Origin of the sequence: Pseudomonas sp. R1-6, from assembly GCF_051132115.1 — a bacterium.
GTDB lineage: Bacteria > Pseudomonadota > Gammaproteobacteria > Pseudomonadales > Pseudomonadaceae > Aquipseudomonas.
Genome location: NZ_CP071662.1, coordinates 1542201 through 1657543, shown reverse-complemented (window position 1 = coordinate 1657543; position 115343 = coordinate 1542201). Strand labels below are relative to the sequence as shown.

Here is a 115343-nt window from a genome sequence, read left to right as displayed (position 1 = left end):
CCAGAGCCAGGGACAAGTTCACTGACACGTTAGTCTTCCCGACGCCACCTTTGCCGCCGGTCACCGCGATCACCTGTACGGGATGCATGCTGCCCATGTTCGTTCTTTACCTTGTCTTACTTAGACGGAGGCCACATTACTGGCTGCGCGTTCACATACGGAACAATGCATGGCAGACCATCGATGTAGGTACAAAAAATATTCATTAATACCTCAGCCAACCTGCTTGGTCGGGCTGTGGTAGATATCAGCGAACATGTCAGCCATGGCTTCTTCGCTGGGTTCTTCCTGCATTTGCACACTCACGGCACGACTGACCAGTTGATGACGGCGCGGCAGATGCAAATCATCCGGGATCCGCGGCCCGTCGGTCAGGTAGGCCACCGGTAGTTCATGACCGATCGCCAGGCTCAACACCTCGCCCAGGCTTGCCGTTTCGTCCAGCTTAGTCAGGATGCAGCCGGCCAGCCCGCAGCGTTTGTAACTGTGGTATGCGGCGGTTAGAACCTGTTTCTGGCTGGTGGTTGCCAACACGAGATAATTTTTTGACTTGATGCCACGCCCGGCCAGGCTTTCCAGCTGCATGCGCAGGGCCGGATCGCTGGCTTGCAGGCCGGCGGTGTCGATCAGTACGACGCGCTTGCGCATCAGCGGTTCCAGCGCTTGGGCCAGGGATTGGCCCGGATCCACATGGGTCACCGACACATTGAGGATCCGGCCCAAGGTCTTGAGTTGCTCCTGGGCACCGATGCGGAAACTGTCCATGCTCACCAGGGCGATACTCTGGGCACCGTACTTGAGTACATAACGGGCCGCGAGCTTGGCCAGAGTGGTGGTCTTGCCCATGCCGGCCGGGCCGACCATGGCGATTACTCCGCCCTCTTCCAGTGGCTCGACTTCCGGCGTGGCGATCATCCGCGCCAGGTGCGCCAGCAGCATGCGCCAGGCCTGGCGAGGCTCGTCGATGTCGCTGATCAATGCCAGCAGGTCGCGCGCCAGCGGGCCGGACAGGCCAATGCGTTGCAGGCGACGCCACAGGTTGGCCTGGGCCGGACGGCTGCCTTGCAGTTGGTTCCAGGCCAGCGAGCCGAGCTGGACTTCCATCAGCTCGCGCAGGCTGTTGAGTTCGAAGCGCATCGAGTCCAGGGCACGGGGATCAACGCCCGCGGCTGCGGCAACGGGTGCCGGTGCCGGACGACGCGGTTCGGCCGGCGTCGGCTCGATCAGCGGTTCGGCAGCGGTCAGCGGCAGGCCTGCGGTCAGTGGCTGGCCGGCGAACAATTGACGATTGGTGCCCGCGCTGGCCGAGCCTTCGCTGCTGCGCAGGCTCAATTCGGCCTGGGCGCTGGCGATGCGCGACTGAGTCTTGCGCAGCTCGTCCTCGAGCTCCATGTTCGGAACGCGAGGGGCCAGCGCCGACAATTTGTAGTCCAGGGCCGCCGTCAGCTCGACACCGCCGGCGATACGACGGTTGCCGATGATGGCTGCTTCAGCGCCCAGCTCGTCACGAACCAGTTTCATGGCCTGACGCATATCGGCGGCGAAAAAACGCTTCACTTGCATAAACCACTACCTCAGCCGTTGGGCCCTACTGTCGCAACGATGGTCACTTGCTTGTTGTCCGGTATTTCCTGGTACGCCAGCACATGCAGCCCCGGGACCGCGAGGCGCCCGAACCGCGAAAGCATCGCGCGAACCGGACCGGCCACCAGCAGGATCACCGGTTGGCCTTGCATCTCTTGCCGCTGGGCTGCTTCGATCAGCGAACGCTGCAGCTTCTCGGCCATGCTTGGCTCCAGCAGAACACCCTCTTCCGAGCCTTGTCCTGCCTTCTGCAGACTATTGAGCAATATCTGTTCCAACCTTGGTTCCAGAGTGATCACAGGCAGCTCAGACTCAGTGCCTACAATGCTTTGGACGATTGCGCGGGATACGCCGACCCGCACCGCAGCCACCAGAGCGGCGGTATCTTGACTCTTCGAAGCGTTGTTGGCGATCGCTTCGGCAATGCTGCGTATGTCGCGCACCGGAACCTGTTCGGCCAGCAGCGCCTGCAACACCTTGAGCAATTGGGACAACGAAACCACGCCCGGCACCAATTCTTCAGCCAGTTTCGGCGAGCCTTTGGCCAGTACTTGCAGCAGTTGCTGGACTTCTTCGTGACCGATCAGCTCGCTGGAGTGCTTGTAGAGAATCTGGTTCAAGTGGGTCGCCACGACCGTGCTCGCGTCTACCACGGTATAACCGAGGGACTGGGCCTGGGCCCGCTGGCTGATTTCGATCCACACCGCTTCCAGGCCGAAAGCCGGATCCTTGGCGGTAATGCCGTTGAGCGAACCGTAGACCTGCCCTGGGTTGATCGCCAGCTCGCGGTCCGGGTAGATCTCGGCTTCCGCCAGGATCACGCCCATGAGCGTCAAGCGATAGGCGCTCGGCGCCAGGTCGAGGTTGTCGCGAATGTGGACGGTGGGCATGAGGAAGCCCAGATCCTGGGACAGCTTCTTGCGCACGCCCTTGATCCGCGCCAGCAATTGGCCGCCCTGGTTGCGATCGACCAATGGAATCAAGCGGTAGCCGACTTCCAGGCCGATCATGTCGATCGGCGTCACGTCATCCCAACCCAATTCCTTGGTTTCCATGGCACGCGCTGGCGACGGCAGCAGTTCCTGCTGGCGCTTGACCTCTTCCAGCGCCTGGACCTTCTGCACGTTCTGCTTCTTCCAGAACAGGTACGCGCCACCCGCGGCCAAGGCCGCCATGCTCAGGAAAGAAAAGTGCGGCATTCCCGGCACGAGACCCATCACCGCCATCAGGCCGGCCGCCACGGCCAGGGCCTTGGGCGACGCGAACATCTGGCGATTGATCTGCTTGCCCATGTCTTCGGAGCCCGAAGCACGGGTCACCATGATCGCCGCCGCTGTGGATAACAACAGTGATGGCAATTGCGCCACCAAACCGTCACCGATGGTCAGCAACGCGTAGACCTTGCCGGCGTCGCCGAAAGCCATGCCGTGCTGGAAGATACCGACGGCCATGCCGCCAATCAGGTTGATGAACAGGATCAGCAGGCCGGCGATGGCGTCGCCGCGGACAAACTTACTCGCACCGTCCATGGACCCGTAGAACTCGGCTTCCTGGGCTACTTCGAGACGGCGCAGCTTGGCCTGGCTCTGGTCGATCAAGCCGGCATTGAGGTCGGCGTCGATCGCCATCTGCTTGCCAGGCATCGCGTCGAGGGTGAAACGCGCGCTCACCTCGGAAATCCGCCCGGCACCCTTGGTCACCACGACGAAGTTAATGATCATCAAGATCGCAAAGACCACGATACCGACCACGTAGTTGCCGCCGATCACCACTTCGCCGAAGGCCTGGATCACCTTACCGGCGGCCTGGTGCCCCTCGTGACCGTGAATCATCACCACCCGGGTGGACGCCACGTTCAGCGCCAGGCGCAACAGCGTCGCCACCAGCAGGATGGTCGGGAAGACGGCGAAGTCCAATGGGCGCAGGGCGTATACGCACACCAGCAGCACCACGATCGACAAGGCGAGGTTGAACGTGAAGAACACGTCCAGCAGGAACGGCGGTACCGGCAGCATCATCATGGCGAGCAGGACCAGCAGCAACAGCGGCACGCCCAGATTGCCCCTGCTGAGGTCTACGACGTTGCTGCGCGCGGTGCTGAGTAACTGAGAGCGATCCACCAATATTCCCCGTTCCTGGAAGCAAACTTTTGACGCCCGGAAGGGGCGCAGGCGGGGTATTGCAAGAAGCTTTCCAACTTTCGCGAGAGGCTGAAATAGAGCGGCCTGGCGCACGTCAACCTTGTGGGAGCGAGCCTGCTCGCGATTGCGGATTGTCAGTCAACATTTGTAGCGACTGAACTATCGCATTCGCGAGCAGGCTCGCTCCCACAAAGGCTTCGCATCATCAGGAATCAGGAATCGCGGCGCAAATCCGGCGGGATGGGCAGGTCCTTGAGCGGTTCTGGCCGCTTGCCCTTGCCGGCGCGGTGCTGGCGGATCTGGTAGACGTAGGCCAGCACCTGGGCGACGGCGAGGTACAAGCCTCCCGGGATTTCCTGGTCAAGCTCGGTGGAGTAGTAGATCGACCGCGCCAATGCCGGAGATTCGAGCAGCATCACTTCGTTGGCGACGGCGATCTCGCGAATCTTCAACGCCAGGAAATCGCTGCCCTTGGCCAGCAGGACCGGCGCATTGCCCTTGTCGGGATCGTACTTGAGCGCGACGGCATAGTGAGTCGGGTTGGTGATGACCACGTCGGCGTCGGGAATCGCCGCCATCATCCGCCGCTGGGAAACCTCGCGCTGCAACTGGCGGATCCGCTGCTTGACCTCCGGCTTGCCCTCCGAGTCCTTGTACTCGTCGCGCACCTCCTGCTTGGTCATCATCAATTTCTGCTTGCTCTGGTAGAGCTGGATCGGCACGTCGATGGCGGCGATGAGGATCAGCCCGCAAGCCATCCACAAGGTGCTCCAGCCGACCAACTGCACGCTATGGATGATGGCTTGCTCCAGCGGCTCATGGGCAATGCGCAGCAGATCGTCGATATCGGCCTGCAACACCGCCAGCGCGACGAACAACACCAGAAGAAATTTTCCGAAAGCCTTGAGCAGTTCCATCAACGCCGTGGTGGAAAACATGCGCTTGATACCGGCGGCCGGATTCATCCGGCTGAACTTCGGTGCCAGGCTACCGGCGGCGAACAGCCATCCGCCCAGGGAAATCGGGCCGATGAAAGCCGCCAACAGCAGAAAAATGAGCACCGGTTGCATTGCAAGCATCGCGATCTTGCCCGAATGCAACAGGTACTGCGTCATAGCGCCCGGCGTGAGCAATACCTCGCGAGGCAAGGAAAAATTCAACCGCATGATTTCCAGCAGATCCAACGCCAGTCCGCCACCGTAAATCAGCAAGCCACCGGCACCGGCGAGCATGATCGCCAGGGTGTTGAGCTCCTTGGAACGGGCAATCTCGCCCTTTTCCCGGGATTGCTTCTTGCGTTTCTCGGTGGGGTCTTCTGTTTTATCCTGACCGCTTTCGCTCTCGGCCATGGTTCAGCGCGCCTGTGCCATGTCGCGTAACAGCTGCAAGGCCTGGGTGGCCAACGGCTGATACTGATTGAGAATGTCCCCCAGGCTGACCCAGAAAATCACCATGCCCAGCACGAGGGTCAGCGGGAAGCCGATGGAAAAGATGTTCAACTGAGGCGCCGCCCGGGTCATCACGCCGAAGGCGATGTTGACCACCAGCAGCGCGGTAATCGCCGGCAACACCAGTACCATCGCCGCGCCGAGGACCCAGCCAAGCTTGCTGGCAATGTCCCAGAAATGATTGACCAGCATCGCGCTGCCTACCGGCAATGTGGTGAAGCTCTCCGTCAATACTTCGAACACCACCAGATGCCCGTTCATGGCGAGGAACAGCAACGTCACCAGCATCGTCAGGAACTGCCCGATAACGGCAGTGTTCACGCCGTTGGTGGGGTCGATCATCGAGGCGAACGCCATGCCCATCTGGATCGAGATGATTTGCCCGGCCACCACGAATGCCTGGAAAAACAACTGCAGCGAAAAGCCCAGCAAGGCGCCTATGAGGATCTGTTCGGCCACCAGCATCAACGCGGTGAGGTCCAGGGCGTTGACCGGCGGCATGGGCGGCAGCCCGGGGGCGATGACCACCGTAATCGCCAGGGCGAAATACAGGCGCACACGACCCGGCACCAAGGTCGTGCCGAAGACCGGCATGCTCATCAGCACGGCCGTGACACGAAACAACGGCAGGATGAACGACGCCACCCAGGTACTGATCTGGGTATCCGTCAGCGCGAGCATCGACATCGTCAGCCGATCAACTGCGGAATACTGCCGTACAACTGCAGGATGTATTCCATGAAGGTTTGCACCAGCCAGGGGCCGGCGACGATCAGCGTGACCAGCATCACCAGCAGGCGCGGCAGGAAACTCAGGGTCTGCTCGTTGATCTGCGTGGCGGCCTGGAACATCGCCACGAGCAAGCCAACCAGCAGGCTCGGGATCACCAGGATGGCCACCATCATGGTGGTCAGCCAGAGGGCCTCGCGGAACAGGTCTACCGCTACTTCAGGCGTCATATCGTACTACCCGCGTGAGAGGTCTAAACACCGCCGAAACTGCCCGCCAGGGTGCCGATGATCAACGCCCAGCCATCCACCAGCACGAACAGCATGATCTTGAATGGCAGCGAAATGATCAGCGGCGACAACATCATCATGCCCATGGCCATGAGGATACTGGCGACCACCAGGTCGATGATCAGGAACGGGATGAAAATCATGAAACCGATCTGGAAGGCGGTCTTGAGCTCGGAGGTCACGAACGCTGGCACCAGGATGGTCAACGGCGCCTGGTCGGGGCTGGCAATGTCGGTGCGTTTGGACAGGCGCATGAACAGCTCCAGGTCGCTGCTGCGGGTCTGGGCGAGCATGAAATCCTTGATCGGCACCTGGGCCCTGGCCACGGCATCCTGGGCGCTGAGGGTTTCCGCCAGATAGGGTTGCAGCGCGTCCTGGTTCACCCGGTCGAACACCGGCGCCATGATGAACAGGGTCAGGAACAGCGCCATGCCGGTGAGGATCTGGTTCGACGGCGTCTGTTGCAGGCCAAGGGCCTGGCGCAAGATCGAAAAGACGATGATGATCCGGGTGAAACTGGTCATCAGCATGACGAACGCCGGGATGAAACTCAGCGCGGTCATGATCAGCAGGATCTGCAAGCTGACCGAGTATTCCTGTGCCCCTTCGGCGTTGGTGCCCAAGGTGATCGCAGGGATCGACAGCGGGTCGGCGGAGTACGCCAACGGCGCGGCCAGCATCAGGGCCAACGCCAAGAGAATGCGCAACGGCATTACTTTTTATCCTTTTGGTCTTTTCCCAGCAGTTCCATGAGCCGTTGGGCAAACTCGGGCGTGGCCTGCTCCGTGACCGGCACCTGCACCGGTTCCTTCAGGACATGCAGCGCAGTGATGCTGCCAGGACTCAGGCCGAGCAGGATCTGCTCGGTGCCGACCTGCACCAGCACCAGCCGATCCCGTGGCCCCAGCGCGCGGGAACCGACAATGTCGATGACCTGCCCTTTGCCGGCAGGCCCCGCCTGCTGAACGCGTCGCAGCATCCACGCCAGGAAGAAAATCAACCCGAGCACCACCAGCAGGCCCAGCACCAGTTGCGCCAGTTGCCCGGCCATGCCGCTGCCACTCGCCGGCGCAACGGCAGCCGTGGCCACCGGCTCGGCTGCCAGAACACTGAACGGCAGCATCAGGGCTGCGGTGAGAAAGCCTTTCATTCAGCGCAGCTTCTTGATGCGTTCGCTCGGGCTGATCACGTCCGTCAGGCGAATGCCGAACTTCTCGTTGACCACAACCACTTCGCCATGGGCGATCAGGGTGCCGTTGACCAACACATCCAGCGGCTCACCGGCCAGGCGATCCAGCTCGATCACCGAGCCTTGGTTGAGCTGCAGCAAGTTGCGGATGTTGATGTCGGTGCTGCCCACTTCCATGGAGATCGACACCGGGATGTCGAGGATCACGTCCAGGTTGGGACCGTCGAGCGTCACTTGTTCGTTGCTTTTCGGCACGCTGCCGAATTCTTCCATTTGCAAGCGGTTGGACCCATGGTTGCCTGTGTCAGCCGCCAGCAATGCATCGATGTCTGCCTGCCCGGCATCGCCGGTTTCTTCCAGGGCCGCAGCCCACTCATCGGCCAGCGCCTGGTCATCCTGGGTATTCATATCGTCAGCCATCATGTTTCCTCGGCGGGCAAAAATCGGTTAAAAACCAAAACTTAAGAAGTTGACACCGCTCAGCGGCGTTCGATCGGCTCAATCACCTGTAACGCCAGGTTGCCTTTGTGAGAGCCCATCTTGACCTTGAAGGCCGGCACGCCATTGGCGCGCATGATCATGTCTTCCGGCATTTCGACGGGGATGATATCCCCCGGCTGCATGTGCAGGATGTCCCGCAATCGTAGCTGGCGTCGGGCGACCGTCGCGCCGATCGGCACGTCGACATCCAGCACGTCCTGGCGCAAGGCGTTGATCCAGCGCTCGTCCTGGTCGTCGAGGTCCGACTGGAAACCGGCGTCGAGCATTTCACGCACCGGCTCGATCATCGAATACGGCATGGTCACGTGCAAGTCGCCGCCACCCCCATCGAGCTCGATGTGGAACGTCGAGACGACAATGGCTTCGCTTGGGCCGACGATGTTGGCCATCGCCGGGTTCACTTCCGAGTTGATGTACTCGAAATTCACTTCCATGATCGCCTGCCAAGCTTCCTTCAAATCGACGAAAGCCTGCTCCAGCACCATGCGCACGACACGCAGTTCGGTCGGTGTGAATTCGCGACCTTCGATCTTGGCGTGACGACCGTCGCCGCCGAAGAAGTTGTCCACCAACTTGAACACCAGCTTGGCGTCGAGGATGAACAATGCCGTGCCACGCAGCGGCTTGATCTTCACCAGATTGAGGCTGGTGGGCACGTACAGCGAATGCACGTATTCGCCGAATTTCATCACCTGCACGCCACCCACGGCCACGTCGGCCGAGCGGCGCAGCATGTTGAACATGCTGATGCGGGTGTATCGGGCGAAACGCTCGTTGATCATTTCCAGGGTCGGCATGCGTCCACGAACGATGCGATCCTGGCTGGTCAGGTCGTAGCTTTTGACGCTGCCCGGTTCAGCAGCGTTTTCGGTCTGCACCAGGCCGTCGTCGACACCGTGCAACAGCGCGTCGATTTCGTCCTGGGACAACAAGTCCTGCACGGCCATGTCGTGTTCCTACTGCAATACGAAGTTAGTGAAGAGCAACTGTTCGATCACCACTTTGCCGAGTTCTTTCTGGGCCACTTCCTGCACGCTGGCCGTGGCTTTCTGACGCAGCATTTCCTGGCCCACCGGAGTGGCCAGGGTGTCGAAACTCTGTCCGGAAAACAGCATCACCAGATTATTGCGAATCAGCGGCATGTGTACACGCAACGCTTCCAGGTCGGCCTGGTTGCGCCCCAGCAAGGTAATGCTCACCTGCATGTAGCGCTGACGACCGTTCTGGGTGTAGTTGGCGACGAAGGCCGGGGCCATCGGCTCGAAAACCGCTGGCTGCTTGCCCACCGGAGCAGCTTCCACCGCCTCGGCCGGCTTGCTCTGGGCGTTGTGCATGAAATACCAGGTCGCCCCCACGGACACGCCCACGGCCAGGAGCAAGCCCACCACGATCAGGATGATCATCTTGAGTTTGCCTTTGGTTGCGGGGTCTTTTACAGCTGCTGCTTCGCTCTTCGCCATGCCAATAATCCGTCGTTAATCGGGGGTTCACTGTTGCATGGCTAGGCTGGAGCAAGTGTTATGCCAGAAGAGAAACGATGGTCGACGCAATTTCGAGAACACCCTAAACCATTATGGGAGCGAACTTGCTCGCGACGCCGGTTTTTCAGCCACCGTTGCAGGTGACTGATCCATCGTTATCGCGAGCCAGCTCGCTCCCACAAGGTTAATGCGTTGAATCAGGCGTAGTAATCGACCGCGCTGGTGCCAATGACGCTGGTGGTGCTGGCCGCCACTTCGGCAACGCTGGCCGGCACCTCTTCATCCAGCGAGTCAACTCGGCCGCCGGAGGACGTGGTGCGTCCAGCCTGGGCTTGCTGCTGGGCCTGTTGATCCTGGTTCTGCGAGCCACGGGATTGATCCGACACGCTGACGTCGACCTGCCCCATTCCCTGCTGGGCGAAACTGTCACGCAGACGATGCATCTGGCCTTCGAGGGCTTCGCGCACGCCTGAGTGGGCGCTCATGAAGGTCACCTGGGTCTGCTGGTCTGGAATCATGTTCACCCGAATATCCAGGCGTCCGAGCTCGGCCGGTTGCAACTGGATGTCCGCCGCCTTGAGATTGGCGCTCGACAAGTACATCACCCGGTTGACCACCTCCTCGGTCCAGCCGCCCTGGTTCATGGCGATGGGCTGATTGACCGGCACCGCGTTGGCGGTTTTCGGTGTGGCGGCCTGGGTCAATGCCGCCAGGCGGTTGGCAAAGTCATCCACGCGCGTATCGCTGGAAGCGGCCGTCAGATCCTTGAGGCCTTCGCTGATCAGGCCACTGAACGCCTTGTCCCCCCCCTGGCTGCCGGCACCGGTGCTGTCCTGGTCGGCTTGCACGGTGAGCATGCTCGCCATACCGGCGGCGAACGTCTGGGCCGAAGTCGGCTCACCATCGAGAGACGCCGGCGCAGCGGTCTTGGACTGCGCCTGGCTGGAAGCGGACACGTGGCCGCTCTGCTCCATCGCCAACCGCAACGCCGGTAGTGCGTCGAGCGGATCGGCCTGCGGGTCGAACTCCGGGTCCGTCACCGGCGCCGAGGCATTGGCCGCCACACTCGGGGCAACGGGAGCCGCTACCGCCGCAGTGACTTGGGCCTCGATCGTAGGCACCACGGGAGCAGGCTGCGCCTCAGCGACGCCCTCTGGAATAACGGTGCCCGGCAACAACGCAGGGTCCAGCGTCGGATCGACAGGCGCGGCATCCGCTACGGGCGTTTCTGGCGCATCGCTGTCGGCATCATCCGCCGTCTTGCTGCCGGCAGTGGTCGGCTTGTCGGCGGGCAAGGGTTTGCCGCTATCGGCAACAGCCGGCTCCGGAGCGGCAGTATCGCTGCCCGCGTCCTTCTTGGCGGCATTGTCGGCGGTCTTGTCGCGCACCGGTTTTGCCGATGGCTCAGGCACCGCCGGTGATTTGACGGGTGCCTGCTTGGCGAAGACCTGGGCGAAGCTGGAGGCTCTGTTCTCGGCGTCCGGACCAGCTGCCAGTGGATTGACGGCGGCCTGCGGCTTGGCCTGGGCGGTGGCCTGGAGCAGTGTGTTGGGTGTAACGGGCATAAGATGGTCTCCGCTGCACTGGAATCATAGATGCAGTTGAGACAGGGCAATGCAAGGGGCGGGCCAATGAAGCAAACGGGATGCTTCAGCAGTGAAAGCTTTCGCGCTCTTCTCGACAAAGCGTACGAACGTGAGCGAATTCGCTATCGATTTCGTTTACCAGGCTCTCGATACCGCGCAGTGACGGCTCCTTGGCACGCTGCTCCAGCTCACCACACAGCTCGGCCAGGCGAATGGCGCCCATGTTGCCGCTGCTGCCCTTGAAGCTATGGGCAGTAGCGCTGAGCATTTGCGCGTCCCTCGCCTCGTGCAGTACACGAAGGCGGGCTTCGGAATCCTTGAGGAAAGTATCCAACAGCTCCGGATACCCGTCCTCCATGACTTCCTTCAACGTGCTCAGCACGTCGAGATCCAGATGAATTTCGTTCACTTGTTCGCTCCCTGATCAAGAATGGCCCCGATTATGACAGAGCCTCCCAGAAAAACTCCACGCGCGCACTACGACCATCGTCGGACCAGGAGGCCTGATGACAGAGTTGGCGCACCAGGCTCACGCCGCGCCCAGACAATCGATCCCGGTCCAGCGGCCGCGCCAACACCTTGGCGACATCGAAGCCCTTTCCGCTGTCTTCGACTTCAATGATTAGTCTGCCACCGTCGCCCTGGGGCGTGACGTGCAGATGCACCCGCACGTGACCATCGTCCAGCTTGTCCAGACGCGCGCCGCGCTCCTGATAGTAACGAGCAAAACCGGTCGCATCACGCTTCAGGCTGGAGTCGAGCCCCAGCACCCCGTGTTCCAGGGCGTTGGAATAAAGCTCCGACAACACGTTGTATAGTGCTCCACTCTGCGCCCTTAGCCCGTGGACCTCCAACAATAATTGCAGCAGGTAAGGCATCGGGTTGAAGCGCTTGAGTGTTTGCGCGCGGAATTCGAAACTCAACGACCAATCCAGCGGACTGGACTGGCCGCTATCGGAATAGACCGGTGGCGGCGGGTTGAGTTGCGTCGGCGCGACCAGCCGCACCTCGACCATGCTGAAGTCATCACGGGCCTCACCGCGAAAATCCCGCAAGGCTTGCTGGATATCCTCGAAGAGACGGTCGGGTTCGCGGTTGGCCGAGAACACCTGCTGCAACCGCTCCACGCCAAACGGTTGATCATCGTGGTCGCTGGTTTCTATCACTCCGTCGGACAACAGGAAGACCCGATCACCCACCGACAGCGAGTGGACCTCGGTGCGATCGTCGAACAACTGGGGCGTCAGCACACCCAGCGGCAAGTGCCGCGCCGGCAACGGCGTGCGCACGCCACTGAGGCTGTCGTGAAGATACCCGTCAGGCATGCCGCCATTCCAGACTTCCACGGTGCAGCGCTGGAAACTCATGCATAACAGCGTCGCGCAACAGAACATATCCACCGGCAGGATGCGCTTGAGCTTGGCATTCATCTCCCGCAGGATCTGCGCCAGGCCATAACCTTTGGCCGTCATCCCGTAGAACACTTCCGCCAGCGGCATCGCGCCGACCGCCGCCGGCAGGCCGTGCCCGGTAAAATCGCCGAGCAGGATATGCATGTCGCCGGCCGGGTTGAACGCAGCCAGCAGCAAGTCGCCGTTGAACAAGGCATAAGGTGATTGCAGATAACGGATATTCGGCGCGCTCAGGCAACCGGAGTGGGCAATCTTGTCGAACACGGCCTTGGCGACCCGCTGCTCATTGAGAAGGTAATCGTGGTGTCGGGCGATCTGGTCGCGCTGCTCGACCACCGTGGCCTGCAACCGACGCAAGCGGTCCATGGCCTTGATTTTCGCAGCCAGGATGACTTGGTTATAGGGTTTCGCCAGGAAGTCATCCCCACCGGCCTCAAGGCATCGGGCGAGCCCTTCGCTTTCGGTCAAAGAGGTGAGGAAAATGATCGGGACCAACTGATCCCCGGCCAATTGCTTGATCTTCTGCGCCGCTTCGAAGCCATCCATGACCGGCATCATCGCGTCCATCAGCACAAGATGAGGACGCTGCTCCAGATAGACGTCGACCGCCTCGGCGCCATCGGCGGCGGTGAGCACGTGGTGCCCCTGGCGACGAACAATGGTCGACAACAGCAGTCGGTCGGCGGCGCTGTCTTCGGCAATCAGGATCGTCAGCGGCTCCGGCGACGATTGCATGGCGATCAACTGATATCGAACAGCTTGTCGAAATTGGAAATCGCGAGGATTTTCTTGACGTCGCTGCTGCTGTTGACGACGCGGATATCCGATTCGTCGCCACCGGCATGGTCACGCAACAGCAGGAGCATGCCCAAGGCAGAGCTATCTAGGTAAGTGGCCTCTTTCAGATCCACCACGATGGACTCGGGTTTCGTGTTGAGCTTTTCATAGGACTCACGAAACTCCTGATGCCGGCCAAAATCGAAGCGGCCCTTGATCGAGATCGTCAGTTTTTGCCCATCAGGAGATACTTCGGTAACGACAGACATATTCACTTCCTTGTCGTGGACATACGTGTACAAGGTTTAGCACCTGGTAGAGGTCTGAGCAAGGTTTCAAATCGCCTGCCCGACAAAACTCTACCGCCAATATCAATACGGGTCCTGGCGCGGCAAGCGCTGGGACAATTCATCCAGCAGTTTCTGCTCACGCTTATCCTCCAATTGCCGCGCCTCGTCGATGTAACGCTGTACCAGCTTGCGCAGCCCCTCGACTCGGGCGAACGCTTCCTGCCAACTCTGGCGAGCCTTCTCGAGATTGTTCTGGTGCCAGACCAGGCTTTGGCGCTGCTGATCGATGGCGGTGCCCAATTGCGCCAGGAACCCCTGGTAACCCAACAACCACTGCCCGGAAACGCCGTGGCTGCCACGGGCAATCCACTGTTCCTGGTATTCCAGACGAAAATTCTCCAGGTCAGCCAGCTTGCTTTCAGCAACAGCCACTTGCCCCTGGAAATACGCCAACCGCTGTACAGCGGTTTTCTCAGCCTTTTCCGCCATGTCCACCACCGGTGCCAGGCGCGCCGCACGACTCGTGGCCATGATCGGTTACGTGCCGGAGACTGGGGCGAAAATGGTTTGCAGGTGCGCTTCGCTGGCGCCCATGCCGATGCTGTCATTCAGCGCCTGGCGCAGATACACCGCCATGGCCGGATAGAGGTTGATGGCCGTGTCGGTTTCGCGATCGCCGCCAGGCACATAGGCACCTACGCTGATCAGGTCGCGACTCTGCTGGTAACGGGACCAGTACTGCTTGAACTGTTGCGCCCGCTTCATGTGCTCGGGGCTGATCACCGATGGCATGACCCGGCTGATCGACGCTTCGATGTCGATGGCGGGGTAATGTCCTTCTTCCGCCAGACGCCGGGACAATACGATATGGCCGTCGAGCACACCACGGGCCGAGTCGGCGATCGGATCCTGCTGGTCGTCGCCCTCGGACAGCACGGTGTAGAACGCGGTGATGGAGCCACCGCCCTTCTCCGCGTTTCCGGCGCGTTCCACCAATTTCGGCAGCTTGGCGAAGACTGAAGGCGGATACCCTTTGGTCGCCGGAGGTTCGCCGATGGCCAGGGCGATTTCCCGCTGGGCCTGGGCGAAACGGGTCAGTGAGTCCATCAGCAACAGGACATTCTTGCCCTTGTCGCGAAAATATTCAGCGATACGCGTGCAGTACATGGCGGCACGCAGCCGCATCAATGGCGCATCGTCCGCCGGCGAAGCCACGACCACGGAACGTTTGAGCCCTTCTTCGCCGAGGATGTGCTCGATGAATTCCTTCACCTCGCGACCCCGCTCGCCGATCAAGCCCACCACGATGATGTCGGCTTCGGTAAAGCGGGTCATCATGCCCAGCAGCACACTCTTGCCCACACCAGTACCGGCGAACAGGCCCAGGCGCTGGCCGCGTCCAACCGTCAACAAACCGTTGATGCAACGAATGCCCACGTCCAGCGGTACGCTGATGGGGTCGCGCTTGAGCGGGTTGATCGTCGGGCCATCCATCGGCACCCAATCTTCAGCCTTCATACCGCCCTTGCCGTCCAGGGCCCGTCCAGCGCCATCCAGCACCCGGCCGAGCATGCTCATGCCCATGGGCAGGCGACCGGTATCGGCCAGCGGTACCACGCGGGCACCCGGGGCGATGCCGGCGACACTGCCCACCGGCATCAGGAACACCTTGCTGCCGGAGAAACCCATGACCTCGGCTTCGACCTGCACCGGGTGATAACTGTCATCGTTGATCACCAGGCAACGACTGCCCATGGCGGCACGCAAGCCTTCCGCTTCAAGGGTCAGGCCGACCATACGCAGCAGGCGACCTTCCAGGATCGGTTGGCCGGCCAGTTCGGTGGCCTCGGCGTAGCTGCCCAGGCGCTTGCCAAAGCTGGTTCGCTCAAGGCGCATCGCGGCTGTCCGTTGCGCCAACAAGCGGTTCGTCACCGTCCGGATCGATGATGACAGCGGCCTTGGGTTCGTCCGGCAGATCCAGGCTGAGGTCGGCCGGAGCCGGATGCAGGGCCTGTTCGTGCAGTTGGTCAAAGAGTTTCGCCATGATCTGGCTGATGCGCGTCTCGATTGTCGCGTCGATGCGGCTGTGCTCGGTTTCTACGCGGCAACCGCCCGGCAGCAGGGACTCGTCCTCGACGATGCGCCAGGTTTCCTCGTGGCGCTCGCGCAGGGCCTTCACCAGTTCGAAGTCCTGAGGATTGATGTACAGCCGCACGTTGCCCACGCCCAGCGGCAGCAGCTTGAGGGCTTCGCGCATGACGTGTTCGATCTGGCTCGAATCGATCGCCAGCTCGCGCTGGATCACTTGGCGGGTGATGTGCTGCACCAGCCCGACCAATGACTTTTCGATCTGGGTGTCCTGCTCGGCGATGGGCTCGAACAGATTGAGCATCAGTGATTCCAACGCACGCAGCTTCGCCGTCAGCGCCACGTCGGCTTCCTGGCGAACCTTGATCGTCGTGCTGTGGAAACCTTCTTTTTCGCCAATGGCGAAGCCTTCGTTGTAGGCCTCTTGACGAATGCTCTCGACTTCTTCGAGGGTCAGTGGCTGGACTTCTTCCAGCGGCACCTCCTCCATCTCCGGCAGTTCTTCCACCGGCTCCGGCTCGGGCTCGGGCACGAAGGGGTCGAAACTGGGCAGCGACCAGACGTCGAAACCTCCGACGTCCCGGGCGCGGATCAGGTCGCTGGGTGCATCATCACTCTTGGCAGACATAACGACCTTAGATCATCTCTTCGCCGCCCTTGCCACCGAGCACGATTTCTCCGGCTTCGGCCATACGGCGGGCGATGGTGAGGATTTCCTTCTGTGCGGTTTCCACGTCGCTGACGCGCACCGGGCCCTTGGCCTCGAGGTCGTCGCGCAACAATTCGGCCGCTCGTTTGGACATGTTCTTGAAGATCTTCTCCTTGACGCCTTCGTCCGAACCCTTGAGGGCCAGGACCAGGACGTCGGAGGACACTTCGCGCAACAGAGCCTGGATACCACGATCGTCGACATCGGCCAGGTTGTTGAACACGAACATGAGGTCTTCGATCTGACCGGACAGGTCTTCGTCGACTTCGCGAATCGAGTCCATCAGTTGACCCTCGATCGAACTGTCGAGGAAGTTCATGATGTCCGCCGCGCGTTTGATACCGCCCAAGGTGGTGCGCGAGGCATTGGAGTTGCCCGAGAACTGCTTCTCGAGAATCTGGTTCAGTTCTTTCAGGGCCGCCGGCTGCACGGTGTTCAACGACGACACACGCAGGATGATATCGAGGCGAACCTTATGGTCGAAGTTGCCCAGCACTTCGCCGGCCTGGTCCGGGTCGAGGTACGCCACCACGATCGCCTGGATCTGGGGGTGTTCGTAACGGATCACGTCGGCAACCGCGCGCGGCTCCATCCACTTGAGGCTGTCCAGGCCGCTGGTGTTGCCACCCAGCAGAATCCGGTCGATCAGGCCGTTGGCCTTGTCCTCGCCCAGGGCCTGGGTGAGCATCTTGCGCACGTAGTCGTCGGAACCGACGCCCAGGCTGGTCTGGTCGCCGACGATGTCGACGAACTCGCTCATGACCTGCTCGACCTGCTCGCGATGGACATTGCCCATCTGGGCCATGGCCACGCCAACGCGCTGGACCTCTTTGGGCCCCATGTGACGCAGCACTTGGGCGGCGTCGGTCGAACCCAGGGACAGCAGCAGGATCGCGGCTTTGTCGACCCGGGACAATTTGGCAACAGCGGCTCGATTATCACTCATCTGCGTTAATCCACTCTTTCACGACCTGGGCCACACGACCCGGATCTTCTGCCACCAGACTCTTGATGGCGTTCAACTGAGCGTCGTAGCCTTCGCTCGGGCTTGGCAGCAGGATGCTCTGCGGCCCGCCGAGGCTGACGCGATCGTTGGCCAATTCGCCATCCAGGCCGCCCATGCCTCCCAGCTCTACATCGCCCAAGCCTGCCAACTGCTTGTTCTTGCCGCCACCGGTGATGTTGTTCAGCACCGGGCGCAACACGCCGAATACCAGTATCAGGATGAACAACACACCCAATACTTGCTTGACCACATCCCAGAACCAGGGTTGCGAATAAAACGGAATGTCGGCGATTTCTTCACCGCGCTCCAGGGAGAACGGCACGTTGATCACGCTGACGCTGTCGCCACGGCTGGCGTCGAAACCAACGGCGTCCTGCACCAGGCGAGTGAAGCGCGCCAATTCGTCGGCGCTCCACGGCGCGCGGCTGGTTTCGCCGTTGGCCGGGTTGATCTTGACCTGATCGTCCACGACGACGGCGACCGACAGGCGATTCAAACGGCCCTGCTGCTGCTTGGTGTGGCTGATGGAACGGTCGAGCTCGAAGTTCTTGGTGGATTGTTGACGCTTGTCGGCCGGGTACGGCGCGAGCATCGGCTGGCCGGTGGCCGGGTCCATGATCTGTTGGCCATTGGCATCGATCAGCGGCTGGCCGGGCTGCACCATGCCCGCGGCGGCGGTGGCGCCACCGGTGGTTTGCGGCGCGCTGGCCGGCGACGGCGGCTGGTTGCTCAGGGCACCCGGCACGCCTTGCGGTCCATTGCTGGCGGTACGCTGCTCGTTCACCGACTGCTCGCTGCGCAACGCGGGTTGATCCGGGTTGAATTGCTCGGAGGTCGATTCGACCGCACTGAAATCCACGTCCGCCGAGACTTCGGCCTTGTAGCGGCCATTGCCCAGGATAGGTTGCAGGATGTTATGCACCCGCTGGGTGAACATGCCTTCCATGCGGCGGCTGTAATCGTATTGCTTGCCGGCCATGGTCAGTTCGGAGTTTTCCGCCTGGTCGGACAGCAGGTTGCCCTTCTGGTCGACCACGGTGATTTGCGACTTGCTCAGTTCGGGAACGCTGGTCGCCACCAGGTTGATGATGGCAACGACCTGGCCTGGCTCCAGGGAGCGGCCGGAATACAGTTCAACCAGTACCGAAGCACTCGGCTTGCGCTCATCGCGCACGAACACCGAGCTTTTCGGGATCGCCAAGTGCACACGGGCAGCCTTGACGTTGTTGAGGCTGGAGATGGTGCGCGCCAGTTCGCCTTCCAGGCCGCGACGATAACGAGTCGCTTCCATGAACTGGCTGGTGCCCAGGCCCTGGTCCTTGTCCAGAATCTCGAAACCGATGTTGCCATCGGTCGGTGTCACGCCAGCGGCAGCGAGCTTGAGGCGCGCGCGCGCCACGTCGTCGGCCTTGACCAGCAAGGCGCCAGAATTGGGTTCAACGGTGTAGGGAATGTCGGCAGAAGCCAGGGTTTCCATGACCTGCTTGGCGTCCATGCCTTCCAGGCTACCGTACAACGGACGGTAGTCTGGCTGCTGGGACCACAACACGACGGCGAAACCAATCGCCACGCTGGCAGCCAGGCCGACCAACAGGCCAACCTGACGCAGCATGGTCATCTCGGAGAGGTTTTCCAGGAAAGACAGACCGAACAACGGCGGTTTGCCGTCTACCGGAGTGGCCTTGGCTGGAACGTTATCAACGGCTGCTTCTGCCATGACTCAATAGTTTCCTTAGACCGGCATCTGCATGATGTCTTGGTAGGCTTGAACCAGTTTGTTACGTACCTGGGTCAACGCCTGAAACGAGACACTGGCTTTCTGCGAAGAGATCATTACATCCGTCAGGTCGACGCCACTTTTACCAATCTCGAAAGCACTGGCCAACTGGTTCGAAGCCTGCTGGGTATCGTTCACTTTATTGACGGCCTGACCGAGCATGTCGGAAAAGCTGCTGCCACCCACCTGGGGGACCGCTACCGATTTCGGCTGGGCCATGGCGTCCATTTGCATGGACCGCATGTCCAACATCAATCGATTAAATTCAATACCTTGGCTCATGGTCTATTCTCTCTGGCGGCCCGCATTTTTTTGACACTTACTCAGCGGGTACGTAGGTGTTAGCAACAAGGGTGCCAGCTCGATGGCCGTAAAAAACAAATGCATGCGCGAGCTCATCCGGACTCATGTGGGAGCGAGCCTGCTCGCGATAGCGGTCTGTCAGTCAACATCTACATCGCCTGAATCACCGCCTTCGCGAGCAGGGCTCGCTCCCACAGATTTAGAGGTGCAACTGCTTGGATCAATGATTCAACTGGCGAAAAGGTAGGCCTCCACATTCATCCCGGCATCACGCATTTGCGCCAACTTGTAGCGCAGGGTTCGGGGGCTGATGCCGAGTCGCTCGGCCGCTTCCTTGCGACGGCCGCGCTCGGCGCGCAGGGTGTCGATGATCATCTGGAATTCGCGACGACGCAGATCGTCCTCCAACGCACCGGCTGATTCGGCTACCTCGACCGGAGGTACTACCGGCGCCAGCGGCGGTACCGGCAAAGGCGCACAAGCCACCGGACCGGCCAGGCAGAAATCCTCGGGCTGGATCAAGCCGCCCTGCTGCAGGATCAGCGCCCGCTGGATCGCGTTATCCAGTTCCCGGACGTTGCCGGGCCAGGGATACCCGATCAGGCAAGCCTGTGCCTCGGCGGACAAGCGCGCCGTTGCGTGCTTCATTTTATTGACGTGCTTGGCCAGCAGACGCTCGGCCAGCGGCAGGATATCGGCGGTGCGCTCGCGTAACGGACGCCAGGCCAACGGAAAAACCGACAGCCGGTAATAAAGGTCTTCCCGGAAACGCCCCGCCGCCACTTCGCCCGCCAGGTCGCGGTTGGTCGTCGCGACCACTCGGATGTCCAGGCTGATGGGCTTGCGCGCGCCGACCCGCTCCACTTCTCGCTCCTGCAACACCCGCAGCAATTTTGCCTGCAGGCCCAGGGGCATCTCAGAGATTTCATCCAGCAGGATGGTGCCGCCATCGGCCTGTTCGAACTTGCCAGCCTGGGCCGCGATGGCGCCGGTGAACGAACCCTTTTCGTGGCCGAACAATGTTGCTTCGAGCATGTTGTCGGGAATCGCCGCGCAGTTGATGGCAATGAACGGCTCGCTGGCGCGACGGGACTGCTGGTGAATATAACGGGCCAAGACTTCCTTGCCCGTACCGGACTCACCGGAAATCAATACGGTTGAATCGCTGCGTGCCACCCGCGCGGCCAATTCCAGCAGCTGCGCACTGGCCGGCTCGATCGCCACCGGGCCTTCACCTTCAACGGCAAGGCTTCCCAGGGCATGGCGCGCCACCAGGTCAAGCAGCGCCTTGGGCTCGAACGGCTTGACCAGATAGTCCGCCGCCCCCTGGCGCATGGCATCCACCGCTCGTTCGACCGCACCGTGGGCGGTCATCAACAGGACTGGCAATTGAGGCTGGCGCGCCCGCAGTAAACCGAGCAACTGATGGCCGTCCATGCCCGGCATATTGACGTCGCTGACCACCAGGCTGAACGGCTCGCGGGCCACCGCCAGCAACGCCTCCTCCGCCGAACCGACGACGGCATGATCATGCCCGGCCAACAGCAGTGTATCGGCGAGCGCCTCGCGCAGGGCACGATCGTCCTCCACCAGCAAAACCTTGATTGCCATTGCCTTCACTCCACCCTTGGCACACTGGAAAACAGCGGCAGGAGGACCAGCGCACACGTGCCGCGCCCCGGCCGCGAGCGCAACTGCAATTCACCCTGATGGGCCCGCGCCACGGCCTTGACCACGGTCAGACCGAGGCCCGTCCCGGTGGTCTTGGTGGTGAAAAAAGGCTCACCCAGGCGGGTCAACACGGCTGGATCGATGCCGCTGCCGTTGTCGCTGACACACAGGCGCAACGTGCTGCCACGGGTGTATAGGTGGACTTTCAGGCGAACGTCGCCGTCGCCCGCCTGGATCGCGTTTTCAATCAGGTTCAATACCGCGCCCACCAGCGTGTCGCGGTTGCACAGGACTTCGCCCGCGCGGCTGTCACACTGCCAGCGGATCGGCAAACCCTGTACGTGGGTCGACGCTGCGGCCTGCAAGGATTGCAGCAACGCCTTGGGCGTCACGCGGTCGGTCAACGGCAATTCGCCGCGGGCAAACACCAGCATGTCGCGGACCTGGTGCTCCAGCTCATGCAAGCGTTCCTTCAGGCGGCCGGCGAAGCGCTGCTGGGTATCCATCGGCAGTTGCTGTTCAGTCAAATGACTGGCGTAGAGCAACGCGGCGGACAGCGGCGTACGGATCTGATGGGCCAGCGACGCCACCATCCGCCCAAGGGAAGACAGCCGCTCGTGGCGAGCCAGCTGATCTTGCAGGTGACGGGTTTCAGTCAGGTCGTTGAGCAGCACCAACTGCCCGGGCTCGGCATCAAGCGAACGGGTCGAGATAGAAAGGCGTCGACCGTCTTTGAGGGAAATCTCATGGCCGTCATCTTCGCGAGGAGCGAAGCAGCGGGCAATCACATGCCGCCACAGCTCGCCCTCCAATGGCAGGCCGAGCAGCTCGCACGCTGCCGGGTTGGCTTCGCGCACGAAACCGTGCTCATCAATGACAATGACGCCGCCAGGCAAGAGGTCGAGGAGGTTTTGCAGCCGATTGGCCAGGCGTTCTTTTTCCGCCAACTCCTGCATGCGCTGAGCGCTGACCACCGCCAGCTCACCCTTGAGCTCGGTGACCCGGGCTTCGAGCAGGCTGTAGGAGTCGGATAACTGGCTGGAGACCTGGTTAAACAGCGAAAACGCCTGCTCAAGTCCAAGCCGGCTAGCCTGCTCGGCGGACGGCATGAGTCCCGGCTCAGGGACAGGAGACATCAGGGCGGCTTGGGTCATCGTGCTCTCTCGCTTGGCTGACCGTCAGTTAAACGGAACGTTGCGAGGGCAGTAGCAATACCCGTGCCGAAAAAAAACCGCCCAGAAATCAGGCGGTTGTAAAACAGGCGTCAATCATCCGCCTGTTCATCTCCTTCGCGACGGCTCATGCCGTACTTGCGCATTTTTTCCACCAGTGTCGTGCGACGGATGCGCAGGCGTTCCGCCGCGCGGGCGACGATGCCGTTGGCATCGTCGAGTGCCTGCTGGATGAGGCCCTGCTCCAGGCCTCCCAGATAATCCTTCAGATCCAGGCCTTCCGGCGGCAGCATGGCGTTACTGGTGAAGTCCGGCGTATGGCCATTGATCGCTACGCGCTCTTCCAAGTCGCTGCGCAAGCTGTCGACCATCTGCTCGTCTTCGTCGTCGACGTAGCGGAACTTCTTCGGCAATTCGGCCACGCCGATCACGCCGTAGGGGTGCATGATCGCCATGCGCTCCACTAGGTTGGCCAACTCGCGGACGTTGCCCGGCCAGCCATGGCGGCAGAGGGACATGATCGCCGCAGAGTTGAAGCGGATCGAACCGCGCTTCTCATGCTCCATGCGCGAGATCAATTCGTTCATCAGCAGCGGGATGTCTTCGACCCGCTCACGCAGCGGCGCCATTTCGATCGGGAATACGTTGAGGCGGTAATAGAGATCCTCGCGAAAACTGCCGACCTCGATCATGCTTTCCAGATTCTTGTGAGTCGCGGCGATGATCCGCACGTCGACGCTCTGGGTCTTGTTGCTGCCCACGCGTTCAAAGGTGCGCTCTTGCAGCACGCGCAGCAGCTTGACCTGCATCGGCAGCGGCATGTCGCCGATTTCATCGAGGAACAGCGTGCCGCCGTTAGCCAATTCGAAACGCCCGGCGCGACTGGTAATTGCGCCGGTGAATGCGCCCTTCTCGTGGCCGAACAATTCGCTTTCCAGCAACTCGGCTGGGATCGCCCCGCAGTTGACTGGAACGAACGGCGCTTCGCGGCGCTTGGAATGGTAATGCAGGTTGCGCGCAACCACTTCCTTGCCGGTGCCGGACTCACCCAGGATCAGCACGCTGGCGTCGGTGTCGGCCACCTGCTGCATCATCTGGCGCACGTGCTGGATCGCACGGCTGGTGCCGACAAGGCTGCGGAAAAGATTGGGTTCACGATGCCGGCCGCGTTCACGGGCCTGGTCATACATTTCGCGATAAACCTGGGCACGGTGCAGCGAATCAAGCAATTTGCTGTAGCTGGGCGGCATTTCCAAGGTGGAAAGTACCCGGCGGCGCTGGTCTTCCGGCAGGTCTAGGGAAGAATTTTCGCCCATCAGCAAAACGGGAAGGAACTCATCCCAGGTTGAGAGTGTCTTTAGCAAGCCCAAAAGCGATGCGGGGGCATTTACGGTCCCGATAAGGACGCAAATGACTTCACGGCTGGACGACAATGAGCCGACAGCCTGCTGCCAGTCATGGCTGCCGCAGGGTAAATTTTCTTCGCCGAGAAAATTAAGGATCACCGCCAGGTCGCGGCGGCGGACGCTATCGTCATCGATCAGGAGAATTTTGGTTTCACGCCACATGCAATAGCAACTTCCCTAGTCAACTCAGTGCCCGAATTTGGGGGCAAGCTAGACGCTTGCAGACTTGTCATGCCTGTAGACGCCTGAAATCTGTAAACAGCCACTAGTTAAGTCAAAAAATCGTGCACAGTCAAATTTATGGCGCACTTTGTTCGGATTAAATGAAAATTAAATCATCCGAACAGGTGGTAAACCTTCGCCGCGTTCTGTGCCTGGTTAATCTGTGACATTTCGTTCACGATCGCCTGACGTTCCCCCGTCGCGGCATCCAGCAACTGCCGATACACGCCAAGCAACTCTTCCAGGTTGTTACGCAACGCCGCCTCGTCCACCTCGGACTCGCCCATGACGTCTTCCATGCAGGAACGGCACGCCAGATCCAATTGACCGATGGCCTCCCAATTGCGCTCAGCCAGGGCATCAACCAGGGCATCTCGGGTTTGTTCTATGCGCTGCAAGACAAGACTCATGAGCTTATTCCTCAGAATTGCGGGCCAGGTGGCGCGATACCGTCCCAGCCTTCCTTGACCGTGCGCAGTAGATCAGCGACTTCGTCGAGGATCTTCGGATCGGTCTTGGCGTTGGCTTCGGCGAGACGTTTCATCATGTAAGTGTAAAGAGCATCCAACTCGGCTACCGACTCGGCCTGGTTTTCCAGATCCAAGCCTTCACGCAGGCCACCCACGATACCGATGGCCTTACTGATCAGGACACCTTTGTTGGCTATGTCCTTGCGCTCCATAGCGCCCTTGGCCTGGGCGATACGGTCCAACCCACCTTCCATGAGCATCTGCACGAGACGATGGGGACTTGCTTCGGAGGTTTGCGCCTGGGCGCCAATCTTCTGGTATTGGCGAAGGGCTAACATCGGATTCATGTTCTACCTCATCAAAAACTTCGGTTCGTATAAACAGCGTATCGACGCTGTGTCAAAAAACTTTAGACCGAAAAGCCGAAAGCCCGGAGCATTGTCAAAACGCTGCCGGGCTTTTTGTATCGGTCGAAAATCAGCTGTTCTTCTGTTGTGCCGTCATCGCTTCAAACATCGAGGTGATGTTACTGGCAGTGGCTTTCAGCTTGCCGACGAGGGTATCCATGTCGTTGTACTTTTTGGTCAGTACGGCGGTGAGGGTTTCGATGCGGCGATCAAGAGCCTGCTGATCTTCGAACAGCTTCGTCTTGATGATGTCGAGGTTCTTGGAGCGAGTAGTCAGGATAGCCTCTGAGCCCCCGATACCGCCCACACCCGTTTTGCCTTCAGTGTACGGCTTGATGGCGTTATCCATGCGCTCAAGCAGGCCATTCTCACCTACAAACAGTGTCTGGATCTCCCCACCCAACTGTTTGTCATTCAACGCAGAGGTGAATTTCCCACTGTCGAAATCCAGAGCCCCGGTCGTCTGATTGGTGGTGATTCCCAACTGAGAAAGAACCGTCAGCTTGTCACCTGCCCCGGTCTCAGACAAAGGCGCGCGAATGGCCGCCAAAAGCGAGCGAGGCAACGAGTCACCGGTCAAGGCGGCTGGAACCGAGTTACCCTCAGCATCTGTGGTCGGCTTGGTCAGGGACGTCACGGCCTTAGCAACAGCATTATAAGCATCGACGAACTTCTGGATCGAAGCTTTAAGGCCGTCGGCGTTGGTAGCGACGGTAACCACTGTCGGGCCAGTGTCCTCGACGAGTAACGTCATGCTCAAGCCCGAGACCACGTTATCCAGCTTGTTGGTCGGGCTGGTCATTGCCAAGCCGTCAACAGTGAAAATAGCGTCCTTGGCAAACCCCAGCGACCCCGAAGAAGTCGCGGTGGGTGATGAGGCCATGGCTACGGAGCCATCAGCTGCGAGGCTGGCAATGCCGCTGAGGGAGATATCGTTACCCGCACCGGTTTTAGTCGAGCCGACCACCAGGCGTGAACCAAAGCTGTCGGTCACGATGTTGGCGGTCAGACCGCTGGACGAGTACTTACTGTTGATGGCGTCCCGAACCGACTGCAGCGTCGAATCAGCAGGTATATCAAGGGTGTAATCCGTGTCTCCTTGACTGATGGTCAGCGTACCGGTCTCCACAGCACTGGAAGCACCACCGGCGAAAGCAGCCGTCGCAACTTTCGACGAGGTTGCCAACTGAGTAACGTTTACCGTGTAAGTGCCGCTAACCGCCGAGTTGCCGGCTGTCACCGTCAACGCGCTGGTGTTGGCCGAAGTCGCGGAAACCCCGGTAAATTGAGGCGTAGTCGTGCTGCCCAGGCTTTTCAGCGTGGATTGGAAGGTAGCCAACAGCGACTTCAGGGTGCCGATCCCCGAAATATTGGCCGTATTGATCTTGGTGGCACGATCAATCTGACCTTGCTTGGCCGCTTTGTCAGAATCAACCAGTGCCTTGACGATAGCAGTGGTATCAAGGCCAGAGCCTAAACCCAAGCCAGGTAGAATTGGACTTGCCATGTGGGACTCCCTTCAGTGTGTCGCCGGCCTTTTGACCTTTACAACGTCCAAAAGAACATAACAACAGAATTCGTGCCGGTTGTCAGGCTTCAGCGCTGAACAACAAGCTGTTTGCATCATTCAAACTGTTGGCCAGTTTCAGAACTTCTTCGTTCGGGATCTGGCGAATCACTTCACCGGAACCACTGGCGATCACTTTGACCACTACTTTGCCTGAAGGCTCATCGATAGAGAACTCCAGGTTACGCTTGACCGACTGAACGAACTTCTCGATTTCCTGAACGGCTTTCTTGAGTTTGTCCTGCTCGGCAGCAGCATCCTTAGGGACTTCTTTGACCGGAGCTACCACAGCCATCTCGGCCCGAGGCTTCTCCACCGGCTTATCGGCCACACTAGGCGCCGATTTCGCCGCCGGATAAGACAAGTTCAGCTTCACGCTCATATCCATGTCCATCACCTCTTGAACGGAAAAAGCGAGAGAGTACGCAAGCGCACTCCCCCGCTAAAACTCATCCGACTATTACTGAAGCAGCTTCAGTACAGCGGACGGCAGTTGGTTAGCCTGGGCCAGAACCGAAGTGGAAGCTTGTTGCAGAGTCTGCTGCTTGGTCAGCTGGGCAGTTTCAGCAGCGAAGTCGGTGTCTTGTACGCGACCCAGTGCAGCGGCGGCGTTTTCGTTCACGTTCTGCAGGTTGGAGATGGTGCTGGTCAGACGGTTTTGTGCAGCACCGAGGTCAGCACGGCTGGCGTTGATAGTTGCCAGAGCAGCGTCGATCGCGTCGATTGCAGCAGCGGTGCTTGCTTCAGCAGTGGCGCTACTGTTACCAGTGATCGCGATTGCAGCAGAATCAACACTCAGAGTTGCAGCATCGAAGCCACTGTCCAGAGTCAAAGTGATCTGGTTGGTAGCGCCAGTGTTGGAACCGACCTGGAAGGTCATGGTGCCAGCAGTACCATCGATCAGATTCTTACCGTTCAGGTTGGTCGATTCGGCGATACGAGTCAGCTCGTCGGACATCTGAGCAAATTCTTTGTTCAGAGCCACACGGTCAGCAGTACCGTTGGAGTCGTTTCGTGCCTGTACGGCCAGTTCACGCATACGCTGCAGAATGTTGGTGGATTCCTGCAGAGCGCCTTCAGCGGTCTGAGCGATGGAGATACCATCATTGGCGTTCTTGATCGCAACAGTCTGACCGCGGATTTGCGAAGTCATACGGGTAGCGATCTGCAGGCCGGCGGCGTCGTCTTTAGCGCTGTTGATTTTCAGGCCGGAGGACAGACGAGTCATCGAAGTGGAGAGAGCATCGGAAGCCCGGTTCAGGTTCTTCTGAACGTTCAACGATGTGACGTTGGTGTTTACTGTTAAAGCCATGACGAATTCCTCGTTGGTTGGGTACTGCGGCTTCCGGCCCTGGCAACCGCCGGGTGTGGCCTAGAGAACCTTCGTAATAGTTATCGTCGTATTCGGAACTTGCTTTAGCAGATTTTTCAAAAATTTTGCCATCAGGGTGCCACCCCTCGTAAATCAAGGACTTGGCTGCGATTCAAGGGTGAAAAAATGGCGTCAGGGAAACGCCGCTGACGTCGCTGGAAGCGCATGACAGCGGGGAAGCTGCGAAAAGTAGCTAGATGGAGTGACCAGCGGTCAGCAGCTGGACCCACTCGTACTCAAGATAATCGGCCAGCGAAACCCAATTCTGCGCCTGTTGATCATCGAGCATCAGGGCAAGCAGCGCGTTCCACGACGAGAGGACATCGCCTGGCATCCGTTCGACCAGGGGCTGCGCCGACTCGATCAGCGTGACCATCGCCAACCCCGCCTCAACATCCCGCCCTAGTCGAAACAGGCGCGCGCATGCGCGGGCATCAATGAGTGCCTCATCAAGCGTGGTCATTGCACGTACTCCGGATGGAAATCGGTGCCGACGATCATCGCCCCGTCCCGACTGCTGTTGAAGAAGCGTACGTTGGGATGCCTGGCAATGAAACGCTCCAGTTCACAGAGGTAGCTGCGAAAGTTGAGCTGGGTCTTGACGCGCCGTCCATGCCCATCGAGCACCCAATGCCTTGACGCCCCCAACTGCGGCCCCAAATCGCCATCGCCCCATCCTGCGTGAGTCTTGTCATGGGGGAAGGCAAAATCGGCACCAAACAGCGTGATTTGCGCAGCGCCCATTTGCACCGCTAAATCGACCGCTGGATGAATCACGCTCCCGCCCACATGAAGTTCGGCCCGGCAGAGTCGCTCACGCATCTGGCGGTAGACGGGACTGGAGGAATAACCGGCGTAGCGCGGCCCCCGCCAGGCTCTAATCACCGAAGGGTCGGCCATTGGCAGATAAACCAGGGCAATGCCTTCGGTTTGCTCAGGCGGAAGATGACGCCCCGAGATACGCTGGTCGATGCTGACCACGACATCAGGACGGATGCCGTGATTGATCAACGGTCGGTAAGCCGTATCGACACAAATCAACAACGGTCGCTCAGCTCGCTCGCTCACGCGGCGCAGCCTGTCGAAATGGTGCTCAAGGCTCGGACCGGTGGCAACGACGAACACCTCACGCCCCTGGAATGCGCCGAACAGCTCGGCAACATCGCGGTCGCCCTGTACAAGATTGAACGTCGATTGCAGCCGCTCGACGACCTCGGGAGCCTTGGGGTCGAACGTTCGGTTGGTGAAGTCCAGATGAACTTCACTGATCAACCGATCGCGAATCTTGGCACTGTAATCATCGGCCAGTACCAGCTCGGCGGGGAGTGCGAAGAATGGCAGCTGGATTTCCGTCAGATCTCCAGCGTAGAGCAATACCACCCTGGGATCGGCAAGCCATGGCATCTGATCCAGCACCTGCAATACCAACGCAAACACCGCGCCATTGAGCACATGAACATACAACCGCTCGAGCCCTGCCCGTTCCAGCAAACGGTTTTGCAGGTCGCCCAGCCCGGTTCCGTAGACGTGCACGACGCAAGCGTCCAAAGGCAGACTGGCGGCTTGCAGGTCCGCCTCGGCAAGACGGTCATGTCGGCTGGTCAGTTGGATTCCATTGATACTCAGGGTCGAACCAATGCCCTCCACCAGATCAGCTTGCAATCTACCCACGTCTTCCAGCAGCAAGCGCTCGGCCAGGGCCGGCCAACGCTGCTGGATGATCTGGAGATTGCGCTCGAAGAACTCGCTCATGGTGTCTCGCCTTCACATCAGGCAAAAAAATAGCGTCCAAGATTACACCTTGGACGCTATTTTTGTGCCTGGGTTTTATTGATTCACGGGCGATAGATGATCGCCGACCCCCATGACAGACCTACGCCAAAGCCACTCAACGCGACCCGTTTCCAGTCGGAATCGAGCACGTGCTTCTCCAGCAAGAGCGGAATACTCGACGACACGGTGTTGCCGGTCTCGACCATGTCCTTGATGAACTTCTCCGGCTCGCCTTCGAAACGCCGCGCCACGGCATCGACGATTGCGGCGCTGCCTTGATGAATGCAGAACGCATCGATGTCACTGGGTTGCAGATCGGAATCGGCGAGCAACTCATGCAAATGTGCCGGCACCTTGAGCAACGCGAAGTTGAACACCTGGCGGCCGTTCATGAAGAATACGCCGTCGCTGACCTTCAGGTGCGGCGCACCGGAGCCGTCGGTGCCGAACTTTGCCTTGCCCAGTTGCCACGGCGCATCCTCGCCCATCCACGTCGCCGTGGCGGCATCACCGAACAGCATCGTGGTGTTGCGATCTTCCGGGTCGACGATTTTCGAGTATGGGTCGGCGGTTACCAACAGGCCATTCTTCAGGCCAGCGGCTTCCATGAAGCCCTTGATGGCGTAGATGCCATAGACATAACCCGAGCAACCCAGGGATATATCGAAAGCCGCTACGCTGGTGGGCAGGCCGAGCTTGTCCTGAACGATAGCCGCCGTGTGGGGCAAGCCTTCTTCATCGCCGTTCTGGGTGACGACGATCAGCACGTCAATGGATTCGCGCTTCAGATCGGGATTATTGGCAAACAGCGCATTGGCCGCTTCGACGCACAGATCCGAGGTTTCCTGGCCGTCATCCTTGCGTGGCAAGAAGGCGGAACCGATCTTGCCGAGGATGAACTCTTCATCCTTTTCAAATTTTGCACCTTGTGCGTAATTGTCCACGCCGGCTACAGGAACGTAGCTCGCAATGCTTTTTATGCCAATCATTACGGCTTCCCAATCAAAAACAGCCCAATACCACCGCTCGCAAGGAATCGAGGGGCGCCGACAAACGGGAAGTGTAAAGGGCTATCACCGGTCCTGATAAGGGCCAGGCGCCATCTTCCCGGTCAATACAATACAGTGAAGATGCGCGTTATGACTCGCAGGTCACGCTAAATTGCCGAATAAGCCCATTGAGAAGCTATTCAACCAATGACCAGGACAGCGCCGTGCCACGCTTGATTGCCTGGCGGGCACGACGACCCATTAAGGAATCCAGATGTTTGGGCGCCAACCCGAGCCCCGGACGGATGGCCCGGACGTTCTGCGACGTGAACACTTCGCCGGTGGCCATGTCCTGCGTAGCGTACAGCGAACGACGATAGACCAGCGATTTCTGCTCGGCCTCGGTCACGCCATAGCGCACCTGTCCCATGGCCTGCCAGGCGCGCTCGGTTTCGATCACCAGCGCTGCCAGCTCTGCCGGTTCCAGGGAGAAACTGGCGTCCACGCCACCAGCGGCACGGTCAAGGGTGAAATGCTTTTCCACGACGGTCGCCCCCAGCGCCACCGCAGCCACGGATACCCCGACGCCCATGGAGTGGTCCGACAAACCTACCTCACAGCCGAACAACTCCCGCAGATGAGGGATGGTGCGCACGTTGCTATTGGCCGGCGTCGCCGGGTAGGTGCTGGTGCACTTGAGCAGCACCAAATCCTTGCAACCAGCCTGGCGGGCGGCACGCACGGTTTCGTCGAGTTCGGCGATGCTGGCCATGCCGGTGGAGATAATCAACGGCTTGCCGGTGGCAGCGACCCGGCGAATCAGCGGCAAGTCAGTGTTTTCGAAACTGGCGATCTTGTAGGCCGGCACATCCAGGCTTTCCAGGAAGTCCACCGCCGTTTCGTCGAACGGGGTCGAGAACGCTAGCATCCCCAGCGCCTTGGCCCGGGCAAAAATCGGCGCGTGCCATTCCCACGGCGTATGAGCTTTTTCGTACAAATCATAAAGGGATGTTCCAGCCCAAAGGCTGCTGGGGTCCCTGATGAAGAACTCCCCTTCGCTCAGATCTAACGTCATGGTATCGGCGGTGTAGGTCTGCAGCTTCAAAGCGTGAGCACCGGCTCGGGCAGCGGCTTCGACGATCTGCAAGGCCACCTCCAGGGATTGGTTATGGTTGCCGCTCATCTCGGCAATGATGAAAGGCGGCGCGTCAGCCCCGATGCTGCGCTGACCGATCTTGAAACTACTCATGAATTTCTTCCTTCAATACGCGGGTAAACACGCATGTGCCCTGACCGAAACCTGCCTGGCGGAACAACGCCAGAGACGCTTGGTTAGCCGGCAGGATCTGAGCGGTAAAGCTGCGCAGTTGCGGCCAATGGACGGTAGCAAACGCCTCACCACGGGCCAGCAATGCCCTGCCCCACCCCAACCCCAGGCGGTTCTTGAACAAATAAATCGATACCAGCGCTTCGCTGCCTTGCAGGTCATAACGCAATACACCGACGGGGCCGTCGGACGCTTCGCCAACCAACAACAAGCGCTGTGGATTGACCAGACTGGCTTGCAGCCATTGGCAATGACGATCCCAGTCGACGGGCGACTGATCCAGCGATACGCGGCGCACGACCTCGGCATTACGCCCCTCGAAAAGCAAACGGGCGTCGGCTCGCGTGGCCGGACGAACCCGCAGCAAGGCACCAGCCAGTGCAACGGCTACGCGCAAGGCACCCAGGCCATCGACCAATTGCCGGGAGTGCTGCGCAAGACTCTGACGCAACCCCTGGTTATCCACGACAAAGCCGATAGCCTGGCGCAACTGTTCAACGGTGACGCTTTCTCTGCACCCGAGATAGACATGGGCACCGAACGTCGCCATGACATCGCTGTTGGCCTGCTGGTTGTTCGATACCGCGATACAGATCGTGGGTAACCCCATGGCGGCCCGCTCCCAACTGGTTCCGCCACCGGCCCCGATGAACAGATCGGCCTCCAGCATGAGCTGATGAAAATCGCTGACGAAGCTGTGCAATCGCCAGTGGGGTCGGCTCGCCGCCATCCGTTGCATCCGAGCCCAGGCCGGGTTGTCCGCACCGGCGACAAAATCCACTTCCAGCTCGGGGTAAGCCACCAGCGCCAGCATTGCGTGATGGGTCTGCATCGCCGCATCGAAACCGCCGAAATTGACGAGTACGCGCCTTACCTTCTTTTTTATCTCAATCGCCCCGCAACGAAACTCATCGCGCAACAACGCGTAACGCGGTCCCAGCAGCGTCCGGCAATGCTCAGGCAACAATCCTTCATACGCAGCTTGCGTGCCGGACAGATTCTGATTGAGCAAGAGGTCAGCGCTGTAAGTCCGAGTCGCCAGGTCATCCAATGCCATGATCCGAGGCGCGAAGCGCCGGGCCGCAGTCTGCCAACGTTGATCCAGACCATAGTGGTCAACAATGACCCAGTCGAAGCCGGGCCGCTCGGCCAACGCTTGTTCCAACGCATCGATATCCGCTTGCCAGGGCAGCAACGATTCGATGGCCTGTTGCGGATCTTCCCCGCGATAAAGGTCCGGCAGGGCGAACGTTTCGAAGCCCTCGGCCGTCAGAGCGTGCAGACGATGCCCAACAAGCAGCCGACAAGCAAACGCGACGTGCACGCCTTGCTCGCGCAGGGCTCGCGCCAGGGTCAGGCAACGGGCAATGTGCCCGCTGCCGATGATTGGCGAAGCATCGGCGCGAATCAGCACTCTCATTGCAATTCACCGCCCGCTCTCAAAGCGGCGTAGAGATACTCGGCGCGCTTCCAGTCCTCGGCTGTGTCGATGTCTTGCACCAGATGACGAGGCAGCACAACCGGCAGGCTTTTCGACGAAAACAACGTATCGCCACGCAACCAGGCGTCCCGACGCCCCCAATAGAATTGGCCGGCGTCCTGGAAAGCTTCAGCCAGGTCCTGGGAGCGCGTATCGCGAAATTGCGGATACAGTGGGGTCAACGCGCCCTGCTCATCCAACGTCAAGGCGCGCTGTACGGGAAAACCGAAACTGCTCACGGAAAACGCGAACGACTTGTCCGGATGGCCGCGCAGCAAGTCAATGCCCTCACGCAGAAACCGCGCTTGCAACAGCGGCGCCGTGGCGTAGATGCAACAGGCGAAATCGAACGAGCGCTCACGTAGCTCACCCAGGGCGTGAACCATCACCGCCGCCGTCCCGGTGAAATCATCCGCCAGCGCGGCTGGTCGCAAGAACGGCACTTGCGCACCATGAGCCATCGCCAATTCAGCAATTTCTTCGTCATCGGTACTGACAATCACCCCGTTGAAAAGTCCCGAGTCCAACGCCGTGCGAATCGAGCGGGCAATCATGGGCACGCCATCGAACGGCTTCAGGTTCTTGCGAGGAATGCGCTTGCTGCCGCCACGGGCGGGAATGATCGCGATTGCGCTCACGCGTCGTTACTCCTCAAGCAATCGTTGCAGTTGCCCCATCACATAGTCTTGCTGTTCATCACTGAGGGAAGGAAACATCGGCAAGCTGATGGCCTCGGCGTAATAACGCTCAGCCTGTGGATAGTCTCCAGGGGCAAATCCCAGTTCGCGGTAATACGGCTGCAGGTGAACCGGTATGTAGTGCAGGTTCACGCCGATCCCTGCCGCACGCAAGCCTTCGAAAATCTGGCGATGATCCAGGGATATCTCGTCGAGCCGCAAGCGCACTACATACAAATGCCAAGCCGATTCGGCCTCGGGTTGCAAACCGGGCAAGGTCAGTGGCAAACCATTCAGCAAGCGGTTATAGCGCGCCGCCAGTGCCCGACGGCGGGCGATGAAACGTTCAAGCTTATCCAACTGGGAAAGCCCCAGGGCAGCTTGGAGATCCGTGATCCGGTAATTGAATCCCAACTCCACCTGCTGGTAGTACCAAGGCCCATGGCTGGGCTCGCTCATCTGTTCAGCGTCACGGGTCATCCCATGGCTGCGCAGACGTCGCAGGCGCTGCGCCAGCTCCGGGCGATTGGTCAAGACCATCCCACCTTCGGCGCTGGTAATAATTTTCACTGGGTGGAAACTGAACACCGTCATGTCCGCAAATTCGCCACACCCCACCGGCCTGCCGGCATAAGACGCGCCCACCGCGTGAGAGGCATCTTCAATGACCGTGAACCCGTAGCGCTCGGACAAGCGAGCCACTTCACGCATGTCACAGCTTTGCCCGGAGAACGCTACCGCCACCAACACGTTGGGCAGGGTCCCATCACGCTCGGCTTTTTCAAGCTTTGCGGCCAGGGCAACGGCATCCAGGTTCCAGGTCAGCGGATCGATATCGACGAAATCCACCTGCGCGCCGCAATATCGGCCGCAGTTGGCCGAGGCCAGGAAGGTATTGGGTGTGGTCCACAAACGATCCCCCGGCCCAAGCCCCGCCGCCAGGCAAGCGATGTGCAGCGCAGCGGTCGCGTTGCACACCGCCACGGCATGGCCGGCCTGGCAGCGGCGCGCCATGGCCTGTTCAAAACGCTCGATCGCAGGCCCTTGCGTCAGCCAATCGGACTGCAACACGGCGACGACGGCATCGATGTCAGCTTGATCGAGGCTTTGCCGACCGTAGGGAATCATACCGACAGCCGGGCGTGCAGATCGGCGATCTGCTCCACCGACAAAAAGTGTGGATTGGTGTCAGAGCGATACTCGAAGTCTTCCGCAACTGGCGTGCCTCGTTCGCCCAAATTGTCCATAGCGAAATCCACGTCCACGCTGGTGAAGCGAATCGATGGCTGGATCGTATAGTGATCGGTGAACTCGATGGTCATGCGCGCGTCGTCCAGCGGCACCATTAACTCGTGCAGCTTTTCACCGGGCCGGATGCCCACGTTCTTATGAGGCAGATGCCTGGCCATGCCCGACGCCAAGTCGACGATGCGAATCGACGGGATCTTCGGCACGAACACTTCACCGCCATGCATGCGGGCGAAACTGTCGAGCACAAACTGCACGCCGTGATCGAGGGTGATCCAGAAGCGGGTCATGCGCTCATCGGTGATCGGCAACTCCGTGGCCCCCTCGGCAATAAGCTTGCTAAAGAACGGCACCACCGAGCCCCGCGAGCCCGCAACGTTGCCATAGCGCACCACGGCGAAGCGGGTCTGCTGTTCACCCGCGATATTGTTGGCGGCGACGAACAGTTTGTCCGACAGCAATTTGGTCGCGCCGTACAGATTGATCGGGCTGGCCGCTTTGTCGGTGGACAGCGCAACGACCTTTTTCACGCCATTGTCGATGGCCGCAGCGATGATGTTTTCTGCGCCATTGACGTTGGTACGAATGCATTCGGTGGGATTGTATTCCGCCGCCGGCACCTGTTTGAGCGCCGCCGCATGCACCACGTAATCAATCCCGCGCATGGCCTGGCGCAGGCGATCGGCGTCGCGCACGTCCCCCAGGAAATAACGCATGCACGGAGCATTGAAGGTTTGTTGCATCTCGTACTGCTTGAGTTCGTCTCGGGAAAACACCACCACGCGCTTGGGCTGGTATTGCTCGAGCAACCGGCGGATAAAATTGCGCCCGAACGAACCGGTACCGCCTGAGATGAAAATCGATTTACCGTTGAACATACCTGATTCCTTTTGCCTGGCAGGCTTATGCGAGCAACCGGGCCCAGTCGACAGCCGTGGCGGTGCCCAACGCAAAACCGGTGTCGGTCAAGGCCAGGTTCGGATTACGGGCCGCGTCATGTTGGAAGCGTGCCTGCCACTTGTCGCGCAAGGCAATCACCGCCTCGGGTGCCGCGGAAACCGTACCGGCGTGCAGCATCTGCGCCTGGGGTGTCCAGACCGTGAGATAGCCTGCGTCAGCTACTTTCAGACAAAGGTCGACGTCGGCAAAGGCCTCGGCGAAATGTTCTTCGTCCAGGCCGCCTACGGCTTCGAACAAATCCTTACGAATCATCAGGCAAACGCCGGACACCGCAGAGTAGTTCTGTTCCGCCTGATGGCCATTGAGATAACCCTTGGCGTCCTTGCGTTCGCCAACGAACACCGAGGCCACCTGGCCATCGGGCTTGAGCACCAGGCCAGCCTGAGTGGTGATGCCGCGAACATCCATCTGTTTGCTGCCGACGATCCCCACTTCCGGTCGCTGGGCCTGGTTGAGCAAGCTGTCGAGCCAGTTGGCGTTGATCACTTGCACCTCGGCCGACAACAGCACCAGGTATTCACCCTTGGCCTGGGCGCCCGCCCAATTGTACAGAGCCGACGCACTCAAGCGCCGATCGCTGCGCAGGATACGGATCCGATCGCCTTTGCCTTCCAGGCTGTCGAGCCACTGGGCCATTGCTTCGGACTGGCTATGATTATCTGCGATCAGGATTTCATGGCGATGATAACGGGTGCGCTGCAGCACGCTGACCAGCGCCTGTTGAATCTGTTCGAAGTTGTCCCGGCTTTCGAGAATGATCGATACCAACGGCCGCTCGGCATGCTGGTAGTCGATTTGATAGGTCAGCGGTTGCGCCGAGGTGACCTGGGCGCGATAACCCCGGGCCGCCAAGTGGCGCGTCAGTACTTGACGCTCCTGGGCATTTTCCTCTTGCGCCGGGGCATTGCAGATCAGCAACGGCTCGGACAGATGCGCCAGGCCGGCAAGCCCCGCCTCTTCGATCAGACGCAACAACACGTCCAACTCCAACGCCTGGGTGTATTCAGGCGTAAAACCGCGTGTCTGTACCAGCACGTCACGACGAATCAGCCAATGCCGCGCCATCAGCGAAGGCACCGATTGCAGGAAGTCAAGATTGACGCCAGGACGGAACACATCGACCAGGCTGCCGTCGGCCTTACGCTGGATTTCGTCCATGGCCACGGCACGCACGCCATCGGCGCCGATCAGTTCAAGACTGGCGCGCAGCAGACCGCTTTCGGTGAACTGGTCGCCAGCCTCGGCCAGTACCATCCAGTCGGCGGAGGACTGCCCGATGATCTGGTTGATGCGCTCGACATAATTGCCAGTGCTGACTTTGACGAAGTGCACGGTGTCGCGCACGGTGGTGGTCGCCGGCAGGTCGCCGGTGGTGAAAACCACCACGTTGAACGCCTTGCTATGACCGTTGACCAGGCTGTCGAAGGTCGCCTGCAGCTTGAACATGTCAGCGTCCAGGTCCAGCAACAAGATGCCGAACCGCGGGCCGCCTTGATGCTCGGCCAGGTGCGCCGCGATGGACTTGAGCTGCTGCGCATCTGGATTACGCGCCTCAAGCCAATTCAACAAACGGCCGGAGTGCATGTTTTCCAGTAACCGGCGCTCTTGCTGACCCGGCACCGAGTCCAGGCGCTCGGCCCAGGCCTGAAGTTTCACTGCCTCATCAGGCTCATCGCTGCTTTTCAACGACTCGGCTAGGCGCTTGATCACGGTGCGGTTGAACGCGTACAGGCCTTGGGCTTCCCACAGACGGCTGCGTAGGGTGCGCTCGTTATCGTTTGGTTGCACACGCATCAGCTCATGCTGACGCAGCAGAATGCCTTCCAATTGTTGAAGCTGAAGGCGGCCGGCTGGCATGGCATGCAGCAGGAATTCAAAGTGAGTCAGAAGATCGAAGACCCGTTGATTGTAGAAAGGCATTTCAACAAATTGCTGTGGGCCAAACGAACGAACCGGCTCACCACCGGCCTCCAACCAGGCCGAACGGATAATCTGCGTGCCCTTGAGCGAACGCCCTTGCTGCAGGCAGTCGGCCATGGCCGCAAAACTGTCCAGGGCAATCTGCTTGATGCGTTCCGGAGCCTGCTCGCTGAGCTGGGTCGGCACCGATGCCAGGAACTCGGCGAACTGCTCACGCTCGGCGACGCTTTTGGCGTCTTTGTAACTCAACACCGTCAGGACGTTGGTGTTGTGTTCGGAACCGCCGTAGTTGAGTTCGCGCACGGCGAACGGAATCGGCAGGATCCGCGCCTTGGCACAAGCCAGCAAGTAAAAGGTATGGCCGATCTCCTGCCACTCGAAACTGGTGCCAGGCGGCAACATGCCGTACCACTGTTGCAGCAAGTCAGTGCGGGTCACGGCGTAGAACGGCGGCAGGAATTGATCCATGAAACGGATCACACGGTCCTCGGCCAGTTCGCTGTCGTAGTCCTCATGCACCTTGCGGTCACGGCGGAAGTAGCAGACTTCTGTTGCGCAGGACAAATACATGATGCCGTAGCCGTGGCAAAGGCCGTAGTCGGGGTTGGCTTCGAGAAACTCAACCGATTCGGTCAAGGCATCATGCAGCAGGAAATCGTCGTCGGCGGCGAACACCATATAAGGCGTTTTGACCTGGTTGACACCGTAGGTCAATTTTTCCTGAAGCCCTTTGTAGGTGAACTGGGGCAAGTGGCGGTAATCGACCGACGGAAAATCCTCGGCGATCCGATCATCGCGCTCCACCGACGAGTCCAATACCAGTACCGAACACGGATAGCTGCTGTAGTAATGCAATGTGCGGCGCAGAAATGCGCTGCGGTTGTGGGAGATGACTACCACGGTGAACCGCTCGCTCAGCGGTGCCACGTTGTTTTGAAGCATATTTCGAACCTGCATATTTCCTAGTCCCCACAACCTGCCAGACGCCAATGACTTGAAACGGATGGATTAACGAACCCGACGCAGATAACCATCCGGCGCAACGGTGATCAGCAGCTTGTTCTGCAGTTGCTGGTCGATTTCGAAGCTGTCGTTTTCTTCGAGGTATTTCCACACAGCGGTTTTCGGGTTGTCGCCCGGGCCCCATGGGCGATCCGGGAAGAAGTCCGCCGGCATGTCTTCCACCACCGTGTCCATCACCACGCAGTAGCTGCCCACCGAAACCAGCGGCGCGTACAGGCGCAGCTCTTCGAGGACATGGTCATGGGTGTGGTTGGAGTCGAGTACCAGAATAACTTTCTTGCCTTTGGCCGCTGCATGGACCTGCTCGGCAATGGCCGGATCGATGCTCGAACCCTCGATCATCGAGATGCGCTTGCTCATCGGATGGCTCTCGATGGCTTCACGGTTGTGCGGGCGGATATCCAGGTCGATGCCCAATACTTCGCCGTGGCCTTGCAACTCCAGCAACGAAGCGTAATAGATGATCGAACCGCCGTGGGCGATACCGCATTCGATGATCAGGTCAGGCTTGATCTGCCAGATCAGTTCCTGCATGGCCATCATGTCCTGCGGCAGTTGGATGATTGGCCGGCCCATCCATGAAAAATGGTAGCTGTACTTGTGGCGGGCCGACTCGTTGAAAAACTCCTTGGCCAAGCCGACGAGTTTCTGATCTTGGCCTTGCCCGGCGATTTCGGTCTGGCATTGGGCTTCGAAAGCTGTATGGATAGTGTTGTCAGTCATTTTTCGAATCTCGCGGTTATTGGAACGAAGCGCTGTCAACGGCGTGGTAGACGTAGCGCCCACCGGTCATCCGCTTGATCTCTTCGAGGTAATTGGAATTCATTACGAACAGGTTGGCGCCTTCGGGCAATGCATTCATGGCTTCTTGCGGCGAAGACACCCGGGCGCCCGACAGCGGCAGATATCGCCCCTGCTTGGCCGGGTTGATATCCACCACGCAGTCCACTGCTACACCGGCTCGTTGCAGGAATAGCAAGTAGATCACCCCTTTGGAGGATGCCCCCCAGATCGCCGAGCCTTGTTGCGGCGCGGCCTGAACGATCTGCACGGCGCGACTGAGGCTGGCGGTGAATTCGTCTGGCATTTGCAAGGCTGGAACGGGTTGCTCCGGCTCCAGGCGCAACGTGGCCAGATCGGCAACGATGTACAGGTACTGACCGCCGAACAGGTGCCCGGCCTCATGCACCGTGCCAAACATCCGGCGCAGGTCATCGAGGCGGAAATAGTTGACGTGCTCATAGAACAGGTCGAACCAGGCACGATGCTCCAGGATCCAGTCCAGGCACGGCACTTCAATGTAAATCTGTCCGCCCTGGTTGGCCGCTGAGATTTCTGCAAGGAAAGCCACCGGATCCTGAATATGCTCCAGCACGTGACGTAGCACGACCGCGTCGGCCGACAGGCCCAGATCGCGAGTGAACGACGCCTTGATCACGTCGGCGTTGTCCCCCTCATAGGCAGGGTCGATACCCGTGATCGCATAACCACGTTCTTTGAGCAGTTCCAGGAAATAGCCTTTGCCGCAACCGACCTCGATCAAGTCCTGACCGCTGAAATGCCTGGCGATGATGCCTTCCACGTCAGCGAGATGCTTCTGGAACTGACCGGAGTGGGCCTGTTCATTCTGGTAGTCGCTGTCATAGCTGAGCTTGTCCGCATCGAACGCTTGGTTGAAAACCAACCCGCTCACGTCGTCCTGAACCAACACCATGTCGGCACTCGCCGAGGCTCTGGCCGACTGCTCATCGGCGAAGGTACGGTTCTGCAGAACCGGAAGGCCGGCGGCCCGGTACAGCTCACGCGTCATGTTCGGCTCCCAACAAGGTTTGCAAACGTTCGGCCACGCCCCAGAACGCCATGGGTTCGTGGGTCGGATAGGGATAATGGCCCAAGTTCAGGCGAATGGCCGCGCCACGCTCGCGCAGGCGTGCTTCTACCAGTGCGCGAACCGACACCGGTTCGCCACTTGAGCAATTGACGACACCATTGAATTCGCGCAGCGACAGCAGACCCGCCATATAAGCACTCGCTGTTTCGATGGCCAGGTAATCGCGCAACTGCTCGCCACCCGACATATCGAATACCGGCGCTTGGGCATCGATGGCCCGGTCCAGCGCCGCGAGCAGGCTGTTGGGGTTCTGACCGATGCCGTGCAAATAGAACAAGCGTACCCACTGCAACGTAAACGAATGCTCGCGTTGCAGGTGTTCAAGAAACAGGCGCAAGGTATTTTTTGCCAAGCCGTAAGGGTTGGACGGTTGTGGCGCAGTCTGCTCGTCAAGCGGCCCGCTCTGCAGGCCATATTCAAAACAGGTCCCCGTGACCAGCACCTGTCCCACCCCCGCCACGACTACCTGTTTGATGAACTGATAATCGGCCATCAGGTTATGTTCGAAATGAAGGAGGGCCTGGTAATTCGGCAATCCCGGCCACGCCAGGTGCGCCAAGGCATCGACACCCTTGACCAATGCAGCGACGTCCAGCTCTTTGGAATGGACATCGGCCGCGACGAATTCAACACGGTCGAACCAGGGCAGCGCCTCGGCCGGCTCGACCCGACGTGCAACGGCCCGAACCTGGCAACCACGCGCGAGCAGAGCTTCGACGAGATGTCGACCGACAAATCCGGTTGCCCCCGTCACCAGCACCTTCATAGGAGCGTCAACTCAGGTACGGCGACTACAAATCGGCCACCCCACCCACGCGCCTCTTCCAACTGCTGGCTGACTTCGCTCAGCAGGTTCCAAGGCAGGACGAGAATGTAATCAGGCTTCTCGGCGGCAATACGCTCAGGCGCCACTATGGGAATGCGACTGCCCGGCAAGTATTTACCTTGTTTGTGTGGATTGGCATCGGCTACCCATGCCAGCAGGTCGGGCCTGACCCCCGCATAATTCAGCAATGTATTGCCCTTGGCCGCTGCGCCGTAGCCCACCACACGCTTGCCGTCGGCCTTGGCCTGCAAAAGGAAACGCAGCAAGCCATGCTTGATCGCTTCGGCAGCCGGCGCCAGGGTGGCGTAGTACGCGGCGGTCTTCACGCCAGCCTCCTGTTCGGCCTGCAATTGTTGCTGCACCGAGGACTGGATCGAACGCCGCACTCCGTCGGCACGCTGGACGAAGACTCGCAACGAACCGCCATGGGTCGACAACCGGCCAACATCGAATACTTCCAGCCCGTTGCGCTCGCACAGGGTTTGCACGGAGGTCAGCGACAAGTAGGAAAAATGCTCGTGGTACAGCGTGTCGAATTGCTGCCCGGCCATCAATGTCAGCAGTTGCGGAAACTCGAACGTGGCGACGCCGGTTGGCTTGAGCAGTGTGGCGAAGCCGGCGAGGAAATCGTTGATGTCCGGCACGTGGGCCAACACGTTGTTGGCCGCCATCAAATCCGCTGCCCAGCCTTCGCCGATCAGTTGCGTGGCCGTTTCGCGACCAAAGAACAACTCGCGGATCACCAGGCCTTTGGCACGAGCCGCCTCGGCGGTGCTGCGCGTCGGCTCGACGCCCAGGCAGGGAATACCGCACTTGGCCACGTACTGCAACAGGTAGCCATCGTTGGCGGCAATTTCCACCACGCGACTGTCTGCACTCAATTCGAAGCGCTCCACCATCTCGGCAACGTAGCGCTCGGCGTGGGCCAGCCAGGTGCTGGAGAACGAACTGAAATAGGCGTACTCAGCGTCGAACAATGTGTCCGCGCGGGTGTAGTCCTCGGTCTGCACCAACCAGCATTGCTGGCACACCGCGACCTTGAGCGGCATCCACTGCTCGGCCTGATCCAGTTGGTCGGCCCGCACATAAGCGTTGGATGGCGGCGAAGTACCAAGATCGATCAAAGGCAAAGCCAGGGCAGTTCCGCAACCTCGGCAGTTCATAGACGCACTCCAGCGAAACGCTCGTCGAGCAAGGGATGGTTGCTGTCCCGGCTCGACAGATTATTGACAGGCAGCGGCCAGGCAATCGCCAGCCGCGGATCATTCACCGACAGGCCGCCCTCGTGCTCGGGAGCGTAGTCGGCACTGTGCAAGTAAAGCAGCTCGGCGTCTTCGGTCAGGGTCTGGAACCCATGGGCAAACCCGGCCGGGATCAACAGGCTGCGGCCATCGCCAGCCTTCAAGTGCTCGGCATGCCAATGCAAAAACGTCTCGGAATCGGGACGCAGATCCACGGCTACATCCCAGACTTCGCCACGCAGGCAGGTGATCAACTTGGCTTCCGGCTGCGCCGCGTTCTGATAATGCAACCCACGCACGCTACCGCGCTCACGAGTGCAGGAATGGTTGATCTGGCGGATATGAAATGGCTGGCCAAATGCGCTCAGGCTACCTTCGCAGAACAGCCGGGCGAAATGCCCGCGCTGATCTTCGAAGCGTTTGTGCTGAACGCTGAACAGACCGGCCAGCGGCAACGCCATCAAGGAAAACTCGCTCACAACGCCCCTCGATACAGGTTCAGTTGGCCGAGGCTGACTTGACGCATATCATCGCCGTCCTGCCATGCCAAGTGCCAATCCAGGGTCTGGGCCAGGCATTGTTGCAACGACCAGCGCGGCTGCCAGCCAAGCAGCTGCCGGGCGCGACTGCTGTCCAGGCGCAACAGGCCGGCCTCATGTAAGTCGCTCGGCTCGATGCGCAGGCCGGGCGCTTGCGGCCAGCGCTCGGCCAACAGTCGGACGACCTCGCCGACGCTGCACATGTCGGTTTCACCCGGGCCGAAGTTCCAGGCACCGGCGAACTCTGGTCCCTGCTGATAAAGGCACTCAGCCAATAATAGGTATCCGGCCAACGGTTCCAGGGCGTGCTGCCACGGACGAACGGCCTGTGGATAACGCAGCGTCACCGGCTCGTCTGCCGACCAGGCTTTAAGCACGTCGGGAATCAGGCGCTCGGGAGCGAAATCACCGCCGCCCAGCACATTGCCGGCCCGTGCCGTGGCCAGAGCAAGGCCATGCTCGGCATAGCGCTCAGCCGAAAAGAATGAGGCGGCATAAGACTGCGCCAGCAATTCGCAGCAGGCCTTGCTGCTGCTATAAGGATCGTGACCGCCCAAAGGCTCGTTTTCGCGGTAGGGCCATAACCATTCCTGATTGGCGTAGACCTTGTCGGTGGTAACCAGTACACATGCCTTGACGCCACCCACCTGGCGAACCGCTTCCAGCAGGTTGAGAGTGCCCATGACGTTGCTGGAATACGTGCCCAATGGGTCCCGGTAACCTTCGCGCACCAGCGGCTGAGCGGCGAGGTGCAGGACGATCTCCGGCTGCACGTCGGCCAGCAGTTCCAGCAAGGCGCCGAGGTCGCGCAAGTCACCGCGCCGGTCATCGATGCCCTCGCTCACGCGGGCCAACTCGAACAGGTTCGGCTGGGTGGCGGGGTCGAGGGAAAAACCACTGACCTTGGCCCCGAGGCTTTGCAGCCACAGCGTCAGCCAACTGCCCTTGAAGCCGGTATGGCCTGTGACCAGTACGCGCTTGCCACGCCAGAACTCAGGGTTCAAGACCATTGCTTCCATGGGGCCTCGCCGCTTTGCCACAGGGCTTCGAGGTGGTTCTTGTCCCGCAAGGTGTCCATCGGATGCCAGAAACCGTCGTGCTGGAAAGCGTTGAGTTGCTCCTGCGCTGCCAGCGTCGCCAGCGGTTCGGCCTCCCATGAGGTCTGATCGTCAGCGATATAAGGCAACACCTTGGGCGAAAGCACGAAGAATCCGCCATTGATCCAACCGCCATCGCCTCGCGGTTTTTCGGTAAACCCGAGGACAGAATCGCCGTTGCGCTCCAGCGCACCGTAACGTCCTGGCGGCTGGACGGCTGTCACCGTGGCAAGCTTGCCGTGGGACAAATGAAAATCCACCAGCGCGCCAATATTGAGATCCGACACACCGTCGCCGTAGGTGAAGCAGAACGCCTCTTCATTCTCCAGGTAACGCGCCGCCCGACGCAGTCGCCCACCGGTCATGGTGTCATCGCCAGTGTCGATCAAGGTCACACGCCACGGTTCACTGTAGTTTTGGTGAACGTCCATGCGGTTGTTGCACATGTCGAAGGTAACGTCAGAGGTGTGCAGGAAGTAGTTGGCGAAGAAATCCTTGATGGCATAGCCCTTGTAGCCCAGGCAAATGACGAAGTCGTGGATTCCATGGGCGGAATACTGCTTCATGATGTGCCAAAGAATTGGCTTGCCACCGATCTCGATCATCGGCTTGGGCTTGAGGTGCGACTCCTCGCTGATCCGCGTGCCGAGACCACCTGCCAAGATAACTGCCTTCATCGTCTCCCCTCTTGTTCATCACCGGGCTCGGCCAAGCGTTGTTTCGCTTTGCGGACGCGGGGATTACACCTTCAATGCCGATTTGGGCGCTGCGAAAGGCCGCGAGCGCTCGTTTTATGGCGATATGAGAGGGGCTTGCAGGAAACGCGCCAGCTCTGTTGGGGCGGTTTCAGGGGAAGGAAGGCGAAAAGACGACCGTATGCGGCCTTTATGGCGAGGGAGCCAGCTCCCTCTCCACGAGTGTCAACGCTGCACAGGGCAACGTTCAATCCGGCAACCACCCCCACAACCAATGCTGCAGGTTCTTGCCGCTGAGCATGTAGTCCCGCAGCACCGCTTCGCGCAGTTCGTCACCCATGCGGTAACTCGCGTCCGGATCGGCCAGGTGCATGCGGATCGCTTCAACCCACTCCTCGGTGCTGTTGCTGCGCACTTTGGTGCAGGGCAGAAAACCGTCGTAGGCCTTGGTGTCGGTGCAGATGACCGGGTAGCCACAGGCACCGTATTCCAGCAAGCGCAGGTTGCTCTTGCAGTCGTTGAAAATGTGGAACTCCAGGGGAGCCAGCGCCAAGTCGAGATTCAGGCTGGCCAGCTTGAATGGGTAGGTGTTCAAGCCGACCGAGCTGTGGAACTCATGAATATACGGACGCAGTGCATCCGGGCACATACCGAAGAACACCCATTCCACTTCGTTTGCCAACTCGCGAACCACGTCCGCAATGATTTCCAGATCACCGCTGTGGCTGGTTCCTCCCCCCCAACCCACCCGAGGCTTGGAGGACGTTCCGCGCCGGCTGGTCAGCTTCGCCCACGGCTCAGGTGGCAACATGTTAGGCACGATACGAATTTCATTGTGCATGCTGGACAAGGCATCAGCGAGCGAAGGTGTCGTCACCACCACACGATCACACAGCCCGATTCCTTCGCGCAGCATCTGTTCGATATTGGCCGGCTTGTTGCGCGCATGCGTGTTTTTCTTGGGTGCCTGGATGACGTAATCGTCGAGTTCGAAAATCCGCAAGGCACCGGAGTATTTTTTCATTCTGAGAATATCGCCGGCGGCCCCTTCGCTGTAGCGCCCCTGCAATACGATCGTATCCGGCGACAGGCGCTCAATCTCGACGGTAGGAGGCGACTCGTAGGCGACCCGAGCGATTACCCGCCCGGCGGCCTCCAAAGCGGCCAACGGGGCCGTGACGCGATAATGCCCAACCGCGGTGGCGTTGACCGGCAAGCCAAGTATCAATGGCAGGGCGCGGCGGCAGAACGGGTTCCAATTGTTGCGCAGCGAAGGTTCCAGGCTGAAGCTGGACGCCCCGAGGCTCAGCGCAGGGTTGTAGCCTGGATCCTGGGCGATCTGCGGCAGCCATTTGCGATAGAAGATTTCGCGCTCGCGCTCCACCAACGTGGTTTCTTCAGGCTGGACAGCGGTCGACGGCAGGTCGACTTTCATGACCGTGGCGTAGGGCGTCCAGACAACCAGGTAGCCAATTTTTCCTGCGCGCAGGCACAGATCGACATCGCTGAGGCCGAAGGTTAAGGACGCATCCAGGCAGCCGAGTTCATCGAATACCTGCTTGCGCACCATCAAGCAATCGCTGCTTACCGAACTCCAGTTCTGCGTCGTATGCAAACGCTGCATGTAGCCGCGCGAAGCCGCGGATTCACCGTAGAACGGCGTGCCCACCGGCCCAGCCAACCCAAGAACTTGCCCGCCGCCGACAACCGTGCCTTGAGGACTGAGTATTCTCGCACCGACCACCGCTACCTCAGGACGCTGGGCATGATTGACCATCTCGTCCAACCAGTCATTTTCACAAATGACCGTTTGCGGACTGAGCAACAGCAAATAGTCGCCCCGGGCCTGACCTGCAGCAAAATTGCGCACCGCTGCATCGCTGTCATCACCGGCGTATCGCAATACGCGCAACATGCTCGCACCCAACTGCGACATGTTATCCAGCCAGTCGAGCATTGCCGGGTCCCGGACGCCGCTGTCAACAATCAGAATTTCATAATGGGTGTAGGCCGTACGTTCGATCAGGCTCTCGGCGCAACGCTGCAAGGCGGCGAGCGAGTCACCGGTACGCATGATGATCGATACCAGCGGGCGCTCGCCGTGTCGGTAGCTGATGCGGTTGATCAACGGCAAGGTGTCCGGGGAAATCTCATGATCGATGCCGATACGCTCCAGATGCGCGCCAACCAACCGGGCGTTGCCCTCGATCACCTCGGGCAGCGACAACCATTGGGCGAAGCTCAGGACCGACTCAACCTGGATTTCCGCGATGTGTTCGATGGTCTGAGGGCCAGCCTCTTCCACCAGGCGCCAGAGCAGATCGTGGGGCGCCAGTTCACCGTGATCCGGTTCAAAACCACCGAGGGCCATGAATCGTTCACGCTCGAAAGCCAAGGTCCGACCGACATAGGGATAGGCGCGCATCAGGTCCAGGTTGAAATCCGGCTTGAACACTGGCTCGAAGGACTCGCCGTCCACCAAAGCGCCTTCATCGCTGTAGACGCAAAGGATGCCCGGCCTCCCGGCAACGCGCTCGGCCAGGATCAACAACGCTGAATCGCGCAGCACGTCGCCCGCGCGCAGCACGTAGAACCAATGGGCGCCTTCCAGCTGTGGAACGATGGCATTAAGCTGACTCGGCCAATCCGCCTGGTAAGGCAACTGCAGAACCCGTTCATCCGATTCGCAAGGAGCATCGGAAAGCACCACTACGGCCTGGGCTGAATACAGCTGGCCCTTGATGCTGCGTAGCGTCGCCTCAAGCGACTGCGCATCGCCGAGCGCGTCGATGACCAAAGGCACGATGTTCGGCCGAAACGGCCAACTATCGATGCGCGCGGGCATGACGCGTCGTTCTACCTCACTGAACCGGCGGACGGCCAGCCATTCCCGATAGAAGTCGGCATAACTATCGCTTTGCGCCCCGACTCGACCATTCACGACGGTATTGCGGTTGCCCAATACGCGGGTTACGCAGAGCTCCTGCCAGGCGTGAGGTTCATCGGTGATCTTGTCCAGATCAATGCAGCGCACCCAACCAGAAGCCGGCGCCGCTTCACCGCTGCGCGCGACAAGCATCTGCGCCAGCCATTCCCACTCTGTCTTTGCTGCCTTGAGCATTTCCGGGGTCTTGCTCAAACGCTCCGGGTAGAGGCGCTCGATACTCAACACGGTATTCAAGGCAATCAGATTGCCGCGTCGCATCAGGCAGACAAACAAAGCAAAATCGAGCACCGCAACAAAACCGGCACCGTCCTGAATCAGCGCGGGCAGCAATTCCAGCACATCGGCCCGGCGCATCAGGGTGGAACTGAAATTGCCGATAAAGTTGGTTGGCGTGCTCTCGAAAATTGCCAGCATGTCGTCGCCTTTGAGCAAGGCGTCATTAGGCGAGAAGCGGCAGTTATCCACCCGGGGCGGCAAGATGAAGTTGCCTGCGTCGCACAACAGCCGCAGCGCGAACACCACGCTCACGTCAGCATGATCCATCAACGCCTGGGCCTGCATCGCAATGCTCGGTGCGAATAGACGATCGTCATCGCACAAGACCTTGATGAACTCGCCCTGCGCCTCATCGACACAACGCAATAGGTTGCCCGGCAGTCCTAGCCGTTGAGGATTTTTCAGATAGCGGACCGGATGGGCCGGCTGTTTGAATGACGCGACTATGTTGCGAATCTCATCGTCAGGCGAATCGTCGCAAACGATGATTTCAACGTTTTCGTAGGTCTGGGCCAACGCACTGAGCAGTGCCTGGTCAAAGAACCGAGGGTTGTATGCGGGGATGACGATGCTGACGAGGGGAAGTGACTTCACGGTTTAAACTCTCGAGCGGCGGGCCCCGGCCTTTTCAGGCCGGAGCCCCGGAACCGCTTAAAAAAAGACGGTTGGCGGCTCGGTCGATACCGGCTCAGATCTTGTTGAACAGACCCAACTGGGCGATCTTGCTGAACGCCAGTTGCGAGGCTTGCAGCATGGTCTGTTGCAATGTCAGGCGGGTTAATACCTCGGCCGAATCGGAGTCACGGATCGACGATTGGGTCTGTTTATTGGCCAGCATCAAACTCTGGTTGGTGTCGCTCTGGGTGTCCAGAGCGGCACCACGACCACCCACGGAACTCAGGGCGCTGGACAATTGATCGGTGCCGCTTGCCAGGTTGCCGATGCCGGACGCCAGCGAAGCCTGCAGTTTCTGCAACGCTATCGGATCGTTGTTGGTCGGTGTGTTCAACGCGGTTTTCAGCTGATTCACGGTGTCCAGGATGTTCTGGGTTTCGTGGGTGTTGACCGCGATGCTGAACTGATCGTCTGCGGCTGGCGTGCCGTCCAGGGTGAAGCTCACGCCCGAAGCGGTGGCTACGTTACCGGCCAGGGTGCCGCTGGACACGGGTTGGCTGTTAGCGGTAAGCGGCGCTGCGTAAAGGTCGAAATCGGTGGCGCTGGTGAACTTCAACACGGCCGCCCCCGTAGGGAAACTAGCGTGGTAGGCCACCGGATCGGTGATTTCGCTGCCGGTGACTTGCACCGCGGTCGGGTTGCCAGGACTGCGCATCGGAACAAAGGTGTCCGGCTTGGCAGCCAGGGTGAAGGTATGGCCTGGCAACACCGTGCCAGGGACATCGCCCGTTTGCAGATTGATGTTCAGGGTCAGCTCCACACCACGGAACTGGACCGCCTGCCCGCTCTTGCTGTTAGGGTCGAACGCGCCGCCCTGGCTCGCTTCGGCGGTCACGTCATTGCCGAGCGAGTCGGTGATTCTCAGTTGCGTGCCGCTGGTGAACTCCACGGTGTACGGCTCGCCGCTGCGGAACTTGCTGTTATAGCTAACGCTGGAGGAAACCTGGCCGTCGGACAAGACCACGCGCCCGTCATCCACCGGCGGCGCGGTCCGAGTGACCTGGCTGCGGCTGGTGTTGACGGCTTGCTGGAACACTTCCCAGCCGGTGCTGTTGGTGGCCATCGACATGGTGTCACCGACCGGCAGGTCGAGCGTCACCTGGTCGCCGTTGTAGCTGTAGCTACCATCGGTGTTGCGGGTGAACGGGACGGTGTCACCCTTGGAACCGGAGAAGATGTACTTCCCGTTTTCGTCCTTACTGTTCATCAGGCTCAGCAACTGTTCTTCGATCTGCGCCAGCTCCGAAGCGTTGGCCTGACGGTCAGCGTCGGTGTAACCGGCGTTACCGGCACCGACAGCCAGTTCCTTGGCGCGCTGCAGCACGTTGCCGATGCTGGTCATCACCGCTTCGGTGGTACCCAGGGTGGCCTTGATGGTGTTGGCGTTGGTTTCGTACTGGGCCAGCATCGAAGCCTGGGTACCCAATTGCAGCAGACGCGAAGCGCCCACCGGATCATCGGCGGCGGTGTTCACGCGCACCAGGCTGCTGGCCTCTTCGCTGGTCTTGACCACGTTGGCGAAGTTCTTCTGGTAGTTCGCAGCCGTGCTTTCGTAAAACTGAGAAGTAGAAATGCGCATGGGCTACGGCTCCTTAAAGACTGTTGATCAATGTGCTGAAGATTTCCTGCGCAGCCTTGATGATCTGCGAAGACGCGGTGTAGTACTGCTGGAACTTGACCAGATTGCCGGTCTCTTCATCCAGGTCAACGCCCGACAGCGAGTCGCGGGCATTCTTGGCGTTGTCCAGGATCGCGCCGGTGGCGGCGCTGTCCAGCTTGCCTTGGGCGGCCTTGGCACCGACGCCTTCCACCAATTTGCCGTAGGCATCGTTCAAGGAAATGCCCTTGCTGGCCGAACCGGTATCCACGGTTTTGGCGGTCTGCAAGCCAGCGAGCACGGTACCGTTACGGTTATCAAGGCTACCAGGCTGACTGAGGCTTATATCAATGCCGGCACCGTCGGACGGCGCGCCGGCGATGGACATATCGAACGTGACGGTACGCTGCACCGGCGGTACGGACGAATCCATGATCGGGGCGCCGGTGGCGTCCTTGAGCGGAACGCTCAGGCTCAGGGTGTTGCTCTGACCGGGTTTGATGGTGCCACTGCTGATCACGCCGCCCTTGGCATCGAGCAACTGATAAGCCTGGCTGGTGCCACCGGCCGACGTCGCCCCGAACACCACTTTGACCGGCATCGAATTCTTGATGCCGTTCTGGATGATGCTGGTAGTGGCTTCGTCGTAAATGTCCAGCTTGGTGGTCATGGTCGGCTGGCCGCTGGCCGGAATGGTCAGCGTGCCGCTGCCGCCCGGCGTGATGGCGGCGCCCAGCGGCGCGGCAATCGCCAGCCGCTTGGAGTCGGTCATCTCGGTCTTGATGCTGCCCGCGGCGTTGCGGGTCGGGGTGATCTTGAACGAGTCACCGACGGCCGCGGTGCCGTTGGCGAAGGTCAGCGAGAAACCATCGACCACCGGTGCCGGCGTGGTCGCGGTGTTGAACGCACCCATCGGCGTGTTATCAGGCAGACGCTGAACGGTGTAGTCGGTGGCGCTGGTGAAGGTGATCTTGTAGTCGTTGGTGGTCAGCTTGCCCGTGTCTTCGATCGACACGTTGAAGTTGCCGGACCCGGCGCTGTTGCCCAGCGAGGCAACGCTGCGCTGGCTCATCTGGGCCGCACTGTTGATGCTGCTGAACAGGTTGGAACCGAATGCGCCGTTCTTGTCGATACCCGAGGCCTGGATGCTGTTCATCTGGTCGGCGACGACCAGCGCCACACGGCCCAGCTCGTTCATGGCCGGGTCGAGGACGGTGCTGCGGTAGCGCATCAGGCCACCGATTTCACCGCCGGTCATCACCTGGGTGATGTCCATGACGCTGGAGCCGCTGTTGAGCTGGATGCCAATGCGACCGGGGTCGTTCTTGTCCGGCACCGCTTCCAGTTTATTGGTGATATTGCCCATGACCAGTGGCTGGCCGGATCCCAGGTAGATGTCCAGGCTGCTGCCGTTCTCCACGACCTGAGTGCCGGTGAAGGTGGACAGCTGGCGAATGGTCTCGCTGCGTGCATCGAGCAGGTCGTTCGGCGCGCCGCCGGCGTTGGAGACTTCGGCGATTTTCTTGTTCAACTGGGCGACGGTGGTGGCCAGGCTGTTGATCTGCTCGACCATGTTCGACAGGTTGCCGTTGATGTTCTCGCTCTGCGCCGTCAACTGGCTGGCTACCGAATTGAAACGGTTGCTCAAGGCCTGTGCATCGCTGAGCAGCAACTGGCGAGAGGCGTCGTCGCCCGGCTTGGCGTTGACGTTCTGCACCGAGGCGAAGAACTTGGTCAGCGCGCCGTTGAGGCCAGTGCCGCTGTCCGACAGCAGGGAATCAAGCGGTGTGATCTGCCCCTGGTAGGCCGCCGCATCGCTGTTGAGCGAGGTGGTGGTCTTCAGTTGCGCTTCAAGATAGGAGTTGTAGACCCGGCGTACGTCCGCCAGGGTCGTGCCGGAGCCGATGAACACGTTGCCGTACTGGTTCGACGCCTTGGTGGTCTGCACGGTCTGCTGACGCGAATACCCTGCGGTATCGACGTTGGCGATGTTGTTACCCGTGGTCACCAGTGCGGTCTGGCTTGCGGACAGACCCGACATCCCGATATTGAGCAAACTCATGGTTCAGACCTTATAAAGTCGTGGTGGCACCAGCCGAAGCGTAGTTTTGGTAACTCGTCATCTGCCGGGCTATGTTCGAAATCTTGCTGGCGTAGTTCGGGTCGGTGGCGTAACCGGCCTTCTGCAACTCGCGTACAAACTGTTCCGGGTTATCGGCCGACTTCAGCACAGCTTGATAGCGACTGTTGCTTTGCAGCAGATTGACCAGGTCATGGAAACTGTCACGGTACGAGGCGTAGGAACGGAACTCGGCCGTCTCCTTGACCATCTCGCCATTGCGGAATTCGCTGGTGATCGCCCGCGCCGAATCGCCCTTCCAGTTCGCGCTGGCCTTGATGCCGAACAGGTTGTGGCTGCTGCTGCCATCGGGCTGGCGCATCACCGATTTGCCCCAACCGGTTTCGAGAGCAGCCTGGGCCACCAGGTAACGAGGGTCGACGCCGATACGGTCCGCTGCTTCCTTGGCCATTGGCAGCATGGCGTTGACGAATTCATCGGCATCGCGGAAGGCCTTGCGCGCCGGTGCCAACGGTGGCTGGGCCACGGCGCGGCCATAGACTTGCATGTCGCCTTTGGGCTCGGCAGCCTTGAGCGCGGCCAGCCAGTCACCGTTGGCCAGCTCACCGGAAGCCGGCTTGACGGCGGCAATGGCGCGATCAGGCAAGACGTTCTGCGCCATCGCTTCAGGCTTGACCGATGCCGAAGGCACCAACCCCGCGAGCAAGCGGTCGGCGAGTTTCGGTGGCAGGGCCAGGCGGCGCTGGTTGATCAATTCCATGTCGTTACGGTGAATGCCCTCGGCACCTTGCGGCGCGCTCACGGCCCGCGACGCCCAGAGTGGGCGCTGGCCGTTGCTGCGCGACAACGGCCCGTCGGGCAGCGTTCCGGCCGCCACAGGCGTGGGTACTGGCGCCTTGGCCTTGTCCAGCGCCTCTTGCTGCTTGGCGGCCGATAAGGTGGCCGCCTCGCCCGAGGCCAGCGGTTTGTTCTTCGACATCTGGCGCAGCAGCACGTCAGCCAGGCCGATACCGCCGCCCTCGCGGGACATGGAAACGGCCAACTGCTGGTCGTACATTTCCTGGTATTGCTTGGCTTCCGGCGTGTTCATCGGATTGTCCTTGCCCAGGGCCTCGGTGGCCGAACGCATGGACTTGAGCATTTCGCCGAGGAACAGCGACTCGAACTCCTGCGCCACTTTGCGCAGGTTGCCTTCGCTGTTCTTGTCGCCGACCTTGAGCTGATTGAGGCGATTGAGGTCCGAATAGGACGCTGAATCCCCACTGATCAAGGCGCCTTTGCGCATATTCACCATGACCGCTTTCCTTAAATCACGATCAGGTCGGCTTGCAACGCGCCGGCCTGCTTCAAGGCTTCGAGAATCGCCATCAGGTCGCCCGGTGCCGCGCCGACCTGGTTCACCGCCCGGACGATTTCATCCAGGGTCGTGCCCGGGCCGAACTTGAACATCGGCTTGGCTTCCTGCTCGGCATTGACCCGTGAACGCGGGACCACGGCGGTCTGGCCGTTGGACAATGGGCCCGGCTGGCTGACGATCGGGTCTTCGGTGATGGTCACGGTCAGGCTGCCGTGGGTCACGGCGGCTGGCGAAACCTTGACGTTCTGGCCAATCACGATAGTGCCGGTGCGCGAGTTGATGATGACTTTCGCCACCGCCTGGCCCGGGTCGACTTCGAGGTTTTCCAGGATCGACAGGTAGTCGACCCGCTGGCTCGGATCCAGTGGCGCGGTGACGCGGATCGAACCGCCGTCGATGGCCTGGGCCACGCCTGGGCCGAGCATGTCATTGATCTTGTCGACGATGCGCTTGGCCGTGGTGAAGTCGGAACGATTGAGGTTCAGCGTCAGGCTGTTGCCCTGGTTGAAACCGCTCGGCACCGCACGTTCTACCGACGCGCCGCCAGGGATGCGCCCGGCCGACGGAACGTTGACGGTGATCTTCGAACCGTCGCGCCCTTCGGCATCGAAACCGCCCACCACCAGGTTGCCCTGGGCGATGGCGTAGACGTTGCCGTCGATACCCTTGAGCGGGGTCAGCAACAAGGTGCCGCCGCGCAAGCTCTTGGAGTTACCGATGGACGAAACGGTGATGTCCACCTGCTGGCCGGGCTTGGCGAAGGCCGGCAGATCGGCACTGACCGACACTGCCGCAACGTTTTTCAACTGCACGTTGCCGGAGCCCGCCGGCACCTTGATGCCGAACTGCGACAGCATGTTGTTGAAGGTCTGCAGGGTGAACGGTGTCTGTGTGGTCTGGTCACCGGTGCCATTGAGGCCAACGACCAGGCCGTAGCCGATCAACTGGTTGGAACGCACGCCGGAAATACTGGCGATGTCCTTCAGGCGCTCGGCTTGAGCGCTGAAGGCTGCCGACATCACCAGGGCACCGATCAACAGCTGTTTAAGATTCAACTTGATCACCTAGAAAGGGAACTTCGGGCTGAGGAAGAAGCGGTCGAACCAACCTGGCTGACTCGCATCGGCAAAGGCACCAGTGCCCGAATAGGTGATGCGCGCATCGGCCACGCGAGTGGACGAAACGGTGTTATCGGTGGCGATGTCATCGGCCCGAACCATGCCGGCGATGCGTACCAGTTCGTCACCGGTGTTGAGCGTCAGCCACTTTTCACCCCGTACGACGATGATGCCGTTGGGCAGGACGTCGGCCACCGTCACGGTGATCGAACCGGTCAGGCTGTTGCTCTGTCCCGACTTGCTGTCGCCCTTGGTGGCACGGTCGGCGCCATAGCCGGCGTTGAGGCTGAGATCGTTGCTGCCGATCGGATTGTTGGTGGTCAGGCCCGAGCCGAACAGCGATGTCAGGCCGACGCTGGTCTCGCTGGTCTTGTCGATCTGCGAGTTGGCGTTCTTGCTGGCCTGGGTCCGCTCGTTCAGGGTGATGGTGATGATGTCACCGACCCGGAAAGCCTTGCGATCGCTGTACAGGTTCTGCTCGAAACCGGCCTGGTAGATCGAACCGTTATTGGCCGCCGCCGGCAACGGTGTGCGCGGCAACACCGGAGCGTAATACGGGTCATTGGGCCTTGGCGTTGGCGCGACACAGCCCGCCAATGCGGTGATCCCACTCAATGCCAGAACAGATACGAAGCGATTCATGACCCTACCTCTTGGTGTTGCAGGCGACCCTGGAGCCGCCCTGTCTACGTGATGACGAATGTTGCGACGCGATTACAGGTTCTGCGTGACGAACGAGAGCATCTGGTCGGCGGTGGAGATCACTTTGGAGTTCATCTCGTAGGCGCGCTGGGTGGTGATCATGTTGACCATCTCCTCAACGGTGCTCACGTTCGACGTTTCCAGGGTGTTCTGCAGCGTGGTGCCGAAGCCGTTCAGGCCAGGCGTGCCGACTTGTGGCGCGCCGCTGGCAGCGGTTTCCATGAACAGGTTGTTACCCACCGCTTGCAGGCCGGCCGGGTTAATGAAATCGGCGGTCTGCAGGTTGCCGATCACCTGGGAGGCCGGGTTGCCCGCCACGGTGATGGACACGGTGCCGTCGCGGCCCACGGTGAAGGTCTGGGCATCGTTTGGGATGATGATGGCCGGTTCCAGGGCGAAACCACTGGCGTTGACGATCTGGCCATTGGAATCGAGGTGGAAGGTACCGTCACGGGTGTAGGACGTGGTGCCGTCCGGCTGCAGGATCTGGAAGAAACCGCGACCGTCGATGGCCATGTCCAGCGGCTGCTCGGTGGTCTGCAGGCTGCCGGCGTTGAAGTTTTTCTGGGTGCCGACGATGCGCACACCAGTACCCACTTGCAGGCCCGACGGCAATTCGCTGTCCTGGGTCGACTGGGCGCCTGGCTGGCGTTTTACCTGGTAGAGCAGGTCCTGGAACTCGGCGCGATCACGTTTGAAACCCGTGGTCGAGACGTTCGCCAGGTTGTTGGAAATGGTGGACAGGTTTGTGTCCTGGGCGGACAGACCTGTTTTGGCAACCCAAAGAGCCGGAAGCATTCGATTCTCCTCTCACGCCTGTTTTTCGGCGCAGCGCTGTAATTAGTGATTAGATCTGCAAGACCCGAGCCATGGCCTCATCGCCTTCTTTGGCGGTGTTCATCATCTTGACGTGAAGCTCGAACTGCTTGGCCAGGGCCAGCACCGAAGTCATTTCATCCACGGCATTGACGTTGCTCGCTTCCTGGAAGCCCGACACCAGTTGTACGTTGGCATCGATGGGCGCGGGCTGGCCGTCCTTGGTACGGATCGAGCCGTCGAGGCCCTTGGTCATGTTCTTGAGGTCAGGGTTGACCAGTTTGATTCGGTCCACCTCAGCCATCACCCGCGGGCCTTCGCCCATGGCGCGAATGCTGATGGTGCCGTCCTGGCCGATTTCGATTTTCTGCTCTGGTGGCACGGCGATCGGACCGCCATTGCCCATTACCGGCATGCCGTTGCCGGCCCGCAGCACACCCAGGGCGTCAACGTTGAGGCTGCCGGTACGCACGTAGCTTTCACCGCCGTCGGGATTCTGCACGGCCATCCAGCCCGGTCCGCTGACCGCCACGTCCAGGTCGCGACCGGTTTCAACCAGCGCTCCCGGGGTAAAGTCAGTGGCAAACGCCCGCGCCGGAAAGCTGTCGCCGAACACCGGCATCGAACGTGCCTGCTCCAGGTCTTTCTGAAAACCATTGGTGGAGATGTTCGCCAGGTTGTTGGCATGGGCCCGTTGCGCCAGTGCGTTCTGGCTGGCGCCGGTCATTGCCACATAAAGGTACTTGTCCACTGTCGTTCCTCTGCATGCCGGACGTTTGCCGCCCACTGCTGTGTTGCAGAGCCTTAAGCAAATTGCAGACCAACTTATTTCTGACGCTGGTGGGGCCGGTAAATAAAGGACTTGGCGGAATTGAAATGGATTATGGAAACGTATCGAAGACGAAAAACCGGCGGTGTCGTGCCGCTTACGGCAAGTGTCCGCCTAACCTGATCAAATAGACGCCCCGTGGCGAGGGAGCTTGCTCCCGCTGGGCCGGTCCGACGCCTCGGGCGTAGCGGCCCCACACTTTTGGCGATTGCTACGCAACCGAGCGGGAGCAGCTCCCTCGCCACGAAGCGTCTATCATCACATGCCGGGTTCTTTGCCCACCTCATACTCACGCAACTTATTGGCAATCGTCGTATGGGAAACCCCCAGCCGCTTGCCCAGTTGCCGGCTGCTCGGGTGTTCGGAATACAGGCGCTCGAGCACGGCTTTCTCGAAACGGCCGACGATCTCGTCCAGCCCTCCGTCGAGGGAAAAGTCACCGAGGGGTTGGCGCACGCCGTAGTCCGGCAGGCGAATGTGTTCGGCCTTGACCTTCCCGCCGTCGCATAGGGAAACGGCCTGGAACAGCACGTTTTCCAGTTGCCGGACATTGCCTGGCCAGTGGTAATGACTGAGCCGGACCATCGCCGCTGGGGCCAGTCTTGGCAGTGGGCAGCCAATCTGGCGACTGGCCTGGTCGAGGAAATGCTCGACCAGCGGGGCCAGCCCGTCGAGGCATTCGCGCAGCGGCGGGATGTGCAGAGAAAGCACATTCAGGCGATGGTACAAATCTTGACGGAATTCTCCCCGGGCACAGAGTTCGGATAAATCGACCTGGGTCGCGCAGATTACCCTGACATCCAGGTAGACCTCTTCGTCACTGCCTACGCGGCGGAAGCAACCGTCCTGTAGGAAACGCAGCAATTTCACTTGCAAGCGCGGACTCATTTCTCCGACACCGTCGAGAAACAGCGTACCGCCCGCCGTCAGCTCCAGCAGCCCGAGCTTGCCTTCGGCCCGCGCCCCTTCGAAGGCGCCGGGCCCGTAGCCGAACAGTTCAGTCTCGGCCATGGACTCCGGTAATCCGGCGCAGTTGAGCGCCATCAACGGCGATTGCCCCCGTGGGCTTGCCAGGTGACAGGCACGGGCCAGCAATTCCTTGCCGGTTCCGGTTTCGCCTTCTATCAATAGCGGCGCGTCCAGCGGCGCCATGCGCCGGGCCTCGCGGACCACCGCCGCCATTACCTTCGAACTCTGGAAGATACTATCGAAGCCGCGCAGTTCCTGCTTGCGCACGTTATAGATGCGCTCGCCCACCCGGTCGGCGCGGTGCAAGGTCAGCACCGCGCCGGCCATCGCCTCGCTGTCGTCGTGCTCCGATTGCAGCGGCGCGATGTCCGCCAGGAACACATCGCCCTTGACCTTGACCCGCAGGCCATTGATCCGCGATTGGTTGGCGCGCACCAGTTCCGGCAGGTCGAAGTCCTCGGCGTAGCGGGACAAGGGAATCCCCGGCACCTCGTCGACCCGCACCCCGAGCAACTGCGCCGCCGCCCGGTTGGCCGCGACGATGGAGCCGCCCATGTCGATGGACAACACCGGAAACTCCAAGGCGCCAAGCAAGGCATTGAGCTCCATGTGCCGACGCTCGCTCGGCATCAGCCCTACGCGCTTGACGCCGAACACCCCGGCGATGCCTTCGAACTTCGGACGCAACGCCTGGAACTGGATGTTGATCAGGTTCGGGCAATGCAGGTAGATCGCATTGCCATGCTCGCCACCGACCTCGCCCCGGGCGACGTTGATGCCGTATTCCACCAGCAGATTGAGAATGTCCCGCAGGATGCCGATGCGGTTCTGGCAATGGACTTTGATACGCATGAGAGGCCCGATGCTGTTCACTTAAGGTTTGTTTGATTCATTGTGGCGAGGGAGCTTGCTCCCGCTGGGGCGCGAAGCGGCCCTGTTTTTTTGGGGCTGCTGCGCAGCCCAGCGGGAGCTAGCTCCCTCGCCACAGTTTTTTGCGCTGCGGCGCAAATAGCCGTCAAGATTATGTGACAGTTTGAGGACCTTTCCCAGCCGAAAATACCTGCAACACCGAGACTCGCCAGAATACGTAACGGAAACTTTACACTTTGTGCATTACTGGCGGTTGTTCGGCCAGCTAGCCCTGCTGCGCCTGCCCCTGGTTTGGGTTATCCCTTATGCATCGCTGGAGATAACAACAAACAAATCTTCCCCTTGAGGGATATCAGCAGGAGAGCAGCATGAAGCAGACGCAATACGTGGCCCGCGAGCCCGATGCGCAAGGTTTTATCCACTACACCGCTGAAGAACACGCAGTGTGGAACACGCTGATCACCCGCCAGCTGAAAGTCATCGAAGGCCGTGCGTGCCAGGAGTATCTGGACGGTATCGACAAGCTGGGGTTGCCCCATGACCGCATCCCGCAGCTGGACGAAGTCAACAAAGTGCTGGGCGAGACCACGGGCTGGCAGGTCGCCCGGGTGCCCGCGCTAATCCCTTTCCAGACCTTCTTCGAGTTGCTCGCCAGCAAGCAGTTTCCGGTGGCAACCTTTATTCGTACCCGTGAAGAACTGGACTACTTGCAAGAGCCGGACATTTTCCACGAGATCTTTGGTCACTGCCCTCTGCTGACCAATCCCTGGTTTGCTGAATTTACCCACACCTACGGCAAACTCGGCCTACAGGCCTCCAAGGAAGAACGCGTCTACCTGGCGCGTCTGTATTGGATGACCATCGAATTCGGCCTGGTGCAGACGCCGCAAGGCCGGCGCATCTACGGCGGCGGCATTCTCTCGTCGCCCAAGGAAACCGTGTACTGCCTGTCAGACGAGCCGGAGCATCAAGCCTTCGACCCGCTGGAAGCCATGCGTACGCCTTATCGCATCGACATCCTGCAGCCAGTGTATTTCGTGCTGCCCGAGCTCAAGCGCCTGTTCGACCTGGCCCACGAGGACATCATGGGCATGGTCAAGCGCGGGCGGGAACTGGGCCTGCACGCACCGAAATTTCCACCGAAAGCCGCGTGAACCGCTGGTTTTGATTCCAATTGAGTCTGTTGCGCCTCGCGACTTTGCTTTAGCGTGGCTGCATCGACGTTTTCCAAATATCCGATCCGGGAACCCACCATGACCACTTTGAACCAAGCCCATTGCGAAGCCTGCCGCGCCGATGCCCCACAGGTCAGCGACGAAGAACTTCCAGTACTGATCAAGCAGATTCCCGACTGGAACATCGAAGTGCGCGACGGCGTGATGCAGCTGGAAAAGGTTTTCCTGTTCAAGAATTTCAAGCACGCCCTAGCGTTCACCAACGCCGTCGGCGAAATCTCCGAGGCCGAAGGTCATCACCCGGGCCTGCTCACCGAATGGGGCAAAGTCACCGTCACCTGGTGGAGCCATTCGATCAAGGGCCTGCACCGCAACGACTTCATCATGGCCGCCCGCACCGATGAAGTTGCCAAAACCGCCGAGGGCCGCAAGTAATGCATTTCGATGCCATCGGCCGCGTGCCCGGCGACCCGATCCTGGGCCTGATGGAGGCCTACGGGGCGGACAGCAACTCTGGCAAGTTCGACCTGGGCGTTGGTGTCTACAAGGACGCCCAGGGTCTGACGCCGATTCTTCAGTCAGTGAAACAGGCCGAGCAGTGGCTGGTGGATCGCCAGTCCACCAAGACTTACATCGGCGGTCATGGCGACGCCGCGTTCGGCCAATTGATGAATGCGCTGGTGCTGGGCGCCGATTCACCGTTGATCGCCGGCAAACGCGCCGGTGCCACCCAGACCCCAGGCGGCACCGGCGCCCTGCGCTTGAGCGCCGACTTCATCGCCCAGTGCCTGCCGGGCCGTGGTGTCTGGTTGAGCAACCCGACCTGGCCGATCCACGAAACCATCTTCGCCGCCGCGGGCGTCAAGGCCAGTCATTACCCCTACGTGGGCGCCGACAACCGCCTGGATTTCGAGGCAATGCTCGCCACCCTGGGCCAGGTGCCAAAAGGCGATGTGGTGTTGCTGCACGCGTGCTGCCACAACCCGACCGGCTTCGACCTGTCTCACGAGCAATGGCGCCAGGTGTTGGAAGTGGTGCGCAGCCGTGGCCTGCTGCCGTTGATCGATTTCGCTTACCAGGGCTTCGGCGACGGGCTGGAGCAGGACGCCTGGGCCGTGCGGTTGTTTGCCGAAGCGTTGCCCGAGGTGCTGGTCACCAGTTCATGCTCGAAGAATTTTGGCCTTTACCGCGACCGCACCGGTGCGCTGATTGTCTGTGCTCGCGATGGGGAAAAATTGACGGACATTCGCAGCCAGCTGGCCAACATCGCCCGCAACCTTTGGTCGACACCGCCGGATCATGGCGCGGCGGTGGTGGCGACGATCCTCGGCAATCCGGAACTCAAGGGCATGTGGGCCGACGAAGTGGAAGCCATGCGCCTACGCATCGCTCAACTGCGCGGCGGTCTGCTGGAAGCACTCGAACCCCACGGCTTGCGTGAGCGCTTTGCCCATATGGGGGTGCAGCGCGGGATGTTTTCCTACACCGGCCTGACGCCGGAACAGGTCAAGCACCTGCGCGAGCGCCACAGCGTCTACATGGTCGGCACCGGCCGGGCCAACGTGGCCGGCATCGATGCGACGCGCCTGGATGCCCTGGCGGTGGCGATTGCGGATGTGTGCAAGTAATGGCCATCGTCGGCTGCTGATCTTATGGCGAGGGAGCTTGCTCCCGCTTGGCTGCGCAGCAGTCGTGTACAGGCCTGGCGCGGTGTACCTGGGACATAGCGTCGTTCCATCCGGGCGGCTTCGCCGCCCCAGCGGGAGCAAGCTCCCTCGCCACAGTGGATCAAAGCCGCCTCAGGTTATCCGCCGCCCTTGAGAAGTTATTCCCCCGTCCAGGCCCGGACAAACCGCCCGATATCTTCCTGTGGTGCCGTGCGCGCCTCTTTCTGCGGCGTCCCAAGGTAAAGGAAACCAATCACCTCCTCGCCGTCTTCAAGCCCCAGGCCCCGGGCCACATGCGGCGAGTAAGCCAGCTCACCCGTACGCCACACGCCGCCTATCCCTTGTGCATAAGCGGCCAGCAGAATGCCGTGTGCCGCGCAGCCTGCCGCCAGCAATTGTTCAGGCTTTGGAATCTTGAAATGGTCTTGCAACCGCGCAATCACTACCACCACCAGCGGCGCCCGTAGCGGGCCGTTGAGGGCTTTCTCCACGACGGCTTCGGGCACCAGCGGATCATTGAAGCGCGCTGCTTCGGCCAACAGCTCGCCCATGCGATGGCGTGCCTGCCCCTCCACCGTCAGGAACCGCCACGGGCGCAACTGGCCATGGTCGGGCGCGCGCATCGCGGCCGCGAACATGACTTCGCGCTGTTGCGGCGTGGGCGCCGGGTCAACCAGGCGTGGCACGGAAACACGGTTGAGCAAAGCATCTAAAGCCTGCATCGGCGACCTCCTGGAAAAATGTTCGGCTATTCTAGTGGCTGTTCCGTCAATCCGTTAGCCCGAATTCAGAGACAGGCAACGCCGGACGCCGGTTTACACGCCGCTTGTCGCAGGTAGAATGGCGCCCTTTCCTCTTTCAGACCGAGCGGACTTCATGGCGTTGCCGACCCTGCGGATCATTGGTTTCATCATCGGCATCTTCCTGATCACCCTGGCGATCTTCATGGTCGTGCCGATGGCCACGTTGCTGGTCTACGAGCGCACCGGCGACCTGCCATCGTTCCTCTGGTCAAGCATGATTACTTTTGTCGCCGGCCTGGCACTGATTCTTCCCGGACGCCCCGAGCACGTCCATCTTCGGCCCCGGGACATGTACCTTTTGACCGTCAGCAGTTGGCTGGTGGTGTGTGTGTTTGCCGCGCTCCCCTTCCTGTTGACCCAGCACATCAGCTACACCGATTCGTTCTTCGAAAGCATGTCAGGCATTACCGCCACCGGCGCGACGGTGTTGAGCGGCCTGGACACGATGTCGCCCGGAATCCTGATGTGGCGATCGCTGTTGCACTGGCTTGGCGGCATCGGCTTTATCGGCATGGCCGTGGCGATCCTGCCGCTGTTGCGCATCGGCGGCATGCGGCTGTTCCAGACCGAGTCGTCCGACCGCTCGGAAAAGGTCATGCCCCGCTCGCACATGGTGGCGCGGCTGATCGTGGCGTCCTATGTGGGCATTACGGTTCTCGGCACGCTGGCGCTCTGGTGGGCCGGGATGAGCCTGTTCGATGCGATTAACCATTCGATGTCGGCGATTTCCACCGGTGGTTTTTCCACCTCGGACCTGTCCCTGGCCAAATGGACCCAGCCAGCGGTGCATTGGGTCACTATTGTGATCATGATCCTCGGCAGCCTGCCGTTCGCCTTGTATGTCTCGACGTTGCGGGGCAATCGCCGGGCGCTGATCAAGGACCAGCAAGTCCAGGGGCTTATCGGCGTGCTGCTGGTCACCTGGCTGGTGCTTGGCACCTGGTATTGGGCGACCACCGACCTGCATTGGCTCGACGCGCTGCGGCATGTGGCGCTGAACGTGACGTCCATCGTCACCACCACCGGTTTCGCCTTGGGCGACTACAGCCTCTGGGGCAATTTCTCACTGATGCTGTTCTTCTACCTGGGTTTCGTCGGCGGCTGCTCGGGCTCGACCGCCGGCGGAATCAAGATTTTCCGCTTCCAGGTCGCCTACATCCTGCTTCGGGCCAACCTTAACCAACTGATCCACCCGCGTGCGGTGATCAAGCAGAAATACAACGGCCATCGCCTCGATGAAGAAATCGTGCGCTCGATCCTGACCTTCTCGTTCTTCTTCGCCATCACCATCTGCGTGATCGCGCTGCTGTTGTCGCTGTTGGGCGTGGAATGGATGACAGCGTTGACCGGCGCGGCCAGTACCGTGTCCGGCGTCGGCCCTGGGCTCGGCGAGACAATCGGCCCGGCCGGCAACTTCGCGCCGCTGCCGGACGCGGCCAAGTGGATCCTCTCGGGCGGCATGTTGCTGGGCCGGCTGGAGATCATCACGGTGTTCGTGCTGTGTATTCCTGCGTTCTGGCGTCACTGACCGGCTTGGCCACGCCCCGCGCCCGATAGTCGCCGGGTGTGGTACCGAACCAACGGCGGAAGGCCCGGAAAAAATTGCTCGGATCGGCAAACCCGAGCAAATAGGCGACTTCCAGCAAGGTCATGCTGGGTTGCGCCAGGTATTGCTCGGCCAGTTCGCGTCGGGTGTCGTCCAGCAAACTCTGGAAACTGGTGCCCTCTTCCTGCAAGCGCCGCTGCAAGGTGCGCTGGGACAAGTGCAGCGTCTGCGCCACCACGTCACGCTTGGGCTCGCCCTGGGGCAGCAACCGGCACAGCACTTGCCGCGCCTGGTGAGTCACGCGGCTGCCTGAAAACCGCGCCAGGTATTCCCCCGCGAACCGGTCGTGCAACAGCGCCATGGCCTCGTTGGCCGTGGGCAGTGGTGTTTCCATGTCGTCCTGCTGGAAAATCAGCGCATCGTAGGGTGCGTCAAAAACCAGCGGCGCGCCGAAGGCCTGTCGATAAGGTGCAACGTCAACGGGTTCGTTGCCTTGGAACAGCACTTTCACCGGATGCAAAGTGCGCCCGGTCAGCCAACTGCACAAGGCCAGCGCGCAAGCCAGGGACGCTTCGGCACTTTGCCGGGTGGGCGGGAGGTGGTCGCCGTGCACCGTCAGGATCAGCCCATAACCTTCATCCAAATGGCGGAAGCTCAAGTCGGCGCTTTCGGCAATGATTCGTTGATAACGCACCAACCGGCGGAACCCTTCGGCCAGCGTCCGACTGGACATCAACGCGTAACCGACCACATGGAACGATGCCGGGCGCACCACCTTGCCCATGTTCAAGCCGATGGCCGGATTGCCCGACTGCTCCACCGCAAGCTGCCAGAGCCGTGTCATCGAATCCTGGGGAAAGCGCGCATCCGGATCGTCCAGCGCCTCGAAATCCAGCCCCAGTTGCTTGAACAGCGCCCGACAGTCCAGGCCGTCCATTTCCAACGCCTTGACAATCCCCATCGCCCAGCTTGAAGAAGTGGTTCGTTCGCTCATGACGTTTACTTGCATGACGAGCCGCAGGGTACGGCTGGATTTGCGGAGGATATCAGTGTCCTGTCATACGAACAGTATTTGTAAGACAGGACACTAGAGTGGCGCTGATTGTCACTGGCCGTTGCGAACGGCCGCTCTAGACTTGGTCATGAGCCATGAAACACCGGTCGCCAGAACAATAACCAAAGAGCCCGCAGTCTTGGAAAACACTAAACGATTCAACACCTTCGCCGAGTTTTATCCGTACTACCTCAGCGAACACCGCAACAGCACCTGCCGACGCTTGCACTTCATCGGTACCTCCCTGGTCCTGCTGGTTTTCGCCACGGCGCTGGTGGTCGGTGCCTGGTGGCTGTGGGTCGCCCTGCCGGTGGCGGGCTACGGTTTCGCCTGGGTCGGGCATTTTTTCTTCGAGAAAAACCGTCCTGCCACTTTCCAACATCCCCTTTACAGCCTGCTCGGTGACTTTGTCATGTACCGCGACATGCTGCTGGGCAAAGTCGCGTTCTAGGAGGGCTGTCGATGAATTCTCACGCACGCTTCACCCACATGCAGGACGGGACCCAGGAAGACTGGGCGATCATCGCGGCCGACTTCAGCGCCTATGCGCGGCAGCTGCCGAGTCGGGTTCTCGCTCATTTGAAATTGCTCGACGGCGATTTTGGCGGGTTCCCGGTGGATCGCATGACCCATTCCCTGCAAACCGCCACGCGCGCCTACCGCGACGGGCGGGACGAGGAGTACGTGGTCTGCGCCCTGCTTCATGACATCGGCGATACGTTGGGCACCTACAATCACCCGGACATCGCCGCGGCGATCCTCAAGCCGTTCGTCAGCGCCGAAAACCTGTGGATGGTGGAAAAACACGGGATTTTCCAGGGCTACTACTTTTTCCATCATTTGGGCATGGACCGGCATTTGCGCGAGCAATTCTGCGAACATCCTCAGTACCAGGCGACCATCGACTTCTGTGCGAAATACGACGCCGCGGCGTTCGATCCCGAATACGACACGCTGCCGTTGAGCTTCTTCGAGCCGATGCTGGAAAGGGTGTTCGCCGCGCCGAAGCAATCCATCTACAAGGCGGCGATGGCCGAACAGCCCTGAATTCTTGCAGACGCAGCCACAGGTTCTAAGTGGGTGGATAGACAGGCCGGCGCTCTAGGCAGGCTCAGCCACTTTCAACTCAGCCTTGAGCAGCGCCTCCCGCGCCTGGGCGTCCGCCAACCGATACAGCTCGATCGTCCCATCCCAATGTTCGATCAGCGCCGTGCAGGATTCGACCCAGTCGCCGCAGTTAAGGTATTCCACCTCGCCCACCTTGCGAATCTCGGCATGGTGGATGTGCCCGCAGACCACCCCGTGCAACTCACGCTTCACGCATTCATGGGCGATGGCTTCTTCGAAATCGCTGATAAAACTGACGGCGGTCTTGACCTTGTGCTTGAGGTACGCCGACAGCGACCAATAGCCGTAGCCGTAACGGGCCCGCCAATGGTTGAGCCAACGGTTCAGCGTCAGGGTGAATTCGTAGGCCCAATCCCCAAGGAACGCCAACCAACGGTGGTAACGGGTGATGACATCGAACTGATCGCCATGGATCACCAGCAGGTGCCGGCCGTCGGCGGTGACGTGCACCGCTTCGTCCACCAACTGGATATTGCCCAGTATCAGCTTCGAATAACGCCGCAGGAATTCGTCATGGTTGCCGGTGACATAGATCACCTCGGTGCCGCGCTTGCTCATGGTCAGCAGGCGGCGAATGACATTGGTATGGGCCTGGGGCCAATACATGCCGCTGCGCAGTTTCCAGCCGTCGATGATATCGCCCACCAGATAGACCTTGTCGGCGTGGTAGCCCTTGAGGAAGTGCGACAGGTGTTCGGCCTGGCAATCCCGAGTGCCCAGGTGCACATCGGAAATCCACAGGGTGCGTACACGTTGCTTGCGGCTGGGCCTGGCGAGCTCGGCGCTGGTCATGGGGGCAACCCTCTGATCGTTTTCACCACAGTGCACCCGAGCGGTTAATGCTCCGTGACAGCAATAAGTCGATTACATGACAGCGCGGGGCGCCGCGCCCTCGGTGTAGACTGGCCGCCTGACAAGGGAGACTGCGATGAGACCGATCCTCACGCTACGCCACTACAGCCACGATCTGATTGTCCACAGCCACGACCACGCGCAACTGGTGTTCGGGTTGTCTGGCGCGCTGGACTTCGAAGTCGAAGGGCGTGGCAGCCAGGTGGTGCAGCAGAGTTTCGTGGTGGTACCGGCCGGTGCTCATCATGCGTGCGGCAGCCCACGGGGCAGCCGTTGCCTGGTACTGGACGTGCCGGATGATGAATGGATCGGGCAATGCCTGGGCGACCATGCCGATGCCAGCCGCCGATTACTCGACAACAACACCCGCCTGCCCCTGGATGCGGGGCAAAGCCAACTGGTCAGTTGGTTGGCGGGCAGCCCGGTGGACGACCCGGTGATTGCACAGCAAGGCGCGGTACTGTTGCTGGCCAGCCTCAACGGCGGGCGTTTGGAAACCACCGGTGGCCGGCGCCTGCCCTACGCGGCGCTCAACGCTCACATCGACCAATATGCCGCTTATCCGCTACAGGTGGCGGACCTGGCGCAAGTCGCAGGGCTTTCCAGCGCTCGCCTGCATGCCCGTTTCGTCGCCGAATGCGGCCAGACACCGATGGAATACATCCGCAGCCGCCGCTTGCACAAGGCACTTGAGCTGCTGCGTGACTCGCAGTTGGCGATCGGCGAGATCGCCCATCGCGTTGGCTACAGCTCGCAAAGCGCTTTTGCCGCAGCCGTGCAGCGCGAATTCGGCGTCCCGCCGGGCAAGCTCCGGCAACCGCGCTAGTCTCGCGCTAAAAATCGCTAGGATCGCGACAGACGAAAGCGCTTGGCAGCGGGCTTAATAGCCGAACGTCCCACCGTTGAACAAGGATTGCAATGACACCCCGTACCGCCCTCGGCGCCCTGCACATCGGCGCACTCATGTTCGGCCTCACCGGCGTGTTCGGTAAGCTCGCCGCAGCCTCGCCGGCCGTCATCGTGTTTGGTCGCGCGGTGTTCGCCGTGCTGGCGCTGGCGGCGTTTGCCCGGTTCGCCAGCCCTACCCGCTGGGAAAAGCTGCGGGGCCGGGACCTGCGCAGGTTGCTGCTCGGCGGGCTGTTGCTCACCGGGCACTGGGTGAGTTTTTTCATTTCGGTGAAAGTCGCCGGCGTTGCGATCGCCACCCTGGGATTCGCCAGTTTTCCGGCCTTTACGGTGCTGCTTGAAGGGCTGAATTTCCGCGAGCGCATCCGCGCCAACGAAATCCTCTTGGTGGTGCTGGTGAGCGTCGGCCTGGTGTTGGTCACGCCAACCTTCGACCTGGCGAGCGGCGCTACCACCGGGCTGCTCTGGGCGGTGGCCTCGGGGCTTTTGTTCTCGTTGTTATCACTGACCAATCGCGCCGGTTCAGGACACGTGCCCCCGGTGCAGGCCGCGCTGTGCCAGAACGTCGTGGTCGGACTCTGCCTGTTGCCAATGGCCGCGCCGCAATTGGCCGACGTTCGTCCGCTCGACTGGTTGTGGATCGGCCTGCTCGGGGTGTTCTGCACCGGCCTGGCCCATAGCCTGTTCGTCGCCAGCCTCGCGGTGATCAAGGCCCGCACCGCCGCGGTGGTGTTCGCCATGGAGCCGGTCTACGGCATCACCATCGCCTGGCTGCTGTTCGACGAAGACCCGACCCTGCGCATGTTGCTCGGTGGCGCGCTGATCATCGTTGCGATCGTGGTGTCGAGCCAGCTGGACGGCACAAAGAAATCCAGCGCCGGCGCCCAGGCCCCGTCTCACTGAGCCCGGTCACTGGATTCTGTCGTTGTGCCCCAGGTCGCGCTCCGGGTCGATCTGGTCGCGGACCCGCTGCTTGAGCACCTTGGCCTCGGGAAAACCTCCATCCGCCTTGCGCTCCCAGATCTGGGTACCATCGCAGCCAATGTGGAAAACCCCACCGGTGCCTGGCACCAGGGACACCTTGCCGAGGTCGTCGCCGAACGTGCTTAGCAGTTCCTGGGCCAACCAGGCGGCACGCAGCAGCCATTGGCACTGTGTGCAATAAGTGATGACGATTTCCGGTTTCTGCGCGGTCATGGGATCAACTCCTGGTTGCAAAGGCGTCGTTATACTACTCGCCTTTGATTGCCTACCCGGAATTGACGATGCGCCGCCTGCTGCCTTGCCTGCTACTTTTGCTATTGCCCCTGCTCGGCCAGGCCAACGAGCCCGCCGTCGAAACATCGCGCCCGAAGATCGGCCTGGTACTGTCCGGCGGCGCGGCCCGTGGGCTGGCCCACATCGGCGTGCTCAAGGCCCTGGAGGAACAAGGCATCAAGATCGACGCCATCGCCGGCACCAGCATGGGCGCGGTGATCGGCGGCCTCTATGCCTCGGGCTACAAGATCGACGAGCTGGAAAAACTCGCCCTGGGCATTGATTGGCAACAAGCCCTGTCCGATGCCCCGCCGCGCAAGGACGTACCCTTCAGGCGCAAGCAGGATGACCGGGATTTCCTGGTCAAGCAGAAACTGAGCTTTCGCGACGACGGCAGCCTCGGCCTGCCGCTGGGAGTGATCCAGGGACAGAACCTGGCCCTACTGCTCGAAAGCCTCCTGGCCCACGCCAGTGATACCCGGGACTTCGACAAACTGCCGATCCCCTTCCGCGCCGTGGCGACCGACATCGCCACCGGTGAAAAAGTCGTGTTTCGCAAGGGCCACCTGCCCAAGGTCATCCGCGCCAGCATGTCGATCCCGGCCGTGTTTGCGCCGGTGGAGCTGGACGGCCGCCTTCTGGTGGACGGTGGCATGACCGACAACATCCCTTTGGATGTGGCTCGGGAAATGGGGGTGGACGTGGCCATCGTCGTTGATATCGGCACCCCACTGCGCACCCGCAAGCAACTGGTCACGGTGGTGGACGTGTTGAATCAGTCAACGACGCTCATGACCCGGCGCAACTCCGAAGAGCAATTGGCCACGTTGGGGAAAGATGACGTGTTGATCCAACCGGCCCTGGCAAGCTTCGGTTCCACCGACTTCGGACGAGCGCAGGAAATAGTCGATGCCGGTTACCGCGCCACACGGATACTCCAAACGCGCCTGGCGCACTTGCGTCCCGCCGAGCCGGCCGACGCCGAACTGCTGGCGGCGCGCACCCCGAGCGAGCGCACCCCGGTCATCACCGCGATCCGGGTGGAAAACGATTCGAAAGTCGGTGACGACGTGATCCGCTATTACATTCGCCAGAAGATCGGCGAGCCGCTGGACCTGGGGCGCCTGCAAACCGACATGGGCACGCTGTACGGCCTGGATTATTTCGAGCAGGTGCAATACCGCGTCGTACACAAGGGCGCGGAAAACACGCTGGTGATCAATGCCCGGGGCAGACGCACCGGCACCGATTACCTGCGCGTGGGCCTGAGCCTGTCGGACGACATGCGCGGCGACAGCGCCTTCAACCTTGGCGCCAGCTATCGGGTCAACGGCATCAATCGACTGGGTGCGGAATGGCTGACCCGGGCGCAGATCGGCGACAAACAGGAGCTGTACAGCGAGTTCTACCAACCGCTGGATGTCGGCTCGCGCTACTTCGTCGCGCCCTATGGACGGTTCGAATCGCGCAACGTCGATTCGATCCTCGACAACGATCCGGTGGCCCAGTACAGGGTCGAGCGCTATGGCTTTGGTCTGAACCTGGGTCGCCAGATCGGCAACAGCGGGGAGATCCGCTTCGGTGTCGGCCAGGCCTGGGGCAAGGCCGACGTGCGCATCGGCGACCACGACCAGCCCAGCGAGAATTTCAATGAGGGCTTTTACGAGCTCAAGTATTCCTTCGACTCCCTGGACAACGTGTACTTCCCCCACGAAGGCGAAGACATCGGTTTGTCCTGGCGTCAGTACGAACCGGGCCTGGGCTCGGACCAGCGCTACCGCCAATGGGAATTCAAACTGGACAAGGCCCTGAGCAGCGGCCCGGACACGTTCATCCTGGGCGGTCGCTACGGCCGCACCCTCGATACCGCCGAAGTTGTGACCTCCAGTTTTGTCCTCGGCGGCGCTCGGCAATTATCAGGCTTTCGCGAGGACGGGATATCCGGCCAGAACATGAGCCTGATGCGCGCCGTGTATTACCGCAGGCTCACGCCTCGGGCCTACCTGCCGTTGGATTTCCCGCTGTATATCGGCGGCTCGCTGGAGCGTGGTCGGGCCTGGAACAACGACAACGAGTTCGACAGTGGCTACATCAACGCCGCCAGTATTTTCCTGGGTTTCGACACGCCGCTGGGCCCCTTGAACTTCAGCTATGGCGTAAATGACGACGATGAGCAGGCGGTGTATTTGAACCTGGGGCAGACGTTCTAAAGAACACAGCCCCTACCTTGTGGGAGCGAGCCTGCTCCCAAATGCGGTAGACCGGCTAGCACTGGTTGTGAATACACGACTGTCATCCCGAGCAGGCTGGCCCCCACACGGGATTCCCGTCGGCCTTGCAATCGCCTCAGCGAATCCCGGCGAGCAAAACCCGGGCGGTTTCCCTGAGCGGTTCATCGCCCTCTTGCAGCAGCTCTTCCAGCAACGTGATGGCGCTCTTCAGATCGCCCTCGTCGATGCAATTCTGGGCTTCTTCGAGTTTCTCCGAGTGCTCCGATGTGTGCGGTTCGAAGGAGACAGGTTCGAGGGAGAGGGATTCGAATTCGGGTTCAACGGGCGCTGGCTCCAACTCCAGCGCTTGCTCCTCATCGGCAAACCCATCGAGGAAATCATCGTCCAACGACTCCGTTTCCAACGGCGCGCCCCATTGCAGGTCCGTCTCATCGAAGCCCGATAGGGTCAGCGTATCGGCGGCAGCGGCCGGCGGTTTTGGGGGCTCTGGGGATGCCCGTTGGTCATCGGCCAGGTCCCAGCTGTTCTCCAGGGAAAGTCCATCCAGGTTCAACTCGAACTCATCGCTGGGCGCGGCCACAGGTTTCGGCGCGGGCACTGGTGCCTGGAGTTCTGTCGGCGTTTGCGTCGCAGCATTAACGAGGGTGACCCTGGGGTAACGCTTGCGGACGTCTTCCAGTGCCTGGCGATCGACGCCCTGGGCCGATAAATGGCTCTCCTGGGCTTGGAAGCCGATCACATCGCCCTGCTTGCCCAATACATCCAGCAACTTCAGGCCCAGGTCGGTACGGTCCGGCTCGGCCAGCAGTGCCGCGCGCAGCAGCCCCGCGGCTTCAGTGAAACGGCCATACGTCAGGTAGATCCCAACGCCCTCGAGCACGTCTCCCAAAGGCGCATCGCCATTGTTGAACGACGAGGCGACCTCGGGATGCTCTTTGTCGGCACTCTCGGCATAGGTTTCGGTGTCGTCATCCAGGGCCAGGTCCGGACGCTCGGCCAATGGCACAGGCCTTGTCACTTCCTGTTGTTGACGGTGACGAAGGAACAGCAAAAGCGCAAGCAACCCAACCAGCCCCACCAATCCCCCTACCCACAACCAGTCGACGCCTTCGGTTTGCGTCGCTGGTGCTGTCTCGTCCATCGGCAAGGCTTCGGCGGGTTCGGTTGATTCGGCAGGTTCCGGAGCAAGTTCCGAGGTGATCTCAGGTGACGATGCCTGGGTCAGTTGCGCCTGGAGATCGCTGATCTGCTGGCGTTGAGCGGCGATTTCCTGGTCCTGAGCCTGGATCCTGGCTAGCAGTTGTTCGATAGTCTGCTGTTGCTGCTGGCCTTGCAGCACACTGGCTGCCAATTGCTCGGCATTGTTGTCGGGCGCGGCGGGAGCCGGGCTGACAGGACTCTGGGCTGGAGCAGGCAGGATGGCCGAATCGGGAAGCAACAAGCGTTGGCCGATGGAAAGTCGCTCGCTGCCGGGGTTCAAGGCCTGAATCCCCTGCATCAGTTCATTGACCGATGCATTGCTGCCCGCATCGTGCAGGCGCTTGGCGATGATCCAAGGGTTGTCGCCCTGCACCACGGTGTAGCGTTTGCCCTGTGTGGCCGGAGGCGGCTTGATGGCTGCCTTTGTCTCGGCCGGGGCGGAAGGCTCATCAACAGACGGAGCTATGCCGGGCGCGCCCGGTGGATCGATCAACACGGTGTATTCGCGCAACAAACGCCCGTTGGGCTGATTGAGCTGCACCAGAAAGTTGAGAAACGGCTCCTCAACCGGTTTGCTGGACGTCACCCGAATGAAACTGCGCCCGCCACGCAGCACGGGGGTAAAGCGCAAATTATTGAGGAAGAATACCCGCTCCACGCCCGCACGACTGAAATCCTCCGCCCCCGCCAGGCTGGCGGACAGGTCGCCCTCGCTGAGGCCCGCCGCGTCAACCAAGGCGATATCGGCGCGCAACGGCTGGTTCAGGGCGGAATGGAGCGTGATCTCACCCAGCCCCAGCGCCGACGCCAGGGCTGGAAATCCCAGGACACCCACGACGACCGACACGTTGATCCAACTGCGCAACGTGGACTGCAAACTTTCAAGCATGGGTATCCCTTTGATCAACGACCTATGCGAAACGCTTCCAATACGATCGCTTAGTACTGGTTATAGTTCGCTAACCGTCGAATCTCAAAAGTCGGATGCCAGGGATATGCCTCAGGATTTTTCAAGGTTGGCCAGGATCGTGCCGTGAACCCGCATGCAAACCCGCATGTCCGCTTCATCGACGCCCTCGAACAACTCCCGGCGCAACTGCGTGGCAATGGTTTCGATTTGTTCGATCAGCGGTAACGCCGGGGCGCACAGCACGATTTTCTTGGCCCGACGGTCTTCGGCCACGGCTTGGCGTTGCACCAGCCCCTGGGTTTCCAGGCTATCGAGCAAGCGGGCCAGGGTCGGACCTTCGACGGCGACGCTCTGGGCCAACTCGCGTTGGGTCGGCGCCTGCTCGAAACGGGCCAGGTGCAGCAGCACCAGCCAGCGCGCCTGGGACAGGCCCAGCCCGGCGAGACGACGATCCAGTTCGGCGCGCCAGCCTCGGGACATTTGCGCCAACTGCATGCCAAAACGGTGTTGATCGGTCAAAGGCATAAAAAACTCATCAAATCTGAAATAGAGAAAAACTAATTATTAGTCAGCTAAGCATGAGCTTGCGGTTCAGGCAAGGCTCGCACTGTAGTGAATCGTTAAAGGAATGTAACTGGCTGATCAGACTTCAAATTCCGATTGCAATGCAGCCCTGACGCAATACAAAACTCCTTCTGGGACACGTCCTACAAACAATGCGGCAACTTCCGATACGGGAGGCAACTCGCCCTCCCCATCGAGGAACGCATCCTGAACCTCGCCCATCAATTCTTCAGGCAGATCCAGCGCCTGCTCCAGGGACAGTTGTTGTTCGCCAATGGCCTCGGCCAACATCGTGTAGACGTTCTTTTCCGAGCATTGCAACTGTCCGGCAATCTGCAGCGGGGTCATGCCGGCTCGAGCCAAGGTGATGAGTTCGTGGCGTACATCGGCCACCGCTGGCGGTGTCTCGGCTTCGCCGCCCAACACCTGGAGGAAGGCCTCGCCATAACGCTCCAGCTTGCGCGCGCCGACACCACTGACCCGGGCCATTTCCGCCAGGGAAGTCGGTTGGCTGCGGAGCATTTCCAGCAAAGTGGAATCGGGAAAGATGACATACGGCGGTACACCGTGTTCCTCGGCCAGCTTGCGACGCAGGGCGCGCAAGGCTTCCCACTGATCGCGCTCTTCGCCGCGCACCAGTTGGCTGGCCTGGCTCTTGCTGCTCTTGACCGCTGTCGCGGGCTTGAGGTCGCGGCGCAGCTCCAGGGTGACCTCACCCTTGAGCAAGGGGCGGCAAGTCGCGCTCAGGCGTAAGCCGCCGTAGCCTTCCAGGTCGATGTCCACCAGCCCGCGCGCCACCAGTTGCCGGAACAATGACCGCCATTCGCTTTCGCTGCGGGCCTTGCCCACGCCAAACACTGACAAGTGCTGATGACCGAAGCCACGGACCTTCTCGTTGTCCTTGCCCAGCAGCACATCCACCAGATGCCCCACGCCATAACGCTGGCCCGTGCGATAGATCGTCGAGAGTGCCTGGCGGGCAGGCTCGGTGGCGTCCCAGGTCTCCACTCCATCGACGCAGTTGTCGCAGTGCCCGCAAGGCTGGGGCATGTCTTCGTCGAAATAGGCGAGCAGGGTCTGGCGTCGGCAGCGGGTTTCTTCGCACAGTGAAAGCATCGCGTCGAGCTTGTGCTGCTCCAACCGCTTGTGACGTTCATCGCCCTCCGAGTTCTGCAGCATCTGCTTGAGCATCACCACGTCTTGCAGGCCGTAGGCCATCCAGGCATCCGCCGGCAAGCCGTCACGACCGGCACGCCCGGTTTCCTGGTAATAGGCCTCGAGGGACTTGGGCAAGTCAAGATGAGCGACGAAACGCACGTTGGGCTTGTCGATGCCCATGCCGAACGCCACGGTGGCGACCATGATCAAGCCTTCTTCGTTGAGAAAGCGCTTCTGGTGATAGGCCCGCAAGTCATTGGGTAGCCCCGCATGATAGGGCAATGCCGGGAAACCTTGTTCGCTGAGGAACGCCGCCACCTCCTCGACTTTCTTGCGCGACAGGCAATAGACAATGCCCGCGTCGCTGCGCCGCTCCGCGAGGAACGCCAGCAACTGCTTGCGCGGCTGCTCCTTGGGCACGATGCGATAGAAAATATTCGGGCGGTCGAAACTGGAGAGGAATCGCTCGGCGTCTTGTAGATGCAGCCGCTCAATGATTTCTTCACGGGTGCGCTTGTCGGCGGTGGCCGTCAGCGCGATCCGCGGTACATCGGGAAACAGCTCTGCCAGTTGCCCCAACTGCAGGTATTCGCGACGGAAATCATGACCCCATTGGGACACGCAGTGAGCTTCGTCGATGGCGAACAGGGCTATTTCCAAGCCCTCTAGAAAAGCCAGCATGCGCGGCTGCACGAGGCGCTCCGGCGCCAGGTACAGCATTTTCACCTCGCCACGCTTGATGCGCGCCGCCAGGTCCCGCTGCTGCTCGGCGCTCAAGGTGGAATTGAGCGATGCGGCGGCGACACCCAGCTCTTCAAGCGTGGCGACCTGGTCATCCATCAAAGCGATCAGCGGCGAAACCACCACCGCCAGACCATTGCGCAGCAGCGCGGGCACCTGGAAACACAAGGACTTGCCACCGCCGGTGGGCATGAGCACCAGGGCATCGCCACCGCTGGCCACGCGCTCAATAATGGCACCCTGGCGGCCACGGAAACTGTCGTAGCCGAAGATGTCCTTGAGAACGCGTTGAGCCTGTTCGAGCATAGAAACTCCAAAATCACCAAAACATCCCTGCAAGGCTGGTTCAGAATCCAAAAGACTGCACCGACAAATCGTAAGTGGGCGTTTCGAACCGGCGGGACGCCGCAGGGCATCACAAAACGCGGCAGTATACCCGAGGGCTTCGTTGCGAAGGGGGTTGCTGACAAGAGGCGCTAGCGGCGAGTGTTGGACCAGGCCCAGACCTGCCAAAGATCGCCCTGACATTGAGTCATGCCCGGCCAACGAAGAGGCAAATCCACCACGCGGCTGGCCTGAGCGCTCAAGAAGGCCTAGAATTCCCGCATTGTTTATTCCCCAAGGTAGCCCGTAATGTCCTTCGCTGAGCAACTGACCCGCCTGCAAGTCTTCCTCGACGCCGATGAGCTGCACGAAGAGGCGCTGGATTACGTGGCCGCTCATGGCTATCTGACTGCCCTGTCGATCTGCGCGGAATCGGTGCCCGATCGTGAGTGGATCGACGCCCTGTTCGCCGAAGAACCGCACTACGCCGACGAAGCCCAGCGCGCTGAAATCGAAGCCACGCTGGTGGGCCTCAAGGCCCACATCGCGCGTCAACTGGCTTCCGATGAGGAATTCGAGTTGCCGTGCGAGCTGGACCTGGGCGACGACCCGGACGATTCGGAACTGCGCGGCTGGTGCATCGGTTTCATGGAAGGCGTGTTCCTGCGCGAAGCCGCCTGGTTCGAAACCGCCGAGGAAGAAGTCAGCGAAATGCTGCTGCCGATCATGGTCGGTTCCGGCCTGTTCGACGAGCAACCGGAGTTCGAAGACATTGCCAAGGACGCGAACCTGATGGACGACATGATCGTGCAGATCCCGGAAGCACTGACGGCCCTGTACCTGCTGTGCAACGCACCGGACGAGAAGCCGGCGATTCTCAAGCCTCGCCACCACTGAGTCACCGGGTGCGCGCCCCTATCGGCAAGCGCCCGCTGATCCTGCGTTACGCTCTGCTGGCCGTCGGCTGGCTGAGCGTGGTGCTGGGGGTCATCGGCATCTTCATTCCCGTTCTCCCCACCACCCCCTTCCTCCTCCTGGCCGCTGCCTGTTTCGCTCGCAGTTCGCCGCGCTTCTACCAATGGCTGGTGGAACATCCCCGCCTCGGCCCGTGGATCGGCGACTACCTCAGCGGCAACGGCATCCCGCTCAAGGGCAAGGTCTACGCCATCGGCTTGATGTGGGTAAGCATCCTGCTCTCGTGCTACCTGGTGCCATTGCCGTGGGCGCGGGTCTTCATGCTGACCAGCGCGGTGCTGGTGACGGTTTACATACTCCGGCAAAAAACGCTGCGCCGGCCCTGATGCAGAAGGTCGCGTAGCGTCGCAAAGGGTTCTGGACCTTTCGTCGCGAATCGCTGCCGACCTGTCAACCTTGACAGTAGCCAGCGCGCCACGGTCGAGGCTCAATGTCATCATTTCGTCATGCTTCAACCATAGCGTCGCCCCAAGGAGCGTGGTCATGCCCGACATTTCCTTCCCACTCGGTTCCTACGCCAATCAAGTATCGCCTCGCGCCCGCCATGCAGCCAAACGGCTGCCCCCTACCGTGCGTGCCACGTTGCCCTGCCCCAGGTTGGAAGAGGCCTCTCCGCCGGATGTGTTCGACCCTGGCAAAGAGTTCGAAGTCGTTCACGTGCTGATCGAATATCCGCAAATGGCCCGCAACGACATTCTTAGGTGCTACTGGCTTGGGGAAGATTCGTTGGGGTGTACCAGCGGCAAATTTACCGTCTCCGACGTCTTCGAAGGCCGTCCGGTGCGGTTCGCGGTGGGGACAGAATTTGTCATGCCGAACATGGGCCGACGTGTCAGGGTGAGCTATACCTTGTGGCGCGCCGGCACGCGGGAATATGAATACTCATCGGTACTCAACTTGTTGGTGCGTGAACTCATAGCATGACCCGCTCCAGCAGAGCCCTCCCGTAGCCGAATAGACAACACCCGGCATTTCGCCGGGTGCTGCCCACTTCGTTTCAGCTCAAACCGTGTCCACCTTCAACGAATGATCATTGAGCATTCCGTTGATGATCGTCGCCGTATCAGCCCCGCCAATCATTCCACCCGATCCCGGCGTCACCCCGTAATGGCTGGCAAGATCGATGCCGGCCAGGTCGATGGTCTGGTTCGGCGTGGCGCCCGCGGTGCTGCTGACGTCGATGCTGGTCACGACCGATGCGCCGGTTCCGGTAACGGTGAAGTGCAGGTAGTCGTCCAGGGACGCCGCGCTGCCGTTTTCGCCCAGTAGCAGTTGGGACAGGTCGAGTTTGTCCAGGCCCGGGGTGAAGTCGGTGATGACGTCGTGGCCGCTGTTGCCAGCCTGCCATTGGAAGGTGTCCGCGCCGCTGCCGCCGCTGAGGATGTTATTGCCCAGGCCGCCAATCAAAATGTCGTCGCCGCCCCCGCCGTTGAGCACGTCATGGCCAAGGCCGCCATCGATGCGATTGCCCGAGCCGTCACCCGTGAGGGTGTCGTTGAAATTCGAGCCAACGAGGTTTTCGATGCCGGCCAGGGTGTCGGTCCCGGCCCCGAGGGTGTTTTGCGCGGCCAGCAGGCCGAGGTTCACGGTGACGCCTGCCGTGGCATGGGCATAGCTGGCGGTATCGTTGCCGGTGCCGCCGTCGAGCAGGTCGTTGCCGACGCCGCTGTAGAGCACATCATCCCCTGCCCCACCGTGCATGGCGTTATTGCCAGTGCCCGCGCTGAGAACATCATCGCCACCGCCGGCGTTCAGCACGTTGTCGCCATTGCCGGCCAGCAGCACGTCGTCGCCCGCCGTCCCCGTCAGGGTGTGACCGGCTTGATAGCTGATGCCTACCCCGGCGCTATCGCTGCCACCGTGGTTGTCGCTGGCGGTGTAGGTGCCATGGAAATCCGGCGTGCTGTTTTGAGCGCCCGCGTAGTTGACCGTCAGGGTCAGCTGGTAGTTTTCCGAGCCATTGCCGTTGCCATTGCCAGGATTGGGAATGTTGGTCACATGGATCTGGTAGTTGCCAGTCGCCGCCGCCGTGAACGAGGCACCGTCGCTGATCGCGATGAAGGGCCCGCCATTCAAGGAGTACTCCATGGCGATGCGGCCCGCGGCCAGGTTGTGATCCAGTTTGAGGGTTTCGCCCTGCTTCAGGCTGATGTTGAGCCGGTCTTCATCGTTGGCGTTGCTGTTCGACACCGCCCCCAGCGCGCCACTGACCACCAGCACCGCTGTCATGCTCGCGGCATTGGCGACGAAGGCGCTGCGGTTCAGGTTGATCGACTGGACGTTGTTGCCGGCGAAGCTTGCGGTGCCGGTGCTGCCGGTGAAGTCCGCGCCCTTGGCAACCCAGCCTGTGTTGAAACTGGTCGGCGACGCGGTAAGCGGGTCGCCATTGGCGTCGCTGTCGTTGCCCAGCAACAGCTCACCGGGGACTACGATATTGCCCGACAGCACGTTGGTTATGACGTTGTCATCGGTCGCCACCGGCGGGCTGTTGGGTTGGACCTTGATGACCAGGTTGGAGCTGGCCAGGTCGCCATCGTTATCACTGAGGGTGTAGCCGATGTTCTCGGTGATCAACGTACCGGTGGCGGTCTGGGAGGTGTAGCTGAACGCCCCGGTGTCGAGGTTCACCACCAGAGTGCCGTCGTGGCCGGTAGCGATGCTGACCGTGTTGGTCGCCGTATTGAAGACCCCATGATTGGTGCCACCGCTGGCAGTCAGTGCTCCCTGGCCACCGTTGGCGTCCGGGTTGTAGCTGTAGGTCGTGCCGTCCACCAGGAGGCTTTTGACAAATCCGCCGTCGGCGCCGAACGAACCGCCCTCCCCGAGCAGGCTGCCGGTGACCGGCACGCCCTGCACGGTACCGGAAAGCACCGAGTTGAGCTGGTTCAGGTCGGTGACCACGACCGCGTTCGTGTCGGTGTGGGTGCTGCCGTCGTGGGCCAGCGGATCGAGATTGATGTTTCTCGCGCCGCTGCCCAGTCCGATGGCGTAGTTCTTGATGCCATTGGCATCGAGAAAGGCTTTCCACGCGACCTCGTCCGCCGAGCCGATTTCGCCCAAGGTCGGCTTGCCGTCGGAAAAAAAGTAACCAACGTTTTGTGCGCCAACCAGTTTGCCGGAGGTTGCGAACGCAGTCTGGGCCGTGGCCACTGCCGCGTCGTAATTGGTATCACCGTGCGCTTTCAGCGCGGCGATCAGCGTTTTGGCGGTTGCAACGTCCACCCAGACGGCACTCTGGTCGGTGGCGCTGCCGCTGAAGGTCACCAGTTGGACTTTCACGTCGCCCATGTCGTCGTATTTGTCGAGCAAGGCGCTGACCGCCTGCTTGGCCAGGTCCATTCGCGAAAGCCCCGGGACACCGGAGGCATCTTTCATGCTGCCGGAGACGTCGAGCACGATCAGCAGGTTCGAGTCGATCTCGGTCGCCGTGACCGAACGCTCGGACGCGACAGCCTTGGGTACGTCATCGACGATGCTGACCACCAGGTTGCCGGTGGTGCTGTTGCCCAGGGCGTCAGTAGCCTGATAGGTGAAGTTCTCGGTCAATACGTTCGGGCCATTGTTGGCATTGGGCGACGTTGCCGCCGCAGACGTCAGCGTATAGGTGTAGGAACCATTGGGGTTGAGCGACAATTGGCCGTGGGCGCCGTTGGCATCACCCACCAGGGCGAACGTGACGGCTCCGGTTGCGCCAGTGACCGAGCCTACCAGGGAGCCAGTCGCGGTTTCGCTGGTGGAGTCTGGCTCGCTGCCGGTCGTGGTGCCGGGCGCCAGGTCCTGGCCGTCCTGTTTCAGGTCCAGGGCCTTTTCGTAGACGGTGATGTCATGGTCGGTCTCGGCAACCAGGCAACTGTTGTGCACATCGATGGTGATGGTTGTGGTGCTTTCATCGCCGTCACCGTCGCGCACGGTGTAGGTGAACACATCAGTTGCACCTGGCGCGCCGACGGAGTCCGGATTGCTGTGATAGACCGCATTGCCGTTGGCATCCAGCGTCAGGTAGCCATAAGCGCCATTGATCTGCGTATTGAGGCCGCCGTTGGCGGGGCTTGAGGTGTCGTTGCCAGCGCGCACGCCAACCACCGTGCCACCGTCGGCACCAAGCACGTCGTTGTGCAAAACGTTGCCGCTGACCGTCCCGCCCTCCACCACCGCGGCGGTATCGCAATGCGCCTTGGGCACATCGTCGACAATATTGATGACGATGGTACTGGTGACGGTGTTGCCGAGTGAATCCGTGGCCTGATAGGTAAAGCTTTCACTCAGTTCATTCGGGCCATCGTTGGCGGCGGGCGTTGTCGTGGCGGGCGACGTCAGGGTGTAGGTATAGGAACCGTCCGGGTTGAGCAACAGTTGACCGTGGGCGCCGGTGGCATTGCCGACCAGGGCGAACGTGACGGCGCCAACGGCACCGGTCACCGAGTCCAGCAGGCTGCCGCTGGCGGTTTCGCTGGTGGCGTTCGGCAGGCTACCGGTGACGGTGCCGGGGGCCAGGTCCTGGCCGTCCTGGTTCAGGTCGAGCGCACTTTCACGCACGCTGACTTCATCATCCGGTGCGGCGACGAGGCAGCTGTTATGCACGTCAATGGTGATGGTGGTGGTGCTTTCGTCACCGTCGGCGTCGCGCACGGTGTAGGTGAAGACGTCGGTGGCACCCGGGGCGCTGACGGCATTCGGATTGCTGTGGTACACAGCGTTGCCATTGGCGTCCAGGGTCAGGTAACCATAGCTGCCGTTGATCTGGGTATTGAGGCCGCCGACGGCCGAGGTCGAGGTATCGCTGCCGGCGCGAACGCCGATCACCGCGCCGCTTGCCGCAGGCCCATCGGCACCGCCCTCATCGTTGTTGAGAACGTTGCCGCTGACCGTCCCGCCCTCATCCACCGAGGCGGAGTCGGCATGAGCGGTAGGCAAGTCATCGACAATGTTCACGTCCAGGTTGCCGGTGGCCGTGGTCCCGTTATCGTCCGTGACCACCACGGTAAATTGCTCGCCCAGGCTGTTGGCGCCGCTGGCGTTGGGATGGGCTTCGTTGTCGAGCAAGGTGTAGCTGTAGCTGACCACGCCCGTGGCGGCGTTGAAGCCGGTCACGGTCAGGGTATTGCCCAGCGCCGTGGTGATCGATTGTGGAAAACCGGCGGCCACGCCACCGCTGACCACGGTGATGCCGCCGACGCTCAGGCTCTGCACGCCGTCCAGCGCGGTCACGGTGAAGGTGCCGTTTTGCGTCAGCGCCGACGTGTCCGGGCTGCTGCCGTCGTCGAGGTTGTTTTCCTGGACCGTGAGCTCGCCGCCATCGGTATCCAGGCCGGTGATGATCACCGGATCGTCGTTGTTGTGGACTTGCAACACCAGGTTCGCGGTGCTGGTGTCGCCATCGGCGTCGGTCAGGGTGTAGGTGAAGGTTTCCGTGCCGCTGCCGCCACCACTCAGGCCTTTGAAATCGGTATCGGACGCATTGAGCGTGTAGGTGTAGGACCCATCGGCGTTCAGGACGAGGGTGCCATAGGTGCCGGTGAACGTTCCGGGCGTGATCGGATCGGACGCCACCTGATCGGCGCCTTGGGTGTCGTTGGGCAGCACGCTGCCGGTGAGGGTCAGGTTGCTTTCCGACGCGGTGCCGGTGTTGCTGTCGTCCACGGCGTTGGGCACGTCATCGATGATATTCACGTCCAGGTTGCCGGTGGCCGTGGTCCCGTTATCGTCCGTGACCACCACGGTAAATTGCTCGCCAAGGCTGTTGGCGCCGCTGGCCTTGGGATGGGCTTCGTTGTCGAGCAAGGTGTAGCTATAGCTGACCACGCCCGTGGCGGCGTTGAAGCCGGTCACGGTCAGGGTATTGCCCAGCGCCGTGGTGATCGATTGTGGAAAACCGGCGGCCACGCCACCGCTGACCACGGTGATGCCGCCGACGCTCAGGCTCTGCACGCCGTCCAGCGCGGTCACGGTGAAGGTGCCGTTTTGCGTCAGCGCCGACGTGTCCGGGCTGCTGCCGTCGTCGAGGTTGTTTTCCTGGACCGTGAGCTCGCCGCCATCGGTATCCAGGCCGGTGATGATCACCGGGTCGTCGTTGTTGTGGACTTGCAGCACCAGGTTCGCGGTGCTGGTGTCGCCATCGGCGTCGGTCAGGGTGTAGGTGAAGGTTTCCGTGCCGCTGCCGCCGCCGTGTAACGCGACAAACTGCGGATCGCTGGTGTTCAGCGTGTAGGTGTAGGTGCCATTGGGATTGAGAACCAAAGTACCGTAGGTGCCGGTAAATGTGCCGCCAATGATCGGCCCGCTGTCAGGGCCGGTGGGAATGCGGTCCGCACCTTGGTGATCGTTGGGTAAAACGTTGCCGGTCAGGCTCACGAGGGTTTCCGACGCGGTACTGGCGTGGCTGTCGTCGATCGCCTGGGGCACGTCGTCGGTGATGTTGACGTCCAGGCTCCCGTTCGCGGTATCACCGTCGGTGTCGATTGCCACCACCGGGAATTGCTCGCTGATGGTGTTGGCACCACCGCCCGCCGGATGCGCTTCGTTGTCGGTCAAGGTGTAGCTGTAGGTGACGACGCCAGTGGCGGGGTCGTATCCGGTAATCGTCAGCGTGTTGCCCAGGGCCGAAGTGATGGACTGCGGGAAACTTGCGGGCACGCCACCGGTGATGACGCTGATGCCGCCGATGCTCAAGCTGCTCAGGCCGTCGGGAGCCGAGATGGTAAAGGTGCCGTTTTGCACCAATGCACCAGCATTACTGGCGGTGCCGTCGGCGAGGTTGGCCTCGTTGGCGGTCAGTTCGCCACCGTCCACGGTCAGGCCGTCGAGGTTGACGGGGTTGTCTGGGGTCTCAGGAATGACCGGCGCAACGGCTGCGTCGTCGCCATCCGGGTCAGCCGCCACCTCCAGCAGCGGAAATTCGGGTATGCCATTGAAGCCCGCGGTGGGGAAGCCGATCAGTGGATCGACCTGTCCACCGACTTCTTCCAGCAACACAAAGCTGTGCCCGCCGCCCACTGCGCCGGGGTTGCCGCCCTCGGCCCCGGCGGCCGTGGCCTCGCCAGTCTGGGTCGGGTCGGCGCCGGCCGCGATGGCTTGCTGCAGCTTCTGCACATCGGTCAGTTGGGCCTCGCTGGGCGTCGGCGTTTGCGGCGTGTCCACCCGCGGCGCCTGCTGATCGGCGAGCAATTGTGGGGTCAAGGTCAAGTCGCTGCCGCGACCCAGGGTCAGCTCATGGCCGTTCTGCAACTGCACCGCGACAGCGCCTTCGGCCCCGGTGACCAGGTGCTCGCCGGCATACAGCCGATCACCTTCGACCAGAGGACGCCGCAGCCCGCCGACGTCCTGTGCGAAAACCTGCCCTACCACCTTGCTGACGGTACCGATGAGCGCTGCCATGTGCATTCCCTCCGCTGCCAACCACAGTCGGCACCTGTCTGGGTGAAGATCGGTGCTGGGTAGCCGCCAGAATTTGGAAAATCTGCCAGCTTTCGAGACCGTACGAGGGACAGTCAAATTGCCATAACGACAAAAAAACGTCACTCAAAACTGTCTCACTTTTGAACCCTTCAGCACCTCTTCACATCGTTTCAAAAATTATGTGGAACTTTTTATTGACGCCTACAAACCGACGCAACCCTTATTCGGCGAGGCTTTCGCTTTGAACAATGTGCTGGATTTTTCCAAGCTCATAAGTTTTTTTTGGAATAACCGTTATGAGAAATTCTTCTTAGGTTTTTCCTAGGATGTTCTTAGCTGTGTTGTTACAAGGTTGAAACGGTTTTGATCTTTTAAACGTCAATATTCTGGCGACAACGAAGTACAACAGACCTCAGGAGAAGCACCCCATGCGCGTTCTTACCCCCCTCTGCAGCGCGGTTCTACTGGCCATGGCCTGCTCCTCTCAGGTTCAGGCGATGTCCCTGACCGAGGCGATCCAGAGCACCATCGCGACTCACCCGGAACTGGCGCAACGGGTAGACAGCCGTCTGTCGGCCAACGAGGACGTCAAGGTCGCCAGAGGAGGCTTCTTTCCGTCGGTGGATTTGAACGCCGGTTATGGCCGTGGCTACAGCGACAACACCAATACCCGGGCACTGGGCAACCATCACACCAACATCCTGACCTACACCCAGTCGGAGCTGCGCCTGCGGCAGATGATCTTCGACGGTTTTAATACCGCCAATGAGGTGGAACGTACCCAGGGCGTGGTCAATTCCCGGGCCTATTACGCCCAGGGCACCGCGCAGGATCTGGCGCTGCGGACCATCGAGGTCTACCTGGAAGTGCTCAAGCGTCGCGAACTGGTGACCTTGGCCAAGAACAACCTGCAAGCGCACCTGCGCGTCAATGACCAGATCGGCCTGCGCACCGAGCGCGGCGTGGGCAGTACCGCCGACTCCGATCAGTCCAATGCACGTCGGGCCCTGGCGGAAAACAACTACGACACCGCCCAGGTCGACCTGGCGGACGCGGAAGCAAATTTCTACAGCGTGGTCGGGCGCATGCCCGATGAGCTGGAAACCCCACCGTCCACCAAAGGCGAGATCCCCGTGGACCTGCGCGAAGCCCAGCAAAGCATGGTGGATAACAACCCGTACCTGAAATCGGCCCAGGCCGACATCCAGTCCGCCGAAAGCCAATACGAGGTGGCGAAATCACCGTTTTATCCGCGCTTCGACGCCGAAGCAGCCGTGGGCGCCAACAACAACCTGGGTGGCGAGGAAGGCCACGACAACAACTGGCGGCTGGGCGTGGTGATGAACTACAACCTGTTCCGCGGCGGCAGCGACAAGGCGCGGCTGGCATCCAACGCCCACCAGATCAACCAGGCGATGGACATCCGCAACAACGCATTGCGCCAGCTCAACGAAGACACCCGCCTGGCCTGGAACGCAATGCTCAACGCCCGCAAACAGACCCCGACCGCCCGGGAATACGCCGACACCACTTCTCGTGTGCGCGCGGCTTATCAAGATCAGTTCGGCCTCGGCCAACGCACACTGCTTGACCTGCTCGACAGTGAAAACGAGCTGTATAACGCCAACCGCCGTTACACCGAGGTGCGCTACACCGAGGAATACTCGATGTACCGGGTGTTGGCGAACATGGGCCTGCTGCTGCAGAAACAACGGATCGTGCTGCCGGCCGATGCGGTCGCGCAGACCGAAGTCAAGAACCAGGCACGGCTGCCGGAACTGAAGTAATCCAGTGGGAGTGATCAGCATGACCCGCATGGAACCGGCAATTCCCGGCACCGACCCGCGCTTGAACTTCGATGATCCCTTGCTGGACGGCTTGTTGATCCTCTGCAAACTCCATGGCGCGACCGTCAGCCGCGCCAGCCTCAGCGCCGGGCTTCCTATGGCGCACCAACGTCTGAGCCTGGACCTGCTGCCTCGCGCAGCGGCCCGGGCCAGTTTGCAGGCGCGGCTGTTGCGCCGCGAGCTGGGGGATATATCGGCGCTGAATTTGCCAGTGATGCTGATCCTCGCCGGGGGCCGCTGCGCGATATTGCGGCGCTGGGGCGAGGACGGTCGCGCGCTGATCCTGCCCAGCGAGGCCGATGGCGGTGAACAATGGGTCAGCCGCGAGGAACTGACCACCGATTACAGCGGCCAGGCGCTCTTCGCCCGGCCGCGCCATGAGCTTGAAGACCTGCGCGCGCCCCTGGTGCCACGGGTCGAAGCGTGGTTTCGCGACACCTTGAAACTGTCCCGCTGGCTGTACAGCGACGCAATCCTGGCCAGTTTCCTGATCAATCTGCTGGGCTTGATGGTGCCACTGTTCGTCATGCAGACCTACGACCGCGTGGTGCCGAACCAGGCCACCTCCACGTTGTGGGTGCTGGCCGTCGGGCTGTTGATCGGCACCGGTTTCGAGCTCGTGTTGCGGGTGGTGCGTGCTCATCTGCTGGACACCGCCGGCAAGAAAACCGACGTGATTCTTTCCGCCACCCTGTTCGAGCGCATCACCGGCATGGCCATGAAAGCCAAGCCGGTGACCATCGGCGGATTCGCCCAAAGCATTCATGACTTCCAAGGGCTGCGGGAGTTTCTTACCGCCGTGACCCTTACCAGCCTGATCGACCTACCCTTCGCCCTGCTGATGCTGGTGGTGATTGGGCTGCTGGGCGGTTGGCTGGTGGTGATTCCGGTGGTGGCGTTTCCCATCACCGTGGTATTCGCGATGATCATCCAGGCGCGCCTGCGCGACACCGTGCAAAAAAGCCTGGCCCTGGGCGCCCAGCGCCAAGCCCTGCTGATCGAAACCCTCGGCGGCCTGGAAACCCTCAAGGCCTGCAGCGCCGAAAGCGAACGCCAGCATCAGTGGGAAAGCACCCACGGCGCCCTCACCCGCCTCGACAGCCATGCGCGCAATCTTTCGGCCCTGGCGACCAACGGCACGTTGTTCCTGCAACAACTGGCGGGCATGGCGACCATCGTCGCCGGGGTCTACAGCATCATCGCCGGCAACCTCAGCGTCGGCGCACTGGTGGCGACTTACATGCTCGGCAGCCGCGTGCTGGCCCCGCTCGGGCAGATCGCCGGGTTGATCACCCGCTACCAGCAAGCGCAGCTCACCATGCGCAGCACCGATGCCCTGATGGCCTTGCCCCAGGAGCGCGACGCCAAGCAGCGCCCGCTGGACCGAACCCAATTGCAAGGTGCCCTGGACGTCAGCGGCATCACCTTCCATTACAACGGCCAGGACGCTCCGGCGCTGGCCGATGTCAGCTTCAGCCTCAAGCCTGGCGAACGGGTTGGGATCATCGGCCGCAGCGGCTCGGGCAAAAGCACCCTGGCGCGGCTGGTGATGGGGTTTTATGCGCCGGAGCAAGGCCAGTTGCTGTTGGACGGCCTGGACTTGCGGCAACTGGACGTTGCCGACTTGCGTCAGCAGATCGGCTATGTCGCCCATGACTTGCCGCTGCTGGCCGGCAGCCTGCGGGACAACCTCACCCTCGGCGCGCGCTACATCAGCGACGGGCGCATGCTGGAAGTGGCGGAACTGACCGGCGTTACCGAATTGGCCCGTCAACATCCCCAAGGCTTCGACCGCCCGGTGGGCGAACGCGGGCAACTGCTGTCCGGCGGCCAACGCCAGGCCGTGTTGCTGGCCCGAGCCCTGTTGCTCGATCCGCCGATCCTGCTGCTGGACGAACCCACCAGCGCCATGGACAACAGCAGCGAAGACACTCTGCGCCAGAAGCTTCATACCCATGTGCAAGGCAAGACCGTGCTGCTGGTCACCCACCGTACCTCGATGTTGAGCCTGGTTGACCGGTTGGTGGTGCTGGATAACGGGCGGATCGTGGCGGACGGACCGAAGGACGCGGTGATCGATGCGCTGCGCAAGGGACGGGTGGGCTCTGCTGCGGTTTAGCTGCCAACAAATACCTTTGTGGCGAGGGGATTTATCCCCGCTGGGCCGCGAAGCGGCCCCAAGACAGTCAACTCAATCTGTCTGGTACACCGAGGTGTCAGGGTTTAGGGCTGCTTCGCAGCCCAGCGGGGATAAATCCCCTCGCCACAAAAGCAGCACTCAGTAAATCTCATATAGCCAACGGGTACCGCCCATGTCTGCTCAAACATCCGATTCAGCCGCCCGAAGCTACTTCGGCAGCTTCAGTAAAAGCGCTGAAAGCGAGTTCATGCCGGAAACCGCCGGTGCCACGCTGCAGGACTCGCCCCGTCGCTCGCGGGTTACTGTCTGGCTGGCGGCCGGGCTGATTGTCACCGGGCTGGTCTGGGCGAAACTGGCGGTCCTGGAGGAAGTCACCACCGGCGAAGGCAAGGCGATTCCATCGAGCAAGATCCAGGTGATCCAGAACCTGGAGGGCGGCATCGTCACCGAGATTTTCGTGCGCGAAGGCCAGATGGTGAACAAGGGCGACACCTTGCTGCGCCTGGATGACACGCGCTTCCTGTCGAACAAGGGCGAGAGCGAGGCCGACCGTTATGCGTTGATGGCCCAGGTCGAACGTTTGTCGGCGGAGGCCGAAGGACGACCATTGCAGTTATCCAGCGAAGTGACCGGCAAGGCGCCACAAGTGGCCGAGGACGAGCGTGCGCTCCATGAGCAGCGCCAGCGTCGCCTGGCCAGCGAGCAACGGACCTTGACCGAACAATTGCGGCAGAAAACCCAGGAACTGGCGGAGTTTCGCTCCAAGCAAGGCCAATTCAGCTCGGCACTGGCATTGCTGCAAGAAGAGATGAACATGTCGGCACCGCTGGTGCGCACCGGGGCGGTGTCGCCGGTGGAGATTCTGCGGCTCAAGCGCAGCGCGGTGGAAATCCGCGGCTCGCTCAACGCCACCACCCTGGCGATCCCTCGGGCCGAGTCGGCCATCAATGAGATCAAGAGCAAGATCGACGAATCGGAACAGACCTTCCGCTCCGACGCGGCCAAGGAGCTCAACGAGAAACGCACGGAACTGTCGAAAATCACCGCCTCCAGCATCGCCATCGATGACCGCGTGACCCGCACCACCGTAGTCTCGCCGGTGCATGGGGTAATCAAGCAAATGAAGGTCAACACCATCGGCGGCGTGGTCCAGCCGGGCAGCGACATGATCGAAGTCGTGCCCTTGGAAGACAACCTGCTGATCGAAGCCAAGGTCCGCCCACAGGACGTGGCCTTCCTGCACCCAGGCCAGAAAGCCATGGTCAAGTTCAGCGCCTACGACTACACGATCTATGGTGGGCTGAGCGCCAAGCTCGAACTGATCGGCGCCGATACCATCACCGACGACAAGGGCAACAGTTTCTACCTGATCCAGGTACGCACCGATAAGAACCACTTGGGTGGGGATGCGAAACCGTTGCTGATCATTCCGGGGATGGTGGCGACAGTGGACATCATCACCGGGGAGAAAAGTGTGTTGGACTACCTGCTCAAGCCGGTGTTGAAGGCGCGGACCGAGGCGATGCGCGAGCGGTAATCCGAATCTACGCCGATCTCGTGGCGAGGGAGCTTGCTCCCGCTGGGCTGCGCAGCAGCCCCAAGACCATTCACCTCGTTGTGTCAGGCAGACCGCGCCAGCAGGTTTTACGACGGCTGCGCCCGAGGCGTCGGACCGGCCGAGCGGGAGCAAGCTCCCTCGCCACAGGGGTCTCTATACCCCTCCATGGTTCTTCTGGTAAGTCTCCTCTCCCATCGCCGCAATTTGCCCCTCGATCAACGCCTCGAACGGCCGCAACAACGGCTCGAAACTCACCGGTGTCTCAAGCGTCTGCAACGCCTGGGCGATCGCCTCCACCGTCGACAACGCCCCTGGCCCGGGCGCCTTGCGCAAACGATAGCGGGACACGCCGCCGTCGGCCAAGGTCACCCTTGGCAGTGCCGCCAGCAGCGGGTTGAGGTGCAGTAACTTGCGGGCCTTGCGCCAGGTGCCGTCAGGAACGACCAACAGCAGCGGTTCATCGCAGGGGGTGTAGGCTTGCAGCGGCTGCGCATCGTCGGCGGGAAACAACAACCGCGCCCGGTAACCCGGTTGATCGAGCAGCCGTGACAGATCCTCGAACACCTCGCCCACGATCAATTCGGCATTGTTGAGCCCCAACGCCGCCAGCCGTGCGGTGTTCAAGGCATGGTTCACCTCGCTGGGATGCTGTAACAGCAACACGCGGGTGCGGCTGTCGAGGCTGGGGATCAAAGGGCACAGGCAATGGCTTTGCGGCCTGAGGCAACGTGGGCAGTGGATTCTGGACATGGTCAGGCCTGGTTCAGTTGAGCTTTGAGCAGATCACGGAAGGTCTGGATCAGCGGCTCGCGGCTGCGGCCACGGCGCACGATCATCGAGAACGGCGCCTGATAACCAAACGTCGCCGGCAGCAGCACGCGTAAATCGCCCTTGTCGACCCAGGCCTGAGCGTAATGTTCGGGCAGATAACCAATGTAGGCGCCCGACAGTACCAAGATCAACTGTGCCTCCATGCTTTCCACTGTCGCCGCGCTGTGCTTGAAGCCATGGCGGGCCAGCTCGGCCTGACTCCAGTAACCGCGCCCGACCATGCGCTGCTGGGTGATGAGTTGCTCCGGGATACGTCGTTCGCCGAACAACGGGTGGCGACTGCTGCAATACAGCCAGTGCTGCTCGCGGTACAGCGGCATGTAGACCAGCCCACTCATGCGCGTGGAAAACGCGCCGATGGCCAGGTCCAGGCGGTTGTCCTGGACGCCGAGTTGCAATTCGTAAGGGCTCAGGACCGACAGGTGCAGATGCACCGCCGGGTGTTCCTGACTGTACGCGCCGATGGCTTCGGCGAACGGCAAGGCTTTGTCGCTCACCGTGGAATCGATCACCCCCAGGTTCAGGGTGCCGCGCAACTCGCCCTTGAGGGCCGCAGCATATTGCTCGAAGCCTTCGAGTTCGCCGAGCAGCCGCAAGGTTTCCTGATGGAACAACTCGCCCTTGCTGGTCAGGCTGAACCCACCCCGCCCGCGATGACAGAGCACCAGGCCCAGGGCCGATTCGAGTTGGCTCATGTAGGTACTGATGGCGGATGTGGAGAGGTTGAGCTCGTGCTGCGCGTTGGCAAACCCCTGGTGCCGGACCACGCTGACGAAGATGCGCAGCAGTTTCAGGTCGGGTAGAGCGTTGGCCATGGGGGTCTCCGAATTACTCAGGGCTTAGTAGCGCTCTTGTGGCGAGGGAGCTTGCTCCCGCTCGATGGCGCAGCCGTCGCAAAACCTGCCCACGCGATCTACCTGATACACCGAGGTGAATGGTTTTGGGGCTGCTTCGCAGCCCAGCGGGAGCAAGCTCCCTCGCCACAGGGGGCATCATGTCCGCTACAACTGCGCCGGATCGGAGTCTATCGCCCCGCTTCGCATTAGTTTAGAAAAATCTGAACTAAGTATTTGCCGCCAGCGATTCTTCACGGCACAGGCTTTTCGCAGAATCGGCCCCTGATAAATAAAACAAACGATGAGGCCCTACCCGTGGACAAGATTCTTCACCAACCACTGGGCGGCAACGAAATGCCGCGCTTCGGCGGCATCGCCACCATGATGCGACTTCCCCACGTGCCCACCGCCGCCGGCCTGGACGCTGCTTTTGTCGGCGTGCCGCTGGACATCGGCACGTCCCTGCGCGCCGGCACCCGTTTCGGGCCGCGCGAAATCCGCGCCGAATCCGTGATGATCCGCCCCTACAACATGGCCACCGGTGCCGCGCCGTTCGACTCCTTGTCGGTGGCGGACATTGGCGACGTGGCGATCAATACCTTCAACCTGCTCGATGCCGTGCGAATCATTGAGGAGTCGTACCACAAGATCCTCGAACACAACGTCATCCCCCTGACCCTGGGCGGTGACCACACCATTACCCTGCCGATTTTGCGGGCGATCCACAAAAAACACGGCAAGGTCGGCCTCGTGCACATCGACGCCCACGCCGACGTGAACGACCACATGTTCGGCGAGAAAATCGCCCACGGCACCACCTTCCGCCGCGCCGTGGAAGAAGGCCTGCTCGATTGCGACCGCGTGGTGCAAATCGGGCTGCGCGCCCAGGGCTATACCGCCGAGGATTTCAACTGGAGTCGCAACCAGGGCTTTCGCGTGGTCCAGGCCGAAGAGTGCTGGCACAAATCCCTGGCGCCGTTGATGGCTGAAGTGCGCGAGAAAGTCGGCGGCGGCCCGGTGTACCTGAGCTTCGACATCGACGGCATCGACCCGGCCTGGGCGCCAGGCACCGGCACCCCGGAAATCGGCGGCCTGACCACCATCCAGGCAATCGAAATCGTCCGCGGCTGCCAGGGCCTCGACCTGGTCGGTTGCGATCTGGTAGAAGTTTCGCCGCCGTACGACACCACCGGCAATACCTCGCTGCTGGGCGCCAACCTGCTGTACGAGATGCTCTGCGTACTGCCCGGCGTGGTTCATCGCTGAGGCGCGGCCATGAACGATCGAGATCAAGTCCTCGAAGCCGCCGCCGATCTGGTGTCGGCCTTCGCCCGCAACGATCGCGAGGCTTACTTCGGCGCGTTCAGCACCGATGCGAGCTTCGTGTTCTACACCCTCGAACAGCCGCTGCTGTCGCGCGATGCCTACCAGGCGTTGTGGGATCGCTGGCGGTCCGAGGATGGCTTCGAGGTGCTGAGCTGCACCTCGAGCAACGCCTTCGTCAGCCTGCAAGGGAACGTGGCGATTTTCATCCATGACGTGGCCACCGAGCTGCGCATGCAAGGGGAGCTTCACTTTAGCCAGGAGCGCGAAACCATCGTGTTTCGCCAAGAACAACAAGGCCTATGGCTGGCCTGTCATGAACATTTGTCCGCAATGCCGGAAGGGCTGCCACCCCCTTAGCCAAGCAGGCGACGTTCACGCACGATGAACGCGCCTTGATGATCGGAGCAGATCATGAATAACAATAACGATAAAAGCCTTACGCAGATTGAAACCAACGGGGTCGAGCAGATCCCGGACCATGAACGAACCGCCGGCCCGGGTGATCTGTTTCGACTGATCTTCGGCGGCGCCAATACCTTTGCCACCGCCGTGCTCGGCAGTTTCCCGGTGTTGTTCGGCCTTTCGTTCCAGGCCGGGGTCTGGGCGATCGTGCTGGGGGTGTTGGCCGGTTCGATCATCCTCGCGCCGATGGGCCTGTTCGGCCCGCTCAACGGCACCAACAACGCGGTTTCGTCCGGCGCGCATTTCGGTGTTCACGGCCGGATCGTCGGCTCGTTCCTGTCGCTGCTGACCGCTATCGCGTTCTTCTCCCTGTCGGTATGGAGTTCGGGGGACGCGCTGATCGGCGGCGCCAAGCGGCTGGTCGGTGTGCCGGAAACCGACTTGAGTCTGGGCCTGGCCTACGGCCTGTTCGCCCTGCTGGTGCTGACGGTGTGCATCTACGGCTTCCGCTTCATGCTGTGGGTCAATCGCATCGCCGTGTGGGCCGCGAGCCTGTTGTTCCTGCTGGGCATCTTCGCCTTCGCGCCGAGTTTCGACAGCCAGTTCGCCGGCACGGTCGCCCTCGGCCAAACAGGCTTCTATGCCGCCTTCATCGGCGCGGCACTGGTGGCCATGAGCAACCCGATTTCTTTCGGTGCCTTCCTGGGTGACTGGTCGCGCTACATTCCGCGAAATACCCCCAAGCGACACATCATGCTGGCGGTGATTGCCGCTCAGTTGGCAACGCTGGTCCCGTTCCTGTTCGGCCTCGCCACCGCCACCATCGTGGCGACCAAGGCGCCGGACTACATCGCGGCCAACAACTACGTGGGCGGGCTGCTGGCGGTTTCGCCGGGATGGTTCTTCCTGCCGGTGTGCCTGATAGCGGTGATCGGTGGCATGTCCACCGGCACCACGTCGCTGTATGGCACGGGATTGGACATGTCCAGCGTATTCCCACGGGTGCTGTCGCGGGTCAAGGCGACGCTGTTGATCGGCGTCATGTCGATTGCCTTCATCTTCATCGGCCGCTTCGCGGCAAACCTTGTGCAGAGCGTCTCGACCTTCGCCGTGCTGATCATCACCTGCACCACGCCGTGGATGGTGATCATGATCATCGGGCTGCTGGTGCGCCGCGGCTTCTACTGCCCGGATGACCTGCAAGTGTTCACCCGAGGCGAGACCGGCGGACGCTACTGGTTCAGCCACGGCTGGAACTGGCGCGGTCTGGGAGCGTGGATTCCCAGTGCATTGGTCGGGCTGTGCTTCGTCAACTTGCCGGGACAGTTCGTCGGGCCGCTGGGTGAATTGGCCGGCGGGATCGACATCAGCCTGCCGGTGACCCTGGGGCTGGCCTCGGTGGTGTACCTGGCATTGCTGGGGCTGTTTCCGGAACCGGCGGCGGTGTATGGGCCGCAGGATCCGCGGAGCATAGCGCCGCTCACGAAACCAGCGCTCCGGCAGGCCGCCTGACTGACAAATTCCGTGGCGAGGGAGCTTGCTCCCGCTGGGCTGCGCAGCAGCCCCGGTTTTCTGTACTGAAAAGCGACGACGGCTGCGCCGTCGAGCGGGAGCAAGCTCCCTCGCCACCAACGCTCGTTCGCCAGGGACGGCAGCACTTCATCCCGCACATAAAAAATAAAATCGGAGACACGCCATCATGGCCTTGGATTTAATCGTCGTTATCATCTACGCCACCGGCATGATCGCCCTCGGCTGGTACGGCATGCGCCGCGCCAAGACCCGTGACGACTACCTCGTCGCCGGACGCAACCTCGGCCCGGGCTTCTACCTGGGCACCATGGCCGCCACCGTGCTCGGCGGCGCATCGACCATCGGCACCGTGCGCCTGGGCTATGTCCATGGCATTTCCGGATTCTGGCTGTGCGGCGCCATCGGCCTGGGCATCGTCGGGCTGAGCCTGTTTCTCGCCAAGCCGTTGCTCAAGCTCAAGATCTATACCGTGACCCAAGTGCTAGAGCGCCGTTACAACCCGGCCGCACGCCATGCCAGCGCACTGATCATGCTGGTCTACGCGCTGATGATCGGCGCCACCTCGACCATCGCCATCGGCACGGTCATGCAGGTGCTGTTCGGCCTGCCCTTCTGGGTTTCGATCCTGGTGGGCGGCGGCGTGGTGGTGCTGTATTCAACCATTGGCGGGATGTGGTCGCTAACCCTGACCGACATCGTGCAATTCCTGATCATGACCATCGGCCTGGTGTTCCTGCTGATGCCCCTGTCCATCAGTGACGCCGGTGGCTGGGACGCGATGGTGGCGGCCTTGCCGGCGCGCTATTTCGATTTCACCGCCATTGGCTGGGACACCATCATCACGTACTTCCTGATCTACTTCTTTGGCATCTTCATCGGCCAGGACATCTGGCAACGGGTGTTCACCGCCCGCAGCGAAGGCGTGGCAAAAGTCGCCGGCACCGCCGCCGGCCTGTACTGCGTGCTGTACGGCCTGGCCGGTGCGCTGATCGGCATGGCCGCCAAGGTGCTGTTGCCAGACCTGGCAAACGTCAACAACGCCTTTGCCAGCGTGGTGCAACACAGCTTGCCCAACGGGATACGCGGTCTGGTAATCGCCGCAGCCCTCGCGGCGCTGATGTCCACTGCGGCGGCGGGTCTGTTGGCGGCCTCCACCACCGTGGTCCAGGACCTGCTGCCGCGTCTGCGCCAGGGTCGTGAAAGCGGCAACGGCGACGTCCATGAAAACCGCATCGCAACCCTGCTACTGGGCGCCGTGGTCCTGGCGATCGCCTTGGTGGTGAGCGACGTGATCAGCGCCCTGACCCTGGCCTACAACCTGCTGGTGGGCGGCATGCTGGTCCCGCTGATCGGCGCCATTTACTGGAAACGCGCTACCACGGCCGGCGCGATTACCAGCATGTCGCTGGGCTTCGTGACCGCGCTGTTCTTCATGGTCAAGGATGGCCTGGACGCGAATACGCCGATCTATTACAGCCTGAGCGTGGCATTGGTGAGTTTCGTGGTGGTCAGCCTGCTTTCGCCACGGTCGAATGTGGTGCCAAAGGCGGCTTGATCGTCAACTCTCGGCAAGAAGAGATTCCTGTGGGAGCGAGCTTGCTCGCGATGACGGCGGTACATTCAACATGGATGCATGCCGGTCACCGCTATCGCGAGCAAGCTCGCTCCCACAGGTTCTGTCTTTCAGAAATAAAAAGATCGCAGCTGCGGGCCATCTCGACTGAAATAGTCCGCAGCTGCGATCTCTCCAAATTCGGCGGTGTTTACCGGCGGCGCGGCTGGCGGCGGCGTTGCTCATCGTCAGTGCGGATCGGTATCGGCTGCATGGGCGGCTCGATCAGGCCGAGCGCGACACCCAAGTCGTGAAGCCAGTTCTGGATTTTCTCTTTCATCGTGGTGCCCCCTCAGGTGGTGCGAGCGGCAGATTTCTGTGGCCCCTTCGCACTGATAATAGTCCGAAGTCCTACGCAATGCTCGTTACAGATTGCAATGATCTGTTACTGAATTGATCCGAATCCCAGGCTGTGAGTTCAAGCCGATTGCGCCGTCATCATTGGCGCCCGCGGCCACGCTTGTTGTTGCATCTCAATCCAGGCGTTCAGGTTGGCTCCGACCATGCCTTTACGCCACATCAACCACGTTGTCGCACTCGCAAATGGCTCAGCCAATGGATGGACCATCACACGCTCGCGCCCCGGCAGGCTGGCGAGCATCGACTCGGACATCAGCGCCACCCCGGACCCGGCGATGACACACGCCAGCATCCCCTGATAGGACTCGATCTCCATCGCCCGACCCATGGTTGCATGATCATGGGCAAACCAGGCCTCCAGGCGCATCCGGTACGAACAGCCCCGGCGAAAGGTGAACACTGCGCGGCCTTGCACGTCCAGCGCACTGCGTACCGGTGCGTGGTCAGCCTCGGTGATCAGCACCAGCCGCTCGTCGCACAACGGCACGCCATCGAGCCCCGCCAGTTCCAGCGGGCCGTCCACCAACGCCGCGTCGAGGCGATTGGTGAGCAGGCCTTCAAGCAATTCGCCACTCGGCCCCGATTGCACTTGCAGGTTCACCGCCGGGTAGGCCCGGTGATAAGCCGCCAGCAGATCAGGCAAATGCGTCGCTGCCGTGCTGTACATGGTGCCGAGCAGGAAATCCCCGGCCGGCTGACCGCCCTGCACCGCCGCGTGGGCTTCGTCATGCAGGGCAAACAGCTTGGTCGCATAGTCCAACAGGACTTTTCCCGCAGGCGACAATTGCAAACGCTGACGCTCTCTGAGGAAAAGATCCACGCCCAACTGCTCTTCGAGCTGTTTGAGCCGCGTCGACAAGTTCGACGGCACCCGATGCAAGCGCTCGGCAGCCCGGGTGATCGAACCTTCCTCGGCCACGGCCTGGAAAATCCTAAGTTGGCTGAACTCCATGACCTTCTCCAAAAAAGAACAAGTTACTCACTATTATTCATTTTTAATGAAAGTCAATCAGTCCTAGCCTGACGGTCATTCGCCTCAGCGCTGGAGTACGACCATGTCGCCCTTGATTCGCCTGCTCGCCAGTTTCATAGCCCTGATGATGGCCATGGGCATCGGCCGCTTCGCCCTTACACCGCAGTTACCTCATTTGATCGGCGAAGGCCAGGTGGACTTGACCGCCGCCGGTCTGATCGCCGCCGCCAACTACCTGGGTTATTTCCTCGGGGCGCTGGACGCCATGTTTGCCCGTCGCGCCGAGCAGGTACAGCGGCGTTTATTGGGCGGCCTGTGGTTGTGCGTGCTGCTGACGCTGGCGTCGTTCTGGGCCTGGGGCTTCTGGCCGCACTTGGCGCTGCGCTTCGGCACAGGCGTGGCGAGCGCTTGGGTGATGGTGATGATCACCGCCCTCAGCCAACCCTTGGCTGCGGCGGCAGGACGGCCACGCCTTGGTGCACTGGTATTCGCCGGACCGGGGCTGGGGATCTTTCTGACAGGCTTGTTGGCCCTTGGCTCGAACCTGCTGGGCCAGACCTCCGATGTCTTGTGGCTGGTATATGCCGGCGCGGCACTGTTGATGTTGCTGGTGATCCTGCCGGCCCTGCCGAAACCCACGTCGGCAGCCGCCCCAGCAGCATCCGTCGTTGCATCCAGCAATCGCGGCATCGCCCGGCTTTGCGTGGTCTACGCCTTGTATGGCGTGGGCTACATCATACCGGCGACGTTCCTGTCGCAGATGGCTTCGGCGCAGTTCCACGGGCAATGGCAGGCGGATCTGTTCTGGCCTTGTTTCGGCCTGGCGGCCGCCACGGGCGTGCTGTTGGTGAGTCTGCGGCGGCCGAACCCGGACACCACTGCCCGGTGGTTGATGGCCACTTTATGGCTGCAAGCCGCGGGCGTGTTTGCCTGCATGCTGGGCAGTGGCACAGGCCTGGCGCTGGGCGTGATCCTGTGTGGCGCCCCGTTTCTGGCCTGCATGCAATTGATGGTGATGCGCGCCCGGGAACTGGCGCCCCATGCCACCCAGCGCAACATCGGTTTGTTGACCGCATGCTTCGCCGTCGGCCAACTCAGCGGCCCCCTGTTGGCGGCACTGAGCAGTCACTTCAGCGGCGGCTTGCAACCGGCATTGATCGTTGCCGGCAGCGGCCTGGTGCTGGCGGGCGGCCTGTTGCTGCGGCCCACCAATGCGAGCGCGGTGAAACCTTGCGCCCAGACCGCCCTGCGCTGATCAAGCCGGGCCGACCGGGTTTAACGACGGGTTCAGGTGTAGGAAGGGTTGGCGTCGGGCCAAAGCGAAATACAACACGCCTCCAAGGAAGCAACCGGTGAACCAAGCAAAGTTGGCCATTGGCTGGAGGAGCGGCGTGAAAGTGATCGCCACGCCCATCAGCGTCGCCGGGATCAACGCTTTGACTGCTGTCCAGTTAATGCCTCCGCTGTAGTAATAGCGCCCGGTCGGGCCGTCATTGAATAGTGAATCAACGTCGATCTGCTGCTTCTTGATCAGGTAGTAATCCACCAGCAGGATCCCGAAAAGCGGGCCAATAAACGCCGCGAGCACGTCCAGGGTGTAGTGGATCACTTCAGGGTTATTGAACAGGTTCCAAGGCGTGATGAAAATCGATGCCACAGCCGCGATCATGCCGCCGGCGCGCCAGCTGATCTTGCTCGGCGCGACGTTGGCGAAATCAAAAGCCGGGGACACGAAGTTGGCGACGATGTTGATGCCAATGGTCGCGGTGACGAACGCAAAGGCTCCCAGCAAGACGGCCACGTCGTTGTCGATGCGTGCCACGGTGGCGATCGGGTCGTGGAGCATCTCGCCGAACACTGGCAACGTCCCGGAAACGATCACCACGGTCACCAGGGAGAAGGCCAGGAAATTCACCGGCAGCCCCCAGAAATTACCGCGACGCACGTCAGACATGCTCCGGCAGTACCGGCTGAAATCACCGAAATTCAAGGTTGGGCCGGAAAAGTACGACACAACCAGGGCCGTTGCCACGATCACCTGGCCGAATGCCTGCCAGCCGGACAGCGATTTTTCCGCCAAGGTAAAACTGATGTTACTCCAGCCGGCCTTCCAGACGATCCAGCCGGCCAGCAGGAACATCACGGCATACACCACCGGCCCGGCCCAGTCGATGAAGCGACGGATCGACTCCATGCCCGTCCAGAACACCAGCGCCTGGACAAACCACAGCCCAAGGAAACCGAACCAGCCGAGGTAGGACAAACCTGCAAAATGTGGCGTCGCGTAGACTTCCATCGAAGGAAAGAACCGCAGGACCACGATGATCAGAGCGCTGGACGCCAGGTACGTCTGGATCCCATACCAAGCCACGGCGATCAGCCCACGAATGACCGCCGGGATGTTCGCCCCGAACACGCCGAACGCCAGCCTGCAAATGACCGGATAAGGCACCGCCGCCTGTTGGCTCGGTTTGGCGACCAGGTTGGCAATCAACTGCACGATACAAATCCCGCCGAGCAAGGCAATCAGCACCTGCCAACTCGCCAGGCCCAAGGCGAACAGGCTGGCAGCAAACACATAACCGCCGACGCTGTGCACATCACTCATCCAGAACGCGAAGATGTTGTACCAATTCCATTTCTGCGGCAGCGGGCCCAGGTCTTCGTTATAGAGGCGGGGGCTGTAGCCGTTGGGCAATTGCTCGGACATTGCGGGGCTCCTTGGGTGGCCGCCGTGCTCCCGCGTTTGATTGTCCACCACACTGCGCACGGGAGCCGGCGTGGTTTGTATACGGGTTCCTACGCAGAATGCGTGCCATGGCTGGTGGATACGAGACAAACCGCGCTTCTCAGCGCAGGTAAAAACCGAACGAACACAACAGAACGCCCACGAACGGGGCGCGGGTGCATGGTTAAGGTGCAAGGATTTTTGTATACAGCGAAGATCTGTGGCGAGGGGATTTATCCCCGCTGGGCTGCGGAGCAGCCCCAAAAATAACCACTCAATCTGGCAGGTACACCGAGGCGTTCGAATCAGGGCTGCTTCGCAGCCCAGCGGGGATAAATCCCCTCGCCACAGGATGACCTAGCCAACGGTGGTTTGCTCGGCCTAACGATCAAGTCAGCTCAATACGATCAGCATGAATGATAATCTGGCCATTCTTGTACAGCGCACCAATGGCTTTCTTGAAGTTGCCCTTGCTCACACCAAACATACTGGTGATCAGCGCAGGATCGCTCTTGTCGCTCACCGCGAGCGTGCCGTTGTTCTCACGCAACTTGGTAAGAATCTTGGCGTTGAGGCTGGTCGCCGCTTCCTGGCCCACCGGCTGCAAGCTCAGGCTGATCTTGCCGTCCGGACGGACTTCCTTAATAAAGCCCTTTTCCTGTTTGCCGGCGCGCATGAACTTGAAGATTTCGTTCTTGTGGATCAAGCCCCAGTGCTTGTTATTGATGATTGCCTTGAAGCCCATGTCGGTGGCTTCGGCGACCAGCAAATCCACTTCCTGACCAGGCGTGTAGTTGGCCGGGGTCTTGTCCAGATAACGATCCAGGCGTGCCGTCGCGGTGATGCGGCGGGTGTGCTTGTCCAGATAGACATGGACCACGCAATACTCGCCGGCGGTCAGCTGGCGTTTCTCTTCGGAATACGGCAACAGCAAATCCTTGGGCAGGCCCCAGTCCAGGAACACGCCGATGCTGTTGACTTCAACCACTTTCAGACTGGCGAATTCGCCCACCTGGACTTTTGGTTTTTCTGTCGTAGCGATCAGTTTGTCGTCGCTGTCCAGATAAATGAAAACATTGAGCCAGTCTTCATCTTCGCTGGGAATATCCTTGGGGATATAACGGTTGGGCAGCAGGATTTCACCGTCCGCACCGCCGTCCAGATATAAACCGAAGTTAGTATGTTTAACCACTTGCAAACTGTTGTAGCGCCCGACTAAAGCCATTTCCAAATACCCTCGTTACGTGGGCGGCATTCTACCCGGTTTTGGCGTGCGATTCGTCGCCGCCAGCATCGATCGGCGTGCGCCCCTTGATTTTTCTGGCTTTTTGGCCCGCAGGCGGCCATTCGTCAGAAGACACTGGGTTTGAATCGCCCCGCTTACGTTTGTAATTTCAAGGCGGGTTGTTATTTAAAACAGTGGCTTAGGTCAATACACAGGCATGAGTCGGTCGATATTCCAGCCCTACTGCAAATAATTCAGGGGGATATTTGCCAAGCAATTGTCAAGTATTTCCTGTACGATGCCTGGCCCAATTAATTATCCATAGGTTAATGGCCGTCATGCGCGTAAAAGCATCCAACAGCAAAGCAAAGCCAGCTCCAGCCGTTGAAACCAGCGAGTCGATCAACGACCAGATCGCTGCGTTCCTCAAGTCCGGCGGTGAAATCCAGCAGATTGCCAAAGGTGTCAGCGGCCAGACATTCGGCCCGTCCAAGCAGATCAGCCTGGGCAAGAAGTAATCCCCGCGTCACCTGGTCCCAAAGCGCTTTGAATCTCGAAGCGCTTGGACTGGAACCCCTCTCTCAGCCCCCTTCCCCGCAAAAATCGACGAACGGCCATCTCGCTCGGGCATTCGCCGGTATGCTTGCACCTCTCTAGCTCAAGCGTTTCAGCTTGGTTACGGTTCCCTGCTCCTCGCTATTCATGGAGTGAAGCATTTGCGCATTGCTGTTGTCCTGCTGACGTTCAGTCTGCTCGCTTGCCCTGCTTCTTATGGGCAGGTGTTTCAGCGTGAGCTCGGTGACTTCGACCTTAAACTCGGCACCACACCCAGCCGCAGCATGGCACAGGGCCTCGTCACGCCGTCGAGCACCGGCTCGTTCCATGGCGGCCTGGACCTGAGCCATGACAGCGGCTGGTACGTCGGACAATGGTCACCCAGCGCCGGTTTCTCCGCTGACCTGGAAGTCGATTCCTACATGGGTTTCAAACAGCCCTTCGACCAGACCTTGGGTTACGAAGTCGGCCTGATCCATTACAGCTACCCCACCGTCGATACCGTCGACAGCCAGGAATTCTATGGCGGCCTGACCATTCTAGGTAGCCGCTTCGGTGCTGCCTTGAGCAACGACCCGGACAAACAGAACAGCACCCTGTTCGCCGACCTCGGTGGCAACGTGCCCTTCGGCATCGGCATCAGCGCCAAGTACACCACCCACCAGCTCAATACCCCGGTCTCGGTGGAGAATGGTTACGTAGGCAGTTTCAGCGACTGGTCGTTGAAAATATCCCGTCCCTGGAAAGGCATCGACCTGGACCTGATCTACAGCGACTCAAGCCTCAGCGGCAGCAATTGCTCGGCCTATTCCGGGCACAACAGCGAATGCGACAGCCTGCTGACCCTGAAGATGGCCCATCCTTTTTACTAAGCGTTACTTATTCGTTCGGCTGAACTGCCACGCGCCTGCCATGCTCAAACAAATCACCTCCGCCTTCGCAAGGACCCGCTCATGTCGCGCTGGTTAACACGCACCGCCATGTTCATCGCCCTGCTGCTGACAATTACCGCTTGCAGCCGTGTCGGCCTGGCCTACCGCAACCTCGACCTGATCATTCCCTGGACCCTCAACGATTACCTGGAGATCAACGGCGAGCAAAAGGACTGGTTCGACGATCGCCTCAAGGAACACCTGAGCTGGCACTGCACCACGCAACTGCCGGGCTACCTCGATTGGCTGGACCGCCTGAAGACCATGGTGCAAACCAACGCGGTAACCGACGAAGCCCTGCAGCAACGCACCCGCGAAGCCAAGGCCGCCATCGCCGAAACCGCCCGGGCAATCACCCCGTCAGCCATCGAACTGCTGCAAGGCCTGAGCGACGAACAAGTCGCCGACATGGACGCCGCGTTCGTCAAGGATCAACAAAAGCGTCAGCGCGAATACCTCAAGCCGACGTTGCAGCAGCAAATCCAGGAACGTGCCGAGCGCATGGAGAAACGGCTCAATGACTGGATCGGCCCGCTCAACGACGCCCAGCGCCAGCGTGTGATGGCTTGGTCTACCGCTCTTGGCGATCAAAACCAGCAATGGATCGCCAACCGCGCCCACTGGCAAAACCAGTTCAGCGAGGCCGTCGCCCAACGCCACAGCCCCGACTTCCCGAAACGCATCGAGCAACTGCTGGTAAACCGCGAGAGCCTGTGGACGCCCGCTTATCGCGAGGCCTACAACAAAACCGAAGCCCAGGCCCGCAGCCTGTTGGTGGACCTGATGGCCGACAGCACCCCGGCGCAGCGTGAACGGCTATTGCAGAAAATCGACGGCGTAAAGAAGGATTTCAGTGATCTGAAATGCTTGAAGGCAGCACGCTCGTAAAACCACTGTGATCCATGTGGAAGATCCAATGTGGGAGCGAGCTTGCTCGCGATAGCGCCTGACATTCAACAGGTGTTTTGCCTGTTTAATCGCCATCGCGAGCAAGCTCGCTCCCACACGGTTCAGTGCCAGCCTTTCAGGCAATCTGCGCCTTCGAAGCCAAATCATCAAAGGTAAACTCATCCAGCGCATCTTCCTGTTCATCCAGCACCTGACGCGGATGATCATTGCCCGGAATGCTGCTGTCGATCAGGCTCAACAACCGCGAGCCGCGAGGCGTCAGCACGAAGTTTTCGCCATTGCCGCCCTCTTCCTCCGGCCGAGGCTCGATATACCCACGCTCCAACAGCAGCTTTTCGTACTCCCCGGCAACCGCTTTCAGATGATCGAGGTTCTCGATTTCCTCGCCCTGTGCCGCTTTTTCCGCCGCGTGCTGCTCTGCATAAGGCCGAGGGGTAAAACTGTGGCCGGCGCCGTTCTGCACTTCGTGGAGCAACCGTTCGATCAAGTCCCAGTTATAAGTCGTCATCCTGGTCCATCCTCTAAAGCTTAAGAGAGAGATGCCTACCTAACGTGTGACCGAAGCGGTTCAGCGCCGTTCAGCCGGGTTTTCGACCGCCCTTATCCACAAGCCGACCAACGGTTTGTCGAATCCGCCACCAGCCAAACGACTAACCGTTGCAATCGTCGGTAAATCCATCCCTGAGGAGAAGCCCCATGAACATCGAGCACCATCAGGTCGTCTCGCATGAAGAATGGCTCGCCGCCCGCCGCGAACACCTGGCCCATGAAAAAGCCTTCACCCGTGAACGAGACAAACTCAGCGCCGAACGCCGCGCCCTGCCCTGGGTAAAAATCGACAAACCCTACCGCTTCCAAGGTCCCCACGGCGAACTGAGCCTCGCGGACCTGTTCGGCGGCCGCAGCCAACTGATCATCTACCACTTCATGTTCGGCCCCGGCTGGACCGAAGGCTGCCAGGGCTGCTCGTTCCTGTCCGACCACATCGACGGCGCCAACCAACACCTGGCCCACCACGACGTAGCCGTGGTCGCCGTCTCCCGTGCACCTTTTGCCGAATTCCAACCGTTCAAGCGCCGCATGGGCTGGGCCTTCGACTGGGTCTCGTCGCAAGGCTGCGACTTCAACTATGACTTCGGCGTCAGCCTCAAAACCGAAGACACCGCCGCCGGAAAGGCCACCTACAACTACGAAAAAACCGACACCACCGAAGGCGAACTCCCAGGCCTGAGTGTCTTCTATCGCAACGAAGCCGGCGACATCTTCCACACCTACTCCACCTACGCCCGCGGCCTCGACATCCTCGTCGGCACCTACAACTACCTCGACCTCACGCCCAAGGGCCGCAATGAAGACGAGATCATGGATTGGGTGCGGCATCATGATAAGTACGAAGAGGCCAGGCCCCAGGGTTGCTGCCACAGCTGATACGTCAGCCCGCCCAGTCGAGCGACGTGGCGAGGGAGCTTGCTCCCGCTCGACTGCGCAGCGGTCGCCTTCTGTGTCAGCGGGCACCAACAGGATGGCTCAGGCGAAAGCGAGCTTCTTAACTACAACAAATCAATGTGCTGACGAGCCACCCAGAGATCGTAAGCATCCTGCATCGCCAGCCAACTCTCCGGCGAGCGGCCAAATACTACAGACAGCCGCATCGCCATTTCGGGCGACACGGGGCTAGTGCCCTTCAAGACACCGTTCAGTGCCGAGGGGGCTACATCGAGTTTTACTGCCAGCTCACGGCTGCTGATGCCGTTGGGCTCTAGATAAGTCTCAGTAATGAACACCCCGGGATGGGGAGGGTTGTGCATGTTAATCAGCTCGGCGCGGTGGAAGAAGTCCTCGTCTAGCGGAGGTATATCGCTGGTATCGATGTCCGAGTCGTTCATCTTGAGCAGGCGCTCCCAATCGGTTTTCGATGTTTCCGACATAACGTATGCCTTCTATTTAGTAGCTATCGGGTGGAGACATGCAGACCTCATCGCCTCGCCGTTCGGTGTAGCCCACCACGCCAACCACATACTGATCAGACCAATGGTTCGACGCGGCGCACCTTTGACCAAAGAGACTACTGTCGAAACCGTCCTTCTGAAATCAGACGCGTCCCGTATAGAAGTACGAAGGATCCCGCTCGAAGGTTGAAACTTCCTACAAACGGACAGATGACAAAACAGCTCGTAAATGGAAGAAACGAGGACTTATCCGCATCCCAACGGACGCTAAGAGGCCAAGCCCTGCGGCCACTGATGCGGATAAGCACAATCTAGCCGAGCACCGCCCCGTGGCGAGGGAGCTTGCTCCCGCTCGACTGCGCAGCAGTCGCTTGCTTTAAGCCGACAAATGCCAGGCCAAACGTCCTACATAAAGCTCAGAAAGCGGCGTCTTGTGGCTCCGGAGTGGACCAGCTTATAGTCCCTCGTCGCCCAAAAAGGCGACCGGGTTTGGCGACCCGAATAAACAGAGAGACTCATCAACTTCCGAGGCTCTTGCTATGACTAGATTCATGCCCATCACTGGCGTCGACTGCACGCCCGCCACCCTGCTCATCGACACCGAAGCCCCACTCGACGTCCTCTTCGAAACCGCCGACTACCGCATCCGCACCGTGACCCAACTGCTGGAAAACATCGCGTTTCGTTCGGATATCAGCTCCGATACGGTTGTGCTTTCGGACTTTTGCAAAATGCTGACGATAGCGTTGCGTGATGGGTGTGACGTGCTGGATGTAATTGGGAGACGGTTGCGGGCGCAAGCTGCTGAGTGACGAAAACGGGCGACCTTTGGGTCGCCGTTTTCACATGTGCGGAAAGCTAAAGAAAACCAGGGACACAGATAACGTAGTCTGTCCCCGGTTCTGCTTAGCTCCATCTGTGCTCTCATTTAAGGTTTGTATTGTCTGGTCCTGAAACGGCTGTAAACCTATTTCAGGACTAGACATCCTTTTAAGGACAAGCCAACACTTAACGACCTACAAAATTAGACGGAATCGCTGCTTGCTTAAATAAATAAACCTTCTCAACAGGGCAATCGGGATAGATCCATTTGGCCCAGTTCTTAATCAGCCATTCCCTTGAAATCTCTCGGGTATCTGAAAAACGACTTTCAAGAGGTAGGCGCACCACCAAAAGCCCCGCCTTATTACCGGACGCAACGGCAATAGAATGCCCGTACTGGTCGTCCGGAATATCAACGACCATGAAATCTACGATCTCCTCATACGGCCATTTAGCAGGGAGTCGGAATATCTGCCCACGAGTTATCGCTGGAGCCAGACTATCGACTAATTTGATACCTTTCATTATTTAACCCTCAAATCATGCCCACCAGATGTGTCCTTTGAATTAGGAACAGCAACCAAATCAAAATAATATTCGCCAATGTGTTTTCCTGTTTTGCCGTGCACCTGCTCCAACCTGCCAGGAAAAACGGGGACGGAAAAACGGGGACAGACCCTGAGGGATCCCCGAATTTTCTTATGGAAAATCAAGAAGTTGGAATATTGAAGAGACCTGCATGAGTCGGCAACTTGGTTTGCACCACGCAAAAACAAGATCCCGAACCCATGCAGGCCATCCGATTTTTACACAGAGCGCTCGCTCAAGCACTTCCCTCTGTCCATTCCCGTCGTCTGACTACGTTGATGAGTTGTGTTAGTTCATTGCTGCAAGGCCGTCGTCTGACGCTGACAGGACTAGGGCGGTCGATGCCAGGCCGGGCTTACCCCAAACATGCCATCAAGCGAGTAGATCGATTGCTGGGTAATCAGCACCTCAGAGCAGAGCGCCCACTGTTCTACTGGGTGATGTTACGAGCGTTGCTGGGCTCGCTAAAACATCCATTGATTTTGGTCGACTGGTCTCGAATTGACGCCCCAGGAGACGCGTTCTTGTTGAGAGCAGCGATTCCGTTGGCCGGACGCTCATTTCCCATTTATGAAAGTGTGCATGAGCGTGAGAGTTGCCCGAGATACCAAAAACGATTGCTCAACACACTGGCTGAACTACTGCCTGACGGCTGTATTCCCATCTTGGTAACTGACGCGGGTTTTCGGCGTCCATGGATGAAGGCGGTGGCAGCACAGGGCTGGTATTACGTAGCTCGCATACGAAATCGTGAGCTTTATCGCACTGGTGGCGCTGACTGGCAACCCGTGAAAAGCCTATATGCTCTGGCCACTTCATCACCCAGATCGTTGGGCCATGTCGAGATGACCCGTAGCGCTCCCCATTTCATCGACTTGTATTGTGTCCGGCACTCGGCCAAAGGCCGAAAGCATCAACGAGTCACAGGTTCAATCGCCAAAAGTAAGCTCAGTCGTCAGTCCGCCAGACGTGAACGTGAACCCTGGTTGCTGGCGAGCAATCTGGAGCACAGTGAGTGGAATCCGGCGAAAATCGTCGTGATTTATAAAAGGCGCATGCAGATCGAAGAAGGCTTCCGGGATGTAAAAAGTGAGCACTTGGGGTTGGGGCTGAACCTGCATAGAAGTCATTGCCCTCGGCGCATTGAGGCGCTGCTGTTGATTGCGGCTCTGGCCAACTACCTCATCTTTCTGACAGGGCTACAGGCACGTGAAAGCAAATTGGAACAGCGTTATCAAAGCAACAGTCTAAAAGATAGACGGGTGCTTTCGTTGTGGCGCTTGGGGCTGGAGTATTGGCGTTGCTGCACGGACTTTGGCGGACGAGAGCATTTAGAAAAGCTCGAGCAGGCCCTGCGTGACGAGGTGCGTTATCAGGCGCAGAGCTTGGAGTAGATTTGTGGGGATCCCTCAGGGTCTGTCCCCGGTTCTGCCCCTGCTGTTGATTGCGGCTCTGGCCAACTACCTCATCTTCCTGACAGGGCTACAGGCCCGTGAAAGCAAATTGGAACAGCGTTATTAAAGCAACAGCCTAAAAGATAGACGGGTGCTTTCGCTGTGGCGCTTGGGGCTGGAGTATTGGCGTTGCTGCACGGACTTTGGCGGACGAGAGCATTTAGAAAAGCTCGAGCAGGCCCTGCGTGACGAGGTGCATTATCAGGCGCAGAGCCTGGAGTAGATTTGTGGGGATCCCTCAGGGTCTGTCCCCGGTTCTGGTGTCCCCGGTTCTGCTGCTCACAAACATCAAAAATCGCTAATACTATTCACACCCTCACTGGAGCCCACTGACAGCATGCAAATAATATTTAAAATTTCTGCGGGCAGCTCAGATCCCTTTTTACCACATTTGGGTTTGGCGACCAACTTGTACTCTCCCCCACTAAAATCATGACTGTACAGCCCTTTTTTCGCCATAGAAACAAACGACTGCAAGTATCTATTCCGTTGAGCTTCGGAGCTGAACACTGGTAGATTCTCTTCGACCACCTCAACCTCAAAGCACTCTTTTAACGAATCAAAATACTCATATATCAACTCATATTTAGAAAGGGACTCTTTTATTGACTGCGGAACGCCCCCCTTTCCTCCAGTCGTAAAATGCGCAAGAAACCCATCTTTATAAGAAGCAAACCAATCTAAATCATTGACTTCCAAAAACTCATCATCCATTTCCATTATTCCGCTCCCCCCCCAAAAAAAGGGGATAGATTTATTTTCCCATCGGCGTTTACCTCCCACGCGATCAACCAGGTCCGGATCGCCCCCATCATCACAGGCTCAGAAAATAAATCTGTCCCCTTTTTTCTGCTGACTTACACCATGTAACCCGCAGCCCTCATCAACAGCAAAACCGTCTCGTCAAACTGCCGATCAGACATACCTCTAATCGACTTTGAGCTCTTCCAGTGCCATATTACTGGAAGGATTTTGCTATCCAAACGATCATATTCTTCTAAAAAAATATTTGCCAAAGCATATTTATCTAAATGGGGATCGACCTCCAGCATCATGTTCAGCACCGTGCTTGGCAACTTGCCTTCCAGTAATTGCGCTAACAAATGTCTATTTTTTGAAGGTGACATAGGTAATGTCTCCAATGGTTTCAATTTTATCGACCTTTCCGTATCCGTATCTTTGGGATATTTGGCCTGTCCAAGTATTCAAGGCAGCGTTTTCTTTTGACATTCCATGAGCAATATTTTCGAGATATTGAGCAGTGTTAACGCTGTCAGTACCAGCCACCCAAGCCCCACGGATTTGATTGACCTGGATACCCTCATTGCCGAGACGTTGCATTGCGCTGGCAAACATGTCAGTGCCTGATGCATCGTACAAAGGGTGATTGTGTGCTGCACGAATATCAAACCCCAGCACTCCTTCCTTGTTTACGTTCACGACTAATCCTGCTACACCATCAGGATTGCCATACTTTAGTTCGACCCCTCCATCTTTGGACACGCTCATCATAAAATCGTCTGTGACATCGACTTTGGGGATGGGTGGCTCAATTCTCGCCAGTCCTCCTTTTTCATCGACAAGCACGGGGCTAGGCGATTTCCCGGTGGTAAGCCCACCTTCAAGCACAACCCCTATACCAATACCTATCGCAGTACTGGACGCCTCATTCGACTGTACAACCCTAGCGCCGTTGCCCTGCATGATATGCAGATTGTCAAGATAGCCCTTCAGGCGAAGCTCCTCTGGAATCTGCAATACCGAATTCCAAGCCTCCTGCACATCAGCCGCAGCACAGCTAGGGCAGTTGGCCGCTCCCATTGCCCAAAGCGCCGCCTTTGACGGACCGCTTGCCATACCTTCCACTGCCAAGGCAAAACCTTCCTGGCTACCTCGCCCCTTGGCATCAAGCACTTCACGCATGTAGCGTGCATCGGTCCGGTAGTCCAGCGGATCAACCAATGCAACATTCTTTAGCATTTTTTCGAGTGAGGTCTTGTCTTTGAACAACTCGACCAAGCCAACGCGCTCATTGTTGTAATCGGCCAATGACACCTTGAACAAGGTGTCATTCTTGTACTGATTCAACTCCACTCGAAGATAATCCGCTGCCCTGGCAGTCTTGCCCTCCGTCAGCACGCTGTCCCAACCACGGTCCACCATGGCAGCGGCGGTGCGTAGCAGTTCCTGCTGTGCTTTTTCTTCGGTTAAGCCATTCTGCGCCGCGTATCGTTTTACGCGCTCTTTATCGCTGGCAAATTCGATTTCATCCGGGTGCAGTTGACGGTTGTATTGCGTACTGTTCTGCGCAGCCCATGAACCGGTTTTCAAGTCTGCCGCATTGCCTCCGCTTGCCGCCGCCGCGAGCACCCCGATCAGTTGAGAGTTCATCACCAGAAGCTTTTGCTTCTGCTCGGGTTGCATTCCGTCGTACTGCTCGGCCAGAGTATCAACCAGAGCCTCGTTCAAGCCGGCAGCCAATGCGCCAGTCTTGAAATCACCTCCAGCCACCTCAGCTGCTAAACCACCCATTACTGCGTGTAAACCGATCTTAGCTATACCGCCTTCTTTTAAATCGAACCCTTTACCGAGATCCCCCACGAGGTTGAACCCCGCCGCAGCAAAGGTGTTCGCCAGACTGGAACGCAGGGCATTATCGAACTGACTGTCACCACCCAGCGCCCGGTCCAACAAGGTTGAGGTACCGTTCTGCAACAGTTGGTTGGCGCCGAACCGACCGATGCCTTCCAAACTCGATAAACCACCTTGGGCAACAACTTTGCCCGCGTTTGGCAAGGCTCCTTCCACCGATGTGGTGGTATTGGTCATCTTGTCGAAGATTCCGGCCGTCAATCCCGCCGTTACCCCAGACACGACATAACCGCGCAAGGCATCCGAAGAAGTGACGTCCTTGAATACGGCCCCCAGATTTCCACCGTTATTGATAAAGCTGACCGTGGCGTTGCTCGCAGCACCCGTTGCGATAGCCGTGAGCGCCACGTTCGCCCAACCGGCGGCCACAGTTGAAGTGGCCACTGTGCCACCGACGACTGTCGATCCGGCCACTGTTCCGGCTGCCATGGCGGTCCCCGAACCTGCGGTGGCACCTGCCATGCTACCAATCAAGCCACTGGCAGCACCTGCGGTGAAATAGACCACCAGAATCGCGATGATCATCTGCACAGCCGGCCCCATGCCGGAGTGGCTGTATTTATAAGAGTCGTGGACTTCCTTGACCTTGCGCCAATCCACATCGCCGCGTTTCTCGGCTTCGGCCAACCACGCCAGTTGCGGGTCCGCATCGACCATGGCTTTGATCGATTGATGGACGCTTTCTTGATTGACCTGCTTGATGTCGATGTTCAACCCATCGACAGCTTTGATCGCAATGGCACCGGCAGCAACCATCTGCGTCTGGCGCAGTGTTTCGTCGGTATTGCCTTTGCCCGACATCGAGCTCCAGGCCATGCTGCTTTTGCTTTTTGCGTGGTCCTCTTTATGCAAATCCTTCACGGCTTCGAAGGTAATCGAACCGCCACTGTCCAGCGTGATGTCCTTGCCACTTTCAAGCTTCGCCACCTGATATCGCTGGTCATCCCCGCTCTTGATGACCAGATCGCCCCCCGTCGTGATCTCACTCCCAATGTTCTTCACATCAGTCACTTCATCACGCTGAGTCTTCTTGCTCCCCCAACTCCCCTTTTTCTTCTCGTCATACAGCGAATAATCGCTGTCTTGTGCCGCCAGCAACCCCAGCTTGCCCCCCGCCACCAGATAAGCCTCGTCACCCGCCGCGATCCGGCTCGACACCATCGTCAGGTTCTTGCCGGCGTCCATGGCGACGTTTCCACCGGCGGTAATTTCAGCCTTGACCTGCTGGACATGGTCTTCCTGGATCGTCAGCTTCTTGCTCTTGTACAGAAAGTGCTGTTCATCCGCCGCCGAGCTGATGTTGACGTTCTCGGTCGCGGCCATGTCGACGTCGCGCTTGGCGTCGATCTGGCTGGCAACGACATTGAGGTCCCGGCCGGCCGTAGCCGATACATCTCGCCCGGCGCTGACGCTGGCGCCGTACTGGGTGATGGTGCTGCTGTTGCGGTTGACGTCGCGGATCAGGTTGTCGACGGTCTGCGCAGCGACGAGGTTGACGTCGTTTCCGGCATTCAAGCGGATGTCGCGCCCACTTTGCAGGGCACCGCCGATGTTGTTGAGGCTGCCGCCCGCCGAGAGGCTCAGGTCATTGGCGGCTTCGATGCGCGCCGCGCTGTCGGCGAAATCGTTGCGATCCTGGACCTGGCCGTAGGCAATTTGCGATGACGTCACCGTGCGCTCGTTGACCACATCCCCCATCAACGCCGTGGCAGAGACATCCCGACCGGTGATGATGCCACCCGCCCTGTTGACGAGATGGTTGCCGGCCAAAAGGTCGAGACGCTCACCTGCTTGCACCAAGCCGCTGTTGACCAGATTCTCCCCCGCCGAAGCTGACAGGTTACTGGTCGCCTTCAGCGTACCTACGTTAGCCAGGTTCTTGCCGGCGACCAGGTTGAGGTTGTTGCCCTCAATCAACGCCCCATTCGGCGAGAGGCGGTTGTTGGCGTTGGCCAGGTACAACACCGGCACCAGGACTTGCTCGCCATTCACCTCGGCACTTTCCATCCAGACGATGTCGTGGGTCAGGGCCGCGACTTGTTCGGAGGTGAGGCTGACACCCACAGCCAGATCAAGCTCTGTTTTGCTGGCGATGGCGTTGTTCATCAGGTACTTGAACATGTCCTCGTTGGAGGTTTGTCCGTCGATGAAGCGCTGGCCGGTGCGAGCGATCACGGCTTCCTGGATCAGCTTCTGTTCATAAAAACCATCACCCAGGCGTTTGGCGCTTTCGTCCGGGTCGTAGCCGAGGTTCTCCAGCAGGTAATCCGAACTCATGAACTGCTTGAGGTCAGTGAGCAGCGGATTGGTTTCGATCAGGTATTTGTGCGGGCTGGCCGTCACGGTGCGCGTGGGCAAGCCTTGGACACGGTTAACGGTGAGGTCGGTCGTTCGTCCGCCCGCCGTGTCGGCATGGATGGGGTCCATGTTGCTAGCAGACGGTGGCGTAACGTTGCCCAGCGCAAGATCCCGCACTTGACCTACAGGCAGCGCTTGCTGGCGCTGGGCCGGGCTCAGGCTTGCGCTACCCAAAGACCAGTTCTGCGGTGCGCTGGCAGCCGAGGTACCGCCACCCTGCCCGCTCAGGCGAAACAGGCCATTTTGCCCAGTCGGCAAGCTGAACCCAGGCAGGCTCACCGGGTTGACTTGCTGTTGAGACAGGTCGGCCGGTAACTGACGGTTAAGCAACACAACCGAGGGGTGGG

The 115343-nt window shown here is 60.3% G+C and carries 99 protein-coding genes and 2 pseudogenes (2 of these 101 cut by a window edge); 27 read left to right on the top strand and 74 right to left on the bottom strand.

Going from position 1 to position 115343, the window contains the following annotated elements:
- The 54 genes from fleN to J3P81_RS07490 all read right to left on the bottom strand — a co-directional run.
- A protein-coding gene (gene fleN / locus J3P81_RS07755; protein WP_003184001.1) for a flagellar synthesis regulator FleN crosses the window boundary here: on the bottom strand, window positions 1-97 show its 5' portion. The gene continues 734 nt to the left of window position 1, outside the view; 97 of the gene's 831 nt are visible here — the first part of the coding sequence; the start codon lies at window positions 95-97; its stop codon lies off the left edge, out of view.
- Window positions 98-213: 116 nt separating this feature from the next.
- Complete coding sequence (gene flhF / locus J3P81_RS07750) at window positions 214-1563, bottom strand: flagellar biosynthesis protein FlhF (RefSeq protein WP_420767366.1); 1350 nt, start codon at window positions 1561-1563, stop codon at window positions 214-216.
- Window positions 1564-1574: 11 nt separating this feature from the next.
- A complete protein-coding gene (gene flhA / locus J3P81_RS07745; RefSeq protein ID WP_434564087.1) occupies window positions 1575-3704 on the bottom strand; it encodes a flagellar biosynthesis protein FlhA in 2130 nt (709 codons plus the stop codon).
- A gap of 233 nt (window positions 3705-3937) precedes the next feature.
- Window positions 3938-5074 carry a flagellar biosynthesis protein FlhB gene (gene flhB / locus J3P81_RS07740; RefSeq protein WP_420767368.1) on the bottom strand — a complete coding sequence of 379 codons (1137 nt, stop codon included), beginning with the start codon at window positions 5072-5074 and terminating at the stop codon, window positions 3938-3940.
- Window positions 5075-5077: 3 nt separating this feature from the next.
- On the bottom strand, window positions 5078-5860 hold the full coding sequence (gene fliR / locus J3P81_RS07735; RefSeq protein ID WP_420767369.1) for a flagellar biosynthetic protein FliR: 783 nt from the start codon (window positions 5858-5860) through the stop codon (window positions 5078-5080).
- 2 nt (window positions 5861-5862) lie between these two features.
- Complete coding sequence (gene fliQ, locus J3P81_RS07730) at window positions 5863-6132, bottom strand: flagellar biosynthesis protein FliQ (protein WP_003184009.1); 270 nt, start codon at window positions 6130-6132, stop codon at window positions 5863-5865.
- 23 nt (window positions 6133-6155) lie between these two features.
- Window positions 6156-6905, bottom strand: coding sequence for a flagellar type III secretion system pore protein FliP (fliP, locus tag J3P81_RS07725; RefSeq protein ID WP_434563016.1), 750 nt, complete (start codon window positions 6903-6905; stop codon window positions 6156-6158).
- Entirely contained in the window at window positions 6905-7342 is a 438-nt protein-coding gene (gene fliO / locus J3P81_RS07720; protein WP_420767371.1) for a flagellar biosynthetic protein FliO, read from the bottom strand. Before fliO ends, fliP begins: the two co-directional genes overlap by 1 nt.
- The gene (gene fliN / locus J3P81_RS07715; protein WP_420767372.1) at window positions 7343-7801 is read right to left on the bottom strand and encodes a flagellar motor switch protein FliN; all 459 of its coding nucleotides are present in this window, start codon (window positions 7799-7801) and stop codon (window positions 7343-7345) included. It lies immediately after the preceding gene.
- Between the two features lie 59 nt (window positions 7802-7860).
- A complete protein-coding gene (gene fliM, locus J3P81_RS07710) occupies window positions 7861-8829 on the bottom strand; it encodes a flagellar motor switch protein FliM (protein ID WP_003184019.1) in 969 nt (322 codons plus the stop codon).
- 9 nt (window positions 8830-8838) lie between these two features.
- The gene (gene fliL, locus J3P81_RS07705) at window positions 8839-9342 is read right to left on the bottom strand and encodes a flagellar basal body-associated protein FliL (RefSeq protein WP_420767373.1); all 504 of its coding nucleotides are present in this window, start codon (window positions 9340-9342) and stop codon (window positions 8839-8841) included.
- Between the two features lie 218 nt (window positions 9343-9560).
- On the bottom strand, window positions 9561-10928 hold the full coding sequence (locus tag J3P81_RS07700) for a flagellar hook-length control protein FliK (RefSeq protein WP_434563014.1): 1368 nt from the start codon (window positions 10926-10928) through the stop codon (window positions 9561-9563).
- 85 nt (window positions 10929-11013) lie between these two features.
- Window positions 11014-11358 (bottom strand): Hpt domain-containing protein, encoded by a 345-nt coding sequence (locus J3P81_RS07695; RefSeq protein WP_434563012.1) that lies wholly within the window; start codon window positions 11356-11358, stop codon window positions 11014-11016.
- A gap of 31 nt (window positions 11359-11389) precedes the next feature.
- Window positions 11390-13096, bottom strand: coding sequence for an ATP-binding SpoIIE family protein phosphatase (locus tag J3P81_RS07690; RefSeq protein ID WP_434563010.1), 1707 nt, complete (start codon window positions 13094-13096; stop codon window positions 11390-11392).
- A gap of 5 nt (window positions 13097-13101) precedes the next feature.
- Window positions 13102-13407: an STAS domain-containing protein gene (locus tag J3P81_RS07685; RefSeq protein ID WP_258648063.1), complete on the bottom strand. Its 306-nt coding sequence runs from the start codon at window positions 13405-13407 to the stop codon at window positions 13102-13104.
- 102 nt (window positions 13408-13509) lie between these two features.
- Window positions 13510-13959 (bottom strand): flagellar export protein FliJ, encoded by a 450-nt coding sequence (gene fliJ / locus J3P81_RS07680; RefSeq protein WP_003184033.1) that lies wholly within the window; start codon window positions 13957-13959, stop codon window positions 13510-13512.
- Between the two features lie 6 nt (window positions 13960-13965).
- Window positions 13966-15324 (bottom strand): flagellar protein export ATPase FliI, encoded by a 1359-nt coding sequence (gene fliI / locus J3P81_RS07675; RefSeq protein WP_420767378.1) that lies wholly within the window; start codon window positions 15322-15324, stop codon window positions 13966-13968.
- Window positions 15314-16144, bottom strand: a complete 831-nt coding sequence (gene fliH, locus J3P81_RS07670; RefSeq protein ID WP_434563008.1) for a flagellar assembly protein FliH — start codon at window positions 16142-16144, stop codon at window positions 15314-15316. The genes fliI and fliH overlap by 11 nt, the downstream gene beginning before the upstream one ends.
- A 7-nt stretch (window positions 16145-16151) precedes the next feature.
- Entirely contained in the window at window positions 16152-17171 is a 1020-nt protein-coding gene (fliG, locus tag J3P81_RS07665) for a flagellar motor switch protein FliG (protein WP_007958288.1), read from the bottom strand.
- Window positions 17164-18948 (bottom strand): flagellar basal-body MS-ring/collar protein FliF, encoded by a 1785-nt coding sequence (gene fliF, locus J3P81_RS07660; protein WP_258648065.1) that lies wholly within the window; start codon window positions 18946-18948, stop codon window positions 17164-17166. Before fliF ends, fliG begins: the two co-directional genes overlap by 8 nt.
- A gap of 15 nt (window positions 18949-18963) precedes the next feature.
- Window positions 18964-19290: a flagellar hook-basal body complex protein FliE gene (fliE, locus tag J3P81_RS07655; RefSeq protein WP_003184044.1), complete on the bottom strand. Its 327-nt coding sequence runs from the start codon at window positions 19288-19290 to the stop codon at window positions 18964-18966.
- A gap of 249 nt (window positions 19291-19539) precedes the next feature.
- Window positions 19540-20922 (bottom strand): sigma-54-dependent response regulator transcription factor FleR, encoded by a 1383-nt coding sequence (gene fleR / locus J3P81_RS07650; RefSeq protein ID WP_434563006.1) that lies wholly within the window; start codon window positions 20920-20922, stop codon window positions 19540-19542.
- Between the two features lie 5 nt (window positions 20923-20927).
- Window positions 20928-22136: a sensor histidine kinase gene (locus J3P81_RS07645; RefSeq protein ID WP_434563004.1), complete on the bottom strand. Its 1209-nt coding sequence runs from the start codon at window positions 22134-22136 to the stop codon at window positions 20928-20930.
- Window positions 22137-22246: 110 nt separating this feature from the next.
- Window positions 22247-23722, bottom strand: a complete 1476-nt coding sequence (locus J3P81_RS07640; RefSeq protein WP_434563002.1) for a sigma-54 dependent transcriptional regulator — start codon at window positions 23720-23722, stop codon at window positions 22247-22249.
- Window positions 23723-23895: 173 nt separating this feature from the next.
- Window positions 23896-24192: a flagellar protein FliT gene (locus J3P81_RS07635; RefSeq protein ID WP_420767383.1), complete on the bottom strand. Its 297-nt coding sequence runs from the start codon at window positions 24190-24192 to the stop codon at window positions 23896-23898.
- Window positions 24193-24203: 11 nt separating this feature from the next.
- The gene (gene fliS, locus J3P81_RS07630) at window positions 24204-24599 is read right to left on the bottom strand and encodes a flagellar export chaperone FliS (protein ID WP_092222857.1); all 396 of its coding nucleotides are present in this window, start codon (window positions 24597-24599) and stop codon (window positions 24204-24206) included.
- 130 nt (window positions 24600-24729) lie between these two features.
- The gene (gene fliD, locus J3P81_RS07625; RefSeq protein ID WP_434563000.1) at window positions 24730-26166 is read right to left on the bottom strand and encodes a flagellar filament capping protein FliD; all 1437 of its coding nucleotides are present in this window, start codon (window positions 26164-26166) and stop codon (window positions 24730-24732) included.
- Window positions 26167-26248: 82 nt separating this feature from the next.
- Window positions 26249-26614, bottom strand: a complete 366-nt coding sequence (locus J3P81_RS07620) for a flagellar protein FlaG (protein ID WP_434562998.1) — start codon at window positions 26612-26614, stop codon at window positions 26249-26251.
- Window positions 26615-26686: 72 nt separating this feature from the next.
- On the bottom strand, window positions 26687-27538 hold the full coding sequence (locus J3P81_RS07615) for a flagellin domain-containing protein (RefSeq protein WP_434562996.1): 852 nt from the start codon (window positions 27536-27538) through the stop codon (window positions 26687-26689).
- A 253-nt stretch (window positions 27539-27791) separates the two neighbouring features.
- A complete protein-coding gene (locus tag J3P81_RS07610) occupies window positions 27792-28061 on the bottom strand; it encodes a hypothetical protein (protein WP_434562994.1) in 270 nt (89 codons plus the stop codon).
- Window positions 28058-29350 (bottom strand): motility associated factor glycosyltransferase family protein, encoded by a 1293-nt coding sequence (locus J3P81_RS07605; protein WP_434562992.1) that lies wholly within the window; start codon window positions 29348-29350, stop codon window positions 28058-28060. Before J3P81_RS07605 ends, J3P81_RS07610 begins: the two co-directional genes overlap by 4 nt.
- Before the next feature lie 83 nt (window positions 29351-29433).
- Window positions 29434-30360 carry a ketoacyl-ACP synthase III gene (locus J3P81_RS07600; protein WP_217860066.1) on the bottom strand — a complete coding sequence of 309 codons (927 nt, stop codon included), beginning with the start codon at window positions 30358-30360 and terminating at the stop codon, window positions 29434-29436.
- A 196-nt stretch (window positions 30361-30556) separates the two neighbouring features.
- Window positions 30557-31609, bottom strand: a complete 1053-nt coding sequence (gene pseI / locus J3P81_RS07595; RefSeq protein WP_434562990.1) for a pseudaminic acid synthase — start codon at window positions 31607-31609, stop codon at window positions 30557-30559.
- On the bottom strand, window positions 31602-33107 hold the full coding sequence (gene pseG, locus J3P81_RS07590) for a UDP-2,4-diacetamido-2,4,6-trideoxy-beta-L-altropyranose hydrolase (protein ID WP_434562988.1): 1506 nt from the start codon (window positions 33105-33107) through the stop codon (window positions 31602-31604). Before pseG ends, pseI begins: the two co-directional genes overlap by 8 nt.
- On the bottom strand, window positions 33104-33805 hold the full coding sequence (gene pseF, locus J3P81_RS07585; protein WP_434562986.1) for a pseudaminic acid cytidylyltransferase: 702 nt from the start codon (window positions 33803-33805) through the stop codon (window positions 33104-33106). The genes pseG and pseF overlap by 4 nt, the downstream gene beginning before the upstream one ends.
- A gap of 6 nt (window positions 33806-33811) precedes the next feature.
- Window positions 33812-34972 (bottom strand): UDP-4-amino-4,6-dideoxy-N-acetyl-beta-L-altrosamine transaminase, encoded by a 1161-nt coding sequence (pseC, locus tag J3P81_RS07580; RefSeq protein ID WP_434562984.1) that lies wholly within the window; start codon window positions 34970-34972, stop codon window positions 33812-33814.
- Window positions 34969-35970: a UDP-N-acetylglucosamine 4,6-dehydratase (inverting) gene (pseB, locus tag J3P81_RS07575; RefSeq protein WP_434562982.1), complete on the bottom strand. Its 1002-nt coding sequence runs from the start codon at window positions 35968-35970 to the stop codon at window positions 34969-34971. Before pseB ends, pseC begins: the two co-directional genes overlap by 4 nt.
- A gap of 25 nt (window positions 35971-35995) precedes the next feature.
- On the bottom strand, window positions 35996-38929 hold the full coding sequence (locus tag J3P81_RS07570) for a TIGR00180 family glycosyltransferase (protein WP_434562980.1): 2934 nt from the start codon (window positions 38927-38929) through the stop codon (window positions 35996-35998).
- 51 nt (window positions 38930-38980) lie between these two features.
- Window positions 38981-39718 (bottom strand): cephalosporin hydroxylase family protein, encoded by a 738-nt coding sequence (locus tag J3P81_RS07565; RefSeq protein ID WP_420767392.1) that lies wholly within the window; start codon window positions 39716-39718, stop codon window positions 38981-38983.
- Window positions 39719-39734: 16 nt separating this feature from the next.
- Entirely contained in the window at window positions 39735-40805 is a 1071-nt protein-coding gene (locus J3P81_RS07560; RefSeq protein WP_434562978.1) for a class I SAM-dependent methyltransferase, read from the bottom strand.
- A complete protein-coding gene (locus J3P81_RS07555; RefSeq protein WP_434562976.1) occupies window positions 40795-41652 on the bottom strand; it encodes an NAD-dependent epimerase/dehydratase family protein in 858 nt (285 codons plus the stop codon). Before J3P81_RS07555 ends, J3P81_RS07560 begins: the two co-directional genes overlap by 11 nt.
- Entirely contained in the window at window positions 41649-42875 is a 1227-nt protein-coding gene (locus J3P81_RS07550) for a methyltransferase domain-containing protein (RefSeq protein WP_434562974.1), read from the bottom strand. The genes J3P81_RS07555 and J3P81_RS07550 overlap by 4 nt, the downstream gene beginning before the upstream one ends.
- Window positions 42872-43432 carry a dTDP-4-dehydrorhamnose 3,5-epimerase gene (gene rfbC / locus J3P81_RS07545; RefSeq protein WP_434562972.1) on the bottom strand — a complete coding sequence of 187 codons (561 nt, stop codon included), beginning with the start codon at window positions 43430-43432 and terminating at the stop codon, window positions 42872-42874. The genes J3P81_RS07550 and rfbC overlap by 4 nt, the downstream gene beginning before the upstream one ends.
- Complete coding sequence (rfbG, locus tag J3P81_RS07540; RefSeq protein WP_434562970.1) at window positions 43429-44511, bottom strand: CDP-glucose 4,6-dehydratase; 1083 nt, start codon at window positions 44509-44511, stop codon at window positions 43429-43431. The genes rfbC and rfbG overlap by 4 nt, the downstream gene beginning before the upstream one ends.
- Window positions 44493-45266: a glucose-1-phosphate cytidylyltransferase gene (gene rfbF / locus J3P81_RS07535; protein WP_420767398.1), complete on the bottom strand. Its 774-nt coding sequence runs from the start codon at window positions 45264-45266 to the stop codon at window positions 44493-44495. Before rfbF ends, rfbG begins: the two co-directional genes overlap by 19 nt.
- A gap of 265 nt (window positions 45267-45531) precedes the next feature.
- Window positions 45532-49101 (bottom strand): glycosyltransferase, encoded by a 3570-nt coding sequence (locus tag J3P81_RS07530; protein ID WP_434562968.1) that lies wholly within the window; start codon window positions 49099-49101, stop codon window positions 45532-45534.
- Between the two features lie 94 nt (window positions 49102-49195).
- Window positions 49196-50761 carry a flagellar hook-associated protein 3 gene (locus J3P81_RS07525; RefSeq protein ID WP_434562966.1) on the bottom strand — a complete coding sequence of 522 codons (1566 nt, stop codon included), beginning with the start codon at window positions 50759-50761 and terminating at the stop codon, window positions 49196-49198.
- A gap of 13 nt (window positions 50762-50774) precedes the next feature.
- Window positions 50775-52841 carry a flagellar hook-associated protein FlgK gene (gene flgK / locus J3P81_RS07520; RefSeq protein WP_420767401.1) on the bottom strand — a complete coding sequence of 689 codons (2067 nt, stop codon included), beginning with the start codon at window positions 52839-52841 and terminating at the stop codon, window positions 50775-50777.
- Between the two features lie 10 nt (window positions 52842-52851).
- The gene (flgJ, locus tag J3P81_RS07515; protein ID WP_434564086.1) at window positions 52852-54150 is read right to left on the bottom strand and encodes a flagellar assembly peptidoglycan hydrolase FlgJ; all 1299 of its coding nucleotides are present in this window, start codon (window positions 54148-54150) and stop codon (window positions 52852-52854) included.
- Between the two features lie 14 nt (window positions 54151-54164).
- Window positions 54165-55235 (bottom strand): flagellar basal body P-ring protein FlgI, encoded by a 1071-nt coding sequence (locus J3P81_RS07510; RefSeq protein ID WP_170847652.1) that lies wholly within the window; start codon window positions 55233-55235, stop codon window positions 54165-54167.
- 45 nt (window positions 55236-55280) lie between these two features.
- Window positions 55281-55976: a flagellar basal body L-ring protein FlgH gene (gene flgH / locus J3P81_RS07505; protein ID WP_420767402.1), complete on the bottom strand. Its 696-nt coding sequence runs from the start codon at window positions 55974-55976 to the stop codon at window positions 55281-55283.
- A gap of 72 nt (window positions 55977-56048) precedes the next feature.
- Window positions 56049-56834, bottom strand: coding sequence for a flagellar basal-body rod protein FlgG (gene flgG / locus J3P81_RS07500; protein WP_186610404.1), 786 nt, complete (start codon window positions 56832-56834; stop codon window positions 56049-56051).
- 49 nt (window positions 56835-56883) lie between these two features.
- Window positions 56884-57603, bottom strand: coding sequence for a flagellar basal body rod protein FlgF (locus J3P81_RS07495; protein ID WP_434562964.1), 720 nt, complete (start codon window positions 57601-57603; stop codon window positions 56884-56886).
- A gap of 336 nt (window positions 57604-57939) precedes the next feature.
- Window positions 57940-59502, bottom strand: coding sequence for a sigma-54-dependent transcriptional regulator (locus tag J3P81_RS07490; RefSeq protein ID WP_434562962.1), 1563 nt, complete (start codon window positions 59500-59502; stop codon window positions 57940-57942).
- A 386-nt stretch (window positions 59503-59888) separates the two neighbouring features.
- Between J3P81_RS07490 and phhA the strand changes: the two genes are divergently transcribed.
- From phhA to J3P81_RS07475, 3 genes are all read left to right on the top strand, one after another.
- Complete coding sequence (gene phhA / locus J3P81_RS07485; protein WP_186704640.1) at window positions 59889-60674, top strand: phenylalanine 4-monooxygenase; 786 nt, start codon at window positions 59889-59891, stop codon at window positions 60672-60674.
- A 99-nt stretch (window positions 60675-60773) separates the two neighbouring features.
- Complete coding sequence (locus J3P81_RS07480) at window positions 60774-61130, top strand: 4a-hydroxytetrahydrobiopterin dehydratase (RefSeq protein ID WP_420767404.1); 357 nt, start codon at window positions 60774-60776, stop codon at window positions 61128-61130.
- Window positions 61130-62323 carry an amino acid aminotransferase gene (locus tag J3P81_RS07475; protein WP_434562960.1) on the top strand — a complete coding sequence of 398 codons (1194 nt, stop codon included), beginning with the start codon at window positions 61130-61132 and terminating at the stop codon, window positions 62321-62323. Before J3P81_RS07480 ends, J3P81_RS07475 begins: the two co-directional genes overlap by 1 nt.
- 197 nt (window positions 62324-62520) lie before the next feature.
- Here J3P81_RS07475 and J3P81_RS07470 read toward each other — a convergent pair whose 3' ends face one another.
- Entirely contained in the window at window positions 62521-63084 is a 564-nt protein-coding gene (locus tag J3P81_RS07470; RefSeq protein WP_434562958.1) for an NAD(P)H nitroreductase, read from the bottom strand.
- A 154-nt stretch (window positions 63085-63238) separates the two neighbouring features.
- Here J3P81_RS07470 and J3P81_RS07465 point away from each other — a divergent pair, with 154 nt between their 5' ends.
- A complete protein-coding gene (locus tag J3P81_RS07465; protein ID WP_420767407.1) occupies window positions 63239-64693 on the top strand; it encodes a TrkH family potassium uptake protein in 1455 nt (484 codons plus the stop codon).
- Here J3P81_RS07465 and J3P81_RS07460 read toward each other — a convergent pair.
- Complete coding sequence (locus J3P81_RS07460) at window positions 64650-65705, bottom strand: AraC family transcriptional regulator (RefSeq protein ID WP_434562955.1); 1056 nt, start codon at window positions 65703-65705, stop codon at window positions 64650-64652. The two genes, J3P81_RS07465 and J3P81_RS07460, sit on opposite strands and share 44 nt — an antisense overlap.
- A 199-nt stretch (window positions 65706-65904) precedes the next feature.
- Here J3P81_RS07460 and J3P81_RS07455 point away from each other — a divergent pair, with 199 nt between their 5' ends.
- Window positions 65905-66216: an Mpo1-like protein gene (locus J3P81_RS07455; RefSeq protein WP_420767409.1), complete on the top strand. Its 312-nt coding sequence runs from the start codon at window positions 65905-65907 to the stop codon at window positions 66214-66216.
- 11 nt (window positions 66217-66227) lie between these two features.
- Window positions 66228-66812, top strand: a complete 585-nt coding sequence (locus tag J3P81_RS07450; RefSeq protein WP_434562953.1) for an HD domain-containing protein — start codon at window positions 66228-66230, stop codon at window positions 66810-66812.
- A 54-nt stretch (window positions 66813-66866) separates the two neighbouring features.
- On the opposite strand, the gene J3P81_RS07445 is transcribed toward J3P81_RS07450, so the two are convergent.
- Window positions 66867-67685 carry a UDP-2,3-diacylglucosamine diphosphatase gene (locus tag J3P81_RS07445; RefSeq protein ID WP_420767411.1) on the bottom strand — a complete coding sequence of 273 codons (819 nt, stop codon included), beginning with the start codon at window positions 67683-67685 and terminating at the stop codon, window positions 66867-66869.
- Between the two features lie 136 nt (window positions 67686-67821).
- Between J3P81_RS07445 and J3P81_RS07440 the strand changes: the two genes are divergently transcribed.
- Both J3P81_RS07440 and J3P81_RS07435 read left to right on the top strand, forming a co-directional pair.
- The gene (locus tag J3P81_RS07440) at window positions 67822-68571 is read left to right on the top strand and encodes a helix-turn-helix transcriptional regulator (protein WP_420767412.1); all 750 of its coding nucleotides are present in this window, start codon (window positions 67822-67824) and stop codon (window positions 68569-68571) included.
- 92 nt (window positions 68572-68663) lie between these two features.
- Window positions 68664-69554 carry a DMT family transporter gene (locus tag J3P81_RS07435; RefSeq protein WP_434562951.1) on the top strand — a complete coding sequence of 297 codons (891 nt, stop codon included), beginning with the start codon at window positions 68664-68666 and terminating at the stop codon, window positions 69552-69554.
- Between the two features lie 6 nt (window positions 69555-69560).
- On the opposite strand, the gene J3P81_RS07430 is transcribed toward J3P81_RS07435, so the two are convergent.
- On the bottom strand, window positions 69561-69848 hold the full coding sequence (locus J3P81_RS07430) for a SelT/SelW/SelH family protein (protein WP_420767414.1): 288 nt from the start codon (window positions 69846-69848) through the stop codon (window positions 69561-69563).
- A gap of 68 nt (window positions 69849-69916) precedes the next feature.
- Between J3P81_RS07430 and J3P81_RS07425 the strand changes: the two genes are divergently transcribed.
- Entirely contained in the window at window positions 69917-72118 is a 2202-nt protein-coding gene (locus J3P81_RS07425; protein WP_434562949.1) for a patatin-like phospholipase family protein, read from the top strand.
- A 136-nt stretch (window positions 72119-72254) separates the two neighbouring features.
- On the opposite strand, the gene J3P81_RS07420 is transcribed toward J3P81_RS07425, so the two are convergent.
- From J3P81_RS07420 to recQ, 3 genes are all read right to left on the bottom strand, one after another.
- Entirely contained in the window at window positions 72255-74228 is a 1974-nt protein-coding gene (locus J3P81_RS07420; RefSeq protein ID WP_434562947.1) for a FimV/HubP family polar landmark protein, read from the bottom strand.
- Between the two features lie 111 nt (window positions 74229-74339).
- On the bottom strand, window positions 74340-74774 hold the full coding sequence (locus J3P81_RS07415; protein ID WP_003199001.1) for a MarR family transcriptional regulator: 435 nt from the start codon (window positions 74772-74774) through the stop codon (window positions 74340-74342).
- Window positions 74775-74891: 117 nt separating this feature from the next.
- Complete coding sequence (gene recQ, locus J3P81_RS07410) at window positions 74892-77018, bottom strand: DNA helicase RecQ (protein ID WP_434562945.1); 2127 nt, start codon at window positions 77016-77018, stop codon at window positions 74892-74894.
- Between the two features lie 327 nt (window positions 77019-77345).
- Between recQ and J3P81_RS07405 the strand changes: the two genes are divergently transcribed.
- The 3 genes from J3P81_RS07405 (at window position 77346) to J3P81_RS07395 (ending at window position 78935) form a co-directional block, all read left to right on the top strand.
- Entirely contained in the window at window positions 77346-77933 is a 588-nt protein-coding gene (locus J3P81_RS07405; RefSeq protein ID WP_420767418.1) for a UPF0149 family protein, read from the top strand.
- A gap of 8 nt (window positions 77934-77941) precedes the next feature.
- Window positions 77942-78337 (top strand): YbaN family protein, encoded by a 396-nt coding sequence (locus J3P81_RS07400; protein ID WP_434562943.1) that lies wholly within the window; start codon window positions 77942-77944, stop codon window positions 78335-78337.
- Window positions 78338-78494: 157 nt separating this feature from the next.
- Window positions 78495-78935 carry a hypothetical protein gene (locus J3P81_RS07395; RefSeq protein WP_434562941.1) on the top strand — a complete coding sequence of 147 codons (441 nt, stop codon included), beginning with the start codon at window positions 78495-78497 and terminating at the stop codon, window positions 78933-78935.
- A gap of 78 nt (window positions 78936-79013) precedes the next feature.
- Here the strand turns inward: J3P81_RS07395 and J3P81_RS07390 are convergent, their stop codons facing one another.
- On the bottom strand, window positions 79014-85385 hold the full coding sequence (locus J3P81_RS07390) for a retention module-containing protein (protein ID WP_434562939.1): 6372 nt from the start codon (window positions 85383-85385) through the stop codon (window positions 79014-79016).
- A 449-nt stretch (window positions 85386-85834) separates the two neighbouring features.
- Between J3P81_RS07390 and J3P81_RS07385 the strand changes: the two genes are divergently transcribed.
- The 3 genes from J3P81_RS07385 to J3P81_RS07375 all read left to right on the top strand — a co-directional run bounded on the left by J3P81_RS07385 (window position 85835) and on the right by J3P81_RS07375 (window position 90930).
- Entirely contained in the window at window positions 85835-87193 is a 1359-nt protein-coding gene (locus J3P81_RS07385; protein WP_420767423.1) for a TolC family outer membrane protein, read from the top strand.
- A gap of 19 nt (window positions 87194-87212) precedes the next feature.
- Window positions 87213-89372: a type I secretion system permease/ATPase gene (locus J3P81_RS07380; RefSeq protein ID WP_420767424.1), complete on the top strand. Its 2160-nt coding sequence runs from the start codon at window positions 87213-87215 to the stop codon at window positions 89370-89372.
- A gap of 193 nt (window positions 89373-89565) precedes the next feature.
- Window positions 89566-90930, top strand: coding sequence for an HlyD family type I secretion periplasmic adaptor subunit (locus tag J3P81_RS07375; protein ID WP_420767425.1), 1365 nt, complete (start codon window positions 89566-89568; stop codon window positions 90928-90930).
- 174 nt (window positions 90931-91104) lie between these two features.
- Here J3P81_RS07375 and J3P81_RS07370 read toward each other — a convergent pair whose 3' ends face one another.
- Window positions 91105-91701: a tRNA-uridine aminocarboxypropyltransferase gene (locus tag J3P81_RS07370; protein WP_434562937.1), complete on the bottom strand. Its 597-nt coding sequence runs from the start codon at window positions 91699-91701 to the stop codon at window positions 91105-91107.
- A 2-nt stretch (window positions 91702-91703) separates the two neighbouring features.
- A complete protein-coding gene (locus J3P81_RS07365) occupies window positions 91704-92597 on the bottom strand; it encodes a LysR family transcriptional regulator (RefSeq protein ID WP_420767427.1) in 894 nt (297 codons plus the stop codon).
- A 336-nt stretch (window positions 92598-92933) separates the two neighbouring features.
- Here J3P81_RS07365 and speB point away from each other — a divergent pair, with 336 nt between their 5' ends.
- The 4 genes from speB to J3P81_RS07345 all read left to right on the top strand — a co-directional run bounded on the left by speB (window position 92934) and on the right by J3P81_RS07345 (window position 97434).
- Window positions 92934-93884 (top strand): agmatinase, encoded by a 951-nt coding sequence (gene speB, locus J3P81_RS07360; RefSeq protein ID WP_420767428.1) that lies wholly within the window; start codon window positions 92934-92936, stop codon window positions 93882-93884.
- Window positions 93885-93893: 9 nt separating this feature from the next.
- Complete coding sequence (locus J3P81_RS07355) at window positions 93894-94301, top strand: YybH family protein (RefSeq protein WP_434562935.1); 408 nt, start codon at window positions 93894-93896, stop codon at window positions 94299-94301.
- A gap of 54 nt (window positions 94302-94355) precedes the next feature.
- Complete coding sequence (locus tag J3P81_RS07350) at window positions 94356-95858, top strand: purine-cytosine permease family protein (RefSeq protein WP_434562933.1); 1503 nt, start codon at window positions 94356-94358, stop codon at window positions 95856-95858.
- Between the two features lie 187 nt (window positions 95859-96045).
- Window positions 96046-97434 carry a sodium:solute symporter gene (locus J3P81_RS07345; protein ID WP_434562931.1) on the top strand — a complete coding sequence of 463 codons (1389 nt, stop codon included), beginning with the start codon at window positions 96046-96048 and terminating at the stop codon, window positions 97432-97434.
- A 208-nt stretch (window positions 97435-97642) separates the two neighbouring features.
- Here the strand turns inward: J3P81_RS07345 and J3P81_RS07340 are convergent, their stop codons facing one another.
- Complete coding sequence (locus tag J3P81_RS07340; RefSeq protein ID WP_256222727.1) at window positions 97643-97771, bottom strand: PA1414 family protein; 129 nt, start codon at window positions 97769-97771, stop codon at window positions 97643-97645.
- A gap of 138 nt (window positions 97772-97909) precedes the next feature.
- On the bottom strand, window positions 97910-98803 hold the full coding sequence (gene ptrR, locus J3P81_RS07335) for a putrescine utilization regulator PtrR (RefSeq protein ID WP_434562929.1): 894 nt from the start codon (window positions 98801-98803) through the stop codon (window positions 97910-97912).
- Between the two features lie 103 nt (window positions 98804-98906).
- Between ptrR and J3P81_RS07330 the strand changes: the two genes are divergently transcribed.
- A complete protein-coding gene (locus J3P81_RS07330; protein ID WP_434562927.1) occupies window positions 98907-100079 on the top strand; it encodes an MFS transporter in 1173 nt (390 codons plus the stop codon).
- On the opposite strand, the gene J3P81_RS07325 is transcribed toward J3P81_RS07330, so the two are convergent.
- Entirely contained in the window at window positions 100080-101534 is a 1455-nt protein-coding gene (locus tag J3P81_RS07325) for an NCS1 family nucleobase:cation symporter-1 (protein ID WP_434562925.1), read from the bottom strand.
- Between the two features lie 406 nt (window positions 101535-101940).
- Window positions 101941-102777: a CvfB family protein gene (locus J3P81_RS07320; protein ID WP_434562923.1), complete on the bottom strand. Its 837-nt coding sequence runs from the start codon at window positions 102775-102777 to the stop codon at window positions 101941-101943.
- A gap of 329 nt (window positions 102778-103106) precedes the next feature.
- Here J3P81_RS07320 and J3P81_RS07315 point away from each other — a divergent pair, with 329 nt between their 5' ends.
- The 3 genes from J3P81_RS07315 to J3P81_RS07305 all read left to right on the top strand — a co-directional run bounded on the left by J3P81_RS07315 (window position 103107) and on the right by J3P81_RS07305 (window position 105152).
- Window positions 103107-103295 (top strand): hypothetical protein, encoded by a 189-nt coding sequence (locus J3P81_RS07315; RefSeq protein ID WP_018607615.1) that lies wholly within the window; start codon window positions 103107-103109, stop codon window positions 103293-103295.
- A gap of 198 nt (window positions 103296-103493) precedes the next feature.
- Window positions 103494-104204 carry a TorF family putative porin gene (locus tag J3P81_RS07310; protein ID WP_434562921.1) on the top strand — a complete coding sequence of 237 codons (711 nt, stop codon included), beginning with the start codon at window positions 103494-103496 and terminating at the stop codon, window positions 104202-104204.
- A gap of 81 nt (window positions 104205-104285) precedes the next feature.
- Window positions 104286-105152, top strand: coding sequence for a DUF6279 family lipoprotein (locus J3P81_RS07305; RefSeq protein WP_434562919.1), 867 nt, complete (start codon window positions 104286-104288; stop codon window positions 105150-105152).
- Window positions 105153-105288: 136 nt separating this feature from the next.
- Here J3P81_RS07305 and J3P81_RS07300 read toward each other — a convergent pair whose 3' ends face one another.
- Window positions 105289-105681, bottom strand: coding sequence for a hypothetical protein (locus J3P81_RS07300; RefSeq protein WP_030141150.1), 393 nt, complete (start codon window positions 105679-105681; stop codon window positions 105289-105291).
- A 188-nt stretch (window positions 105682-105869) separates the two neighbouring features.
- On the opposite strand from J3P81_RS07300, the gene J3P81_RS07295 reads away from it, so the two are divergent.
- Window positions 105870-106601: a DUF899 domain-containing protein gene (locus tag J3P81_RS07295; protein WP_434562917.1), complete on the top strand. Its 732-nt coding sequence runs from the start codon at window positions 105870-105872 to the stop codon at window positions 106599-106601.
- Between the two features lie 99 nt (window positions 106602-106700).
- Here J3P81_RS07295 and J3P81_RS07290 read toward each other — a convergent pair.
- Window positions 106701-106981, bottom strand: a pseudogene (locus J3P81_RS07290) (HigA family addiction module antitoxin).
- Window positions 106982-107661: 680 nt separating this feature from the next.
- Between J3P81_RS07290 and J3P81_RS07285 the strand changes: the two are divergent.
- Entirely contained in the window at window positions 107662-107934 is a 273-nt protein-coding gene (locus J3P81_RS07285; RefSeq protein WP_420766644.1) for a hypothetical protein, read from the top strand.
- Between the two features lie 196 nt (window positions 107935-108130).
- On the opposite strand, the gene imm45 is transcribed toward J3P81_RS07285, so the two are convergent.
- On the bottom strand, window positions 108131-108469 hold the full coding sequence (imm45, locus tag J3P81_RS07280; protein ID WP_420766645.1) for an Imm45 family immunity protein: 339 nt from the start codon (window positions 108467-108469) through the stop codon (window positions 108131-108133).
- A gap of 263 nt (window positions 108470-108732) precedes the next feature.
- On the opposite strand from imm45, the gene J3P81_RS07275 reads away from it, so the two are divergent.
- Window positions 108733-109926: an IS4 family transposase gene (locus tag J3P81_RS07275; protein ID WP_434562915.1), complete on the top strand. Its 1194-nt coding sequence runs from the start codon at window positions 108733-108735 to the stop codon at window positions 109924-109926.
- A 40-nt stretch (window positions 109927-109966) separates the two neighbouring features.
- Window positions 109967-110209: pseudogene (locus J3P81_RS07270) on the top strand (IS4 family transposase); the annotation flags it as partial.
- A 65-nt stretch (window positions 110210-110274) separates the two neighbouring features.
- Here J3P81_RS07270 and J3P81_RS07265 read toward each other — a convergent pair.
- The 3 genes from J3P81_RS07265 to J3P81_RS07255 form a co-directional block, all read right to left on the bottom strand.
- Window positions 110275-110706, bottom strand: coding sequence for a hypothetical protein (locus J3P81_RS07265; protein WP_434562913.1), 432 nt, complete (start codon window positions 110704-110706; stop codon window positions 110275-110277).
- Window positions 110707-110843: 137 nt separating this feature from the next.
- Window positions 110844-111113, bottom strand: coding sequence for a hypothetical protein (locus J3P81_RS07260; protein ID WP_434562911.1), 270 nt, complete (start codon window positions 111111-111113; stop codon window positions 110844-110846).
- On the bottom strand, window positions 111094-115343 hold the final stretch of the coding sequence (locus J3P81_RS07255) for a hemagglutinin repeat-containing protein (RefSeq protein ID WP_434562909.1). It continues 5833 nt past the right edge of the window; only the last 4250 of its 10083 coding nucleotides appear in the window; the start codon falls outside the window, past its right edge; its stop codon occupies window positions 111094-111096. Before J3P81_RS07255 ends, J3P81_RS07260 begins: the two co-directional genes overlap by 20 nt.

Bases quoted from the DNA above. Each gene is read 5' to 3' on its own strand.
- J3P81_RS07620 (WP_434562998.1), bottom strand. From the start codon at position 26,614: ATGGATATGAGCGTGAAGCTGAACTTGTCTTATCCGGCGGCGAAATCG.
- J3P81_RS07375 (WP_420767425.1), top strand. From the start codon at position 89,566: ATGTCTGCTCAAACATCCGATTCAGCCGCCCGAAGCTACTTCGGCAGC.
- J3P81_RS07635 (WP_420767383.1), bottom strand. From the start codon at position 24,192: ATGAGTCTTGTCTTGCAGCGCATAGAACAAACCCGAGATGCCCTGGTT.
- J3P81_RS07445 (WP_420767411.1), bottom strand. From the start codon at position 67,685: ATGACCAGCGCCGAGCTCGCCAGGCCCAGCCGCAAGCAACGTGTACGC.
- fliS (WP_092222857.1), bottom strand. From the start codon at position 24,599: ATGAATCCGATGTTAGCCCTTCGCCAATACCAGAAGATTGGCGCCCAG.
- fliG (WP_007958288.1), bottom strand. From the start codon at position 17,171: ATGAGTGATAATCGAGCCGCTGTTGCCAAATTGTCCCGGGTCGACAAA.
- J3P81_RS07275 (WP_434562915.1), top strand. From the start codon at position 108,733: ATGCAGGCCATCCGATTTTTACACAGAGCGCTCGCTCAAGCACTTCCC.
- phhA (WP_186704640.1), top strand. From the start codon at position 59,889: ATGAAGCAGACGCAATACGTGGCCCGCGAGCCCGATGCGCAAGGTTTT.
- J3P81_RS07685 (WP_258648063.1), bottom strand. From the start codon at position 13,407: ATGTCTGTCGTTACCGAAGTATCTCCTGATGGGCAAAAACTGACGATC.
- rfbG (WP_434562970.1), bottom strand. From the start codon at position 44,511: ATGGAAGCAATGGTCTTGAACCCTGAGTTCTGGCGTGGCAAGCGCGTA.
- J3P81_RS07285 (WP_420766644.1), top strand. From the start codon at position 107,662: ATGACTAGATTCATGCCCATCACTGGCGTCGACTGCACGCCCGCCACC.
- J3P81_RS07480 (WP_420767404.1), top strand. From the start codon at position 60,774: ATGACCACTTTGAACCAAGCCCATTGCGAAGCCTGCCGCGCCGATGCC.
- fliP (WP_434563016.1), bottom strand. From the start codon at position 6,905: ATGCCGTTGCGCATTCTCTTGGCGTTGGCCCTGATGCTGGCCGCGCCG.
- J3P81_RS07395 (WP_434562941.1), top strand. From the start codon at position 78,495: ATGCCCGACATTTCCTTCCCACTCGGTTCCTACGCCAATCAAGTATCG.
- J3P81_RS07305 (WP_434562919.1), top strand. From the start codon at position 104,286: ATGTCGCGCTGGTTAACACGCACCGCCATGTTCATCGCCCTGCTGCTG.
- J3P81_RS07435 (WP_434562951.1), top strand. From the start codon at position 68,664: ATGACACCCCGTACCGCCCTCGGCGCCCTGCACATCGGCGCACTCATG.
- fliJ (WP_003184033.1), bottom strand. From the start codon at position 13,959: ATGGCCACGAGTCGTGCGGCGCGCCTGGCACCGGTGGTGGACATGGCG.
- J3P81_RS07405 (WP_420767418.1), top strand. From the start codon at position 77,346: ATGTCCTTCGCTGAGCAACTGACCCGCCTGCAAGTCTTCCTCGACGCC.
- J3P81_RS07525 (WP_434562966.1), bottom strand. From the start codon at position 50,761: ATGCGCATTTCTACTTCTCAGTTTTACGAAAGCACGGCTGCGAACTAC.
- J3P81_RS07605 (WP_434562992.1), bottom strand. From the start codon at position 29,350: ATGAGCGAGTTCTTCGAGCGCAATCTCCAGATCATCCAGCAGCGTTGG.
- J3P81_RS07355 (WP_434562935.1), top strand. From the start codon at position 93,894: ATGAACGATCGAGATCAAGTCCTCGAAGCCGCCGCCGATCTGGTGTCG.
- J3P81_RS07325 (WP_434562925.1), bottom strand. From the start codon at position 101,534: ATGTCCGAGCAATTGCCCAACGGCTACAGCCCCCGCCTCTATAACGAA.
- J3P81_RS07390 (WP_434562939.1), bottom strand. From the start codon at position 85,385: ATGGCAGCGCTCATCGGTACCGTCAGCAAGGTGGTAGGGCAGGTTTTC.
- fliF (WP_258648065.1), bottom strand. From the start codon at position 18,948: ATGGCAGAAGCAGCCGTTGATAACGTTCCAGCCAAGGCCACTCCGGTA.
- fliL (WP_420767373.1), bottom strand. From the start codon at position 9,342: ATGGCGAAGAGCGAAGCAGCAGCTGTAAAAGACCCCGCAACCAAAGGC.
- J3P81_RS07470 (WP_434562958.1), bottom strand. From the start codon at position 63,084: ATGCAGGCTTTAGATGCTTTGCTCAACCGTGTTTCCGTGCCACGCCTG.
- J3P81_RS07345 (WP_434562931.1), top strand. From the start codon at position 96,046: ATGGCCTTGGATTTAATCGTCGTTATCATCTACGCCACCGGCATGATC.
- J3P81_RS07460 (WP_434562955.1), bottom strand. From the start codon at position 65,705: ATGAGCGAACGAACCACTTCTTCAAGCTGGGCGATGGGGATTGTCAAG.
- J3P81_RS07320 (WP_434562923.1), bottom strand. From the start codon at position 102,777: ATGGCTTTAGTCGGGCGCTACAACAGTTTGCAAGTGGTTAAACATACT.
- flhB (WP_420767368.1), bottom strand. From the start codon at position 5,074: ATGGCCGAGAGCGAAAGCGGTCAGGATAAAACAGAAGACCCCACCGAG.
- imm45 (WP_420766645.1), bottom strand. From the start codon at position 108,469: ATGAAAGGTATCAAATTAGTCGATAGTCTGGCTCCAGCGATAACTCGT.
- fliD (WP_434563000.1), bottom strand. From the start codon at position 26,166: ATGGCAAGTCCAATTCTACCTGGCTTGGGTTTAGGCTCTGGCCTTGAT.
- pseB (WP_434562982.1), bottom strand. From the start codon at position 35,970: ATGTTCAACGGTAAATCGATTTTCATCTCAGGCGGTACCGGTTCGTTC.
- J3P81_RS07415 (WP_003199001.1), bottom strand. From the start codon at position 74,774: ATGCCTTTGACCGATCAACACCGTTTTGGCATGCAGTTGGCGCAAATG.
- J3P81_RS07450 (WP_434562953.1), top strand. From the start codon at position 66,228: ATGAATTCTCACGCACGCTTCACCCACATGCAGGACGGGACCCAGGAA.
- J3P81_RS07570 (WP_434562980.1), bottom strand. From the start codon at position 38,929: ATGCAGGTTCGAAATATGCTTCAAAACAACGTGGCACCGCTGAGCGAG.
- J3P81_RS07385 (WP_420767423.1), top strand. From the start codon at position 85,835: ATGCGCGTTCTTACCCCCCTCTGCAGCGCGGTTCTACTGGCCATGGCC.
- fliH (WP_434563008.1), bottom strand. From the start codon at position 16,144: ATGTCTGCCAAGAGTGATGATGCACCCAGCGACCTGATCCGCGCCCGG.
- J3P81_RS07700 (WP_434563014.1), bottom strand. From the start codon at position 10,928: ATGCCCGTTACACCCAACACACTGCTCCAGGCCACCGCCCAGGCCAAG.
- fleR (WP_434563006.1), bottom strand. From the start codon at position 20,922: ATGGCAATCAAGGTTTTGCTGGTGGAGGACGATCGTGCCCTGCGCGAG.
- J3P81_RS07615 (WP_434562996.1), bottom strand. From the start codon at position 27,538: ATGGCTTTAACAGTAAACACCAACGTCACATCGTTGAACGTTCAGAAG.
- pseC (WP_434562984.1), bottom strand. From the start codon at position 34,972: ATGATTCCCTACGGTCGGCAAAGCCTCGATCAAGCTGACATCGATGCC.
- J3P81_RS07420 (WP_434562947.1), bottom strand. From the start codon at position 74,228: ATGCTTGAAAGTTTGCAGTCCACGTTGCGCAGTTGGATCAACGTGTCG.
- ptrR (WP_434562929.1), bottom strand. From the start codon at position 98,803: ATGGAGTTCAGCCAACTTAGGATTTTCCAGGCCGTGGCCGAGGAAGGT.
- J3P81_RS07565 (WP_420767392.1), bottom strand. From the start codon at position 39,718: ATGACTGACAACACTATCCATACAGCTTTCGAAGCCCAATGCCAGACC.
- rfbF (WP_420767398.1), bottom strand. From the start codon at position 45,266: ATGAAGGCAGTTATCTTGGCAGGTGGTCTCGGCACGCGGATCAGCGAG.
- flgK (WP_420767401.1), bottom strand. From the start codon at position 52,841: ATGAGTTTGCTCAATATCGGGATGTCGGGTCTGTCCGCAAGCCAGACC.
- flgG (WP_186610404.1), bottom strand. From the start codon at position 56,834: ATGCTTCCGGCTCTTTGGGTTGCCAAAACAGGTCTGTCCGCCCAGGAC.
- pseI (WP_434562990.1), bottom strand. From the start codon at position 31,609: ATGAGTAGTTTCAAGATCGGTCAGCGCAGCATCGGGGCTGACGCGCCG.
- J3P81_RS07300 (WP_030141150.1), bottom strand. From the start codon at position 105,681: ATGACGACTTATAACTGGGACTTGATCGAACGGTTGCTCCACGAAGTG.
- J3P81_RS07640 (WP_434563002.1), bottom strand. From the start codon at position 23,722: ATGTGGCGTGAAACCAAAATTCTCCTGATCGATGACGATAGCGTCCGC.
- flhF (WP_420767366.1), bottom strand. From the start codon at position 1,563: ATGCAAGTGAAGCGTTTTTTCGCCGCCGATATGCGTCAGGCCATGAAA.
- J3P81_RS07425 (WP_434562949.1), top strand. From the start codon at position 69,917: ATGCGCCGCCTGCTGCCTTGCCTGCTACTTTTGCTATTGCCCCTGCTC.
- J3P81_RS07600 (WP_217860066.1), bottom strand. From the start codon at position 30,360: ATGATTGGCATAAAAAGCATTGCGAGCTACGTTCCTGTAGCCGGCGTG.
- J3P81_RS07350 (WP_434562933.1), top strand. From the start codon at position 94,356: ATGAATAACAATAACGATAAAAGCCTTACGCAGATTGAAACCAACGGG.
- fliO (WP_420767371.1), bottom strand. From the start codon at position 7,342: ATGAAAGGCTTTCTCACCGCAGCCCTGATGCTGCCGTTCAGTGTTCTG.
- fliE (WP_003184044.1), bottom strand. From the start codon at position 19,290: ATGAGCCAAGGTATTGAATTTAATCGATTGATGTTGGACATGCGGTCC.
- J3P81_RS07690 (WP_434563010.1), bottom strand. From the start codon at position 13,096: ATGCAATCGTCGCCGGAGCCGCTGACGATCCTGATTGCCGAAGACAGC.
- J3P81_RS07475 (WP_434562960.1), top strand. From the start codon at position 61,130: ATGCATTTCGATGCCATCGGCCGCGTGCCCGGCGACCCGATCCTGGGC.
- J3P81_RS07265 (WP_434562913.1), bottom strand. From the start codon at position 110,706: ATGGAAATGGATGATGAGTTTTTGGAAGTCAATGATTTAGATTGGTTT.
- J3P81_RS07610 (WP_434562994.1), bottom strand. From the start codon at position 28,061: ATGACCACGCTTGATGAGGCACTCATTGATGCCCGCGCATGCGCGCGC.
- recQ (WP_434562945.1), bottom strand. From the start codon at position 77,018: ATGCTCGAACAGGCTCAACGCGTTCTCAAGGACATCTTCGGCTACGAC.
- fliI (WP_420767378.1), bottom strand. From the start codon at position 15,324: ATGCGCCTTGAGCGAACCAGCTTTGGCAAGCGCCTGGGCAGCTACGCC.
- J3P81_RS07295 (WP_434562917.1), top strand. From the start codon at position 105,870: ATGAACATCGAGCACCATCAGGTCGTCTCGCATGAAGAATGGCTCGCC.
- fliM (WP_003184019.1), bottom strand. From the start codon at position 8,829: ATGGCCGTGCAGGACTTGTTGTCCCAGGACGAAATCGACGCGCTGTTG.
- J3P81_RS07555 (WP_434562976.1), bottom strand. From the start codon at position 41,652: ATGAAGGTGCTGGTGACGGGGGCAACCGGATTTGTCGGTCGACATCTC.
- fliQ (WP_003184009.1), bottom strand. From the start codon at position 6,132: ATGACGCCTGAAGTAGCGGTAGACCTGTTCCGCGAGGCCCTCTGGCTG.
- J3P81_RS07370 (WP_434562937.1), bottom strand. From the start codon at position 91,701: ATGTCCAGAATCCACTGCCCACGTTGCCTCAGGCCGCAAAGCCATTGC.
- J3P81_RS07380 (WP_420767424.1), top strand. From the start codon at position 87,213: ATGACCCGCATGGAACCGGCAATTCCCGGCACCGACCCGCGCTTGAAC.
- J3P81_RS07440 (WP_420767412.1), top strand. From the start codon at position 67,822: ATGAGACCGATCCTCACGCTACGCCACTACAGCCACGATCTGATTGTC.
- J3P81_RS07550 (WP_434562974.1), bottom strand. From the start codon at position 42,875: ATGAACTGCCGAGGTTGCGGAACTGCCCTGGCTTTGCCTTTGATCGAT.
- pseG (WP_434562988.1), bottom strand. From the start codon at position 33,107: ATGAGAGTGCTGATTCGCGCCGATGCTTCGCCAATCATCGGCAGCGGG.
- J3P81_RS07510 (WP_170847652.1), bottom strand. From the start codon at position 55,235: ATGTCGGCAGCCTTCAGCGCTCAAGCCGAGCGCCTGAAGGACATCGCC.
- J3P81_RS07490 (WP_434562962.1), bottom strand. From the start codon at position 59,502: ATGCGTATCAAAGTCCATTGCCAGAACCGCATCGGCATCCTGCGGGAC.
- fliR (WP_420767369.1), bottom strand. From the start codon at position 5,860: ATGTCGATGCTCGCGCTGACGGATACCCAGATCAGTACCTGGGTGGCG.
- fliN (WP_420767372.1), bottom strand. From the start codon at position 7,801: ATGGCTGACGATATGAATACCCAGGATGACCAGGCGCTGGCCGATGAG.
- J3P81_RS07465 (WP_420767407.1), top strand. From the start codon at position 63,239: ATGGCGTTGCCGACCCTGCGGATCATTGGTTTCATCATCGGCATCTTC.
- J3P81_RS07560 (WP_434562978.1), bottom strand. From the start codon at position 40,805: ATGACGCGTGAGCTGTACCGGGCCGCCGGCCTTCCGGTTCTGCAGAAC.
- J3P81_RS07315 (WP_018607615.1), top strand. From the start codon at position 103,107: ATGGCCGTCATGCGCGTAAAAGCATCCAACAGCAAAGCAAAGCCAGCT.
- J3P81_RS07645 (WP_434563004.1), bottom strand. From the start codon at position 22,136: ATGACCCAAGCCGCCCTGATGTCTCCTGTCCCTGAGCCGGGACTCATG.
- J3P81_RS07430 (WP_420767414.1), bottom strand. From the start codon at position 69,848: ATGACCGCGCAGAAACCGGAAATCGTCATCACTTATTGCACACAGTGC.
- J3P81_RS07330 (WP_434562927.1), top strand. From the start codon at position 98,907: ATGTCGCCCTTGATTCGCCTGCTCGCCAGTTTCATAGCCCTGATGATG.
- J3P81_RS07365 (WP_420767427.1), bottom strand. From the start codon at position 92,597: ATGGCCAACGCTCTACCCGACCTGAAACTGCTGCGCATCTTCGTCAGC.
- flgH (WP_420767402.1), bottom strand. From the start codon at position 55,976: ATGAATCGCTTCGTATCTGTTCTGGCATTGAGTGGGATCACCGCATTG.
- J3P81_RS07340 (WP_256222727.1), bottom strand. From the start codon at position 97,771: ATGAAAGAGAAAATCCAGAACTGGCTTCACGACTTGGGTGTCGCGCTC.
- J3P81_RS07260 (WP_434562911.1), bottom strand. From the start codon at position 111,113: ATGTCACCTTCAAAAAATAGACATTTGTTAGCGCAATTACTGGAAGGC.